Origin of the sequence: Variovorax sp. PBL-E5, assembly GCF_901827185.1 — a bacterium.
In the GTDB taxonomy this organism is placed as follows: Bacteria; Pseudomonadota; Gammaproteobacteria; order Burkholderiales; family Burkholderiaceae_C; genus Variovorax.
In genome coordinates this window covers 1,733,084-1,844,580 of record NZ_LR594671.1, presented here as the reverse complement: position 1 = coordinate 1,844,580, position 111,497 = coordinate 1,733,084, and the positions used below count along the sequence as shown (strand labels likewise).

At 65.9% G+C, this 111,497-nt stretch carries 115 protein-coding genes and 2 tRNA genes (2 of these 117 running past the window's edge); 57 read left to right on the top strand and 60 right to left on the bottom strand.

The window, feature by feature from the left end; translation table 11 throughout:
* From dnaB to ppsA, 7 genes are all read right to left on the bottom strand, one after another.
* Positions 1-842 carry the 5' portion of a replicative DNA helicase gene (gene dnaB, locus WDLP6_RS09050; RefSeq protein WP_162566703.1) on the bottom strand. It extends 562 nt beyond the left edge of the window, so 842 of the gene's 1,404 nt are visible here — the first part of the coding sequence; it begins with the start codon at positions 840-842; its stop codon lies beyond the left edge, outside the window.
* 169 nt (positions 843-1,011) lie between these two features.
* Positions 1,012-1,464: a 50S ribosomal protein L9 gene (gene rplI / locus WDLP6_RS09045; protein ID WP_162592056.1), complete on the bottom strand. Its 453-nt coding sequence runs from the start codon at positions 1,462-1,464 to the stop codon at positions 1,012-1,014.
* Between the two features lie 13 nt (positions 1,465-1,477).
* A complete protein-coding gene (rpsR, locus tag WDLP6_RS09040) occupies positions 1,478-1,759 on the bottom strand; it encodes a 30S ribosomal protein S18 (protein ID WP_007830781.1) in 282 nt (93 codons plus the stop codon).
* A 21-nt stretch (positions 1,760-1,780) separates the two neighbouring features.
* Positions 1,781-2,083 carry a primosomal replication protein N gene (gene priB, locus WDLP6_RS09035; RefSeq protein ID WP_232077002.1) on the bottom strand — a complete coding sequence of 101 codons (303 nt, stop codon included), beginning with the start codon at positions 2,081-2,083 and terminating at the stop codon, positions 1,781-1,783.
* Positions 2,084-2,087: 4 nt separating this feature from the next.
* Positions 2,088-2,462 carry a 30S ribosomal protein S6 gene (gene rpsF, locus WDLP6_RS09030; RefSeq protein ID WP_028253450.1) on the bottom strand — a complete coding sequence of 125 codons (375 nt, stop codon included), beginning with the start codon at positions 2,460-2,462 and terminating at the stop codon, positions 2,088-2,090.
* Between the two features lie 120 nt (positions 2,463-2,582).
* A complete protein-coding gene (locus WDLP6_RS09025; RefSeq protein ID WP_162592055.1) occupies positions 2,583-3,077 on the bottom strand; it encodes a hypothetical protein in 495 nt (164 codons plus the stop codon).
* A gap of 200 nt (positions 3,078-3,277) precedes the next feature.
* Positions 3,278-5,671, bottom strand: a complete 2,394-nt coding sequence (ppsA, locus tag WDLP6_RS09020) for a phosphoenolpyruvate synthase (protein WP_162592054.1) — start codon at positions 5,669-5,671, stop codon at positions 3,278-3,280.
* 188 nt (positions 5,672-5,859) lie between these two features.
* Between ppsA and ppsR the strand changes: the two genes are divergently transcribed.
* From ppsR to WDLP6_RS09005, 3 genes are all read left to right on the top strand, one after another.
* The gene (gene ppsR / locus WDLP6_RS09015; RefSeq protein WP_162566699.1) at positions 5,860-6,681 is read left to right on the top strand and encodes a posphoenolpyruvate synthetase regulatory kinase/phosphorylase PpsR; all 822 of its coding nucleotides are present in this window, start codon (positions 5,860-5,862) and stop codon (positions 6,679-6,681) included.
* Between the two features lie 68 nt (positions 6,682-6,749).
* A complete protein-coding gene (locus tag WDLP6_RS09010) occupies positions 6,750-7,268 on the top strand; it encodes a MarR family winged helix-turn-helix transcriptional regulator (protein ID WP_162592053.1) in 519 nt (172 codons plus the stop codon).
* A 68-nt stretch (positions 7,269-7,336) separates the two neighbouring features.
* Positions 7,337-8,326, top strand: a complete 990-nt coding sequence (locus WDLP6_RS09005; RefSeq protein WP_162592052.1) for an FUSC family protein — start codon at positions 7,337-7,339, stop codon at positions 8,324-8,326.
* 10 nt (positions 8,327-8,336) lie between these two features.
* Here the strand turns inward: WDLP6_RS09005 and ahpF are convergent, their stop codons facing one another.
* Positions 8,337-9,926, bottom strand: a complete 1,590-nt coding sequence (ahpF, locus tag WDLP6_RS09000; protein ID WP_162595025.1) for an alkyl hydroperoxide reductase subunit F — start codon at positions 9,924-9,926, stop codon at positions 8,337-8,339.
* Positions 9,927-10,008: 82 nt separating this feature from the next.
* A complete protein-coding gene (gene ahpC / locus WDLP6_RS08995) occupies positions 10,009-10,581 on the bottom strand; it encodes an alkyl hydroperoxide reductase subunit C (protein WP_162592051.1) in 573 nt (190 codons plus the stop codon).
* 245 nt (positions 10,582-10,826) lie between these two features.
* Between ahpC and bfr the strand changes: the two genes are divergently transcribed.
* From bfr to hemP, 13 genes are all read left to right on the top strand, one after another.
* Positions 10,827-11,303, top strand: coding sequence for a bacterioferritin (gene bfr / locus WDLP6_RS08990; RefSeq protein WP_162566694.1), 477 nt, complete (start codon positions 10,827-10,829; stop codon positions 11,301-11,303).
* A 135-nt stretch (positions 11,304-11,438) separates the two neighbouring features.
* Positions 11,439-12,086 (top strand): PepSY-associated TM helix domain-containing protein, encoded by a 648-nt coding sequence (locus tag WDLP6_RS08985; RefSeq protein ID WP_162592050.1) that lies wholly within the window; start codon positions 11,439-11,441, stop codon positions 12,084-12,086.
* 58 nt (positions 12,087-12,144) lie between these two features.
* Positions 12,145-12,645: a DUF2271 domain-containing protein gene (locus WDLP6_RS08980; RefSeq protein ID WP_174259928.1), complete on the top strand. Its 501-nt coding sequence runs from the start codon at positions 12,145-12,147 to the stop codon at positions 12,643-12,645.
* Positions 12,646-12,682: 37 nt separating this feature from the next.
* Positions 12,683-13,492: a DUF4198 domain-containing protein gene (locus WDLP6_RS08975; protein WP_162592048.1), complete on the top strand. Its 810-nt coding sequence runs from the start codon at positions 12,683-12,685 to the stop codon at positions 13,490-13,492.
* Between the two features lie 16 nt (positions 13,493-13,508).
* Positions 13,509-14,522 (top strand): FAD:protein FMN transferase, encoded by a 1,014-nt coding sequence (locus tag WDLP6_RS08970; protein ID WP_162592047.1) that lies wholly within the window; start codon positions 13,509-13,511, stop codon positions 14,520-14,522.
* Positions 14,519-15,886: a sulfite reductase subunit alpha gene (locus WDLP6_RS08965; protein ID WP_162592046.1), complete on the top strand. Its 1,368-nt coding sequence runs from the start codon at positions 14,519-14,521 to the stop codon at positions 15,884-15,886. Before WDLP6_RS08970 ends, WDLP6_RS08965 begins: the two co-directional genes overlap by 4 nt.
* Before the next feature lie 273 nt (positions 15,887-16,159).
* Positions 16,160-18,481 (top strand): catecholate siderophore receptor Fiu, encoded by a 2,322-nt coding sequence (locus WDLP6_RS08960; protein WP_162592045.1) that lies wholly within the window; start codon positions 16,160-16,162, stop codon positions 18,479-18,481.
* A 92-nt stretch (positions 18,482-18,573) separates the two neighbouring features.
* Positions 18,574-19,254 carry a Fe2+-dependent dioxygenase gene (locus WDLP6_RS08955; RefSeq protein WP_162592044.1) on the top strand — a complete coding sequence of 227 codons (681 nt, stop codon included), beginning with the start codon at positions 18,574-18,576 and terminating at the stop codon, positions 19,252-19,254.
* Positions 19,255-19,365: 111 nt separating this feature from the next.
* Positions 19,366-19,638 (top strand): (2Fe-2S)-binding protein, encoded by a 273-nt coding sequence (locus WDLP6_RS08950; protein ID WP_162566687.1) that lies wholly within the window; start codon positions 19,366-19,368, stop codon positions 19,636-19,638.
* A gap of 109 nt (positions 19,639-19,747) precedes the next feature.
* Positions 19,748-20,452: an energy transducer TonB gene (locus WDLP6_RS08945; protein ID WP_443083450.1), complete on the top strand. Its 705-nt coding sequence runs from the start codon at positions 19,748-19,750 to the stop codon at positions 20,450-20,452.
* A gap of 14 nt (positions 20,453-20,466) precedes the next feature.
* Positions 20,467-21,183, top strand: a complete 717-nt coding sequence (locus WDLP6_RS08940) for a MotA/TolQ/ExbB proton channel family protein (RefSeq protein WP_162566686.1) — start codon at positions 20,467-20,469, stop codon at positions 21,181-21,183.
* A 5-nt stretch (positions 21,184-21,188) separates the two neighbouring features.
* Positions 21,189-21,602 carry an ExbD/TolR family protein gene (locus tag WDLP6_RS08935; RefSeq protein ID WP_162592042.1) on the top strand — a complete coding sequence of 138 codons (414 nt, stop codon included), beginning with the start codon at positions 21,189-21,191 and terminating at the stop codon, positions 21,600-21,602.
* 88 nt (positions 21,603-21,690) lie between these two features.
* Positions 21,691-21,903, top strand: a complete 213-nt coding sequence (gene hemP, locus WDLP6_RS08930; RefSeq protein ID WP_162592041.1) for a hemin uptake protein HemP — start codon at positions 21,691-21,693, stop codon at positions 21,901-21,903.
* Between the two features lie 177 nt (positions 21,904-22,080).
* Here hemP and WDLP6_RS08925 read toward each other — a convergent pair whose 3' ends face one another.
* The gene (locus WDLP6_RS08925) at positions 22,081-22,488 is read right to left on the bottom strand and encodes a GlcG/HbpS family heme-binding protein (protein ID WP_162570397.1); all 408 of its coding nucleotides are present in this window, start codon (positions 22,486-22,488) and stop codon (positions 22,081-22,083) included.
* Between the two features lie 175 nt (positions 22,489-22,663).
* Here WDLP6_RS08925 and WDLP6_RS08920 point away from each other — a divergent pair, with 175 nt between their 5' ends.
* Positions 22,664-23,365, top strand: coding sequence for a Bax inhibitor-1/YccA family protein (locus WDLP6_RS08920; protein WP_162592040.1), 702 nt, complete (start codon positions 22,664-22,666; stop codon positions 23,363-23,365).
* A gap of 42 nt (positions 23,366-23,407) precedes the next feature.
* Here the strand turns inward: WDLP6_RS08920 and rlmD are convergent, their stop codons facing one another.
* Genes rlmD through surE form a run of 5 tightly spaced genes read right to left on the bottom strand, consistent with a single transcriptional unit; the run spans position 23,408 to position 28,377 of the window.
* Positions 23,408-24,841 carry a 23S rRNA (uracil(1939)-C(5))-methyltransferase RlmD gene (gene rlmD / locus WDLP6_RS08915; RefSeq protein ID WP_162592039.1) on the bottom strand — a complete coding sequence of 478 codons (1,434 nt, stop codon included), beginning with the start codon at positions 24,839-24,841 and terminating at the stop codon, positions 23,408-23,410.
* A 43-nt stretch (positions 24,842-24,884) separates the two neighbouring features.
* Positions 24,885-25,916 (bottom strand): sigma-70 family RNA polymerase sigma factor, encoded by a 1,032-nt coding sequence (locus tag WDLP6_RS08910; protein ID WP_162592038.1) that lies wholly within the window; start codon positions 25,914-25,916, stop codon positions 24,885-24,887.
* A 4-nt stretch (positions 25,917-25,920) separates the two neighbouring features.
* Positions 25,921-26,826: a peptidoglycan DD-metalloendopeptidase family protein gene (locus WDLP6_RS08905; protein ID WP_162595024.1), complete on the bottom strand. Its 906-nt coding sequence runs from the start codon at positions 26,824-26,826 to the stop codon at positions 25,921-25,923.
* Positions 26,827-26,837: 11 nt separating this feature from the next.
* Positions 26,838-27,611, bottom strand: coding sequence for a protein-L-isoaspartate(D-aspartate) O-methyltransferase (locus WDLP6_RS08900; protein WP_162592037.1), 774 nt, complete (start codon positions 27,609-27,611; stop codon positions 26,838-26,840).
* A gap of 1 nt (position 27,612) precedes the next feature.
* Positions 27,613-28,377, bottom strand: a complete 765-nt coding sequence (surE, locus tag WDLP6_RS08895) for a 5'/3'-nucleotidase SurE (RefSeq protein ID WP_162592036.1) — start codon at positions 28,375-28,377, stop codon at positions 27,613-27,615.
* Between the two features lie 129 nt (positions 28,378-28,506).
* Between surE and WDLP6_RS08890 the strand changes: the two genes are divergently transcribed.
* A complete protein-coding gene (locus WDLP6_RS08890) occupies positions 28,507-29,493 on the top strand; it encodes an NADPH:quinone oxidoreductase family protein (RefSeq protein WP_162592035.1) in 987 nt (328 codons plus the stop codon).
* A 69-nt stretch (positions 29,494-29,562) separates the two neighbouring features.
* On the opposite strand, the gene WDLP6_RS08885 is transcribed toward WDLP6_RS08890, so the two are convergent.
* The 9 genes from WDLP6_RS08885 to uvrC all read right to left on the bottom strand — a co-directional run bounded on the left by WDLP6_RS08885 (position 29,563) and on the right by uvrC (position 37,446).
* Entirely contained in the window at positions 29,563-29,901 is a 339-nt protein-coding gene (locus WDLP6_RS08885) for an H-NS histone family protein (protein ID WP_162566676.1), read from the bottom strand.
* A gap of 114 nt (positions 29,902-30,015) precedes the next feature.
* Positions 30,016-30,091: transfer RNA gene (locus WDLP6_RS08880), tRNA-His, on the bottom strand.
* Positions 30,092-30,121: 30 nt separating this feature from the next.
* Complete coding sequence (locus WDLP6_RS08875; protein ID WP_162592034.1) at positions 30,122-32,038, bottom strand: SurA N-terminal domain-containing protein; 1,917 nt, start codon at positions 32,036-32,038, stop codon at positions 30,122-30,124.
* A gap of 74 nt (positions 32,039-32,112) precedes the next feature.
* A tRNA-Val gene (locus WDLP6_RS08870) sits at positions 32,113-32,188 on the bottom strand.
* 18 nt (positions 32,189-32,206) lie between these two features.
* Positions 32,207-32,479 carry an HU family DNA-binding protein gene (locus WDLP6_RS08865; RefSeq protein WP_007830705.1) on the bottom strand — a complete coding sequence of 91 codons (273 nt, stop codon included), beginning with the start codon at positions 32,477-32,479 and terminating at the stop codon, positions 32,207-32,209.
* A 223-nt stretch (positions 32,480-32,702) separates the two neighbouring features.
* A complete protein-coding gene (locus tag WDLP6_RS08860) occupies positions 32,703-33,788 on the bottom strand; it encodes a tartrate dehydrogenase (RefSeq protein WP_162592033.1) in 1,086 nt (361 codons plus the stop codon).
* A 120-nt stretch (positions 33,789-33,908) separates the two neighbouring features.
* Positions 33,909-34,790 carry a DMT family transporter gene (locus tag WDLP6_RS08855; RefSeq protein WP_162592032.1) on the bottom strand — a complete coding sequence of 294 codons (882 nt, stop codon included), beginning with the start codon at positions 34,788-34,790 and terminating at the stop codon, positions 33,909-33,911.
* Positions 34,787-35,353 (bottom strand): CDP-diacylglycerol--glycerol-3-phosphate 3-phosphatidyltransferase, encoded by a 567-nt coding sequence (gene pgsA / locus WDLP6_RS08850; protein WP_162566672.1) that lies wholly within the window; start codon positions 35,351-35,353, stop codon positions 34,787-34,789. Before pgsA ends, WDLP6_RS08855 begins: the two co-directional genes overlap by 4 nt.
* Before the next feature lie 137 nt (positions 35,354-35,490).
* Entirely contained in the window at positions 35,491-37,446 is a 1,956-nt protein-coding gene (gene uvrC / locus WDLP6_RS08845) for an excinuclease ABC subunit UvrC (RefSeq protein WP_162592031.1), read from the bottom strand.
* Positions 37,447-37,486: 40 nt separating this feature from the next.
* Between uvrC and earP the strand changes: the two genes are divergently transcribed.
* The 3 genes from earP to WDLP6_RS08830 all read left to right on the top strand — a co-directional run bounded on the left by earP (position 37,487) and on the right by WDLP6_RS08830 (position 40,220).
* Positions 37,487-38,557, top strand: a complete 1,071-nt coding sequence (gene earP / locus WDLP6_RS08840) for an elongation factor P maturation arginine rhamnosyltransferase EarP (RefSeq protein WP_162592030.1) — start codon at positions 37,487-37,489, stop codon at positions 38,555-38,557.
* Between the two features lie 149 nt (positions 38,558-38,706).
* A complete protein-coding gene (efp, locus tag WDLP6_RS08835; protein ID WP_162566669.1) occupies positions 38,707-39,261 on the top strand; it encodes an elongation factor P in 555 nt (184 codons plus the stop codon).
* Positions 39,262-39,353: 92 nt separating this feature from the next.
* A complete protein-coding gene (locus WDLP6_RS08830; RefSeq protein WP_162566668.1) occupies positions 39,354-40,220 on the top strand; it encodes a TIGR00730 family Rossman fold protein in 867 nt (288 codons plus the stop codon).
* Here the strand turns inward: WDLP6_RS08830 and WDLP6_RS08825 are convergent.
* The 5 genes from WDLP6_RS08825 to pncB all read right to left on the bottom strand — a co-directional run bounded on the left by WDLP6_RS08825 (position 40,208) and on the right by pncB (position 46,425).
* Entirely contained in the window at positions 40,208-41,392 is a 1,185-nt protein-coding gene (locus WDLP6_RS08825) for an MFS transporter (protein ID WP_162566667.1), read from the bottom strand. The genes WDLP6_RS08830 and WDLP6_RS08825 overlap by 13 nt on opposite strands.
* 49 nt (positions 41,393-41,441) lie before the next feature.
* Complete coding sequence (locus WDLP6_RS08820) at positions 41,442-42,785, bottom strand: DNA recombination protein RmuC (protein WP_162566666.1); 1,344 nt, start codon at positions 42,783-42,785, stop codon at positions 41,442-41,444.
* A gap of 15 nt (positions 42,786-42,800) precedes the next feature.
* The gene (locus WDLP6_RS08815; RefSeq protein ID WP_162592029.1) at positions 42,801-43,787 is read right to left on the bottom strand and encodes a 2-hydroxyacid dehydrogenase; all 987 of its coding nucleotides are present in this window, start codon (positions 43,785-43,787) and stop codon (positions 42,801-42,803) included.
* On the bottom strand, positions 43,784-45,142 hold the full coding sequence (locus WDLP6_RS08810; RefSeq protein ID WP_162595023.1) for a sodium:proton antiporter: 1,359 nt from the start codon (positions 45,140-45,142) through the stop codon (positions 43,784-43,786). The genes WDLP6_RS08815 and WDLP6_RS08810 overlap by 4 nt, the downstream gene beginning before the upstream one ends.
* Positions 45,143-45,213: 71 nt before the next feature.
* A complete protein-coding gene (gene pncB / locus WDLP6_RS08805) occupies positions 45,214-46,425 on the bottom strand; it encodes a nicotinate phosphoribosyltransferase (RefSeq protein WP_162592028.1) in 1,212 nt (403 codons plus the stop codon).
* A gap of 184 nt (positions 46,426-46,609) precedes the next feature.
* Between pncB and WDLP6_RS08800 the strand changes: the two genes are divergently transcribed.
* Both WDLP6_RS08800 and WDLP6_RS08795 read left to right on the top strand, forming a co-directional pair.
* A complete protein-coding gene (locus WDLP6_RS08800; RefSeq protein ID WP_162566663.1) occupies positions 46,610-46,843 on the top strand; it encodes a CsbD family protein in 234 nt (77 codons plus the stop codon).
* A 56-nt stretch (positions 46,844-46,899) separates the two neighbouring features.
* The gene (locus WDLP6_RS08795) at positions 46,900-47,304 is read left to right on the top strand and encodes a hypothetical protein (RefSeq protein WP_162566662.1); all 405 of its coding nucleotides are present in this window, start codon (positions 46,900-46,902) and stop codon (positions 47,302-47,304) included.
* A gap of 50 nt (positions 47,305-47,354) precedes the next feature.
* Here WDLP6_RS08795 and WDLP6_RS08790 read toward each other — a convergent pair whose 3' ends face one another.
* Positions 47,355-47,798, bottom strand: a complete 444-nt coding sequence (locus WDLP6_RS08790) for an acyl-CoA thioesterase (RefSeq protein WP_162592027.1) — start codon at positions 47,796-47,798, stop codon at positions 47,355-47,357.
* A 209-nt stretch (positions 47,799-48,007) separates the two neighbouring features.
* On the opposite strand from WDLP6_RS08790, the gene WDLP6_RS08785 reads away from it, so the two are divergent.
* A complete protein-coding gene (locus tag WDLP6_RS08785; RefSeq protein ID WP_162570395.1) occupies positions 48,008-48,565 on the top strand; it encodes a phasin family protein in 558 nt (185 codons plus the stop codon).
* A gap of 254 nt (positions 48,566-48,819) precedes the next feature.
* Positions 48,820-49,578, top strand: coding sequence for a 3-hydroxyacyl-CoA dehydrogenase (locus tag WDLP6_RS08780; protein ID WP_162595022.1), 759 nt, complete (start codon positions 48,820-48,822; stop codon positions 49,576-49,578).
* Here WDLP6_RS08780 and WDLP6_RS08775 read toward each other — a convergent pair.
* Positions 49,575-50,456 (bottom strand): YihY/virulence factor BrkB family protein, encoded by an 882-nt coding sequence (locus WDLP6_RS08775; protein WP_162566660.1) that lies wholly within the window; start codon positions 50,454-50,456, stop codon positions 49,575-49,577. The genes WDLP6_RS08780 and WDLP6_RS08775 overlap by 4 nt on opposite strands.
* Positions 50,457-50,538: 82 nt before the next feature.
* Here WDLP6_RS08775 and dnaG point away from each other — a divergent pair, with 82 nt between their 5' ends.
* The 5 genes from dnaG to WDLP6_RS08750 all read left to right on the top strand — a co-directional run bounded on the left by dnaG (position 50,539) and on the right by WDLP6_RS08750 (position 58,259).
* On the top strand, positions 50,539-52,440 hold the full coding sequence (dnaG, locus tag WDLP6_RS08770) for a DNA primase (protein WP_162592026.1): 1,902 nt from the start codon (positions 50,539-50,541) through the stop codon (positions 52,438-52,440).
* A 277-nt stretch (positions 52,441-52,717) separates the two neighbouring features.
* Positions 52,718-55,030 (top strand): RNA polymerase sigma factor RpoD, encoded by a 2,313-nt coding sequence (rpoD, locus tag WDLP6_RS08765; protein WP_162592025.1) that lies wholly within the window; start codon positions 52,718-52,720, stop codon positions 55,028-55,030.
* A gap of 120 nt (positions 55,031-55,150) precedes the next feature.
* Positions 55,151-56,389 carry a multidrug effflux MFS transporter gene (locus tag WDLP6_RS08760; protein WP_162592024.1) on the top strand — a complete coding sequence of 413 codons (1,239 nt, stop codon included), beginning with the start codon at positions 55,151-55,153 and terminating at the stop codon, positions 56,387-56,389.
* Between the two features lie 4 nt (positions 56,390-56,393).
* A complete protein-coding gene (locus WDLP6_RS08755) occupies positions 56,394-57,527 on the top strand; it encodes an HPP family protein (RefSeq protein ID WP_162566656.1) in 1,134 nt (377 codons plus the stop codon).
* Positions 57,528-57,641: 114 nt separating this feature from the next.
* On the top strand, positions 57,642-58,259 hold the full coding sequence (locus WDLP6_RS08750) for an NAD(P)-dependent oxidoreductase (RefSeq protein WP_162592023.1): 618 nt from the start codon (positions 57,642-57,644) through the stop codon (positions 58,257-58,259).
* A 34-nt stretch (positions 58,260-58,293) separates the two neighbouring features.
* On the opposite strand, the gene WDLP6_RS08745 is transcribed toward WDLP6_RS08750, so the two are convergent.
* Positions 58,294-59,235 carry a hypothetical protein gene (locus WDLP6_RS08745; protein WP_162592022.1) on the bottom strand — a complete coding sequence of 314 codons (942 nt, stop codon included), beginning with the start codon at positions 59,233-59,235 and terminating at the stop codon, positions 58,294-58,296.
* On the opposite strand from WDLP6_RS08745, the gene WDLP6_RS08740 reads away from it, so the two are divergent.
* The 5 genes from WDLP6_RS08740 to WDLP6_RS08720 all read left to right on the top strand — a co-directional run bounded on the left by WDLP6_RS08740 (position 59,215) and on the right by WDLP6_RS08720 (position 62,987).
* Positions 59,215-59,709, top strand: a complete 495-nt coding sequence (locus WDLP6_RS08740) for a GAF domain-containing protein (protein ID WP_162592021.1) — start codon at positions 59,215-59,217, stop codon at positions 59,707-59,709. The two genes, WDLP6_RS08745 and WDLP6_RS08740, sit on opposite strands and share 21 nt — an antisense overlap.
* Before the next feature lie 24 nt (positions 59,710-59,733).
* A complete protein-coding gene (locus tag WDLP6_RS08735) occupies positions 59,734-61,449 on the top strand; it encodes an ArnT family glycosyltransferase (protein WP_162592020.1) in 1,716 nt (571 codons plus the stop codon).
* 201 nt (positions 61,450-61,650) lie between these two features.
* Positions 61,651-61,995, top strand: coding sequence for a hypothetical protein (locus WDLP6_RS08730; protein ID WP_162592019.1), 345 nt, complete (start codon positions 61,651-61,653; stop codon positions 61,993-61,995).
* A gap of 50 nt (positions 61,996-62,045) precedes the next feature.
* Positions 62,046-62,228, top strand: a complete 183-nt coding sequence (locus WDLP6_RS08725; protein WP_162566650.1) for a hypothetical protein — start codon at positions 62,046-62,048, stop codon at positions 62,226-62,228.
* A 30-nt stretch (positions 62,229-62,258) separates the two neighbouring features.
* Entirely contained in the window at positions 62,259-62,987 is a 729-nt protein-coding gene (locus WDLP6_RS08720) for a maleate cis-trans isomerase family protein (protein WP_162592018.1), read from the top strand.
* A gap of 44 nt (positions 62,988-63,031) precedes the next feature.
* On the opposite strand, the gene WDLP6_RS08715 is transcribed toward WDLP6_RS08720, so the two are convergent.
* From WDLP6_RS08715 to WDLP6_RS08685, 7 genes are all read right to left on the bottom strand, one after another.
* The gene (locus tag WDLP6_RS08715) at positions 63,032-63,424 is read right to left on the bottom strand and encodes an SRPBCC family protein (protein ID WP_162592017.1); all 393 of its coding nucleotides are present in this window, start codon (positions 63,422-63,424) and stop codon (positions 63,032-63,034) included.
* A 31-nt stretch (positions 63,425-63,455) separates the two neighbouring features.
* On the bottom strand, positions 63,456-64,160 hold the full coding sequence (locus WDLP6_RS08710) for an ABC transporter ATP-binding protein (protein ID WP_162592016.1): 705 nt from the start codon (positions 64,158-64,160) through the stop codon (positions 63,456-63,458).
* Entirely contained in the window at positions 64,153-64,914 is a 762-nt protein-coding gene (locus WDLP6_RS08705; protein WP_162592015.1) for an ABC transporter ATP-binding protein, read from the bottom strand. The genes WDLP6_RS08710 and WDLP6_RS08705 overlap by 8 nt, the downstream gene beginning before the upstream one ends.
* Positions 64,911-65,885 carry a branched-chain amino acid ABC transporter permease gene (locus WDLP6_RS08700; RefSeq protein ID WP_162592014.1) on the bottom strand — a complete coding sequence of 325 codons (975 nt, stop codon included), beginning with the start codon at positions 65,883-65,885 and terminating at the stop codon, positions 64,911-64,913. The genes WDLP6_RS08705 and WDLP6_RS08700 overlap by 4 nt, the downstream gene beginning before the upstream one ends.
* Entirely contained in the window at positions 65,885-66,757 is an 873-nt protein-coding gene (locus WDLP6_RS08695; RefSeq protein WP_162592013.1) for a branched-chain amino acid ABC transporter permease, read from the bottom strand. Before WDLP6_RS08695 ends, WDLP6_RS08700 begins: the two co-directional genes overlap by 1 nt.
* Before the next feature lie 112 nt (positions 66,758-66,869).
* Positions 66,870-68,042: an ABC transporter substrate-binding protein gene (locus WDLP6_RS08690; protein WP_162592012.1), complete on the bottom strand. Its 1,173-nt coding sequence runs from the start codon at positions 68,040-68,042 to the stop codon at positions 66,870-66,872.
* 181 nt (positions 68,043-68,223) lie between these two features.
* The gene (locus WDLP6_RS08685) at positions 68,224-68,997 is read right to left on the bottom strand and encodes a GntR family transcriptional regulator (RefSeq protein WP_162592011.1); all 774 of its coding nucleotides are present in this window, start codon (positions 68,995-68,997) and stop codon (positions 68,224-68,226) included.
* Positions 68,998-69,143: 146 nt separating this feature from the next.
* Here WDLP6_RS08685 and WDLP6_RS08680 point away from each other — a divergent pair, with 146 nt between their 5' ends.
* From WDLP6_RS08680 to WDLP6_RS08670, 3 genes are all read left to right on the top strand, one after another.
* Positions 69,144-70,262 carry a 5-methyltetrahydropteroyltriglutamate--homocysteine S-methyltransferase gene (locus WDLP6_RS08680; RefSeq protein ID WP_162592010.1) on the top strand — a complete coding sequence of 373 codons (1,119 nt, stop codon included), beginning with the start codon at positions 69,144-69,146 and terminating at the stop codon, positions 70,260-70,262.
* 127 nt (positions 70,263-70,389) lie between these two features.
* On the top strand, positions 70,390-71,058 hold the full coding sequence (locus WDLP6_RS08675; protein WP_162592009.1) for a glutathione S-transferase family protein: 669 nt from the start codon (positions 70,390-70,392) through the stop codon (positions 71,056-71,058).
* A complete protein-coding gene (locus WDLP6_RS08670; RefSeq protein WP_232077001.1) occupies positions 71,055-72,434 on the top strand; it encodes a phospholipase D-like domain-containing protein in 1,380 nt (459 codons plus the stop codon). The genes WDLP6_RS08675 and WDLP6_RS08670 overlap by 4 nt, the downstream gene beginning before the upstream one ends.
* Here the strand turns inward: WDLP6_RS08670 and WDLP6_RS08665 are convergent.
* From WDLP6_RS08665 to WDLP6_RS08615, 11 genes are all read right to left on the bottom strand, one after another.
* Positions 72,425-73,450, bottom strand: a complete 1,026-nt coding sequence (locus WDLP6_RS08665; RefSeq protein WP_162592008.1) for an alpha/beta hydrolase — start codon at positions 73,448-73,450, stop codon at positions 72,425-72,427. The genes WDLP6_RS08670 and WDLP6_RS08665 overlap by 10 nt on opposite strands.
* A 9-nt stretch (positions 73,451-73,459) precedes the next feature.
* Positions 73,460-73,849, bottom strand: a complete 390-nt coding sequence (locus tag WDLP6_RS08660; RefSeq protein ID WP_162592007.1) for a RidA family protein — start codon at positions 73,847-73,849, stop codon at positions 73,460-73,462.
* 14 nt (positions 73,850-73,863) lie between these two features.
* The gene (locus WDLP6_RS08655) at positions 73,864-74,769 is read right to left on the bottom strand and encodes an alpha/beta hydrolase (RefSeq protein WP_162592006.1); all 906 of its coding nucleotides are present in this window, start codon (positions 74,767-74,769) and stop codon (positions 73,864-73,866) included.
* Positions 74,759-75,472 carry an ABC transporter ATP-binding protein gene (locus tag WDLP6_RS08650; RefSeq protein WP_162592005.1) on the bottom strand — a complete coding sequence of 238 codons (714 nt, stop codon included), beginning with the start codon at positions 75,470-75,472 and terminating at the stop codon, positions 74,759-74,761. The genes WDLP6_RS08655 and WDLP6_RS08650 overlap by 11 nt, the downstream gene beginning before the upstream one ends.
* Complete coding sequence (locus WDLP6_RS08645) at positions 75,465-76,235, bottom strand: ABC transporter ATP-binding protein (RefSeq protein WP_162592004.1); 771 nt, start codon at positions 76,233-76,235, stop codon at positions 75,465-75,467. Before WDLP6_RS08645 ends, WDLP6_RS08650 begins: the two co-directional genes overlap by 8 nt.
* Positions 76,216-77,268, bottom strand: a complete 1,053-nt coding sequence (locus tag WDLP6_RS08640; protein ID WP_162592003.1) for a branched-chain amino acid ABC transporter permease — start codon at positions 77,266-77,268, stop codon at positions 76,216-76,218. Before WDLP6_RS08640 ends, WDLP6_RS08645 begins: the two co-directional genes overlap by 20 nt.
* Entirely contained in the window at positions 77,265-78,137 is an 873-nt protein-coding gene (locus WDLP6_RS08635; RefSeq protein ID WP_162592002.1) for a branched-chain amino acid ABC transporter permease, read from the bottom strand. The genes WDLP6_RS08640 and WDLP6_RS08635 overlap by 4 nt, the downstream gene beginning before the upstream one ends.
* Before the next feature lie 71 nt (positions 78,138-78,208).
* Positions 78,209-79,126 (bottom strand): hypothetical protein, encoded by a 918-nt coding sequence (locus WDLP6_RS08630; protein WP_162592001.1) that lies wholly within the window; start codon positions 79,124-79,126, stop codon positions 78,209-78,211.
* 2 nt (positions 79,127-79,128) lie between these two features.
* Positions 79,129-80,067: a ferritin-like domain-containing protein gene (locus WDLP6_RS08625; RefSeq protein WP_162592000.1), complete on the bottom strand. Its 939-nt coding sequence runs from the start codon at positions 80,065-80,067 to the stop codon at positions 79,129-79,131.
* A gap of 8 nt (positions 80,068-80,075) precedes the next feature.
* Positions 80,076-81,242, bottom strand: a complete 1,167-nt coding sequence (locus WDLP6_RS08620; RefSeq protein ID WP_162591999.1) for an ABC transporter substrate-binding protein — start codon at positions 81,240-81,242, stop codon at positions 80,076-80,078.
* 57 nt (positions 81,243-81,299) lie between these two features.
* Positions 81,300-82,136: a GntR family transcriptional regulator gene (locus WDLP6_RS08615; RefSeq protein WP_162591998.1), complete on the bottom strand. Its 837-nt coding sequence runs from the start codon at positions 82,134-82,136 to the stop codon at positions 81,300-81,302.
* An 88-nt stretch (positions 82,137-82,224) separates the two neighbouring features.
* On the opposite strand from WDLP6_RS08615, the gene WDLP6_RS08610 reads away from it, so the two are divergent.
* On the top strand, positions 82,225-83,472 hold the full coding sequence (locus WDLP6_RS08610; protein WP_162591997.1) for a hypothetical protein: 1,248 nt from the start codon (positions 82,225-82,227) through the stop codon (positions 83,470-83,472).
* A gap of 1 nt (position 83,473) precedes the next feature.
* Here WDLP6_RS08610 and WDLP6_RS08605 read toward each other — a convergent pair whose 3' ends face one another.
* A complete protein-coding gene (locus WDLP6_RS08605) occupies positions 83,474-84,532 on the bottom strand; it encodes an ROK family protein (protein ID WP_162591996.1) in 1,059 nt (352 codons plus the stop codon).
* A 29-nt stretch (positions 84,533-84,561) separates the two neighbouring features.
* Positions 84,562-85,350, bottom strand: coding sequence for an alpha/beta fold hydrolase (locus WDLP6_RS08600; RefSeq protein WP_162591995.1), 789 nt, complete (start codon positions 85,348-85,350; stop codon positions 84,562-84,564).
* 108 nt (positions 85,351-85,458) lie between these two features.
* Between WDLP6_RS08600 and WDLP6_RS08595 the strand changes: the two genes are divergently transcribed.
* A complete protein-coding gene (locus WDLP6_RS08595; RefSeq protein ID WP_162591994.1) occupies positions 85,459-86,991 on the top strand; it encodes an ABC transporter permease/substrate-binding protein in 1,533 nt (510 codons plus the stop codon).
* Here WDLP6_RS08595 and WDLP6_RS08590 read toward each other — a convergent pair.
* The 4 genes from WDLP6_RS08590 to WDLP6_RS08575 form a co-directional block, all read right to left on the bottom strand.
* Complete coding sequence (locus WDLP6_RS08590; RefSeq protein ID WP_162591993.1) at positions 86,988-88,424, bottom strand: aldehyde dehydrogenase family protein; 1,437 nt, start codon at positions 88,422-88,424, stop codon at positions 86,988-86,990. The two genes, WDLP6_RS08595 and WDLP6_RS08590, sit on opposite strands and share 4 nt — an antisense overlap.
* 71 nt (positions 88,425-88,495) lie before the next feature.
* The gene (gene kdgD, locus WDLP6_RS08585) at positions 88,496-89,407 is read right to left on the bottom strand and encodes a 5-dehydro-4-deoxyglucarate dehydratase (RefSeq protein ID WP_162591992.1); all 912 of its coding nucleotides are present in this window, start codon (positions 89,405-89,407) and stop codon (positions 88,496-88,498) included.
* A gap of 122 nt (positions 89,408-89,529) precedes the next feature.
* Positions 89,530-90,504 (bottom strand): Bug family tripartite tricarboxylate transporter substrate binding protein, encoded by a 975-nt coding sequence (locus WDLP6_RS08580; protein WP_162591991.1) that lies wholly within the window; start codon positions 90,502-90,504, stop codon positions 89,530-89,532.
* A gap of 104 nt (positions 90,505-90,608) precedes the next feature.
* Positions 90,609-91,454, bottom strand: a complete 846-nt coding sequence (locus WDLP6_RS08575; protein ID WP_162591990.1) for a FadR/GntR family transcriptional regulator — start codon at positions 91,452-91,454, stop codon at positions 90,609-90,611.
* 59 nt (positions 91,455-91,513) lie between these two features.
* Between WDLP6_RS08575 and WDLP6_RS08570 the strand changes: the two genes are divergently transcribed.
* The 13 genes from WDLP6_RS08570 to dnaJ all read left to right on the top strand — a co-directional run bounded on the left by WDLP6_RS08570 (position 91,514) and on the right by dnaJ (position 104,977).
* Positions 91,514-92,350: an NAD-dependent epimerase/dehydratase family protein gene (locus WDLP6_RS08570; RefSeq protein ID WP_162591989.1), complete on the top strand. Its 837-nt coding sequence runs from the start codon at positions 91,514-91,516 to the stop codon at positions 92,348-92,350.
* A gap of 59 nt (positions 92,351-92,409) precedes the next feature.
* On the top strand, positions 92,410-93,396 hold the full coding sequence (locus WDLP6_RS08565; RefSeq protein WP_162591988.1) for a TRAP transporter substrate-binding protein: 987 nt from the start codon (positions 92,410-92,412) through the stop codon (positions 93,394-93,396).
* Positions 93,397-93,406: 10 nt separating this feature from the next.
* Positions 93,407-93,901 (top strand): TRAP transporter small permease, encoded by a 495-nt coding sequence (locus tag WDLP6_RS08560; RefSeq protein ID WP_162591987.1) that lies wholly within the window; start codon positions 93,407-93,409, stop codon positions 93,899-93,901.
* On the top strand, positions 93,892-95,244 hold the full coding sequence (locus tag WDLP6_RS08555) for a TRAP transporter large permease (protein ID WP_162566617.1): 1,353 nt from the start codon (positions 93,892-93,894) through the stop codon (positions 95,242-95,244). The genes WDLP6_RS08560 and WDLP6_RS08555 overlap by 10 nt, the downstream gene beginning before the upstream one ends.
* Positions 95,245-95,247: 3 nt before the next feature.
* A complete protein-coding gene (locus WDLP6_RS08550) occupies positions 95,248-96,258 on the top strand; it encodes a lactonase family protein (protein WP_162591986.1) in 1,011 nt (336 codons plus the stop codon).
* A 12-nt stretch (positions 96,259-96,270) separates the two neighbouring features.
* On the top strand, positions 96,271-97,863 hold the full coding sequence (garD, locus tag WDLP6_RS08545; protein ID WP_162591985.1) for a galactarate dehydratase: 1,593 nt from the start codon (positions 96,271-96,273) through the stop codon (positions 97,861-97,863).
* A gap of 121 nt (positions 97,864-97,984) precedes the next feature.
* Positions 97,985-98,980, top strand: coding sequence for a Bug family tripartite tricarboxylate transporter substrate binding protein (locus WDLP6_RS08540; RefSeq protein ID WP_162591984.1), 996 nt, complete (start codon positions 97,985-97,987; stop codon positions 98,978-98,980).
* A gap of 130 nt (positions 98,981-99,110) precedes the next feature.
* Entirely contained in the window at positions 99,111-99,962 is an 852-nt protein-coding gene (gene asd / locus WDLP6_RS08535) for an archaetidylserine decarboxylase (RefSeq protein ID WP_162591983.1), read from the top strand.
* A gap of 177 nt (positions 99,963-100,139) precedes the next feature.
* Positions 100,140-100,475: a winged helix-turn-helix transcriptional regulator gene (locus WDLP6_RS08530; protein WP_162595021.1), complete on the top strand. Its 336-nt coding sequence runs from the start codon at positions 100,140-100,142 to the stop codon at positions 100,473-100,475.
* Positions 100,476-100,524: 49 nt separating this feature from the next.
* Complete coding sequence (locus WDLP6_RS08525) at positions 100,525-100,875, top strand: FKBP-type peptidyl-prolyl cis-trans isomerase (RefSeq protein ID WP_162566610.1); 351 nt, start codon at positions 100,525-100,527, stop codon at positions 100,873-100,875.
* Between the two features lie 260 nt (positions 100,876-101,135).
* Positions 101,136-101,705: a nucleotide exchange factor GrpE gene (grpE, locus tag WDLP6_RS08520; protein WP_162566609.1), complete on the top strand. Its 570-nt coding sequence runs from the start codon at positions 101,136-101,138 to the stop codon at positions 101,703-101,705.
* 104 nt (positions 101,706-101,809) lie between these two features.
* A complete protein-coding gene (gene dnaK, locus WDLP6_RS08515; RefSeq protein ID WP_162591982.1) occupies positions 101,810-103,747 on the top strand; it encodes a molecular chaperone DnaK in 1,938 nt (645 codons plus the stop codon).
* 90 nt (positions 103,748-103,837) lie between these two features.
* Positions 103,838-104,977, top strand: coding sequence for a molecular chaperone DnaJ (gene dnaJ, locus WDLP6_RS08510; protein ID WP_162591981.1), 1,140 nt, complete (start codon positions 103,838-103,840; stop codon positions 104,975-104,977).
* A 22-nt stretch (positions 104,978-104,999) separates the two neighbouring features.
* Here dnaJ and WDLP6_RS08505 read toward each other — a convergent pair whose 3' ends face one another.
* Complete coding sequence (locus WDLP6_RS08505) at positions 105,000-105,941, bottom strand: LysR family transcriptional regulator (RefSeq protein WP_162591980.1); 942 nt, start codon at positions 105,939-105,941, stop codon at positions 105,000-105,002.
* A gap of 185 nt (positions 105,942-106,126) precedes the next feature.
* On the opposite strand from WDLP6_RS08505, the gene WDLP6_RS08500 reads away from it, so the two are divergent.
* The 4 genes from WDLP6_RS08500 to WDLP6_RS08485 are packed head-to-tail and all read left to right on the top strand — an operon-like array spanning position 106,127 to position 108,524.
* Complete coding sequence (locus WDLP6_RS08500) at positions 106,127-107,233, top strand: Ldh family oxidoreductase (RefSeq protein ID WP_162591979.1); 1,107 nt, start codon at positions 106,127-106,129, stop codon at positions 107,231-107,233.
* Between the two features lie 14 nt (positions 107,234-107,247).
* The gene (locus WDLP6_RS08495) at positions 107,248-107,757 is read left to right on the top strand and encodes a VOC family protein (RefSeq protein ID WP_162591978.1); all 510 of its coding nucleotides are present in this window, start codon (positions 107,248-107,250) and stop codon (positions 107,755-107,757) included.
* 36 nt (positions 107,758-107,793) lie between these two features.
* Positions 107,794-108,096, top strand: coding sequence for a DUF1330 domain-containing protein (locus WDLP6_RS08490; protein ID WP_162591977.1), 303 nt, complete (start codon positions 107,794-107,796; stop codon positions 108,094-108,096).
* An 11-nt stretch (positions 108,097-108,107) separates the two neighbouring features.
* On the top strand, positions 108,108-108,524 hold the full coding sequence (locus tag WDLP6_RS08485; protein WP_162591976.1) for a cupin domain-containing protein: 417 nt from the start codon (positions 108,108-108,110) through the stop codon (positions 108,522-108,524).
* A 10-nt stretch (positions 108,525-108,534) separates the two neighbouring features.
* Here the strand turns inward: WDLP6_RS08485 and WDLP6_RS08480 are convergent, their stop codons facing one another.
* The 3 genes in view from WDLP6_RS08480 to WDLP6_RS08470 are tightly spaced (each overlapping or abutting the next) and all read right to left on the bottom strand, a layout consistent with a single transcriptional unit that may run on beyond the window.
* Entirely contained in the window at positions 108,535-109,695 is a 1,161-nt protein-coding gene (locus WDLP6_RS08480) for an alpha-hydroxy acid oxidase (RefSeq protein WP_162591975.1), read from the bottom strand.
* Positions 109,695-111,458, bottom strand: coding sequence for a GMC family oxidoreductase (locus WDLP6_RS08475; RefSeq protein ID WP_162591974.1), 1,764 nt, complete (start codon positions 111,456-111,458; stop codon positions 109,695-109,697). Before WDLP6_RS08475 ends, WDLP6_RS08480 begins: the two co-directional genes overlap by 1 nt.
* Positions 111,455-111,497, bottom strand: partial view of a gluconate 2-dehydrogenase subunit 3 family protein gene (locus WDLP6_RS08470; RefSeq protein WP_162566599.1) — the end only. It continues 608 nt past the right edge of the window; the window shows 43 of its 651 coding nt (coding positions 609-651); the start codon falls outside the window, past its right edge; it ends in the stop codon at positions 111,455-111,457. The genes WDLP6_RS08475 and WDLP6_RS08470 overlap by 4 nt, the downstream gene beginning before the upstream one ends.

Here is a 111,497-nt window from a genome sequence, read left to right as displayed (position 1 = left end):
CGCAGGTGGGTCTGGTCGATGCGGCCGATCGAACCGACGATGCGCACCGCCAGCTGCGAGGCGCCCATTTCCATCGAGAACACCGCCACCGGCAGGCCTTCGTTGAGCGCCACGTGCTCGGCGATGTTGATCGCTAGCGCCGTCTTGCCCATCGACGGCCGCGCGGCCAGCACGATCATGTCGCCGGCCTGGAAACCCGAGGTCATGCGGTCGAGATCGATGAAGCCGGTCGGCACACCCGTGATGTCGTTCGGGTTGTCGGCCATCTCGGTCACGCGGTCCAGCAGTTCAACCACCAGGGAATCCATGCCCTGGAAGCCCTGCTTCATGCGCGAGCCTTCCTCGCCGATGTTGAAGATCTTCTGCTCGGCCTCGTCCAGGATCTTGTCGACCGCCTTGCCCTGCGTGTTGAAGGCATTGGTCGCGATCTCGTCGCTCGCGCTCACCAGCTTGCGCAGGATGGAGCGCTCGCGCACGATCTCGGCATAGCGGCGGATGTTGCTCGCGCTCGGCACGTACTGCGCGAGCGAGTTCAGGTAGACCAGGCCGCCGATCTCCTCGGCCTTGCCCAGGTTCTGCAGTTGCTCGTAGACCGTGATGACATCGGCGGGCTTGCTGGCGTTGATCAGCGTTCCGATCGCCGCGTAGATCAGCTTGTGTTCATGGCGGTAGAAATCGCTGTCCACCACCACGTCGCCCATGCGGTCCCAGGCGCCGTTGTCGAGCAAGAGGCCGCCGAGCACGCTCGACTCGGCCTCGATCGAGTGCGGCGGGATGCGCAGTTGGGCGATCTGGCGATCGGCCGACGGGTCGTTGTCGGCATAGGAAAAGACAGCAGACATGAACTTCCTTGCAACCGCACATGCTAAGGCGCTGGGCGCGCCGCGTCACCTTGATAACGCTGTGGATAAACGGTGATTTTTCGGTGCAGCGCAGGGGACAACTCTGGCCGCCCAAAACAAAAGCCGCCCGCGGGCGGCTCTTGGCGTGAGCGCAATGCGCTTCGGACGATCAGGTGCTTTCGCCGTAGACCGTGACAGTGATCTCGACCAGCACGTCCGTGTGCAGCGCCACGGTGACAGTGCTGTCGCCGACGATCTTGATCGGACCGTTGGGCATGCGCACCTGCGACTTCGCGACCTTGTAGCCTTGCTTGCCGAGCTCTTCGGCGATGTCGTGGTTGGTGACCGAGCCGAACAGGCGGCCGTCGACGCCAGCCTTCTGCGTGAGCTTGACGACGGTGCCGCCGAGCTTTTCGCCCTGGGCTTGCGATTCGGCCAGCTTGGCAGCGGCTGCCTTTTCGAGTTCGACGCGCTTGGCTTCGAATTCGGCCTTGTTGGCCGCTGTGGCGCGGCGGGCGCGTCCGAACGGAATCAGGAAATTGCGGGCGTAGCCGTCCTTGACCTTGACGACCTCGCCGAGCACGCCGAGGTTGACGACCTTTTCCAGAAGAATGACTTGCATGGTGTCGGGCTCCTTAGACGCGGTGTTGGTCGCTGTACGGCACCATCGCGAGGAAGCGTGCGCGCTTGATCGCGGTGTTGAGCTGACGCTGGTAGATCGCGCGCGTGCCCGTCAGGCGTGCGGGAATGATCTTGCCGTTTTCGCTGATGAAGTCGCGCAGCGTGTCGATGTCCTTGTAGTCGATCTCTTCGACGCCAGCGACGGTGAAGCGGCAGAAGCGCTTGCGCTTGAACAGCAGCGACTGGGTGTTGCGCTTCGGGCGCTTGTCTTTGTTGAATTTCTTGAACGTGGCCATGGTGGGACCTCTTGTCGAAAATTAATCTTGCTGAAAATCCTGGATATGCAGCACTGGATGCTTGGCCGTACCCGGTGTCGCGAGAAAGCCCTGAAAACACCAGAGACTTCCCAGCGCCTGCCTTGCGAGCCGCTCGGCGACTGCGCCGAACGCAACGGCCTTGAGGGCCGTCTTGACCTGCCTGGCCTGGGCCGCTTCGATCACTGTCGACTCGTGTTCGAGTCGCAGGTCGATGGCGGGAAGGCCGGCCGGCGTGAAACGCAAGGAACCGAGCTCGACGACGCAGGCAGTCAGCACCAGCTGATTGACCGCGGCAGTGCTCACATGTTCAGTTGTTGTTGGCGGCGTACTCGGCCTGCTGGGCCTTGCGGGCTTCTTCGCGCTCGACGGTCTTCATCATCGAGGACGGACCCGTGTCGGCTTTTTTCTTGACCACGGTGAGGTGGCGCAGAACGGCGTCGTTGAACTTGAAGGCATGCTCGAGTTCGGCCATCACGGCCTGCTCGGCCTCGATGTTCACGCACAGGTAGTGCGCCTTGTTGAGCTTGTTGATCTGGTAGGCCAGTTGACGGCGACCCCAGTCTTCGACGCGATGGACCTTGCCACCGCCGGCCGTGATCAGGCCCTTGTAGCGCTCCAGCATGGCCGGAACCTGCTCGCTTTGATCCGGATGGATCAGCAAAATGATTTCATAGTGACGCATGGCACTCCTTATGGATCTTCCGTGGAAGGGATAAGCCACCCGCAGCGTCGGTCGCGGTGTGGCAAGGCAAAGCCGTAGATTATAGCAGGCAACGCCCGCGACGGCAGTACCAGGAGGCCGTCAGTCGCCCAGCGCGTGCTCGAGCGGCGCCGCTTTCTCCGGGCCGATGGCGGCGCGGATCTTGGGCATGAGCGCCAGCAACTCCTCGTAGCTCGAGGTGCCTTCGACCGACAGGTTGAGCCGGAATCCGCGCAAGCCGAGGCTCCCGGTCAGCCGGGTGGCAATCGGATAGGCGTCCTTGTAACGCTGCTGGTTCGAGCGCGCGGGGACGGGATCGGATGAAGAAAGAACTACCGCTGGCGCCGCTGCCACGGCACTCGGCTTGGACAGCTGGCCGGCGTTCGCGGCATCGGCCGAGCTGCCCACCTGCCCCAGCAGTCCGAGTTCGATCAGCTGGTCGATGTCTTCGCGCGCGACCCCGACGCCGGCATCGAGCACTTCGTTCACCGATCGGTAGCCGTCGAAGAGGATGAATGCAGAACGCTGGCGCGGCGTGAGCCGTACGGAGCGCTCCTTGAACGCCTGCTGTCCGACCGGGGTCTTGACGAGAATCATGCTTTCCTCACGCGAAGAACCGGAGGCGCGAGGTTTCTGTGTGACCTGCTTGAAAAATGCTCCGAGGTTCCGCCCTGCGAATGCCAGTCTGACACCAAAGAAGCACTCTGTTTCAACAACGCACGGCTGACATGAAAATTACAGCCGAAGGCGTGATGAAAGTGGCGGTGAGCGCATGGCGCGCTCGCCGCTCCGGGTCCTCAGCGCTGTGCGAGCTGCTGCCAGGTATCGATCACGCTGTCGGGATTCAGCGAGATCGACTCGATGCCCTGCTCGGCCAGCCATAACGCGAAATCGGGGTGGTCGCTCGGGCCTTGCCCGCAGATGCCGACGTACTTGCCTTGCGCCTTGCAGGCCTTGATGACCCGGCTGAGCAGGGCTTTGACCGCCGGATCGCGCTCGTCGAAATCCGCCGCCAGCAGTTCCAGGCCCGAATCGCGATCGAGGCCGAGCGTGAGCTGCGTCAGGTCGTTCGAGCCGATCGAAAAGCCGTCGAAATACTGCAGGAACTCCTCGGGCAGGATGGCGTTGCTCGGCACCTCGCACATCATGATCAGCTTGAGTTCGTTCTCGCCCCGCTTGAGGCCGTGGTCGCCAAGCAGGCCGGTCACGCGCTCGGCCTGGCCGAGCGTGCGAACGAAGGGCACCATGATCTGCACGTTGACGAGCCCCATGTCGTTGCGCACGCGCTTGAGCGCCTCGCACTCCATTTCGAAGGCTTCGCGAAAGTCTTCGCTCAGGTAGCGCGCGGCACCGCGGAAGCCGAGCATCGGGTTTTCTTCCTCGGGCTCGTAGCGGCTGCCGCCGATCAACTTGCGGTACTCATTGGACTTGAAGTCCGACAGGCGCACGATCACCGGCTTGGGCCAGAAGGCCGCGCCGATGGTCGCGATGCCTTCGGCCACCTTGTCGACATAGAAAGCGCGCGGCGAGGCATGGCCGCGGGCCACCGATTCGACGGCCTTCTTGAGGTCGGCATCGACATTCGGATAGTCAAGGATCGCCTTGGGGTGCACGCCGATGTTGTTGTTGATGATGAACTCGAGCCGTGCCAGACCGACGCCGTGGTTCGGCAACTGGGCGAAGTCGAAGGCGAGCTGCGGATTGCCGACGTTCATCATGATCTTGAGATCGATCTCGGGCATCTCGCCGCGCCGGACCTCGGTCACCTCGGTCTCGAGCAGGCCGTCGTAAATGAAGCCGGTATCGCCTTCCGCGCAGCTCACCGTGACCAGCGTGCCTTCCTTCAACAGGTCGGTCGCGTCGCCGCATCCGACCACCGCCGGGATGCCGAGTTCGCGCGCGATGATCGCGGCATGGCAGGTGCGTCCGCCCCGGTTGGTGACGATGGCCGCGGCGCGTTTCATCACCGGCTCCCAGTTCGGGTCGGTCATGTCGGTCACGAGCACGTCGCCAGCCTGCACCTTGTCCATCTCGCTGATGTTGTGGACCAGACGCACGGGACCGGTGCCGATCTTCTGGCCGATCGCGCGGCCTTCGGCCAGCACGGCGCCCTTTCCGAGCAGCTTGTAGCGCTGTTCGGCCTTACCCTGCTGCTGGCTCTTCACCGTTTCGGGCCGCGCCTGCAGGATGTAGAGCTGGCCATCGGTGCCGTCCTTGCCCCATTCGATGTCCATCGGGCGGCCGTAGTGTTCTTCGATCACCAGCGCGTACTTGGCGAGCTGCTCGACATCGGCATCGGTCAGCGAATAGCGGTTGCGCTGCTCGGTCGGCACATCGGTCGTCTTCACCAGCTTGCCGCTCGCGGCCTTCTCCTCGGCGCTCGCGAACTCCATCTGGATCAGCTTGGAGCCCAGGTTGCGGCGGATGACCGCGCGCTTGCCGGCCCTGAGCGTGGGCTTGTGCACGTAGAACTCGTCGGGGTTCACGGCGCCCTGCACCACGGTCTCGCCGAGGCCGTAGCTCGAGGTGATGAAGACGACGTCCTGGAAGCCGGATTCGGTGTCGATCGTGAACATCACGCCCGCCGCCCCCAGGTCGCTGCGCACCATGCGCTGCACGCCGGCGGAAAGCGCCACGACATCGTGGGCGAAGCCCTTGTGAACCCGGTAGCTGATCGCCCGGTCGTTGTAGAGGGAAGCGAAGACCTCCTTCATCTTGTGAAGCACGTCGTCGATGCCGACCACGTTCAGGAAGGTCTCCTGCTGGCCGGCGAAGGAGGCATCCGGCAGATCCTCCGCGGTGGCAGAGGAACGAACGGCGAAGCTGGCTTGCGGATTGCCGGCCGACAGCTTGGCGAAGGCGTCCTCGATGGCTTTTTTCAGGTCGGCCGGGAATGGCTGCGCTTCGACCATGGCGCGGATTTCCGCGCCGGCCACGGCCAACGCCCGCACATCTTCTGTATCGAGCTTGGCCAGCTTCGCGCTGATCTTGTCGGCCAGGCCGTCGTGCGCGAGGAACTGGCGGAACGCGTGAGCGGTGGTCGCGAACCCGGTGGGGACCCGCACACCCTGCGGCAGTTGGGAAATCATCTCGCCGAGGCTGGCGTTCTTGCCGCCGACCGACTCAACGTCGGTCATCCTCAGGTTTTCAAACGCAACGACCAGGGCGGTCGCTTCGAAGAGTGCAGACATGGGAAAGCTCCAGAAGTTAAAACCGAGGCAACATGCAGTCGGCCCGAGGCGATCGTTCTTCTTGCTCTGGACGCAGGCGAGGAATGCATGGAAGGATTTCGGAGGGAACGGCGGATCGCATTCCCGATAATGGGGCGAATTGTAGGCGCGAGCCGGTTCGGCGCGCCGCAGGACAAGGCCGCCAAACCATGCATACCCGCACCGTATTCTTCGTTTCCGACGGAACCGGCATCACCGCTGAAACCTTCGGCAACGCCGTCCTGGCCCAGTTCGAGATGAAGCCGCGCCACGTGCGGCTGCCGTTCACCGACACGGTCGACAAGGCGCACCAGGCGGTGCGGCAGATCAACCACACGGGCGAACTCGAAGGCTTGCGCCCCATCGTGTTCACCACGCTGGCCAACATGGACGTGCTCGAGGTGATCGAGACCGGCTGCAAGGGCATGCTGCTCGACATGTTCGGCACCTTCGTACGGCCGCTCGAGATCGAGCTGGCGATGAAGTCGAACCACCGCATCGGCCGCTTCAGCGACGTGAGCAAGAGCAAGGAGTACAACGCGCGCATCCAGGCCATTGATTTCAGCCTGGCGCACGACGACGGCCAGAGCAACCGCGACCTGGAGAGCGCCGATGTGATCCTGGTCGGCGTCAGCCGCAGCGGCAAGACGCCCACCTCGCTGTACCTGGCCATGCAGCATGGCCTGAAGGCGGCTAACTATCCGCTGATCCCCGAGGACTTCGATCGCCGGCAGTTGCCGCCTGCCCTGCTGCCGCACCGAAAGAAGATCTTCGGGCTCACGATCCAGCCCGAGCGCCTGAGCGAGATCCGCAACGAACGACGCCCGAACTCGCGCTACGCGAGCCTGGCGAACTGCCGCCATGAAGTCAGCGAGGCCGAAGCCATGATGCGGCGCGCGGGCATCCGCTGGCTCTCGACGACGACCAAGTCGATCGAGGAAATCGCCACCACGATCCTGCAGGAACTGCGGCCGGAACGCCTGACTTACTGACGAGCGAAACGATTCGGCCTGCATGTCCGCGTCTTGGCATTTACTAAGATTAGTCTTATGATCTGCCGATGCCAAAGACGCCTGCCGATACCCTGCACGTCGCCATCCGGCTTCGCGCGGCCGTCTCGGAGCTGACGCGCCACCTGCGCGTGCAGGCGACCGGTGATCTTCCAGGCTCGGCCAAGCTCAGCGTGCTGGGCCAGCTCTATCGCCGAGGTCCGCTGACGCCTACGCAGCTCGCCTTGCATGAGCGCGTCAAGTTGCAGACCCTGACGAGATTGCTGGCAGAGCTGGAAGCCGAAGGCAGCGTGGCACGGCGACGGCATGACAGCGATGCGCGGCAGACCGTGCTTTCCCTCGCTGCCGCCGGCGCCCGGCTGCTCACGGCGGAAGTGCATCGCCGGGAGGCATCCCTCGCATCCGCTCTCGATGTCCGCCTGAGCAGCGCGGAGCGCGCGCAGTTGCTGGCTGCCTGCGATCTGATCGATCGCGTCGCCGACGGCCTGGATACGTATCGGCAACCATCTGAGTCGCCGTCGCCCTCGGGGCGCAGCGCGGCGGCCTCGACAAAGGGCGATCGGCAGTGACGGCAACCGCTACAGTGGGCTCTCCCCGCGTGCAAACGGACGCGCGGCCCACGAACTGGCACCATGGTGTGCAACTCGCGATCGCGGTGCTCGTCTCCTACCTCGCGTCCGCCGCACTCGGTCTGCCCGAAAGCCTGTGGGCCGTCATGAGCGCACTGATCGTGATGCGCCCGACCGCCGGGTCCACGCTCGGCGCCGGCTGGGAACGCATGCGCGGAACCCTGGCAGGCACCCTGTTCGGACTGGGCGGGGTCTGGTTGCACCATATCGGCGTGGCCACGCCGCTCGCGACACTCGGCATCGTGGCCCTGCTCGCGCTTTCGAGCGCCCGGTTTCCTGCGATGCGCAGCGCGCCGATCACGGCATTGATCGTGTTGTCGAGCGGAGGCATGGCGGGCCAGCCAGCGCTGCGGGTGGCCTTGCTTCGCGTGATGGAAATCGCGATCGGTGTTGCGACAGGCCTTGCCATCTCGCTGATCGGGCTGGCTTCGCGTGCGCACGCGCGCTTCGACACGGCCTGTGCAGCGGTGCTGCGGCACATTGCGGGGGAGATGCAGCGCGACCTCGGAGCCGAGCCTCCGGCGCCGCAGCAGAAAGAAGCCGCGGCGGCGGCCTTGCGGCTGGCATTGCGCGAACTCGCCCTGCTGGCCGTGAGCGCCGATCGCGAAGCACGGCTGCTACGGCGCCCAGGCAGCCCGCGCAGCAACGACGGCGAATGCGCGCGCGCCGCGCGGTTGATGGCCCGCATCGCACAGGACGCGGGCCTGTTCACACGGCTGGTCGATAGCGCGCCACTGGCGCGTGATGACGCGGCATGGCGCGCCCTCGCCTTGGCCGCGGGCCGAGCATTGGAAACTACCGCGGACAGCATGGAGTCCGAGGTCTCGCCCGATCTGAACGCGCTGCGCCGTTTCTGTGCGCAAGGTGCCCCTGGCGACACCGCGCAATCGGCCGTAGCCCGTTCGCCGATCCCGTGGGTAGCACCCGCTGCACGCCTGCTGATGGAGGACCTCGCAGGTCTTGCGCGCCTGCGCGCCGCAGCCGATGCAGCGGCTTAGCCGAATCCGGTCAGGCGGCTGCCGCCGCGAGCGCAGCTTCTTCCGCCGGCGCCGAGGTGCGGATCAAATGATCGAAAGCGCTCAGCGCCGCTTTCGCGCCATCTCCGGCCGCGATGATGATCTGCTTGAACGGCACCGTCGTTGCATCGCCGGCCGCGAACACGCCAGGCACCGAGGTCTGGCCCCGTGCGTCGACCACGATCTCGCCATGCCTGGAAAGCTCGACCGTGCCCTTGAGCCAGTCCGTGTTGGGAACGAGGCCGATCTGCACGAACACGCCCTCGAGTGCGACCTTTCGATTTGCACCGGTTGCACGATCCTTGTAGACCAGACCATCGACCTTCTGGCCGTCGCCGGTGATTTCCGTCGTCTGTGCATTGACGATGACCTCGACATTGGCCAGGCTCTGCAACTTGCGCTGCAGCACCGCGTCGGCGCGCAACTGGCTGTCGTACTCGATGAGCGTGACGTAGGCGACAAGGCCCGCAAGATCGATCGCCGCCTCGACGCCCGAGTTGCCGCCGCCGATCACGGCGACGCGCTTGCCCTTGAACAACGGGCCATCGCAGTGCGGACAGTAGGCCACGCCCTTGTTCTTGTATTCGTGCTCGCCCGGCACGTTGATGTTGCGCCAGCGCGCGCCCGTCGAGATCACGACCGAGCGACTCTTGAGCGAGGCACCGCTTTCGAGCTGGACCTCGATGAATTCCTTGCCCGGTATCAGCGCGGCAGCGCGCTGCAGATTCATGACGTCGACCTCGTAGTTGCGCACGTGCTCTTCGAGCGCGAGCGCGAATCGGGGCCCCTCGGTTTCCTTGATCGAGATGAAGTTCTCGATGCCCATGGTGTCGAGTACCTGCCCGCCGAAGCGCTCGGACGCCACGCCCGTGCGGATGCCCTTGCGCGCCGCGTACACGGCCGCCGCCGCACCGGCGGGACCACCGCCGACGATGAGCACGTCGAACGGATCCTTGGCGGCGATCTTCTTCGCTTCGCGTTCGACCCCGCTAGTGTCGATCTTGGCGAGGATTTCCTCCAGGCTCATGCGGCCCTGGCCGAACTCGCTGCCGTTCAGGAACACGGTCGGCACCGCCATGATCCGGCGCTCCTTCACTTCGTCCTGGAACAGCGCACCGTCGATCATCGTGGTCTTGATGCGTGGGTTCTGTACCGCCATCAGATTGAGCGCCTGAACGACATCGGGGCAGTTGTGGCAGGTGAGCGAGATGTAGATCTCGAACTGGAAATCACCGTCGAGTGCACGGATCTGCTGCAGCACGGCATCGTCGACCTTCGGCGGATAGCCACCGACCTGCAACAACGCCAGCACGAGAGAGGTGAATTCGTGACCCATCGGCAGACCCGCGAAGCGCGGCCCATGGTTTTCGCCGGGACGATTGATCGAGAACGAAGGCTTGCGGTGACTGTCGTCACGGCTTTCGATGACTTTCACCAGTGCGGACGAATCGGCAACATCCTTCAGCAAGGACTGCAATTCGCCCGACGCCTTTCCATCGTCGAGCGACGCAACGATGTCGATCGGCTGCGTGATGCGATCAAGGTAGCTTTTCAGTTGGGATTGGGTTCCGGCGTCGAGCATGGTGAACTCACTTTGCGAAGGCTGAAGAAATGAAAAAGGCCCGGGAGCGAGTGCGCCCCGGGCCCTGGCGCGAAAGGTCGGCTTAGATCTTGCCGACGAGGTCGAGCGAAGGCTTGAGCGTTTCGGCGCCTTCGGTCCACTTGGCCGGGCAGACTTCGCCCGGATGCGCTGCCACATACTGGGCCGCCTTCACGCGGCGCAGCAGCTCGGCTGCATCGCGACCGATGCCGTTGTCGTGCACTTCGATGGTCTTGATCTTGCCTTCGGGATCGATTACGAAAGTGCCACGGTAGGCCAGGCCGGCGTCTTCGCCCTCTTCGATCAGAACCTGGAACGCACGTGCGAGCTGCTGGCTCGGGTCGCCGATCAGCGGGTACTTCACCTTGGCAATGGTGTCGGACGTGTCATGCCAGGCCTTGTGCGTGAAGTGGGTGTCGGTCGACACGCCATACACCTCCACGCCGAGCTTCTGGAATTCGGCGTAATGGTCCGCGAGATCGCCAAGCTCGGTCGGGCACACGAAGGTGAAATCGGCCGGATAGAACACGACGACGGACCACTTGCCCTTGAAGTTCTCGTTGCTCACAGGCACGAACTTGCCGTTTTGGTAGGCGGTGGCCTTGAAGGGGACGATTTCGGTGTTGATCAGAGACATGCTTCGATTTCCTTGATAGCTGCTATAAAAACGAGTGTTTATTATAACTAATAATTTTCTATTTTTGATAGTTAAGAACTATTATCAGCATCAGGCACCCCTATGAACGAGCCGAAACCTCGCCTGCCCAATACGAAACGCTATCAACCTCAAACTCATGCAGACCGGCAAAGCGTGGGTTTGCTTGCGCACAGCGGCCAGGCACTTCCACAATCGGTACTTTGAAGAACAAGGAAGAAGCAATCATGAAGGGCGACCCCCAAGTCATCGGCCACCTCCAGGCGCAACTCAAGAATGAACTGACGGCGATTAACCAATACTTCCTGCACTACCGCATGCTCAAGCACTGGGGCTTGGACAAGCTAGCCAAGAAGGAATATGAGGAATCGATCGGCGAAATGAAGCACGCCGACAAATTGATGGACCGCATCTTCATGCTGGACGGCCTGCCGAATCTGCAGGACCTGGCCAAGCTCAACGTCGGCGAGGACGTGCCGGAAATCCTCCAATGCGACCTCAAGGCCGAAACCGGCGCACAGGCGACCATCAAGGACGGCATCGCCCACTGCGAAACGGTGCGCGACTATGTGTCGCGCGATCTGCTTCAGGAGATCCTCGACGACACCGAGGAGCACATCGATTTTCTCGAAACCCAGATCGACCTGGTCGACAAGGTTGGTATCCAGAACTACCTGCAATCGCAGATGGGCGAGGCCGAATAGATCCGGCCCTTCGGGCACTGGAACATGGACGGGACTTCGGTCCCGTTTTTCATGGCGGGCATGTTTGCTTTACTCAACTTGGCGACGTGTAAATAGCATTCATTCTCATTTGTAAGGATACAATCCGCGCCTTCAATGACTGCCACCGCCCGCCCCGATCACCGCCGCCGTGCTTACTGGCTCAAGACCTTGCACGAATGGCACTGGGTCAGTTCGGCGGTCTGTCTGATCGGCATGATCCTGTTCAGCGTCACGGGCTTCACACTGAACCACGCAGGCCTGATCGAGGCCAGGCCGGTGGTCACGCATCTCGTCGGCACGGTCGACGAAGCTTTGCGGGCCAGCCTCGAAAAAGACCTGCCCGCCGTCAAGGCGCAAAAGGGCAAGGCGCCGCTGCCCGCCGAACTCCGAGCCTGGCTGGAAAAGACCTGGGACATCTCCACCACCGGGCGCACCGCCGAGTGGGCCGACGACGAAATCTATCTGTCGCTGCCGCGTCCCGGCGGCGACGCCTGGCTGCGCCTGAGCCTAAGCGACGGCGAGGTGGAGTACGAGCGCACCGACCGCGGCTGGCTCGCCTACCTCAACGACCTGCACAAGGGGCGCAACACCGGCGACGCTTGGAGCTGGTTCATCGACCTCTTCGCGGGCGCCGCGCTCGTCTTTTCGATCACCGGCCTGTTCATTCTGAAGATGCATGCGGGCAACCGCCCTTTCACATGGCCGATGGTGGGCATGGGCCTGGCCGTGCCGGTGCTGCTCGCATTGCTGTTCATCCATTAGCTCAAGAGAAGTCAAAAGGACCCCTGTGCACCTTCGCTACCCGCTCGCACCGATCGCCATGTCGGCCCTGTTCGCCTCGCCCGCCTTCGCGGCCGGCCTCGGCGCCAGCATCGAGATCCCCCGCCTCAACGTTGCTGAATACCACCGCCCCTACGTGGCCGCGTGGATCGAGCGCGCCGACAACTCCATGGCCGGCACGCTCGCCGTCTGGTACGACGTGCGCACCCGGACGAACAACCCCGAAGGCGAAGGCACCAAGTGGCTCAAGGACCTGCGTCAATGGTGGCGTCGCGGCGGTCGCGAACTGTCGATGCCGGTCGACGGTGTGACGGGCGCGACCAAACCGGCCGGCAAGCAGCAGTTGAACTTCACCGAAGGCATGGGTGCGATGCCGCAGCTGGCGCCTGGCGCCTACAAATTCGTGGTCGAGGCTGCGCGCGAAGTCGGTGGCCGCGAAGTCGTCAGCATCCCCTTCCAGTGGCCGCCCACCACGGCATCGCAGTCCAGTGCGAGCGGAAAGGAAGAGCTCGGCGAAATCAAGCTCGAACTCAAACCCTGATTCGAGCCACTGCCCCTCCATTCTTCAAGGAACTGTCATGACCCGCACCATCCGTCGCGCCGCCGGCTTCGCCTTTGCACTGGCCGCTCTTGCTGGCGCTGCCCAGGCCCACAACCTCTGGTTGCTGCCCTCGTCCACCGTGTTCTCGAAAGCCGACACGGTCAGCGTGGACGCCGCCGTGTCGAACGACCTGTTCGTCGCCAACCACGCCCCGATGCGCCTCGACGGCCTGCAGATCACCGCGCCCGACGGCAGCGCCCTGAAGGCAGACAACGAAGCCAGGCTCAAGCAGCGCACGGTATTCGACGTGAACATGACGCAGCTCGGCACCTACCGCATCGCCGTGGTCAACACCGGCGCGTTCGCGAGCTGGAAGGACAAGGCCACCGGCCAGACCCAGCGCGCGCGCGGCTCGGCCGAGACCATCGCCAAGGAAATCCCGGCCGATGCGCTGGAAGTGGCCGTGTCGCAGACGGCAGGTCGCGTCGAGACCTTCGTGACGGTCGGCAAGCCCTCGCCGCTCAAGCCGATCGGCCAGGGGATGGAATTGATCAGCACCGGCAGCCCGACGGACCTGGTCAAGGGCGAGAAAGCCACCTTCACACTGAACCTCGATGGCCAGCCCGCTCGGGGCCTCGACGTGACCGTGACCGCCGGCAACACGCAATACCGGGACAAGCTCGAAGAGATCAAGCTCAAGACCGACGACAAGGGGCAGTTCAGCGTGACCTGGCCGGCCGCCGGCATGTACTGGCTCGACGCCAGCACCAGGGACAGCAAGACCACGGTGCCGAAAGCCAAGGAGCGCCGTGTGAGCTACGCGGCCACGCTGGAAGTGATGCCCTGATTTTTCACTGACGTCCTTGGGTCTTTCGTTCAGCACTTGGCGCGCGAGTGGATACGCCAACGCGGCCACGGCCGTGCCGCGCCGCGCCGATCCCGCCAGCCTGCAACAGCTGCACGGGCAGACCATGGGCACGACCTGGTCGCTGCGCTTCATCAACCCGCGCATGCTGCGGCTGATCGATGTGCGTGCGGCGGTCGAAGGCGCGCTGGCGCGTGTCATTGCGCAAATGAGCCACTGGGAGCACGACTCCGACATCGTTCGCTTCAACCGCGCGCCGACCGGATCGCGGCACCTGCTGCGGCCAGAATTCGCGTCGGTTCTGGCGTGTGCCATTCGATGGGCCGAGGCCAGCGGCGACGCGATCGATCCGACCATCGGCCCTCTCGTCGCCTGCTGGGGCTTCGGGCCCGACGCGCACGCGCAGCCGCCTTCGTTAGAAGAACTCGCCCGGGCGCGCGCACGAACGGGCTGGCGCCGTCTCGGCTTCGACGCGCACGATGGATCGCTTCGGCAGCCCGGCGGCATGACGCTCGACCTCTCGGGCATCGCCAAGGGCTTCGCGGTCGACCACGGCGTCGATGCGCTGCGCGCGCTCGGGCTGACCGATCTGCTTTTCGAAATCGGCGGCGAATTGCGCGGCCTGGGCCGTCGGCCCGGCGGCACACCGTGGCAGCTGCAGATCGAGGCCGATGCCGCGCAGCGCGTGCCGCTGGCCGACATGGCCATCGCCACGTCAGGCGACCGCTGGCACCGCCGCGAGCACGCGGGGCGGCACTGGTCGCACACCATCGACCCGCGCACCGGCGAGCCGGTGGTGCATGCATTGGCCAGCGTCACTGTGCTGCATGCGCAGTGCATGCAAGCCGATGCGCTGGCCACGGTGTTGACGGTGCTCGGTCCCGATGAAGGGCTGGCGTTTGCCGTGCAGCACGATCTGGCCGCGCTGTTCGTCAGTCGCGACGGCGCGGCAATCGATGCGTCACGCGCACGCGCGACGCACGCCTGGCAAATGCTCACGACTCGTGCATGAACGAAGCCGGGTTGCGCGCGTTCGGCGCAGTCGTCACCGTGGCGGCGTACGGGGCGCTGTGCGTTGCGACCTACGCACGCCATCGTCGCTTGCGGCTGGCAGCAGAGGAGCGCGATGCCGCAGCGCTGTCAGGCAGCCCCGATGCCTCTGCACCCGTCACGCTCGTCCTGTTCGCAAGTCAGACCGGCCAGGCCGAAATGATCGCCCGGCAGACCGCGCGCCAGCTGCACGCTTCGGGCACACCGGTGCGCGTGCTCGAGCTCAATGCACTGGACGTTGCCACGCTGGCGGCGGCGCGGCGCGCTCTTTTCGTGGCCAGCACCTATGGCGAAGGTGACGCTGCCGACGGCGCCAGCGTGTTCGTCGAGCACGTGATGAACGCAGCGCCGGATCTTTCATTACTGCGCTATGCCGTGCTGGCGCTTGGCGATCGCCAATACACCAACTTCTGCGCCTTCGGCCGCGCGCTCGACGAGTGGCTGTTTGCCGCGGGCGCACAGCGAGACGCCGACCGCATCGATGTCGACAACAGCGACCCGGCAGCGCTCGCCACCTGGCACGCGCAATGGGGCAGCCTCGGTGGCGCCATGGCGGAAACCGACGATGGCTTTGCGCCCTGGCGCCTGGTCACGCGCGAGCGCCTGAACCCCGGCAGCGCCGGTGGCCCAGTGTTCCATCTGGCGCTGCACCCCGAAACCGGCGCGCTGCCCGAATGGCAATCGGGCGATCTGGTCCAGATCGCCGTCGCGAGCGATCCGCGGCGCGCGCGCGATTATTCGATTTCGTCGATCCATGGCGATGGCGAGCTGCAACTGCTGATCCGCCAGGAACGCCATCCCGACGGCACGCTCGGCGCTGCCTCGGGCCTCCTCACCTCGACGCTGTCGATTGGCGACAGCATCGCCCTGCGGCTGCGGCCGCACCGTGCGTTCCGCCTCGACGGCAATGAAGAAAGGCCGCTGATCCTGATCGGCAACGGCACGGGCCTTGCCGGATTGCGCGCTCATCTGCGCCAGCGCGCGGCCGTCGGGCGCCACGACAACTGGCTGGTGTTCGGCGAACGCCAAGCCGCATTCGACTTCCTCTATCGCGAAGAACTCGAAGACTGGCTCGGCACGGGGATGCTGCAGCGGCTCGACATGGTTTTCTCGCGCGACCGAACCGAGCGCCGTTACGTTCAACACCGGCTGCTGCAAGCGGTGGTATCACTGCGCGCATGGCTCGCGAACGGTGCTGCCGTCTACGTCTGCGGCAGCCTGCAAGGCATGGCGACGGGCGTCGATGCCGCCCTGCGAGAGATTGCCGGGGAGGCGCTGTGGCATGACATCACGGCTTCGGGCAGATACAGACGCGATATTTACTGAACATTACCTGCAATCGGCATATCGATCAGTTCATGCTCAGTAATTTTGTTGTTGTAGATCGACAACAAAACAGGCGCTCTGCTTCCGTGCATCGTGCTTTCATTGTTGAGAACAATTATCATTCGCGGCGCTTTACAAAGATCTTGTAAACCGACTCACCAGCCAGTCCCGATTGCTTCTCCGAGCGAGAACGCGAGCCCGCATGGACATCGCCAGCCGAGTTGATGTCCCTCCCGGGTCTCCCGGTTTCTTCCCGCTTTTCGGAGAACACTCATGGCCTACATCAAGAGCCGCAAACATGCCGCGCGCAGCGTTCCTCAGTTTTCCGGCGCAGCCGCCGCCACGCTGCTCGCCATCGCCGCACCCGCCGCATTCGCACAGTCGTCGGCCGCTCTGCCCGAAGTCCGCGTCCAGGACTCGGCCGCAGCGGCCGATTACAAGGCCGACACTTCGGCCAATCCGAAGTTCACCGCACCGTTGCTGAACACGCCGCAAACCATCCAAGTCATCAAGGAACAGATCATTCGAGACCAGGGCGCGACGACGCTGACCGAAGCACTGCACAACACGCCCGGCGTGGGCACCTTCTTCCTGGGTGAGAACGGCAGTACCAGCACCGGCGACTCGGTCTACATGCGCGGCTTCGACAGCTCGAGCTCCATCTTCGTCGACGGCATCCGTGACCTGGGTTCGGTCTCGCGCGACATCTTCAACATCGATCAGGTCGAGATCGTGAAAGGCCCCTCGGGCACCGACGTAGGCCGCACTTCGCCCACCGGCTACATCAACCTCGTGGCCAAAAAGCCGAAGCTCGAGGACAGCTTCTCGGGCTCACTGGGCTTCGGCAGTGCTGACTTCAAGCGTGGCAGCATCGACTGGAACAAGTCGCTCGGCGGCGAAAACGGTACCGGCGCGGCCTTCCGGCTGAACGCGGTGGACGAAGATACCGGCGTGCCTGGCCGAGACCTCGTGAGAAACAAGCGCACGGCGATCGCACCGTCGCTCGCGCTGGGCCTGAACAGCCCCACGCGCATCTTCCTGGACTACCTCCACGTCAAGCAGGACAACGTGCCCGATGGCGGCGTGCCCACGATCGGCCTGCCCGGCTATTCCACGCCCGACGCCGCCACACTTGTCGGCCGACGCAACTTCCTCACCTACGCCTCGCCCGTCGACTCGCGCAACTTCTACGGCACCAGTTCTGATTTCGACAACGTGACGGCCGACATGTTCACCGCGCGGGTCGAGCATGACCTCACGCCCGGCATCACGATCCGCAACACGACGCGCTATGGCAAGACCAAGGAAGACTACATGCTGAACTCATTCATGGGCAGCACGGCCAATCTGTTGACGCCGAATGCGGCACTGCCGTCGAGCTGGACCGTGGCGCGCAGCCTGCCGACCAACAAGAACCAGATCAACACGATCTTCACGAACCAGACGAACCTCAGTGCCAAGTTCGACACCGGCAGCGTGGGCCACTCGCTGAATGCAGGCCTGGAAATCATCCGTGAAGAGCAGGAAACGCTGGGCTACTACGCCCAGAACGCCACCGTCTTCGGCGTGCCGGGCATTCGAAACAGCGGCGCCTTCCCTGCGGCCAGCGTCTATTCGCCGAATCCCTACGTGTACGGCTACAACCGCATTCCGAACGGCACCACCACCGATGGCAAGACCACCACCGTGGGTGCGTACGTCTTCGACACGGTCAAGTTCAACGAAAAATGGCAGCTGACCGGCGGCTTGCGCTTCGATCACTACGCGACCGACTACTACGCGTCGACCCTGAACGCAACCACCGGCGCACTGACGCCGAGCACTCTGAGCCTGTCGGACAACCTGATATCGGGCAAGCTCGGCCTAGTCTACAAGCCGACCGAGAACAGCAGCGTCTACGCAGCCTACGGCACCGCTGCGCAACCTCCGGGTGGCTCGAACTTCGCGCTGGCAGCGGGCGGCACCGGCAACAGCGCCGCGCGGACCGACTTCCTGCCGCAGAAAGCCGAGACCTATGAGGTAGGCGCCAAATGGGACGTGCTGAACAAGCGCGTGGCGCTGACCGCGGCCCTGTACCGCACCGACGTGAGCAACGAAGTCGTGCAGGACAACGTCTCGCAGCTGTACTACCAAACCGGCAAGAAGCGCGTCCAGGGCATCGAACTCGGCGTCTCCGGCGCGCTGACAGAAAACTGGGGCATCACCTCGGGCTTCACCACCATGAACACCAGCGTTCTGAGCGGCCCGTCGGTGCTGGCCGACGGCTCGACCGCGCTGGCCTACACCCCGAAGAAGGCCTTCACGCTCTGGACCACCTACCAGTTGCCGTTCGGCCTGACCCTGGGCGGCGGCGCACGCTACAACGGCAAGCTCCTGCGCGGCAGCGACGGCGCCGTGGGCACGCCGGCGTATGTGGATGCGTACTGGGTCTTCGACGCCATGGCGTCTTATCGCATCAGCAAGAATGTGGACATCCAATTCAACGTCTACAACATCTTCGACAAGGACTACGTGGCAGCGATCAACAAGAGCGGCTATCGCTACACGCCGGGCATTCCGCGTTCCTACAAGATCACTGCGAACTTCGCGTTCTGAGCGCTTGCGTGCGCCGCTGCCGTCGCAGGCACCGGTGCGACACTCGAACCCTGGCACCACGGCGGGGTTTTTCCTTTTGGAGTTGCTGAAAAATGATGCTGCATGTACCCGACGTGCTGACAACAGAGCAGGTGCGCGAGATCCACGCGACGCTCGACGCCACCCAGTGGATCGACGGCCGCGAAACCGTGGGCGACCAAGGTGCCCAGGTCAAGCGCAACCGCCAATTGCCCGAGCATTCACCAGTCGGGCGCGAGCTCGGCAAGGCTGTGTTGGGCGCGTTGGCACACAACGCCCTGTTTTTCTCGGCTGCGCTTCCCTCGCGCTTCGTCCCGCCGCTATTCAACCGCTACGAAGGCGGCGAACACTACGGGTTGCATGTCGACGGCTCGGTGCGCACCGTGCCCGGCACCGGTCAACACCTTCGCACCGACCTGTCGTGCACGCTGTTCCTATGCGATCCCGAGAGCTACGAGGGCGGAGAACTCGAGGTCGTCGATACCTATGGCGCCCATGAAGTCAAACTTCCCGCGGGCGATCTGATCGTTTATCCGTCCAGCAGCCTCCATCGCGTCCGCCCCGTGACCCGCGGCGTTCGCATCTGCTCCTTTTTCTGGGTGCAGAGCATGGTCAGGGACGACAGCCGGCGAGGAATGCTCTTCGAGCTGGATCAGATCATTCTGAAACTGCGCGCTTCGATCGGCGAGCGCGACGAAACGGTTGCGCTGACGGGGCACTATCACAACCTGCTGCGGATGTGGTCCGAGGTCTAGCCAGAACCCGACGCGGAGCATGACCTTGGCGCAACGGTAGTTATTGCAAATGCGAAGAATTCGTATTTATAATCGAAGCTCTTTCATCAACCAGCCAGCCAGTCGCGCATCATGATCGTCTGCGTATGTCGCCGAGTATCAGACCGTGAGATCGCACGTCACGTGCGAGCGGGCATGACATTCGACGAAGTGCAGTTCGAACTCGGCGTGGGAACCCAATGCGGCCAATGCGAGGGCTGCGCGCGCGATGTCGTCGCGCAATGCAGCGCTTCGCACCCAGTCGCCGCGCTCAGCCGCGAAGAGGCCCCGAGGTCGATCCAGCTTGCCAGTTCCATCACGGAAGGCAAGGCATGGAATTCTTCTCGGCACTCGGCGGTAGCCTGATCTTCGTCGCCGGCTCGGCCTGGTGGATCTTTCATAAGTAGCCCCATCAGTAATTCGCGGTTCTGCTGCATCCGGGCACCTTTTCCAAGGGCTCGCACTCGAATGGTTGATCGTGTCTGACCGCTTTTCCTCGCCTTCCACCTCGGCCTTCGGCCTTTCGCGCAATGCCGTCATCGCGGGCAGCGTGGTGTTGTTCCATATTGCTGCACTGTGGGCGCTCCAGACCGGATTGATTCGCCGCGCTGCGGAAGTGATCGTCCCCGTCGAAATCCTGAGCCAGTTGATCGAGCCGCCCAAGCCCGCGGAACCGCCGCCTCCTCCGCCTCCGCCACCCAGGCGAGAGATCACCAGGACCCCGCCACCGCCTCGGCCGCAAGCCATACGGGAGCCCAAACCGGCGCCCGCGCCCAATGCGCCCACAGGCGTTATCGAGCCGCCTCCCCCGGCACCGATAGCGCCCCCTGCCCCGCCTGCCCCCCCCGCACCGCCGGCGCCACCACCGGCGCCGCCGGCACCCAAGCTGGTGGAGGTCACGCAGGGCCAAACCCAATACATCCGCGAGCCCCGCGTCACCTACCCAGCGATGAGCAAGCGGCTGGGCGAAGCGGGCGTCGTCATCGTGGCGGTCTATTTCAACAACGCCGGCATTCCCAAGCGCGCAGAGATTTTCAAATCCAGCGGTTACGACCGGCTCGATCAAGCAGCACGCGACGCCGCACTGTCATCGCAAGTAACGCCTTTCAGGCAGCCTGGCGCCAACGAGGCGACCGTCTACCTGCTGAAGGCGCCTTTCAATTTCACACTCACCCAGTAGTTTTTGGAGCATTTATGGATTCCCAATTTGGCCTGATGAACCTGTGGCATCAGGGCGACCTTGTCACCAAGGCGGTCGCCGTGCTGCTGGTCGGCATGTCGCTTGCGTCGTGGATCGTGATCATGATCAAGGCGCTCGATGTCATCAAATACAAGCGACTCGCCAAGCATTCCGCCGACTTCTGGCACAGCGAAGACTTCGCGACTGCGCTGAACAAGCTGGGCAAGGACGACAGCAACCCCTTTCGCGCGCTCGCGCTCGAAGGCCGCGAAGCAGCCGCGCACCATCGCAACACCAAGGCGCATCTGCACGACGCGCTCGACGTGAGCGACTGGATCACGCGCGCGCTGCGCAATGGCATCGACGAATTCACGGCGCGTCTGCAAACGGGCCTCGCCGTCCTGGCCTCCGTCGGTTCGACCGCGCCCTTCATTGGCCTCTTCGGCACGGTGTGGGGTATCTATCACGCGTTGATGAGCATCAGCACGGCGGGCCAGGCAACGATCGACAAGGTGGCCGGCCCCATCGGCGAGGCCCTGATCATGACGGCGATGGGTCTTGCGGTCGCGATCCCCGCAGTGCTCGGCTACAACGCGCTGGTGCGCGGCAACAAATTCGTGCTGACCAAGCTCAACAGCTTCGCCCATGATCTGCACGCCTACTTCGTGACCGGCGCACGCGTGCAGAGCGGCAGCGTCGAAGCGACGGTCGTGCCGCTCAAGAAAGTCTGAACACCATGGCCTTCGGAACCCAGGACGAACCCGATGAGGTGATGAACGAGATCAACATGACGCCGCTGGTGGACGTCATGCTCGTTCTCCTGATCATCTTCATCATCACCGTGCCGGTCATGAAGCACGCGGTCAACATCGATCTGCCTCGCGCCACGAGCGAGCCCGAGCAGACCAAGCCGCAGAACATCCTGTTCTCGGTGACCGCCGACGGCAGCTACTACTGGAACGACCAGAAGATCGCGGATGCCGACCTGGAGCCGCGATTGGCCACGGAAGCCGCCAAGGATCCGCAGCCCGAACTGCATATTCGCGGCGACAAGGCAGTGCGCTACGAGCGCGTCGCGCAAGCCATGTCGGCAGCGCGCGAAGCGGGCCTGCGCAAGATCGGCTTCATCACGGAGCCCGATCCGAAGTAGCTGCACGCAACGCGAATGATCGGCTCGCACGATTGACTTTTTGTTGATAACAATTATCATTCAACAATCGTTTTGAAAAGGCCTTCCGATGCAAGCCACGCCCAATGCCTTCTCCGTTCTGAGCCATCCCGCCCCGGGCGCATCGTCCGGCGGTCGCGCTGCGAACGAAGCGGTGCGCCCTGCCCCGCTGCTCGAAAGCGCCGAACTCCTCAAGGGCAGCAAGACCGTCGGGATCATGCACAACGGCTCGCTCTATCGTCTTCAGGCCACCAAACTCGGCAAGCTGATCCTGACCAAATAGCCATCAGCCGCCTTCCGCGCAAGTTTCATCGTGGGGCGACTCGAGGAGATTCATCTCCAAAGGGTCGTTTTTTGCTAGCCAACGGTTCGCCGACTAGCCAAGCTTTTTTCCACCTTGAACCCCGTCAAGCAAAACGCCGACCCTCGGGTCGGCGTTTGCGTTGGAAACGTCGCGCGATCAGAGACCGAGCGCGGCGATTCCTGCCTTGGCGATCTGCGCGTCTTCGTTCGACTTGACGCCACTGACGCCGACAGCGCCGATCACATGGCCGTCCTTGACGATCGGCACGCCGCCTTCCAGCAGCCCCTCGATGCCGGGCACCGTCAGGAATGCAGTGCGGCCGCCATTGATGATGTCTTCATAGCCCTTGCTGTCACGCCGACCCATCGCCGCGGTATGGGCCTTGGCAGGGGCGATATGAGACGAAAGCGCCGCGGCCCCGTCCAGCCGCTGCAACCACAGCAGGTTGCCCGCGTCGTCGGCGATCGCGATCGTCACTGCCCAATTGTTCTTCTGGGCTTCGGCCTCCGCCGCTGCGGCGATCGTCTTGACATCAGCGAGTTCGAGGAATGATTTGGTCTTCATGGTCTTGGTCAGAAAGTTGCGCAACCTGCAAGCATAGCGCCCACATCCCGCATGAAGCCCTACGGTCTTTAGCTTTAGGAACATGCGAATGCGGGTCTTTCGTCGCGGCAAGCCCTTGCAGCATCCTAGAATGCCCGCAACTGCAGCATTGCAGCAACCACCAGGAGTTTCGGCAATGAACGACCGCGTCAACACCCTCGACACCTCCGTCGGCTATGGCCAGACGCTGCCGCAGGCAGAGCGCCAGCGCGTTCTGCGCAATACCTACTGGCTGCTGGCGCTGAGCCTGCTGCCCACCGTGCTGGGCGCCTGGTTCGGGGTGGCCACCGGCGTCACCCGCTCGCTGACCGGGGGACTCGGGCTCATGGTGTTCATGGTTGGCGCCTTCGGCTTCATGTTCGCGATCGAGAAGACGAAGAATTCGGCCGCCGGCGTACCGATCCTGCTTGCCTTCACCTTCTTCATGGGCGTCATGCTGTCGCGCCTGATCGCGATGGTGCTCGGCTTCAAGAACGGCCCCGAGTTGATCATGACCGCATTCGGCGGCACCGCGGGGGTGTTCTTCGTGATGGCCTCCGTCGCAACGGTGATCAAGCGTGATCTGTCCGGCATGGGCAAGTGGCTCTTCGTCGGCGCAATGGTGTTGATGTTCGGCGCGATCATCAACATCTTCGTCGGCTCGAGCGCAGGCATGCTGGCCATCTCGGTCGCGGCGATCGGCATCTTCTCCGCGTTCATGCTCTACGACCTGAAGCAGATCATGGACGGCGGCGAGACCAACTACATCAGCGCCACACTGGCTTTGTATCTGGACCTCTTCAATGTGTTCCAGAGTCTTCTGGCATTGCTCGGCATCTTTGGCGGCGAACGAGACTGAGCGCTTTTGCGCGTCGATGGGAAAGGGCCTTCGGGCCCTTTTTCATGCGCGCTCGAATACCGCGATCGATTCCACGTGCGCCGTGTGCGGGAACATGTTGACCACCCCTGCAAAGGTACATCGATAGCCGGCCTGGTGCACCAGCAGCCCGGCATCGCGTGCCAGCGTCGAGGGGTTGCAGCTCACATAGACGATCCGCTTCGGTGGCACCCAATTGCCCGGATGAGCTTCGGTCTGCTGGTGCAGATCGGCGAGCGCCTTGGCCAAGGCAAACGCGCCTTCACGCGGCGGATCGACCAGCCACTTGTCGGCAGCCCCATCGGCCACGAGCATCGCGGGCGTCATCTCGAACAGGTTGCGCGCGACGAAGCTAGTCGCAGCCAGTGCAGGCCGACCTGCTGCGGCGGCGCGATTGCGCTCGAAGTTGTCCGCTGCCCGCATCACCAGCGTGTCGCTGCCTTCGATGCCCAGCACTTCGCGCGCGCGGCTCGCGAGCGGCAGCGTGAAATTGCCGAGACCGCAGAACCAGTCGATGACCCGCTCGTCGGGTTGCACATCGAGCAGGCGCAACGCGCGGCTCACCAGCGCACGATTGATGTGCGGATTGACCTGCGTGAAATCGGTCGGCTTGAAGGGCATCGTAATGCCGAACTCCGGCAGTTCGTAGGAAAGCGTCGGCTTGCCGTGTTCGAGCAGCTTGACCGTCTCGGGCCCCTTCGCCTGCAGCCACCACTGGACTCCCACGTGCTGCACCGCGAAGGCCTTGAGCCGATCCACGTCCGCGACTGACAGCGGCGCCAGATGCCGCAACACCAACGCGATCACCCCGAGCGCCGCGCCGCCCGGCGCATCGCCGCAGGCCAGCTCGATCTGCGGGCAGGTATCGCGCGCGTCCATTGATCCGATGAGCTCGCGCAGCGGCATGAGCATGTCGCTGACCTGCGCCGGCAAGACCGGACACACCTTCATGTCTGCAAGATAGCGGCTCTTCCTCTCGTGAAACCCGATCAGCACCGTGCCTTTCTTCACCACGTGGCGCACCGACAGGCGCGCGCGATAGCGATAGTGCCAGGTCGGCCCCTCGAGAGGCCGCATCATGTTCTCCGGCCGCACCTTGCCGAGGTGCCACAGGTTGTCCTCCAGCGCGCGCTGCTTCACCGCGACTTGCGCTGCCGGATCGAGATGCTGCATCTTGCAACCGCCGCAGGCGCCGGTGTGCAAGCCGAAATGCGGACAACCCGGCCGCACGCGCTGTGACGACTCGCGAGCAATCGCAGTTACCGTCCCCTGCTCCCAATTGTTCTTCTTGCGATGCACGTTGAACTGCACGTCCTCGAACGGCAGAGCGCCCTCGATGAAGACGACCATGCCGTCGGCCTTGTGCGCCACGCCCTGCGCGTCGAGATCGAGCGACTCGACGTGCAGCCATTCATTGCGCAGGCTCTGCGCTTCCTTCTTCTCAGTCGAATCCGTCATGCACGGATTGTCTCAGGGCGGCAAGCCCTGACCGACCCCAGCGCTAAAGGAGTGCGTCGCGCCGTACGCCCGCGCGCACGAGTTGGCGCCGCATCTTGGCAAGCGCTTCGTTCTGGATCTGCCGCACGCGCTCCCGCGTGAGGCCGAGACGTGTGCTCAAGACCTCGAGCGTCTCCGGATCGCGATCGTGCAAGCCATAGCGGCCTTCGAGCACTTCGCGCTCACGCTCGGTCAAGGCATGGATCCATTGGTTCAGAAGTTTTTCGACTTCGTGCGTCTGGGTCACACCGGTCGGGTCGCCCGCCTCGTCCTCCGAGGCCACGGTGTCGGCGAGCGTGAAGCTGTCGTCGCCTCGCTCGCTGGCCGTGTCGAGCGAGCGCGGAGCCTCTGCGAGCGCCATGAGCTCGGCGACCTCCCGCACCTCGCGACCCAACAGCGCCGCAACGTCCTCGACCCTCACGCCGTCAGGCCGTCGGGCGATGAATTCCGCATCCCCCTCGAGCGATCGACGCGCCCGTATCACCTGCTGCAGTTCGCGCACCACGTGAACGGGCAAACGGATCGCCCGCGCCTGCATCATCGCGGCACGCTCGATCGACTGCCGAATCCACCACGTCGCGTAGGTCGAGAAGCGGAATCCGCGCTCGGGCTCGAACTTGTTGATCGCATGCATCAGGCCCAGATTGCCTTCCTCGATCAGATCCTGCAGCGGCACGCCCCGGCCAAGATATGCCTTCGCGATGTTGACGACGAGCCGCAGGTTGTGCTCGATCATCGATTGACGCGCTGCGAAATCGCCGTTGCGCGCCGCGCAGGCGGTTTGATATTCCTGGTCGGGCGTGAACAGCTGCGTGCGCCGGATCTCGCGCAGATAGACCGTCAACGAATCGCCGCCCTCGCTGCCCAGGTCCTGCAGTGCAGCGTCGCGAGGATCTTCGCGAGCGACCTCGTCGTCCGGCCGATCTGCAACGTGGTCGGAAGGAAAGGCCGGAGTGGCAGGCCCGAAGTCCGCCACGCTGCCGTTGCCCGCCTTTCGCCGCACGACCGGGGTGCGATGAGGGCGAGCGTTGGTCATGGCGCTAACGCGCGGGCAGGTAGCGCGCCGGATCGACCGGCTTGCCCTGACGGCGTATCTCGAAATGCAGCTTCACGCGGTCGGCGTCGCTGCTGCCCATCTCTGCGATCTTCTGGCCCTTTTGCACCGACTGGTCTTCCTTCACCAGCAGCGTGCGGTTGTGCGCATAGGCCGTGAGGTAGGTGTTGTTGTGCTTGAGGATGATCAGGTTGCCATAGCCGCGCAGGCCGGCGCCCGCATAGACGACCCGTCCGTCGGCTGCGGCAAGCACGGGGTCGCCGGCCTTGCCGCCGATGTCCAGGCCCTTGTTCTTCGCTTCATCGAAGCCGGCGATCAACGCGCCTTGTGCAGGCCAGATCCAACCCACGTCCTCGTCGCCGGAAGCAGCCGCGGGCGGCGCAGTGCTGACGGGCGGCGTGGCCGGCTTCACTGCGGAGGCCGAGGCCACCACTGCCGGCGCGGAAGCCGCACTTGCGATGGGCGCGGCGCTGGCCGGCGTACCGGGCCGGGTTGCGACGGCGGCGGCCTCGGCGGCGCCGACCGGCGGAATCACGCGCAGAACCTGGCCGACTTCGATCAGGTCGGGGTTGTCGAGATTGTTCCACTTGGCGATGTCGCGCCAATTCTGATTGGTTTCCGTGCCGATGCGGCGAATGGTGTCGCCCGGACGCACGGCGTAGTAGCCCGGCTTGCCGTAGTTCTCGATGCCCGGAAGCGGCTTGCCGGATGCGTCCGTGGTGATGGGCGGAACGCCCGGCCCATTGGCGCCGAGGTTGACAGCGGGTGCGCGTGTCATGGTCCCGCGGTCTTCGACCGGTGCGGGGCCGCGGTCCGCGGCGCACCCCGCAATCACGAGCGAAATAACCAGCGTGACGCCGGCAAGCCAGCTCCGATTGCCAATACCCTGCATGTGTTCGTCCTTCAAGCAATTCCCGATTTTAGGGGGACAAAGTGAACCGCCTCAAGAATGCGGCGCTCCAGTCCGCGTGCGGTTTTGTCTATCACGACCAAGGCCTGTCCGCCCGTCGCCGATTGCGTCGGCGCCACGATCCGACCCCCTACCGCCAGCTGCGCGATCCACGCTTCCGGCACGGACTCGCCGCCTGCCGCGGCAATGATTGCCGCATAGGGCGCGCCCTTCGGATAGCCCACCATGCCATCGCCCAGCAGCAAGTGAACGGTCGCCAGCCGGAACGCACGAAGATTGGCCCGTGCCTTCTCGTGCAGTCCGCGCAGCCGCTCGATGCTGTAGACCTCGGTCGCCACATGGCTCAGTACCGCCGCCTGATAACCGCAACCGGTGCCGATCTCGAGCACCCGGCCCAGGCGATCGCCAGATTTGTTCGCCAATGCCGGCGCTCCAAGCAGCAGTTCGATCATGCGCGCCACCACGTTCGGCTTGGAAATGGTCTGGCCCAGTCCGATCGGCAGGCTGGTGTCTTCATAGGCCTGATTCACGAGCGCGCTGTCGACGAAACGGTGGCGTTCGACAGTGCCCATCGCACGCAGCACACGCCCATCGGTGATCCCTTGCGCCGCGAGTCGCTGAACCATGCGAGCCCGCACGGCGTTCGAGGCCATCGAAGGCGCATCGTGGACCATCGGCTTGGCAGGCACCGCAGGTCTGCGACCCTGCGTTGCCGCAGCCGCGGTCGGCGTCAGTCGGACGGGGAATCCAGGGCGCTGACTTGCCATGTCAGGACGGCTCGGAAAAACGTGCGATCGTCTCGCGCCATTGTCCGAGGCTCGCATGGTCGGTCAGGTCGATCTGCAAGGGCGTCAACGCGACATGGCCTGCCGCGGTGGCATGGAAATCCGTGCCCTCGCCGCTGTCCTTCGCGCCGCCCGCACCGGCGATCCAGTACATCGTCTCGCCGCGCGGGCTGTCCTGCGTGATGACCTTCTCGGCCGCATGACGGCGCCCGAGTCTGCAGACCTTGACGGGCTTGAGTTCGTCGAACGGCCGGTTCGGCACGTTGACGTTGAGCAGGAACGGCGAGCCTTCGAGCATGCGTTCGCGTTCGATCTGCTCGACCAGCCTGCGCGCGACCTGCGCTGCCGCATCGACGTGCGCCCAACCTTTCTCGATCTGCGAGAAAGCGATGGCCGGAATGCCGAAGAGATAGGCCTCCATGGCGGCGCCGACGGTGCCCGAGTAGATCGTGTCGTCGCCCATGTTCGCGCCGTTGTTGATGCCCGAGACCACGAGGTCGGGCCTGTAGTCGAGCAGGCCCTTGAGCGCGATGTGAACGCAATCGGCCGGCGTGCCGGTCACATAGCGGAACCCGTTGTGCGCGGTATGGACATAGAGCGGTGCGGACAAGGTGAGCGCGTTCGACTTCGCGCTGTTGTTGTGCTCGGGAGCGACCACCTCGACTTCCGCGATCTCCTTCAACGCATCGTGCAGCGCGACGACGCCCGGAGCCTGGAAACCATCGTCATTCGAAATAAGTATCTTCATGTCGTCTTTGAGTGCGCGCGATTGTAGGCGCCGGGTGCGTCACGACAGGGACAACAGCCACCTTGCGCCGCCGCCTATCATGACCCTTGTTTATTGTCCTCAAGACCCACCTCAAAAGGAGAGACGAGCATGCACGCATGGCTCTGCGAGAACCCGACCGGCGTCGAAGCGCTGACCTGGAAAGAACTGCCGACCCCGGTGCCCGGCCCTGGCCAGGTGTTGATCGACATCAAGGCTGCGAGCCTGAATTTTCCTGACCTGCTGATCGTCCAGAACAAATACCAGATCAAGCCGCCGCTGCCCTTCGTGCCCGGATCGGAATACGCGGGCGTGGTCGCCGCCGTCGGCGAAGGGGTCACCCACCTGCACCTCGGACAGAACATCGCCTGTCTTTCGGGCACCGGAGGCTTCGCCACCCACACGCTGGCGCCTGCTGCGCTGTGCATGCCGCTGCCCGAGGGCTTCGGGTATGTCGACGCGGCGGCGTTCATCATGATTTACGGGACCTCTTGGCATGCATTGATGGACAGGGCGCAACTCAAGTCCGGCGAAACCGTCTTGATACTCGGCGCGGCAGGTGGCGTCGGCACCGCGGCAATTCAGATCGCAAAGGCCGCAGGCGCCAAAGTCATTGCCGCAGCGTCGACCGATGAGAAATGCGAGCTCTGCAAATCCATTGGCGCCGACCTCGCCATCAACTACACCACGAACGCGTTGCCCAACGGATTTCGCGAAGCCATCAAGTCGGCAACGAACGGCAAAGGCCCCGACGTCATCTACGATCCGGTGGGCGGCGAATTCGCCGAGCCCGCGTTCCGCTCGATCGGCTGGCGGGGCCGCTATCTCGTCGTCGGCTTCGCTGCCGGCCCGATTCCATCGCTGCCATTGAATTTGATGCTGCTCAAAGGCGCATCGGTAGTGGGCGTGTTCTGGGGTGATTTCGCCAAGCGCGAGCCCAAAGCCAATGCGCAGATGATGGCCGAATTGGCAAGATGGTACGGCCAGGGAAAGATCAAGCCCGTGATCGACCGGACGATGCCCATGGCAGCCTTGAAGGCCGCCTACGAGCGCCTCGGCTCGCGTGGCGTCAAGGGCAAGCTGGTCATGGTGAACTGAAGACCCTGCGAGCAGCCGCAACGAAAAAGCCCGCTCGCGCGGGCTTTTTCATGTTCGGCGGTGCGGGAACTACTTGATCTCGAAGTCCGCCAGCGATTTTCCAGCGGCGAGTGCCTCGGTGATCCAGCGCGGTTTGCGCCCACGCCCGCCCGACCAGGTTTCGCCATTGGGCGAGCGGTATTTTGCGGCGGACTTGGGGGCCGCAGCGCCTGAACCGCGTTTGCCTGCACGCGGGGTGAGCTTCAGATCGGCGGCGGTCAATCCATATTCGGCAACTTTTTTGCGCAGCTCCTCGATGATGCCCGCGCGTTCTTGGTTGCGCAGTTCTTCGGCTTGCTTGCGCAATTGTGCAATCTGCTCGTCGTGCTTCTTGATCTGGGAATTGATATCTGCAAGGGTCGAGGCCATCGATGCAAATCCTCCGAATTGGAAAGTCAAAATTCTAATTCAAATCCCAATTGCCGCAAGCGCCGCAAACAAAAAAGCGCCGACCAGACGGTCGGCGCTTTTATCAAGAAGATTTGGGGTGGCTGATGGGACTCGAACCCACGACGACCAGAATCACAATCTGGGACTCTACCAGCTGAGCTACAGCCACCGCAGAGTTCGCAATTGTAGCGTCAAAAAACTAGCGTTCCGCGGTGGCAGGTGTATCTGCGGGCCTCGGCACCAGAATCTGAGCCTTGAACCTGTCCTTCAACACGTCGTAGTAGGCCGCGTTCTCTGCCGAGGCCACCGCCTGCGCAAACTGCTCGTTCTCGTGGTGCGCTTCCTCGGTCGCGGGCGGCGTGCGGGGCACGGACTTGTTGACGCGCACGACAGCATATCCCTGAGCGCCCAGATCGACGCCGATGAAGGCAGGCAGCTTGGCGATGTCGGCACGCAAGGCGGCTTCGATCACGGGCGCGGGCTGGGATTGCGTCTCCAGACGCGACACGGTGATCGGCGCCGCGAAGGTGGCGCCGGCGGCATCGGAACGCCAGGCTGCAAGCCTGGCCTCGCCTTCGGTCCTGGCAAGCGCCGCGGCACGTTCAGCGACCACCAGGGTCCGGACCTTGTCCTTGACCTCGTCGAACGGCAACGAGCGCGCGGGCGCGTATTTCGTGATGCGTCCCGAGACGAGCTGGTTCGGCCCGATTTCGATGGCTTCGGTGTTGTGCTTGCGTTCGAGCGAATCGGCAGCATAGAGCGCGCTCAGGAAGTTGCGGCTCCCCAGCACGCCCGTCGCGCCAGGCGCCGGTGTACGTCCGACCTGGCTCGCGGTCTGGATGGTCAGCTTGAGCTTGTCCGCCGCCGGCTTCAGGCTGTCGGGCTGCTGATAGACGATGTCGGTGAAGCTCTCGGCTGCCTTGGCGAATTCCTGTGTTGCCTGCTGACTGCGCAGCTCGTTCTCGATGGTGGCGCGCACCTTGTCGAACGGCGGAACCACGGCCGGCTTGATGTCGTTGAGCTGGATGATGTGATAGCCGAACTCGGTCTCGACGACATCGCTGATCTCGCCCTTCTTGAGCGCGAACAGGACGTCCTCGAACGGCTTGACCATGGCGCCGCGCGTCACGAAATCGAGATCGCCGCCCTTCTCCGCCGACCCGGGATCCTGCGAGTTCTTGCGTGCGACCTCGGCGAAAGTATTGGGCGCCTTGCGAACTTCGGCCAGCAGTTGTTGCGCCTTCGCGCGCGCCTTCTCGCGCTCGGCGGCCGGCGCCCCGGCGGGTGCGCTGATGAGGATGTGGCTGGCGCGCCGTTCCTCCTTGGTGCCGAAGCGGGCCATATTCTGGTCGTAGTAGGTCTTGAGATCGGCCTCGTTGACGGCGATGTTCTTCTTGGCTGCATCGAGGTCCAGCAGCAGGTACTCGATGTTGGCTTGCTCGGGCACCTGGAACTGGGCGGCGTGGGCCTTGTAGTAGCTCTCGAGGTCGGCGTCGCTGACGCTGACCTTGGCCGTGAAGTCGGCCGGATTGAAACGCGCCACCTGCACCTCGCGCCGGTCGTAGAACGCGTTCAGCGCGGCGGCCGCCTGCGCGGACGTGGCAAAGGCGGTGCCGGAGATGCCGAGCAGCACCTGCTGCGTGGCCAGTTCGGCGCGCACGGACGCTTCGTACTGCTCGGGCGTGCGGCCGGTAACCTGCATGAAGCGTTCGCGATCGAACTTGCCGTCGGGCGTGCGGAAGGAGGCCAGCCCCGCGTCTTCGGCGAACAAGCGCGAGAGCCGCTCCTCGGAGACGGTCATGTTCGATTTCGAGGCCGCGGCCGAGAGAACGCGGTCGCGCACCATGCGCTCCAGCGTCGCGTAGCGCGCCGCATCCGAATCGAGCAGGGCCGGGTCGACATTGGGTGCCTGCTGCCGAATCCGGTCCACCTCGTTGCGGTGCTGCGCGTCCCATTCCGGCCGCGTGATGTCGTCGCCAGCCACGCGGGCGACCTTCTCGCCGCTGCCGCCACCCTGTTGATACCGATCGACGCCGAACAGCACGAACGACGGAATGATCAGCAAGAACAAGAACACCATGACGATCTTGTTGTACTTGCGGAAGGAATCAAACATGCTTGAACACTCTCTGTGACGGATGCCTGGACAGCAACAAAAAAGGCGAACACTTCGTTCGCCTTTGCATCGGATGGTGGGTGCTGAGGGGTTCGAACCCCCGACCTACGCCTTGTAAGGGCGCCGCTCTACCAGCTGAGCTAAGCACCCCACCGGGAAAACGATGTCTCAGTTCAACGCGTCTTTCAACGCCTTGCCGGGACGGAACTTGGGAATCTTGGCTGCCTTGATTTTAATCGCGTCGCCGGTGCGCGGATTGCGCCCCGTGCGAGCGGCCCGTTTGCCCACTGCGAAAGTGCCGAAGCCGACGAGCGACACGGAGCCGCCCTTTTTGAGCGTGGTACGAATGGCGCCGATGGTCGATTCGAGTGCGCGCGTGGCAGCGGCTTTGGAGATGTCGGCGTTTTTTGCGATGTGCTCAATCAGTTCGGTTTTGTTCACAAGGACCCCTTGCAGGAAAAATTGTTGATCGGTTTCGTCAGAAGCAATGCCAGCCCATGACGACGCCACGGGCGTGATGAAGGAAGAAAGGGTGGCAGTTCTGACGCGCCGGCAGCGCACTGCCGACAAGGATTACAACCACTGGCCTACGGGGTGTCAATACGACACTCAGCGCGCGACGCAGCGGGGACCGCGATTTTAAGGGCGATTTTCAGCAGGTGTTTCAGAGCGCCTGTGCGATGGCCTGGCCCAGATCGGCCGTGCTTGCGCTTCCACCGATGTCCGGCGTGCGCGGCGCGCCGCTTCCCGGCGCCAGGACCTTCTCGATCGCCGCCAGGATTGCATCGTGCGCAGCCTTGTGGCCGAGGAACTCCAGCATCATCGCGCCGCACCAGATCTGGCCGATCGGATTGGCGATGCCCTTGCCCGCGATGTCCGGCGCCGACCCGTGCACCGGCTCGAACAGCGAAGGCGTCGTGCGCTCGGGATTGAGATTCGCGCTCGGTGCGATGCCGATGGTGCCGGTGCAGGCAGGCCCCAGGTCGGACAGGATGTCGCCGAACAGGTTGCTCGCCACCACCACGTCGAAGAAATCGGGCCGCTGCACGAAGTGCGCGGTGAGGATGTCGATATGGAACTTGTCCAGCCTGACGCCCGGATAGCTCTTGGCCATCTGCGCCACGCGCTCGTCCCAGTACGGCATGGTGATCGAGATGCCGTTGGACTTGGTCGCGCTGGTCAGATGCTTCTTGGGCCGCGATTGGGCGAGCTCGAAGGCGAACTTGAGCACCCGATCGACGCCCACGCGGGACATCACGGTTTCCTGCACCACGATCTCGCGCGCGGTGCCTTCGTACATGCGCCCGCCGATGCTCGAATATTCGCCTTCGGTGTTCTCGCGCACGATGTACATGTCGATCTCGCCGGGCTGCCGCGGCGTGCCGTCGCGCCGCACTACCGGCGCCACGATGCCGGGCATCAGGCGCGCGGGCCGCAGGTTGATGTACTGGTCGAACTCGCGGCGAAACAGCAGCAGCGAGCCCCAGAGCGACACGTGGTCCGCGATCTTCTCGGGCCAGCCGACGGCGCCGAAGTAGATGGCGTCGTGGCCGCCGATCTGGTCTTTCCAGTCGTCGGGCAGCATCTTGCCGTGCTTCTCGCAGTAGTCCCAGCTCGAAAAACCGAAGTGGTCGAACTTCAGGTCGATGCCGAATTTGCGGGCCGCGGCATCGAGGACCCGCAGGCCTTCGGGCATGGTTTCCTTGCCGATGCCGTCGCCGGCGATGACTGCGATGCGCTGGGTGCTCATGGCTCGATCCTTTGGTGTCTCATGGAAGAAAGGGGCGCGTGCGCCGAAGTCCCGCGCTGCGCCTTTCACTCGAATATAGCGGCGGCTTGTGACCCGCGCACCGATGACGGCTCGCCGGCCTCAGCGCTCGCCGCGCACCACCAGGCTCACGCCGACAGCCGTCGTCGCGATGCCGGCCACCGTCATGGCGGTGATCGGCTCCCCGAACAGCACCCAGGCCATGACCGCGGTGCACGGCGGCACCAGGTAGAGCAGGCTCGTGACCGCGGTGGCGGTCCCGCGCTGGATGAGGATGTAGAGCAGCGAGCTGCCGCCCAGCGACAACCCCAGCACCGACCACGCCATCGCGCCGCCTGAGGACAGGTTCCATTGAATGGCGTCGGTTTCCAGCGCGGCGAAGGGCAGCGTGACGAGCAGCGCCGCGCTGAGCTGAACCGCGCTGGCGCTGCGAACATCGCAAGGCGCGACGAAGCGCTTCTGGTACAGCGTGCCGATCGTGATGGAGAAAAGGGCCATCAGCGCAAGCCCCATGGTCAGCGCGCTGACCTCCGTGCCCTGGCCCAGCTTGCGAAAGACCACCAGCACCAGGCCGGCGAAGCCGAGTATCAGGCCGGCCCACTGCCGGCGCGTGATCGAGCCGCCGCGCATCGACAACCAGATGGCCGTGAGCACCGGCTGGATTCCGACCAGCAGCGCCGTGAGACCCGAGCCCATGCCTGCCCGCACGGCCGCCCAGACACCCCCAAGATAACCCGCCTGCATCAGGACGCCGGTAACCGCCAGATGCGCCCACTGCGCGCGCCGGACCGGCCATGCGACACGCGCAACGCGCACCCAGACGAGGAAGCAGATCACTGACAGCGCGTAGCGCACCGCCAGGAACTTGAGCGGCGGCGCATAGGGCATGCCGAAACGCGCCACCACGAAGCCCGTGCTCCAGATGAACACGAACACCACCGGCATCGCACGCAACCAGCCCGACCGGCCGGCCGCTCCCGTCATTTCGCGCGGGCCCGGATTTCGGGAATGGCCTTTTGCAGGTAATAGACCATCGACCAGACCGTGAGCACGGCGGAGATCCAGATCAGCCACCGCCCCCAGGCGCCGGTGTCGATCACACCGAACAGCAGGCCGTTGAAGAGCAGGAACGGGATCGCGACCATCTGCACCACCGTCTTGACCTTGCCGAGCATGTGCACCGCCACGCTCTTGCCGGCGCCGATCTGGGCCATCCATTCGCGCAGCGCCGAGATCGCGATCTCGCGGCCGATGATGATCAGCGCCACGAACACGTCGGCGCGGTTCAGGTGCACCAGGACCAGCAGCGACGCGCACACCAGGAACTTGTCGGCGACGGGGTCCAGAAAGGCACCGAAGGCCGAGGTCTGGTTGAGCTTGCGCGCGAGAAAGCCGTCGAGCCAATCGGTCATCGCGAACACGATGAACATCACCGTCGCGATGAGGTTGCGCGTCGGCTCGGACAGCGGCAGGTAAAAAACGCCCACGATCAGCGGAATCGCGACGATGCGCGTCCAGGTCATGATCGTCGGCAGAGTCCAGAACATCGCGACGAGTGTATATGGCTCGCCCCCAGGCTTGCTCGCTTCGCGTAGCCGCCCGCCCCCTGCCGGGGGCAACACCGGCGGACCGGCGAAGCCGGTTCCGCGGTGTTTCACGAAGGGGCCTGGCTTCGCCGGCCGGGTCAGTGCAGGGCTTTGTAGATTTCTTCGGCGAGGTCTGCGGCGATGCCTTCGACCGATGCGATGTCTTCCACGCTGGCGGCCGCGACGCCGCGGATGCCGCCGAAGCGCTGCAGCAAACGAGCCCGACGCTTGGGGCCGATGCCCGGGATGTCTTCGAGCTGGCTGCCGCCCACCCGCACCTTCGCCCGTTTCGCGCGCATGCCGGTGATCGCGAAGCGATGCGCCTCGTCGCGGATCTGGGCGACCAGCATCAGCGCGGCCGAGTCGCGGCCCAGATAGACTTTTTCGCGGCCATCGGCGAACACGAGTTCTTCCAGGCCGACCTTGCGCCCCTCGCCCTTTTCCACGCCGACGATCAGCGACAGCGGCAGGCCCAGCTCGCTGAACACCTCGCGCGCCATCGACACCTGTCCCTTGCCGCCATCGACCAGCACCAGGTCGGGCATCTGCGCCGCCCGCGTGCCCGGGCGCGCGTCGGCACCGCCGCCATCGCCGGCCGTCGGGGCGTCGCTCTCCGCTGCCATCGCTTCGGCCAGCTTGCCATAGCGGCGATGCAGCACCTGCCGCATCGCGGCGTAGTCGTCGCCCGGCGTGATGCCGTCGATGTTGTAGCGCCGGTATTCGCGGTTCTGCATGACATGGTGTTCGAACACCACGCACGAGGCCTGCGTCGCCTCGCCCGCGGTGTGCGAGATGTCGAAACATTCGACGCGGAAGTTGTCCAGGTCGTCCGGCGCGAGTTCGAGCGCATCGACCAGCGCGCGGGTGCGTGCTTGCTGCGAACCCTCCTCGGCGAGCAGGCGCGCGAGCTGCAGGCCGGCGTTCGTGAGCGCCATCTCGAGCCAATGCCGGCGCTGCTCGTGCGGCTGGAACACGGCCGTGATGCGCGTGCCGGACTGCTGCGACACGGCCGCGATCAGGTCGCGGCTCACCAGTTCGCTCAGCACCAGCGTGGCGGGAACGGGCACGTCGATGTAGTGCTGCGCGATGAAAGCCTCGAGCACCTGCACCTCGACCGCATCGGAAAGCGGCAGCGGATCGTCGCCCTCCGACTCGTACTCGCCCTGCTGGATCTGCGTGGCGTCCTCGACATGCACCGGGAAGTAGGCGCGGTCGCCCAGGTGCCGCCCGCCGCGGACCATCGCCAGGTTGACGCAGGCCTTGCCGCCCTGCACCTTGACCGCGAGGATGTCGACGTCCTTGTCCGATGCGATCTCGATCGACTGCTGATGGAGCACGCGCGACAGCGCCGACATCTGGTTGCGCAGCTCGGCCGCCTGCTCGAACTCCAGCTTTTCTGCATGGGCCGTCATGCGCGCCTCGAGCTGGGTCAGCACGGCCTGCGTGTCGCCCATCAGGAAGGCCTCCGCGTTGGCCACGTCCTGCGCATAGGCCTCGCGCGTGATGTAGTCCACGCAGGGCGCAGTGCAGCGCTTGATCTGGTAGAGCAGGCAGGGCCGCGTGCGGTTGCTGTACACCGTGTCCTCGCACGTGCGCAGCTTGAAGACCTTCTGCAGCAGCTGGATCGATTCCTTCACCGCCCAGGCGCTCGGGTAAGGACCGAAGTAGCGGTGTTTGCGGTCGACCGCGCCGCGGTAGTAGGCGAGCCGCGGAAACGTGTGCGAGGCGATCTTCAGATACGGATAGCTCTTGTCGTCGCGAAACAGGATGTTGTAGCGCGGCTTGAGCGACTTGATCAGGTTGTTCTCGAGCAGCAGCGCCTCGGCTTCGGAGCGCACCACCGTGGTCTCCATGCGGGCGATCTTCGAGATCATGTGGCCGATGCGCGTGCCGGCATGGCTCTTCTGGAAATAGTTCGCGACGCGCTTTCGCAGGTTGCGCGCCTTGCCCACGTAGAGCACCGCGCCGGCCGCATCGAAATAGCGGTAGACGCCGGGCAATTGCGGCAGTGCCGCGACTTCGCTGAGCAGTTGATCGGAATGTGTTTCGGACATCGTCCTGTCTGTGGCCATGGGGGCTGTAGAGTATCCCGCGATGCGCTGGGACATTTTCTGCAAGGTGATTGACAACCATGGCGATGTCGGCGTCTGCTGGCGGCTGGCCTGCGGGCTGGCAGCCCAGGGGGAGACGGTCAGGCTGTGGATCGACGATCCTTCGGCACTGGCATGGATGGCGCCCCGGGGTTTCGAAGGCGTCACCGTGATCGCATGGACGCAAGAAGCTGCCGACCGGCATGCCGACACGCAGCCAGCGCCGGATGTGCTGATCGAGGCCTTCGGCTGCGAGCCGGCCCCGCCGGTCATTGCCCGCTACGCCGCCGGCGCGCGCCAGGGCGCAACGAAGCGCGGATGGATCAATCTGGAGTACCTGTCGGCCGAGCCCTATGTGGAACGACTTCACGGCCTGCCTTCGCCGGTCTTCCGGGGGCCGGGCGACGGCCTGACCAAGCACTTCTTCTATCCGGGCTTCACGGCCGCGACGGGCGGCCTGCTGCGCGAACCCGACCTGCTCGCATGCCGCGGACGCTTCGACCGCGGTGCGTGGCTCGCGCAACAAGGCATTGCGTGGCAAGGCGAGCGCCTGGTCTCCCTGTTCTGCTACGAACCGGCCGCGCTGTCGGACCTGATCGCCCAGTTCGAGCAAGCGGCGTCGCCGACGCGCCTGCTGGTGACCGCCGGACGTGCCGCCGCCGCCTTGCCGCCGGGGCCGGCGCGGCGCGGCGCGCTGTCGATCTCATGGCTGCCTCATCTGCCGCAGACGGATTACGACCGCCTGCTCTGGGCCTGCGACCTGAATTTCGTGCGCGGAGAAGACTCGCTGGTCCGTGCGCTCTGGGCCGGCGCACCCTTCGTCTGGCAGATCTATCCCCAGGACGACGACGCCCATCACATGAAGCTCGACGCCTTTCTGGCTTGGGCGCAGGCACCCCGCTCGCTGCATGATTTCCACCATCTCTGGAACGGCACGGGCGCGGGCACCCTTCCCTTTCTCGACGATGCAACCCTGGCCTCGTGGCGCGCCGCAGCCCTCGCAGCGCGTGCGCGGCTGCTTGCCCAGGACGATCTCTTGACCCGGTTGCGGCGCTTCGTCGCCCAAAAAAGCTAAAATTGCGGGCTTTGCGGATTTCCGGCGGTGGTCAGTGTCGACCCCGGCCGCACCTTCCGCTGAACCCGCCGCGGTGAATGCGCCGAAGGGCCCTGAACTCCAACAGGCCCGAAGACGCACCGAGCGGCCAACATCCAGAGACCCTGATCATGAAAATCGCTCAAGAAATCCGCGCCGGCAACGTCATCATGCACGGCAAGGACCCGATGGTCGTCCTCAAGACCGAATACAGCCGCGGCGGCCGCAATTCCGCCACCGTGCGCATGAAGCTCAAGAGCCTGATCGCCAACTTCAACACCGAAGTGGTTTTCAAGGCCGACGACAAGATCGACCAGATCGTGCTCGAGAAGAAGGAATGCACCTATTCCTACTTCGCCGACCCTATGTACGTCTGCATGGACTCGGAATACAACCAGTACGAGGTCGAGGCCGAGAACATGGGCGACGCGCTCAACTACCTCGACGACGGCATGCCGGTCGAAGTGGTGTTCTACGACGGCAAGGCCATTTCGGTCGAACTGCCGACCAGCGTCGAGCGCGAAATCACCTGGACCGAGCCGGCCGTCAAGGGCGACACCTCGGGCAAGGTCATGAAGCCGGCCAAGATCTCGACCGGCTTCGAGGTCGGTGTGCCGCTCTTCGTGGCACAGGGCGACCGCATCGAGATCGACACCCGCACTGGCGAGTACCGCAAGCGCGTCTGAACGTCGTCGCCGGCGGATCCACGAGGCTCCTGCGGGAGCCTTTTTTGCGCACGCTGCGGCGCGCACAATCCAGCACCGTTCATCGCCTCATCATGCCCAACAACTCACACGATCTCCACGACAAGCGCCTTGCCGACGCCTGGGCCACGCTCCGGGCTCATTCCGAAAAGGGGCTGCCGCTCGACCCGGATCCCTCGCGTCTGGCCTTTGCCGATCCCGAGTTCCTGCTGCGCCGCGAAACGCGCGGGCTGCGCATGCAGCTCGAGCTGATGAAGCCGGACATCGAGATGCGCGAGCACGGCATCGAGAACACGGTGGTGGTGTTCGGCAGCGCGCGCTTTCGCAGCGAGGAGGAATCCGGTGCGCTGATCGCCCAGGCCGAAGCGGCCGGCGACACCGTCGCGGCGGAGCGCTGGCGCAAGCTGGCGCGCAACTCTCACTACTACGAGAAAGCGCGCGCCTTCGGCCGGATGGTTGCGCAATACAGCAACGACAAGGAGCCGCAGGACAAGCTCTTCGTCTGCACCGGCGGCGGCCCCGGCATCATGCAGGCCGCCAACCGCGGTGCCTATGAAGGCGGCGGCCTGTCGGTCGGCCTCGCGATCGCGCTGCCGATGGAAGAAGAAGCCAACCCGTACGTCACGCCGGCGCTCAGCTTCAAGTTCCACTACTTCGCGATCCGCAAGATGCACTTCATGATGCGGGCGAAGGCGCTGGTCGCGTTTCCGGGCGGCTTCGGAACGCTCGACGAGCTGTTCGAGGTGATCACCCTGGTTCAGACCCGCAAGGCCAAGCCGGTGCCGATCGTGCTCTTCGGCTCGGACTACTGGAAGCAGTCGATCAATTTCGAGTTCCTGGCGGAGGAAGGCGTGATCTCGCCCGGCGACGTGAAGTTGATCGAGTACGTGGACGCGCCGCAGGACGCCTGGGACGCGATCAGACGCTTCTACAAGCTTTGATGCCCTGCGGCGGGGACCTGGAGACCCCATACCGAGCGCGTGCCGAGCGCCACCACGCCGCTGACGATCCAGAACATGCCGGCCACGCCGATCAATGCGCCCCCCGCGCCGAACAGCATCGGCGTCGCGACGCTGGAGGCATTGAGCGTCATCAGGCGCAGGCCCAGCGCCTCGCCGTGCCGCGCGTGCGGCGTGATCTGATGCAGCATGCTCATCACCATCGGCTGCACGGCACCGAGCGCCACGCCCAGCATCACCGAGCAGACGCCCATCCCGAGCGCCGAAGTCATCAGCGGATAGGCAGCGAACACCAGCGCCGTGATGACGTTCGACGCGGTGATCACGGCGCGTTCGCTGAAGCGTGAAGCCACCACCGGCAACACGACACGGATCGCCGCAGCGGCCGCCGCGAATGCACCGAGGATGCCGCCGATCATCGAGGCGCTCAATCCGCGCTCGTGCCCGAGGAGCGGCAGCACGAAGGTATGCACGTCCCATGACGCCGACTGCAGCCAGTTCACGAACAGCAGGCGCCTGAACATCGGTTGCGCCAGCAGGTCCCAGGCACGGGGCCGCGCGGCACTGGCTGTTGACGGCACCGGCGGCAGCTCCGACGTGCCGCGCGCGAGCCACCAGCACGCGAGCGGCAACAGCGCGCACATCCCGAAGGCGACGCGATAGCCCATCAGGTCGCCCTCGCTGCGTCCCGCATGATCGATCAAGAGGCCGGTGGCGAACGGCCCGACGAAATTGGCCGCGGCCGGCGCGATCGCCAGCCAGCTGAACACCTGCTTGAGCTGGGTCGGATCGGTCGCCGCGCGGCCGACGTGGCGTTGCAGCGCGATCACGGCAATGCCCGTGGCGCCGCCCGTCAGCAGCGCCGCCACGCAGAGCACGATGAAGACCGGCAGCAAGGCCGCCATCGCTGCGCCGGTCGTGGCCGCGACGACGGCGATCAGCAAAGGCCGCCGCAGCCCGTGCCGATCGGTGTAGCGACCCGCCGGCAGGGCGAGGAACACCTGCGTCAATGCGAACAGCGAGAGCAGGACGCCGACCGCGGCAGCGCTATGGCCATCGCGAAGCGCCAGCAGCGGCGCGGCCAGCCGCGTCCCCGTCATCGCCGCATGCAGACAGATCTGCGCGGCGATCAATCGAAGCAGGCCTGCATTCATCGAAGCGCGTGCTCCGCCCGGGTCGTCTCGTCGCCGGCGCAGGAATTGGTCACGGCGTGCTGTCGTCCTCGCTGTCGGCGGGCGGCAGCAGGGCTTGCGTCTGCGCTTCGGGCAATGCCTCGACCTTGCGCAAGGCAAGGCGCATCTGCTTGGCGCGGGTGTCGGCCTTGTCGAGTGTGTCGGAGGCCTTGGCCACCTGCTCCTTGATCCGCGCCACCCATTCGCCATAGCGCTCGAACTCGGTCTTGACCGCGCCGAGCACCTTCCACACCTCGGAGGCCTGCTGTTCGAGCGCCAGCGTGCGAAAGCCCATGTGCAGGCTGTTGAGCATGGCGAGCAGCGTGGTCGGCCCCGCGAGCGTCACGCGGTGCTGGCGCTGGATCGCATCCATCAGGCCGGGACGGCGCAGCACCTCGGCATAGAGGCTTTCGACCGGCAGGAACAGGATCGCGAAATCGGTGGTGTGCGGCGCGGCGAGGTAGTTCTCCGCGATGGACCTGGCCTCGCTGCGGATGCGCGCCTCGAGCGCCTTGGCCGCGAGCTCGGCAGCCGGCGCATCGGCCCGCTCGTGCGCATCGAGCAGGCGCTCGTAATCGTCGCGCGGAAACTTGGCATCGATCGGCAGCCAGACGGGCGCTCCATCGCCGCCGCGCCCGGGAAAGCGGATCGCGAAGTCGACGCGTTGGCCGCTGCGCGGCTTGGTCTCGACTTGTTGCGCGTACTGGTCGATGGTCAGCACCTGTTCGAGCAAGGCCTCCAACTGTACTTCGCCGAACACGCCGCGCGTCTTGACGTTGGTCAGCACGCGCTGCAGGCTCCCGACGCCGACGGCCAGCGTCTGCATTTCGCCCAGGCCCTTGTGCACCTGCTCGAGCCGGTCGGCCACCTGTTTGAAGCTCTCGCCCAGCCGTGCCTCGAGCGTGCTCTGGAGCTTCTCGTCGACCGTCTTGCGCATCTCGTCGAGCTTCGCGGTGTTGCTCTGCTGGAGCTGCGCGAGCTGGGTCTCCATCGTCGCGCGCACCTCGGCGAGCCGGCGCGCATTGGATTCGCTCAGGCTCTGGAGCTGCGTGCTGAGCGTGTCCGCGAGCGTCTTCTGCAACAACGTGAGCTGCTGCGCGAAGGCATCGATCTGCGCGTTCTGCGTGCGCGTGGATTCGGCACCCTGCTGCACCAGCGCTTGCTGGAAGGTCGAGAAGGCCTGTGCCGTCTCCTGCCGCGCGCCGCGCGAGGATTCGCTGATCTCGTGGCGCAGTTCGCGCTCGATGCGCTCGTTGGCCGCGCCCAGCGTGGCGATCAGCGCGGCATGATCGGGCGGCGGCGACTTGCGCAGCAGCAGCCAGACCACGAGGATGAAATTCAGGGCCGCGAGGGCCAGCAGGATCCAGAGTTCCAACACGTGCTTCGCTGTCTACTTGGCCGCGAGAACCGCGGGATTGAGGGGCGTGACAGGCTTGCCGTTCACGAGGAAGCCGATCAAGTTGTCGGCAGCCAGATCGGCCATGGCGCGCCGCGTCGGCACCGTGGCGCTGGCGATGTGCGGCGTGAGCACGACGTTGGGCACCGTGAGCAGGTCGGGATGCACCTTCGGTTCGCCCTCGAACACGTCGAGTCCAGCGGCGGCGATGCGCTTGTCGCGCAACGCTGCGGCCAGCGCCGCATCGTCGACGATGCCGCCGCGCGCGATGTTCACGAGCGTGGCGCTCGGCTTCATCAGCGCGAGCTCGGCGGCGCCGATGGTGTGGTGCGACGCCGGCGAGTAAGGCACGACGAGCACGACATGGTCGGCGGTCTTCAGCAGCTCTTCCTTGCTCACGTAGCGGGCCTTGCAGTCGGCTTCCAGCGCCGCGTCGAGCCGCGAGCGGTTGTGATAGATGACCTTCATGCCGAAACCGTGCGCGCCGCGTTTCGCGATGCCCTGGCCGATGCGCCCCATGCCGATGATGCCGAGCGTGGCGCCATGGATGTCGGAGCCGGCGAACATGTCGTAGGACCATTGGGTCCATTTGCCTGCGCGCAGGAAATGCTCGCTCTCGGCGATGCGCCGCGCAGTAGCCATCAACAACGCGAAGCCGAAGTCGGCGGTGGTTTCGGTGAGGACGTCCGGCGCGTTGGTGGCGAGCACGCCGTGGGCGGTCATGGCATCGACATCGAAGTTGTTGTAGCCGACCGCCATGTTGGCGCAGATCTTCAGACCCGGGCAGGCATCGAGCACCTCGGCATCGATGCGCTCGCTGCCGGTGGTGAAGGCACCCTGCTTGTCCTTGAGTTTTTCGATCAGCTGGGCCTTGGTCCAGTTGTTGTCGCCGGGATTGGTCTCGACCTCGAAGTGTTTTTCGAGGCGGGCAATCGTTTCGGGAAACACGGAGCGGGCAACGAGGATCTTGGGTTTGCTCATGGTCGGAAAAAGAGGAAGGTGGAGAGGATGAACAGCGGCATCAGGATGGCACCGGACCACATCATGAAGCCGAAGAAGCTCGGCATGCGCACGCCGCGGCTTTGAGCGATGGCCTTGACCATCAGGTTGGGCGCGTTGCCGATGTAGGTGTTGGCGCCCATGAACACCGCGCCTGCCGAGATGGCTGCGAGCGTGGCGGCATGCGTGGTCATCAACGCCTGCGCATCGCCGCCGGCGGTGTTGAAGAAGACGAGATAGGTCGGCGCGTTGTCCAGAAACGAGCTCAGAAGCCCAGTGGCCCAGAAGTACATCGCGGGTTCCGGCTGTCCGTCGGCGCGGGTGACGGCGGAGACGACCGCGCCGAAGGGTCCGTCGATACCCGCCTTGAGCATCGCGATCACCGGAATGATGGTCAGGAAGATGCCGGCGAAGAGCTTGGCCACCTCGCGCATCGGCTCCCAGTCGAACTGGTTGTCGGCATGCACGCTGGGCGCGGTGATCTTCAGCGAGATCAACGCGATCGCGATCAGGCCGACATCGCGCACGATGCCGGGCAGGCCGAGCGGCGTGCCATGCACGTCGAACACGACGGGCGACTTCCACAAGCCGCTCAGCAGCACGAGCCCGACGATGGCCGCCAGCAGCACGAAGTTGGCGGCGCCGTCGAAGCCGAGCGCCTGCGTGTCGGGCGTCGGATCGATGGGGAGGACGCCCTCCTTGCGGTAGTAGTGCCTGTCGATCACCCAGAACACGGCCAGCAGCAGGCCGAGCAGGAACAGCGTCTCGGCAAGGATGTGCTTCGCGGTCCAGAAGAAGTCGACGCCTTTCAGGAAGCCGAGGAACAGCGGCGGATCACCCAGCGGCGTGAGCGCGCCGCCCACGTTCGACACGATGAAGATGAAGAACACGATCACGTGCACCTTGTGCACGCGGTTGTCGTTGGCGCGGATCAATGGCCGGATCAGCAGCATCGAAGCGCCGGTCGTGCCCATCCAGCTTGCCAGCACGGCGCCCGCCGCGAGGATGGCTGTGTTGAGCCCCGGCGCGCCGTGGAGGTTGCCGCGGACATGAATACCGCCGGCGACCGTGAAAAGCGCAGCCAGCAGGATCACGAACGGCAGGTATTCGGCGAGCAGCGCATGGAGCAGCTGCGCACCGGCGCTCGACGCACCGTACGCGGCCGCGAACGGAAGCAGGAAGGCCAGTGCCCAGCCGGCCGACACCTTGCCGTAGTGGCGGTGCCAGAACGACGGCGCGAGAAGCGGCAGCAACGCGATCGACAGCAGGATGCCGGCGAACGGCACGCCCCACAGCGGCGACAGCTTGCTGCCGTCGACATCGGCGGCCATCGCCATCGCGGGGACCGTCGTCGCCACCACGGCGAGCGCGAAAAGGCGCAGGAGCTTCGGGGTCAAGTCGACGCGCCTCAGCCCGCCGGCTGGGCGATCTCGAAAACCTGCCGCAGATAGGCCAGATACCTTTCGTCTTCGCACATGTTCTTGGAGGGCGTGTCGGACAGCTTGGCCACGGGCTGGTCGTTGCAGCGGATCATCTTGATCACGATCTGCAGCGGTTCGTAGCCCAGGTCGTTCGTCAGGTTGGTGCCGATGCCGAAGGCCAGCTGGCAGCGGCCGCGAAACTGCTGATAGAGCTCGATGATCCGTGTCACCGTGAGGCCGTCGCTGAAGATCAGCGTCTTGGTGCGCGGGTCGACCCGGTTCGCCGTGTAGTGCGCCAGCATGCGCTCGCCCCAGTGGAAGGGATCGCCGCTGTCGTGGCGCGCACCGTCGAACAGCTTGCAGAAGAACAGGTCGAAGTCGCGCAGGAAAGCGGTCATCCCGTACACGTCGGACAACGCGATGCCGAGATCGCCGCGGTATTCGCGACCCCACATCTCGAAGCCGTAGATCTGGCTGTCGCGCAGCCGCGGACCGAGCGCCTGGCAGGCCTGCAGGTACTCGTGCGCCATGGTGCCCAGGGGAATCAGGCCGAGCTTCATCGCATAGAGCACGTTGCTGGTTCCGGCCAGTTGCGGCAGGCGCTCGCCGGTGTGCGGTGCGGCGCTCACCGCGCCGAGCTTCGCGGTCGACGTGCGCAGCACCTCTTCGTGCCATTCCTTGGAGAAGCGGCGGCGCGTGCCGTAGTCGGCGATCTTCAGGTCCGACAGGCCTGCATCGTGCAACTGGGCGAGCTTCGCATCGAGCCGGCGCCGGCCTTCCGCGTAGTCGGGCTGCTTGTGCATGTTGCGGAAGTAGACCTCGTTGACGATGGCAAGCACCGGGATTTCGAACAGGATGGTGTAGAGCCATGGCCCCTCGATGCGGATCTCGAGTTCACCCGAGGCCTGCGGGATGATGTTGATGTACTTCTCGTTGAGCCGGAACAGGCCGAGAAAATCGACGAAGTCGCTCTTGATGAAGCGCATCGATCGCAGGTACGCGAGTTCGGCATCCTTGAAGCCGAGCGAGCACAGGTGCCGGACTTCCTCCCGGATCTGGCCCGCGAACTGCGCCAGGTCGACGCCCGGGTTGCGGCACTTGAAACGGTACTCGACGTGCGCGCCCGGAAAGTGGTGAAGCACCACTTGCATCATCGTGAACTTGTAGAGATCGGTGTCGAGCAGGCTTTGAATGATCATGATGCGGCGCGCGGATCCCGGGTGTGTCGTGCAGGTCGATTATCACGGGCCGAGTCGGCATGTGCCTACGGCGCCTTCGCGGAGCGTCCTACCGGTCGATCGAAATGCCGACGCGACAGTGTGTTCACGCCGGCCACCAGAGCTTTCGAGGCCGGCGAAGCAACCCATCTGAAGGAGATACGTGATGAACAAAGACACCGTCGAGGGCAACTGGAAGCAGCTCAAGGGCAAGATCAAGGAACAGTGGGGCAAGCTCACCGACGACGATTTCGATGTCATCGCCGGCAAGCGGGACCAGCTGCTGGGCCGCATCCAGGAGCGGCACGGCATCAGCAGGGACGAAGCCGAAAAGCAGGTCAGTGACTGGGAATCCCGCGACGGCCGCACGCCGTCGGCGCTCTGGATGGAAAAGTATTGACCTGCACTCCGGCCCCGCTCACACACCGATTTACCAACTCCACGAGGGAACATCCCATGAAAAAGCACCTGCTCATGCTCGCCATCGCGTCGACCTGCTTCGTCTCCATGCACGCCAGCGCGATGACGAAGGACGAATACAAGATGGCCAAGGACAAGATCGAGGCCGACTACAAGTCGGCCAAGGCCCAGTGCGACACGATGAAGGACAACGCCAAGGATGTCTGCCAGAAGGAAGCCAAGGGCAAGGAGAACGTCGCCAAGGCCGAACTCGAACAGCAATACCAGCCCAGCGACAGCCACGCCCGCAAGGTCGAGGAAGAGAAGGTAGATGCTGCCTATGACGTCGCCAAGGAAAAGTGCGACGACCAGAAGGGCGCCGAGAAGAGCGCGTGCGAAAAACAGGCCAAGGCCGATCAGGCCAAGGGCAAGGCCGACATCAAGGCCATGAAGAAGATGTGACCGGCCAACGCCGTCTCACACCATGGATGGCGCCTTCGGGCGCCATTTTTTCATGGCGCTGCGCGCAACTCGTCGACGACGGCTCTCAAGGCAGGCGGTAGCTCGACCGGCCGCTGCGTCACCCGATCGACATAGACATGGACGAAATGCCCCTGGGCTGCAGCCGTCTCGATGCCCTCGGCGAAGAGTGCGATCTCGTAGCGCACGCTGGAACTGCCGGCCTGCGCGACCCGGATGCCGGCCTCGACAGTCTGCGGAAACGCAAGCGGGGCAAAGTAGTTGCAACGGGTCTCGACCACGAAGCCGACAGTCTTTCCATGGTGGATGTCGAGCGCACCGCGCTCGATCAGGAGCGCATTGACCGCCGTGTCGAACCAACCGTAGTAAACGACGTTGTTGACGTGCCCGTAGATGTCGTTGTCGGCCCAGCGCGTCTGGATGCTGCGGAAGACGCGATAGCTGCTGCGGGAATCGGGCGTGGGTCTGTCGCTCATGGCCGGGGATTCTGCCAGCGCCTTCCAGCCATCGAGCGCGCAACCTCATGACCGGCGTTTTAGAAAGCCTGCTCTAAATTGCTGCAAAGCAGCAAAAAACGCTTGATCGTTGCACGCGGCTACCTATACTCGAGGCCATGCTGCACCGCAACATAAACAAGAGGAGCAGCGACGTGAATCCACTTTTTTCAATCAACTGGAGCTCCCTCATGGCACTCACCGCCGACCAAATCATCGCCTCCCAAAAAGCCAGCCTCGAAACCCTCTTCGGTCTCACGACCAAGGCTTTCGAAGGCGTCGAAAAGCTCGTCGAGCTGAACGTGACGGCCTCGAAGGCCGCACTGACGGAAGCCGCCGGTACCGCCCAGGCCCTGCTGAGCGTCAAGGACGCGCAAGAACTGCTCGCACTGCAAGCCAGCCTGTTCCAGCCCCTGGCCGAAAAGACCGCCGCCTACAGCCGTCATCTGTATGACATCGCCCAAGGCACGGGTGCCGAGTTCACCAAGGCTTTCGAAGTCAAGGCGGCCGAAGCCCAGCAAGCCTTCGTCGGCCTGGTCGACAGCGCTGCCAAAAATGCTCCCGCCGGTTCGGAAACGGCCGTGGCCGTGATGAAGAGCGCAGTGGCCGCCGCCAACAACGCGTTCGAATCCGTGCAAAAGGCTGTCAAGCAAGCGTCCGACGTTGCCGAAGCCAACTTCCAGGCCGTGTCGACCACCGCTGTGAACGCGGCCAAGAGCACCGCTCAAACCGCAGCCCGCAAGCGCTGATTTTCCAAGCCCGCTCGAAGCGGGCGCCGATTGTCTCCTTGGGTCCTTCGGGATCCAATTCAGCCCCGTCCTCGGACGGGGCTTTTTTTGCTCGCCCCAGGCTGCGCGCACTTCGTGTCGCTTCTCCTTCCCCCTGCCGGGGGCAACACCAGCGGCCCGGCAAAGCCGGTTCCGCGGTGTTTCTCGAATTTGCCCCTTTGCGGGGGGCGGGTGCCGGGTCTTTGATAATGGCGACACATCATTTGGAGATCGAGATGCAAATTGACGGCAAGGTTTTTATCGTGACGGGCGGCGCTTCTGGGTTGGGCGAGGGCACGGCGCGGATGCTGGCTGCGAATGGCGGCAAGGTCGTCATTGCCGACATGCAGGTGGACAAGGGTGAGGCGGTTGCCAGGGAAATCGGCGGCGTTTTCGTCAAGTGCGATGTCAGCCAGGAGGCCGACGGCCAGGTTGCCGTGGCCGCAGCGCAGAAGCTCGGCAAGCTGATGGGTCTGGTCAACTGCGCCGGCATCGCGCCGGCCGAGAAGACCGTCGGCAAGACCGGGCCGCATGCTCTCGCCGTGTTCAGCAAGACCGTCACCGTCAACCTGATCGGCACTTTCAACATGATCCGCCTGGCTGCCGATGCCATGAGCAAGAACGAACCCGAAAGCACCGGCGAGCGCGGTGTCCTGATCTCGACCGCTTCGGTCGCCGCCTACGACGGCCAGATCGGCCAGGCCGCCTACAGCGCCTCGAAAGGCGGCGTGGTGGGAATGACGCTGCCGATCGCACGCGACCTGGCGCGCAGCGGCATCCGCAACATGACGATCGCCCCCGGCATCTTCGGCACGCCGATGCTTTTCGGAATGCCCAAGGAAGTGCAGGACGCGCTGGCCGCGAGCGTGCCCTTCCCTTCGCGCCTTGGCACACCGGAGGATTATGCGAAGCTCGCCAGGCACATCATCGAGAACGACATGCTCAACGGCGAAGTGATCCGGCTGGACGGCGCGATCCGCCTCGCGCCGCGCTAAGCCTGGGTTCCAGCGTCGCGTTCCAGGCGCTCGAACTGGGCGATCACCTGCGCACCGAAAAGCACCAGGGTAGCGGCGATCTCGAGGCTGAGCAGCACGACGATCGCCGTCGTCAACGAACCGTAGACGACATTCACCTGGGACAGCGTCGAGAAATACCAGACCAGCACCCGGCGCGTGACCTCCCACAGCAAGGCGGCCGTCGCGCCGCCGAGCAGCGCATGGCGCAGCGAAAGACGTCCGACCGGCATCACGAGGTAGAGCGAGGTCAGCATGAAGATCTCGCCGCCGAGGCCGACCAGATAGAGCAGCAGGCCCGACACGCCCGACAAGGACCAGCTGTAGCCGAAGAGATCCACGCTCTCCTTGCCGATGAGCTGCAGCGCGCCCGAGACGAGCGTGACCAGCAGCAACCCGACGCACAGACACAGAATGTAGATGTAGGGCATGACGGCCGACACCATGAAATGGCGGGACCGCTCCGCCTTGCGATGATGAAAGATCACCGCCATCGCGCTCTCGAGCACCGTGAAGGCAAGCGAGCTGAAGAAGATCATCGTGACCAGCAGCACCGGCCCCAGCACGTCGCTGTGCGCCAGGAAGTTCGACAGTTCCGCGACGATCGCACGCGACTGTCCCGGCAACAGCCACTCCAGATAGCGCCCGACCGTGCTGAGCAGTTCCGCCTGCTCGATGAAATGCGACAGCGCGATCACGCTCACGATCAGCAGCGGCACGATGGACAACAGCGCGTAGTAGGCGACGGCCCCCGCGAGCAACAGGCCCTGGTTGCCCTTGAAGGCCTTCAGCGCCTCCCAGACGAACCTCAGCGGATGGCGCAGCAGCGGCGCTGCGTGGGTGAAGGTGCTGCGAATCATGCGTCGGATTTCGGAGCAGCCAGTATGCCGCCGGCAGGCAGCCAGACGAGGGCTTGCGTATGATTTGCCGCTCTTCGCCTACATGACCATCCCCGCCTCATTCATCCAGGAACTGATCGCACGCGCCGACGTGGTGGAAATCGTCGGGCGTTACGTTCAGCTGAAGAAGGCCGGCGCCAATTTCATGGGCTTGTGCCCGTTCCACGGCGAAAAATCGCCCTCGTTCTCGGTCAGCCCGACCAAGCAGTTCTATCACTGCTTCGGCTGCGGCGTGCACGGGAATGCGATCGGCTTCCTGATGGAGCACGCCGGCATGGGCTTCGTGGAGGCCGTGCACGATCTCGCCGGCCAGTACGGCCTGCAAGTGCCGGAAGACGATGCCTCGCCCGAGGAACGCGCCCGCGCCGCCGGCCAGCGCCAGAAGCAGGCCACGCTGACCGAGGTGCTCGAGAAGGCCGGCGACGCCTACCGAAAGCACCTGCGGCAATCGCCCTCGGCGATCGACTACCTCAAGGGGCGCGGTGTCTCGGGCGAAGTCGCACGGCAATTCGGCATCGGCTATGCGCCCGCCGGATGGCGCACGCTGGCAAGCGTTTTTCCCGAATACGACGATCCGCTGCTGGCCGAAAGCGGCCTGGTGATCGTCGGCGAAGAGACCGACAACGGGGAAGGCAAGCGCTACGACCGCTTTCGCGATCGGGTCATGTTCCCGATCCGCAACGTCAAGGGCGAGTGCATCGGTTTCGGCGGCCGCGTGATGGGCGACGAGAAACCCAAGTACCTCAACTCGCCCGAAACCCCCGTGTTCAGCAAGGGCCGCGAACTCTATGGCCTCTATGAAGCGCGCGCCGCATTTCGGGAGCACGGCTATGCCCTGGTGACCGAGGGCTACATGGATGTGGTGGCGCTCGCGCAGCTCGGATTCCCGAACGCCGTCGCGACGCTGGGCACGGCCTGCACGCCGGAGCACGTCCAGAAGCTGTTCCGCTTCACGGAGTCGGTGGTGTTCAGCTTCGACGGCGACGCGGCCGGCCGCCGCGCCGCGCGCAAGGCGCTCGACGGCGCGCTGCCCTACGCGAGCGACGTGCGCAGCATCAAGTTCCTGTTCCTGCCGGCCGAACACGATCCCGACAGCTTCATCCGCGAATTCGGGGCCGATGCCTTCGCGCGCTTCGTCAATGAGGCGACCCCGCTCAGCCGCTTCATGATCGAAGCCGCACGCGAAGGCTGCGATCTCGGCAGCGCCGAGGGCCGGGCCCACTTGGCCAGCAACGCACGACCACTCTGGAGCGCACTGCCTGATGGCGCCCTCAAGCGCCAGCTGCTGGGCGAATTCGCCGAGCTGGTGCAGCTCAGCCCCCAGGAGCTCGGCGAACTGTGGGCGCCGACCCCGGCTGCCCGGCCCGTGCCCTCGTTCCGTCAGCAAGGGGACGATCGCCGGATGGGAGACACACGGTCATTCGAGCGGCGCCACGGCGGCGCTCCGACACCCCGGCGCCTCGCCGCCGGCCGCGTGCTGCCGCCCGGCCGGCCCGATGTCGCAGCGCGGCTCCTGCTGTCGAACATGGCGCAATGGGAGGCGCTCTCCCACGAGCTGCATGCGATGTTGTGCGACCTGCCCGGGGAACACGGCCGGCTGTTCGCCTGGCTCGACAGCCAGTTGCACGAACACGGCATGCAACCCTGGGCGGCATTGCGCGAGGGCCTGCGCGGCATGGAATTCGAAGCCCTGGCCGAACGCGTCATGACCGGCCCGGACGGCGGCCCCGTGCCCGATCTCGAGGGCGAACAGGCGGCCGATGCCGTCAGGGAGCTGCGCAACGTCCTCGACTACATGCTGGACGACCGGCTCAAGGCCCAGCAAAGCGAGGCGATCGCAGCGGTCGGCAGCGACCCGCGCGCGCTGGAACGCTACAAGGCCCTGGAGGCGCGCCGTCTGGAATTGCGCCGCCGCCTCAAGCCGGACAATCCCGACAACACTTGAAAAGCGCGCGACGCGCTATAATGTAAGGCTTCGCTACTCGCGAAATAGACAAGAGCGACAGCAGCACCTCCGGGCCGGCCCCATGCGCAATGCACTTCCCAACGGGAAACGGGTCAATACACCGCAAGGACTGCACACCAAATGTTCGCCCGACATCTTGTCTTTTGAAGAGTGCCTGAGGATTCGCTTCCTCTTCGCTCCCTTGTCCGTGTTCCTGCCTGCGTCGGGTTCTTGGCGCCTGTGATTCCGCTTGGTCCATCTTGTTGTACGAGGTCGTATGCCCAGTTCAAAGAAGCCTGCCGTATCCGCCGCCAAGAAAGCCGTTGCAGAAAAGCCGTTGAAAGCTGCCGCTTTGCCGGCAACTAAAACAGGCGCCGCCGCCTCCAAGGCGACAGCCGCAACGAAAGTGAAAACCGTGCCTACGAAATCGACTCCTACTGCCGCCGAAACCGTCAAAACCCCCGCCAAGAAGGTCGGCCGTCCGCCCAAGGCGGCCGGCGCGCCTGCTGCCGCCGGCGGTGCCAAGCGCGGCCGCAAGCCCAAGGCCGGCAACGAGGCGCCGACCAGCGATGTCGACCTGTCGGACATCGAAGACGAACTGGTCGGCGAAGAGGTCGCGACGGCGACCGAGGAAAAGGTCAAGCCGCTGCGCATGAAGATCAGCAAGGCGAAGGAACGCGCCTTGATGAAGGAATTCGGCCTCGACGAGACCGTGCTCTCCGAGGAAGACCTGGCCAAGCGCCGTTCGCGCCTCAAGACGCTGATCACGCTCGGCAAGACGCGCGGCTACCTCACGCACGGCGAAATCTCCGATCACCTGCCCGACAAGCTGGTCGACGCCGAGACCATGGAAGTCGTGGTCACGATGCTCAACGACATGGGCGTCGCCGTGTACGAGCAGACGCCCGATGCGGAAACCCTGCTGCTCAACAACACGGCACCTACCGCCACCACCGTCGAGGAAGCCGAGGAAGAAGCCGAGGCTGCCCTCTCGACCGTCGACAGCGAATTCGGCCGCACCACCGACCCCGTGCGCATGTACATGCGCGAGATGGGCACGGTCGAACTGCTCACGCGCGAAGGCGAAATCGAGATCGCCAAGCGCATCGAAGGCGGCCTGATGGCGATGATGGAAGCCATCTCGGCTTCGCCCGCGACCATCGCGGAAATCCTGCGCCTGGGCAACGACATCCGTGAAGGCAAGGTCGTCATCTCGACCATCGTCGACGGCTTCTCGAACCCGAACGAGGCCGACGACTACGTGGCCGAGGAAGACTTCGACGAATTCGACGAGGAAGACGACGACGACGGCAAAGGCGGCTCGAAGGCGCTGACCAAGAAGCTCGAGGAACTCAAGCGCGAGGCGCTCGAGCGCTTCGACCGCATCGCGCTGCTGTTTGAGAAGGTCCACAAGATCTACGACAAGGAAGGCTATGGCACGCCGGCCTATCAGAAAGCGCAGCACTCGCTGTCCGAAGAGCTGATGACCATCCGCTTCACCGCGCGCACGATCGAAAAGCTGTGCGACCTGGTGCGCACGCAGGTCGACGACGTGCGCAAGAAAGAGCGCGAGCTGCGCCGCATCATCGTGGACAAGTGCGGCTTCCCGCAGGACGAGTTCATCCGCGACTTCAGCGGCTACGACAAGAACGGCAACCGCGTGTCGTCCAACCTGCTCAACCTCAAGTGGGTCGAAAAGCAGGCGGCTTCGGGCAAGCCCTGGTCCACGGTGCTCGCACGCAACATCCCGCCGGTGCAGGAACTCCAGCAGAAGCTCGCCGACATCCAGTCGCGCGTGGTGGTGCCGCTCACGCAGCTCAAGGACATCAACAAGCGCATGAACGAAGGCGAATCGTCTTCGCGCGATGCCAAGAAGGAAATGATCGAGGCCAACCTGCGTCTCGTGATCTCCATCGCCAAGAAGTACACCAACCGCGGTCTGCAGTTCCTCGACCTGATCCAGGAAGGCAACATCGGCCTGATGAAGGCGGTCGACAAGTTCGAATACCGTCGCGGCTACAAGTTCTCGACCTATGCGACATGGTGGATCCGCCAGGCGATCACCCGCTCGATCGCCGACCAGGCACGCACCATCCGCATCCCGGTGCACATGATCGAGACCATCAACAAGATGAACCGCATCAGCCGGCAGCATCTGCAGGAGTTCGGCTTCGAACCCGATGCGGGCATCCTGGCCGCGAAGATGGAGATCCCGGAAGACAAGATCCGCAAGATCATGAAGATCGCGAAAGAACCGATCTCGATGGAAACCCCCATCGGCGACGACGACGATTCGCACCTGGGCGATTTCATCGAGGACAGCAGCAACACGGCGCCGATCGAGGCCGCGATGCAGGCCGGCCTGCGCGACGTGGTCAAGGACATCCTCGACAGCCTGACGCCGCGCGAGGCCAAGGTGCTACGCATGCGCTTCGGCATCGAGATGTCGACCGACCACACGCTCGAGGAAGTCGGCAAGCAGTTCGACGTCACGCGCGAACGCATCCGCCAGATCGAAGCCAAGGCGCTGCGCAAGCTCAAGCACCCGTCGCGATCGGACAAGCTGCGCAGCTTCATCGATACGTTGTAGAGCTCGCCCCCAGGCTGCGCGCACTTCGCGTCGCTACGCCACCCCCTGCCAGGGGCAATACCAGCGGACCGGCCGAGCCGGATCCGCGGTATTTCACGAACAAGGCATCGCCACCTCCCCATGAATCCCGACGCTCACAAGATCTGGCAGGCGCCGCGCTGGGCGCTGGCCGTTTTACTTGCCGTGCTGGGCATGCTCGGCCCGTTCTCGATCGACACTTACATCCCGGCCTTCTCGGGTATCGCGCAGTCGATCGGCGCCACGCCGGTCGAGATGCAGCAGACGCTCTCGGCCTACCTGTTCGGCTTCGCATTCATGAACCTGTTCCACGGCGCGCTGTCGGACAGCTTCGGGCGCCGGCCGGTCGTGTTGTGGGGCCTGGCGGTGTTCACCGCGGCTTCGCTGGGCTGTGCGCTGTCGCAGAACATCGGGCAGTTGGTGTTCTTCCGTGCGCTGCAAGGCCTGTCGACCGGTGCAGGCATCGTGGTGTCGCGCGCGGTGGTGCGCGACATGTTCGCACCGGCCGATGCGCAGAAGGTGATGAGCCAGATCACCATCTACTTCGGTGTCGCACCCGCGATCGCGCCGATCGTGGGTGGCTTCCTGTTCGTGCACCTCGGCTGGCACAGCGTCTTCTGGTTCCTGGTCGCGGTCGGCGTGGTGCTGTTCGGCGCCAACTACAAGCTGTTGCCCGAGACGCTGCACAAAAGCCATCGCCAGCCTTTCGAGGTCCGGCACCTGATGCGCGGCTATTGGGACCTGTGCTCGGATCCGCGCTTCCTGTTGCTGGCGCTCGCCAGCGGCGTGCCGTTCAACGGCATGTTCCTCTACGTGCTGGCTGCGCCCGCGTTCCTGGGTGACCATCTCGCGCTCGCGCCGACCCAGTTTTTCTGGTTCTTCCTGCTCACCATCGGCGGCATCATGGCCGGCGCCTGGGCCAGCGGCCGCATGGCCGGCAAGGTCGCGCCCAAACGGCAGATCCGCCACGGCTTCGTGATCATGCTGGCGACCTCGGTCGTCAACGTCGCGGCCAATGCCCTCTTCACCGCGAACGCCGCCTGGGCGCTGTTCCCGCTGGCCGTGTTCGCATTCGGCTGGGCGCTGATGGTGCCGGTGATCACACTGCTGGTGCTCGACCTGCATCCCGCGCGCCGCGGCATGGCCTCGTCGCTGCAGGCGGTGATCGGCTCCACCGCCAACGGCATCGTGGCGGGCGTGGTCGCGCCGCTGGTCATGCACTCCACATTGGCGATGGCCCTGACCTCGATCGGGATGATGGGCGTGGGTCTGGTCGCGTGGGTCTGGCTTCACGGACGCTGGCCCGAGATCGGCCGGCGCGTGGCTGGCGAGGCGATCTGAGCGCATGCGGCTCGAGAGACTGCCCGCGGCAGCGCGCGCCTGGCTGCCGGGCCGAACGGCGATCAACACGCGCGAGCGCCTGCGTGCCATCGCCGGCGCGGGGTTGGGGCTTCTGCTCACCGCGCTGGTTTGCCGCGCGCTGGCGCAGCCTTCGATCGACAGTGCCTGGCTGATCGCACCGCTGGGCGCCAGCGCCGTGCTGGTGTTCGCACTGCCGGCCAGCCCACTCGCGCAGCCCTGGTCGGTGATCGGCGGCAACGCGGTCGCGGCCTTGATCGGCATTGCCTGCGTCCGATGGATTCCGGATCCGGCCTGGGCCGGTGCGCTCGCGACGGCACTCGCCATCGCGGCCATGCTGGCCTTGCGCTGCCTGCATCCGCCGGGCGGCGCCGTGGCCTTGCTCGCGGTGCTCGCGCATGCGACACAGTTCCGCTTTGCGCTGTTTCCGGTGCTGGCCAACTCGCTGCTGCTGGTGCTGGTCGGCGTCGTCTACAACAGCCTGACGGGTCGGCGCTATCCGCACGTGCAGCTCTCGCCGCGCCCGGCAGCCGGCAATGCGCCCTTCAGTTCGGCCGACATCGACGCCGTGCTGGCGCGCTACAACCAGGTGCTCGACATCAGCCGCGACGACCTCGAACTGCTGATCCGCGAGACCGAACTCGAGGCCTGGCGGCGCCGGCTCGGCACGGTGCGGTGTGCCGACATCATGTCGCACGACCCGGTCTCCGTGGCCATTGCCACGCCGCTCCAGGAAGCATGGGCCCTGATGCACGCGCGGCACATCAAGGCGCTGCCCGTGATCGACCGCTCGCGTCAGGTCGTCGGCATCGTCACGCAGGCCGACTTCTTCCGCCAGATCGACCTGACCCACCACGAAGGATTCGGCGGACGGCTGCGCGACTTCATCCGCGCGACCCGCAGCGCGCTGTCGAACAAGCCCCAGGTGGTCGGCGAGATCATGACCCGGCAGGTGCGCGTGGCCAGCGAAGACCGGCCGATGGCCGAGCTGGTGCCGATCTTCTCCGAGAGCGGCCATCACCACATTCCCATCATCGACGAGGCGCGGCGGCTGCGCGGCATGGTCACCGAATCGGATTTCGTGCGCGCCCTCTACCGCGTCGTCGGCCCGCAGGGCTAACCTGACCCTGTCGCAGCGACGGCCTGCCGGGCAACACACAGTTTCGCCGTTGGTCCTTTGTCGTTCGAGTGGTGCAACCTAGGATAGCGACTTCAGGAAAACAGGAGTCCGGCCATGAGCCACATTGCCATCCTCGGAGCCACCGGCCGTGCCGGCTCCCGCATCGCCACCGAACTGCTGGGCCGCGGCCACACGGTCACCGGCATCGCGCGCAACATCGCGCAGGCCGAAGCCCGGCCGGGCCTCGCATTCAAGCAGGCCGATGCGACGCAGGTCGATTCGCTGGCGCCGGCGCTGCGTGGCCACGACGCGGTGATCAGCGCCACCCGCTTCGCAGGTGGCAGCGATGCCGCGACGGTCATCGCCGCGGCCAGGCAGGCCGGCGTGCCGCGCCTGCTGGTGGTCGGCGGCGCCGGCAGCCTCGAAGTCGCACCGGGCCAGGCGCTGGTCGACACACCCCAATTTCCCGAGGCCTACAAGCCCGAAGCACTGGCGGGCCGCGTGTTCCTCGAGGCCCTGCAGGCCGAGCAAGACCTGGACTGGACCTTTCTGTCGCCCTCGGCGCTGTTCGCGCCGGGCGAGCGCACCGGCAAGTTCCGCCTCGGTGGCGATCGCCTGCTGACCGCCGCCGATGGCAAGAGCTGGATCTCGATGGAGGACTACGCGATCGCGCTGGCCGACGAGTTCGAAAAGCCGGCGCATTCGCACCAGCGCTTCACGGTCGGGTACTAGCGCGTGAATGCCGCTTTCAGCTGAGCATGCGCGCTCAGCGGTGGTCATCGGCAGCCTTCAATTCCAGATAGGTCTGGCGGTCGATTTCATGCAGCTGCCGCGGATATTGTTCTGTGGCGGCGTACCAGGCATTCCGCCGGGAAATGGCGTCCCTGGGGGCGTCGAGGTAGGCATCCACCGCCAGGAAGTAGCGCATGGCGTTGCGCTCGACCAGCCCGTGCATGCCTCTGATGTACTCGGGTTGCCCATCGGCCGTTCGCCCAAGCACGCTAAAGCCGACCTTGGAACGGCCGAAGGTGGCCAGGTAGGCCTGCATGGCGACACTGGTCAGGGCGTTCTCGTCGTAGGAATACGAAAAGTGCAGGAAGCTGTGCGCCGCATCGGCAGGAATGGCCTCGAACGCGATCCGGTAGTTGCTGGTGCCCAGAGGACCGGCTGACGCGCCAAGTTGCACCTGCAGGTGCTGCGGTGTTGCATCGATCAGGCGAAAGTCGAAGACGAGGCGAAAGGCGCTGTCGACAGGCTGGTCGTACTTGCGCACCACGCTCAACGCGAGCGTCGAGCCTGCGGCTTCCGTCGACACCGTGCAGCGGCGATTGCTGACATGCAGCAGCATGGCTTGGCACCATGCATCAGGCGTGCTCAGCGTCGAGCTGAGCGCTGCAAGGGGATGATCGACGATGGCGTACACATCGCCCTGGAGTCCGTTCGCCGTGTCGCTCGCATTCAGCATCAGGGGGCGGTTGAAAGCCGACCTGTCCAATGGGCCCCGCAGCAAGGTCAGCTTGCCGCTCAGTTCGTCAGCGCTCGACGCCTGTGCGGCAGATGCGGTCAATGCCATGACGACGGCAAGCGCGGCGACGGCAGCGCCGCGCTGATCGAGGCCCTTGGCCATGACGCAGGAAATGGAGCGCAGCGCTCTCACAGGCATTGCAGCGCTGAGGAGTTCGAACAGGTGGGTGTTGCTGAGGACCATGTCGAGGCCCAATCCTCGGCGATCCCTGCTTACGAGCGACTTAAGTCACGCGGCGATGCGACGAGACCCGGGCCGGCCGCGCTGCGCGCCGAAGGACTTCGAGAAGCGCTCGCGTCTTTGCTGCAGCGGACGGACTATCGTTTCATCGGAATATGGCGTTTCGAAGACGGCAAGGCCAACGCTGCCGTCCACTATGACCGCGAGAATCCGGACGTCCTTACGGCCCAGGAGGTCCCCGATACGGCCACTTATTGCTGCTTCGTGCGAGAGAGCCATGCGCCGTTCATGACCCCGAACGCGCTCGTGGACGAGCGCCTCGCGCAGCATCCCGCCAGGGCGCAGGTCCTGACCTATTGCAGAGTGCCGCTCATGGACAGTGCCGGAACGATCCTCGGCACGCTGTGCCATTACGACCTGGTGCCACGCGATCCCCAGCAGATCCGGTCGGATCGCACGCAGATAAGGCGGCGGTAAGGAAGGGCTTGCGATCATGCTGAAATGCATGGAGCCGCACCGCCGGAGCGCACGACAGCCCCGGCGCCGACCTCGCACCGCAACACGCCGTCCTTGCGCTGGCTCGCGTGGATGGCAGGCCTCGCCACCTTGCTCTGGTTCGCGAGCCTGGGGACGCGGTCGCTCATCAGTCCCGATGAAGGCCGCTACGCCACGCTGGCGCTCGAGATGGCACGCAGCGGCGACTGGATCACGCCGCGGCTGAACGGCCTGCTCTACTTCGAGAAGCCTGCGCTGCAATACTGGATCGGCGCACTGAGCTTCAAGTGTCTAGGGATCACCGAGTTCGCTGCGCGCCTGGGGCCGGGCCTGGCGGGCTTCCTGACGGTGATCGTCGTCGGATGGACATCATGGCGCCTGTGGGGGCGCGAAGTGGGTCTGCAGGCGCTGGCGATCACGGCATCGACCACCTGGATCGTCGGCAACAGCCATTTCCTCACGCTCGATGCGGGCCTGACGCTGTTCCTCACGCTGGCGCTTTGCAGCGTGCTGCTGGCGATGCGGCACGACGCGAGCCCGGGGCGCGTGGCGCACGACGCGCGCCGCCGCTGGATCTGGATCGCCTGGGCCGCGATGGCCGGCGCCGTGCTGAGCAAGGGATTGATCGGCATTGCGATTCCAGGCGGCGTGCTGCTGACCATCAGCCTGTGGCGACGAGACATGGCGCTGCTGCGTGGCATGCGCTGGGGCTCGGGCGCGGTGATCTTCCTGGCGCTCGCGGCGCCGTGGTTCGTCCTGATGTCGTTGCGGCATCCCGAGTTCGCGAACTTCTTCTTCATTCATGAGCACTTCACGCGCTACCTGACGACCGAGCATCGCCGCGAGGGAGCGTGGTGGTACTACCTTCCGATCCTGCTCGCCGGTGCGCTGCCATGGACCGGTGGTCTGGCGTGGTCGCTCAAGCCGGACCGCCGCCATGGCGAAACCGATGGGCCCCCGATCGATTCGCGCAATGTGCTGATCGTCTGGTCGCTGTTCATCCTGTTGTTCTTCAGCGCTTCCGGCTCCAAGCTGCCCTCCTACATTCTGCCGATGTTCCCCGCGCTCGCCATGCTGGCGGCGCTGCGGATCCGCGATGCACGCCCGTCGACATTGCGCTGGCACCTGGGGGTGCCGACGCTGGTGTGGCTCGCGGCGCTGATCGCCTCGACGCAGTACGGCCGGCTGGTCTCGCCGAGCGCACCGCCGGAGGCGCTGTCGGCTATCGCGATGGCCGTGCGACTCGCGTGCGTCGTGTTCCTGCTCGGTGCCGCTGCTGCCTGGTGGCACCTCGGGCGCCGGCAGACGACCGCGGCCGTGCTGTGCATGGCGCTGGGTCACTTCGTTGCGACGACCCTTGTGCTGCAAGGCCACGACCGCTTCGGACAGCTCAAGAGTTCCGCGGCTTTGTCGACGGTGCTGCTCCCGCTCCTGCAACCGGACACGCCCGTGTTTGCCGTCCGCAGCTACGACCAGACACTGCCCTTCTATCTTCGGCGCGACGTGGTGCTGGTGGACTATGCCGACGAGTTCGCCCTGGGCCAGCGCCTGGAACCCTGGAAATCGATCCCGACCCTGGATGCATTCGCCCAGCGCTGGCGCTCGCTTCCCCAGGCCGCGGCCTACATGAACCGGACGACGTGGGCGGCGCTTCGCCAGCGCGAGCTGCCGATGCGCATCGTGTTCGAGGACGCGAGGTGTCTGGTCGTGGTCAAGCAGTGATCCTTGGCCATCCATCGTCGCGAAGGGAACGCATGTCCTACGGCGCTTCAAATGGGTCATCCCCAGTCTGGAGACAGGGGCGCGCTGCGGCCGTCACGTTTGGGAACCATCTTCACAGAATGGACGTCGACCCGCCCCAGGGGGCGCGCGTTGTCGACTCATGGGGCGGATTTCGCCTTTGCTCTTAGAAGGACTATGACCATGAATCTCAAGCGCTCTGCACTCTTCAAATTGGCTGGCGCTGGCGCCATCGCAGTCGGCGCACTTTTCGCCGCTGTGTCTGCCGACGCCGGCCCGAGCTGGTCCGTGGGCATCGACGTGCCGGGTATCGCGATCGGCGTTGCCGAACCTGGCCCTGTGTACTACGACCCGCCGCCTGTCTACTACCGGCCGGCACCGCCGGTTTACTACCAGCCGCCGCCGGTGTACTACCGTCCGGCACCCGCATACTATGGGCCGCCGCCGGCCTACTACGAACGGGGCGACCGTTGGCGCGAGCACCGCCACCACCGCCGTGATGACGACGATCGAGGAGATCGGGACTGAATTCGACTCATCAGCCGCTCAGCGCCCGTCCCCTGGCATATGCAGGCAATATGGCCGACGCCGATCTCGTCGTTCTGATGGCTCGATTGGCGAGTGACGGCTGCTCGCTCACGACGGGCGAAGCGATCTCCGCGCTGGCCGAGATGCTGGAGAGTTTGCGGCCTACGCTCGGTCAGGCGGACTATGAGGTTCTGCTGCGCATCGGAGCGACACTCTGGAGGCTGAAGAGTTGATGCGCCCATGAAAAACCTGTTCCGAGCACCGTGACGCAACGAAAACTCATCGGCGTGCTGACGCCGTCTTCCAACACCGCGCTCGAGCCGCTGACCAGCGCGATGGTCAGTGCGGTACCCGGCGTTTCCGCGCACTTCTCGCGCTTCACCGTCACCGAGATCTCGATGCGCGATGCCTCGATGAATCAGTTCGACGACAGCAAGATCCTCGAAGCTGCGCGGCTGTTGGCCGATGCACGCGTGGACGTGATCTGCTGGAGCGGCACCTCGGCGAGCTGGCTCGGTTTCGAGAAGGACGAGATCCTGTGCGCACGCATCACCGAGGCGACCGGCATTCCGGCCACGACCTCGGTCCTGGCGCTCAACGAATTGCTGGCCGCGCAAGGCGCTCGCACCATGGGCCTGATCTCGCCGTATGTCGACGACGTGCAACGACGCATCATTGCCAACTACGCGCGCATCGGCATCGACTGCGTGGCTGAACGGCACCTCGATCTGACGGTGAATTTCTCGTTCAGCAAGGTCGCACCCGACACACTGCGCCGCATGCTGCGCGAGGTGGCGCGGCAGCAGCCGGACGCGATGACTGTGATGTGCACCAACCTGCACGGCGCGCAGTTGGTCGAGGAGATGGAACGCGAGCTCGGCATCCCGATCTACGACTCGGTGGCCACCGTGGTATGGAAAGCTCTGAAGGTGATCGGCGTCGACATGCGCGGCGTCAAGGGCTGGGGCAGCCTGTTCGGGCCGCAGGCCTGAAACCATCTTCGACCGGTCCGGGCTCGGTCGCCCTCGGCATGCCCCTAGCTCTCCAGCGCTCTCTTCATTGCCTTCATGCCCTCGTCGATCATGGTGCCGATCGGCCCGGCCATCTCGTCGGGCAGCAGATCGGCGATCCAGACGATGCGGCTGTGCGTGGCGTCTTCCGCGAACACCTGCAGCGATGCGTTGTGATGCGACAAGCGCCCACCGCTTGCCGACCACACCAGCCGGCGCACGGCATCGTCGAGATCGACGATCACTTCGCGCGCGACGATGCCGTTGCCGAAGGTGACGGTCCTCGCATTGCCTTCGAGCCTGCAGTCGGTCACGAAGCCGGGCACGAGGCGCCTGTGGATTTCGCCGACGTCGCGCACCGCGTCCCAGATCTTCTCTGCGCTCGCTGCGACTTGCATTTCGCGGTGGATGGATGCCATGAACGAACCCTCCGGAATGGATGACCTGCGCTCAGCGCGCGACGCCAAGCAATCTTTCCAGCACTTCGGGCTGGGTGCGCAGCGTCGCCGCGCGGTCCGCATGCACGATGGTGCCGTGATCGAGCACCACCGCCTCGTCGGAGATCGCGAGGATCGCCTGCGGATGCTGTTCGACGATGATCGCCGCCAAGCCTTCTTCCTGCGTGATGCGGCGGATGGCGCGCAGCAGCTCTTCCACGATGATCGGTGCCAGGCCTTCGAGCGGCTCGTCGAGCAGCAGCAGCGTGGGATTGACGACCAGCGCGCGGCCCACGGCCAGCATCTGCTGCTCGCCGCCCGACAGCTGCGTGCCGAGATTGCGCTTGCGCTCGGCCAGGCGCGGGAACATCTCGTAGACGCGCTGCGGATTCCACTGGCCCGGCCGCTCCACCGCGCTGAGGTTCTCGTCCACCGTGAGCGACTTGAAGATGTTGCGCTCCTGCGGCACCCAGCCGATGCCGGCGGCCGCGCGCTGGTGCGGTGACAGCTTGTGCAGCGCCGCGCCGCCGAGCGTGATGCTGCCGCCATGCTGGCGCGTCGCGCCGGCGAGCGTGTTGATGAGCGTGGTCTTGCCGGTGCCGTTGCGTCCCAGCAGCGCCAGCGTGCGGCCTTCGCCGAGTGCGAGGCCGATGCCGTGCAGCACCACGGCCTCGCCGTAGCCCGCGCTCAGGTTCTCGATGCGCAGAAGTTCAGACATGCGCCGCTCCCTGGCCGAGGTAGACCTCTTTCACCTTCGGGTCGTTCGCGATCGTGTCGGGGTCGCCTTCGGTCAGCAGCGTGCCGTTGACCAGCACCGTCATGCGGTCGGCGAAGCTGAAGACCAGGTCCATGTCGTGCTCGATCAGCAGCACCGACACATCGGCCGGCAATGCGGCCACCGTCTCCAGCAGCTCCTCGCGCTCGCCGGCCGGCACGCCCGCCACCGGCTCGTCGAGCAGGAGGACGCGCGGCTCGCAGGCCAGCGCGATCGCGATCTCGAGCAGGCGCCGCTTGCCATAGGCCAGATGCCGGGTCTGCTGCTGCGCCACATCGCCGAGCCTGAATTGCTCGAGCAGCTGCCCTGCGCGCCCGGCGACCTCGCTCGACGAACCCAGCGGCTTCCACCACTTGGCGCCGAGGCCGATGTGCTGCGAGACGACCAGCGCCAGCGTCTCCAGCGGCGTCATCGAATCGAAGAGCTGGTTGATCTGGAAGGTGCGCACCATGCCGCGCGCCACGCGGCAGTGCGGCGCGAGGCGCGTGATGTCCTCGCCTTCGAGCACGATGCGGCCCTCGTTCGGCGCGAGCACGCCGGTCAGCAGGTTGATCAGCGTGGTCTTGCCGGCGCCGTTGGGGCCGATCAGTGCGTGACGCGCGCCGCGCTTCAGGTTCAGCGTGACGTTGTGGGTGGCCGTGATGCCGCCGAAGCGCTTCACCAGGCCGGTGGCCGCGAGGACGATGTCGTTGTTCACGGCTTCGCGCTCCTGCGGGCGCCGAACCAGGTCCAGGGCTTGAACAGCCGGTCGCGCCCGACCAGCACCAGCAGCACCAGGATCAGGCCGATCCAGAACATCCAGTACTGCGGCGTGACGGACGACAGCGTGTCCTGCAGCAGCTTGAAGACGATCGCGCCCGTGATGCCGCCGTAGAGCCAGCCGACGCCGCCGATGACCAGCATCAGCAGCACGTCGGCCGAGCGGTCGAAGGCCAGCACGTCGAGCGAGGCGAAGCCGGTGGTCTGCGCCAGCAACGCACCGGCCGCGCCCGCGATCGCGGCGGCCACGGTGTAGATCACCGCCAGCCTCGAGACGACCGGGATGCCGATCGCCATCGCGCGCAGCCGGTTGTCGCGCACTGCCTTGAGCGTGGCGCCGAAGGGCGAATGCACCAGACGCCGCATCAGCAGGAACAGCAGCAGCATCACTGCAAGCGAATACCACGCGGCTGTGCGGCCGTAGAGATCGAAATCGAACAGGCCGAGCACCGGCCCCATCACCACGCCCTGCAGGCCATCGGCGCCGCCGGTCAGCCAGTCGAGCTTGTTCGCGAGTTCGAGCAGGAGCAGCGCCGTGCCCAGCGTGACCATCAGCCGCGTGAGATCGGTGCCGCGCAGGATGGTGATGCTCGCCACCGCGCCGAGCGCGGCGCACAGCACGATCGCGACCACGAGGCCGACGGTCGGATCGGGCATCACCAGCTTGGCGAACAGCGCTGCCGTGTACGCGCCAAAGCCGAAGAAAGCCGCGTGCCCGAGCGAGACGATGCCGGTGTAGCCGAGGATCAGGTCGAGCGACATCGCGAACAGCGCGACGATCGCGATCTCGTTGATCATCAGCGCATGCGCGGGAACGATGGCCGGCAGCGCGAAGGCCACGATCCAGATCGCGAACTCCCACGGCCGCCAGCGCGCCCGGCGCAACAGCGCCGCCTGGAAATCCTGCATCACTTGCCTCCCTTGCGGGCAAACAGGCCTTGCGGGCGCCACATCAGGATCAGGATCATCAGCAGGTAGACGGTGAAGGCACCCATCTTCGGAATGAAATACTTGCCGCCCACGTCGGCGATGCCCAGCAGCAGCGCGGCCAGCAGCGGCCCGGTGATCGACGAGGTGCCGCCGACCGAGACCACGATCAGGAAATAGATCATGTACTTGAGCGGGAAGGTCGGATCGAGCCCGAGGATCTCCGCGCCCAGCGCACCGCCCAGCCCCGCCAGGCCGGAGCCGACCGCGAAGGTCAGCAGGAACACCACGTTGACGTTGATGCCCAGCCCCGCCGCCACGCGCGGATCGTCGACCGCCGCGCGCAAGCGGCTGCCGAAGCGCGTCTTCGAGAGGATCAGTTGCAGCACCACCGTCAGCAACGCGCACAGCGCGATGATGAAGAGCCGGTAATGGCCCATGCCCAGCAGCAGCGCACCATCGCCGATCTCGGTGCGGCCGCGCAGCCATTCGGGCAGCTGGATGTTCTGCTGCGAGGAGCCGACGAAATAGTCCACCGCGGCGACCGCCATGAAGGCGAGCCCGATCGAGAACAGCACCTGGTCCAGATGCGACTTGCCGTACATCGGGCGGTAAAGCGTGCGTTCGAGCAGCGCGCCGAGCGTGCCCACCGCGATGAACGCGAGCGGCAGGCAGACGAGAAAAGGCACGCCCAGCTTCTGCATCGCGAACACGGTGAGGTAGCCGCCTGCCATGGCAAAGGCACCGTGCGCGAGGTTGATGAAGTTCATCAGCCCCAGCGTCACGGCCAGGCCGACCGCGAGAACGAACAGCAGCATGCCGTAGGCGATGCCGTCAAAGAGAATCGTCAACATACGTCGATCCGCAGCCTCAGATCAGAAACACCGCGGAACCGGCTCCGCCGGGCCGCAGGTGTTGCCCCCTGAAAGGGGGTGGGCGGCCACACGAAGTGGGCAAGCCTGGGGGTCATTTAGCTTTTCCGGGATCCTTGACGCTCTTGATGACGTCGAACTCGACGTTGTAGAGCTGCCCGTCCTTCTTCTCGACCTTGCGCAGATACACGTCCTGCACGATGTCGCGCGTCTGCGCGTCGATCAGGATCTGGCCGCGCGGGCTTTCGAAGATCTGGCCTTTCATCGCGGCCAGCAGCGCATCGCCGCCGCCCTGCCCCTTGGTCTTGCGCAGCGCGTCATAGATGATGTGCATGCCGTCGTAGCCGCCGACCGCCATGAAGTTCGGCCGCATGTTCTTGTTGGCCTTCTCGAAGGCTTCGACGAATTTCTTGTTCATCGCCGACGGATGCGCGGCCGAGTAGTGGTGCGAGGTGACCACGCCGAGCGCGCCGTCGCCCATGTCGTTGAGCTGGTCGTCGTCCGTCACGTCGCCGGTGGCGATCAGCCGGATGCCGGCCTTGTCCATGCCGCGCTCCAGGAACTGCTTCATCACCGCCGCGCCCGCGCCCGAGGGCACGAAGACGAACAGCGCATCGGGCTTGGCATCGCGCACCTTCTGCAGGAAGGGCGCGAAGTCGGGGTTGCGCAGCGGCACGCGCAGCGAATCGAGCACCTTGCCGCCGTTGAGCTGGAAGCGTTCCTTGAAGAACTTCTCGGCATCGTTGCCCGGGCCGTAGTCGCTGACCAGCGTGACGACCGTCTTGATGCCGTTCTTCGGCGCCCAGTCGCCCATCGCCACCGAGACCTGCGGCAGCGTGAAACTCGAGCGCACGATGTAGGGCGAGGCCTCGGTGATGCTGGAGGTGGCCGCGGCCATCACGAGCTCGGGCGTCTTCGATTGCGTGGCGATCGGCGCGGCCGCCAGCGCCGCGGGCGTGACGCCGAAGCCGGCCAGCACGTTCACCTTGTCGTTGACCACGAGTTCCTGCGCGAGGCGCTTGGTGACATCGGGCGTGGCGGTGTCGTCCTTGACGATGACCTCGATCTTCTTGCCCGCGACCGTGTCGCCGTTCTGCGCCATGTAGAGCCGCACACCGGCTTCGACCTGGCGGCCGGTGGAGGCCTGCTGCCCGGTCATCGGCAGGATCAGGCCGATCTTGAAGGTGTTGCTCTGGGCGTTGGCCAGCGGCAAGGCCAGCGCGAGGGCGGTCAGGCTCGCGGCCTGGACGAGGTGGCGACGTTGCATGAAGTCTCCTTGGGGTGAGTGCCGAAACAGGCGATATTGTGAACAAATGAAAGCGTGCCGCCTTCGCGGCAAACACCTAGCGGGCCGGGCCGCGCTCGAACTTCTGCGCGATGAGTCGATCGATTGCGCGATCATCGCGCGAGCTCGGACAGGGCAGGACAGTCATTCGGAAGTCTGGTTCTCAGTGGCGGCGGCGGATCAGTTGCACGCCCGGCAACGGATGGCTCTGCGCGCCGTGCAGCGCTTCGCGAAGATTGCGCTGCGCGATGCGGCTGTGCTCGCGCATCAGCGCCTCGGCGCGCGAGCCCTCGCGGTTCTCGATCGCGTCCAGCACCTGGCCGTGCTGGTCCTGTGCGATCAGCAGCATGTCGCGCGCCGCGGCCGAGTTGGCCTGCATCACGACGAAGCCGGAGGGTGACGCGAAAGGCAGGTTGACGACGCGCTCCAGCTGTTGGGTGATCAGCGGGCTGCCCGAGAGCTCCGACAACAGGCGATGGAACTGCGCATTGAAGGCGACGTATTGCGAAAACGCTGCATCGTCGAGCGCGGGCTGGCGCAGCAGTTCGTCGATGCGCCTGAGGCAGGCGCGCGCCTCGCGCATCACCACCGGCGGTGCGCCGCGCTCGGCCGCGAGCCGCGCCGACAGGCCTTCGAGCGTGCCGCGCAGTTCGATCGCATCGGACACATCGCGCTCGGAAAAGGTCCGCACCGCATAGCCGCCATTGGGCAGGGCCTCGAGCAGGCCCTCCTGCTCGAGCCGCATGAGCGCGCTGCGCACCGGCGTGCGCGAGACGCCGAGCAATTCCGAGACCGCCACCTCGGCGATGCGCGCGCCGCCGGCCAATTCACCTGCGAGCACCATCTCGCGCAGCCGCAATTGGGCCTTGACGGCCTGCGAACTGCTGGCTTCGATCGGCTCGCTGGGAGTCAGGACGGGAGAGTTTGGCGCTGTCACGGGATACGAAATGTATACAGAGAATCGCGCAGACCCAAGACATCAGGGCAAAACCTCGGGTAAACACTCAATCCCCTGTATGCAACCAAGGCCCTCGCGGTGCGTTTACGATCGACCGCTCTATTTCAGCATCTGACGGAGCACCCATGTCCCAGCACGCCTCCCTGCCTGCCCGCTACGACCACGTCGGCAGCTTCTTGCGCCCCAAGTATTTGCTCGAAGCGCGCGAGCAGAAAGCCAAGGGCGAGATCACGCCCGAGCAGCTTCGCAAGGTCGAAGACAAGGCCATCACCGAGATCGTCAAGTTCCAGGAGGACGTCGGGCTCAAGAGCATCACCGACGGCGAGTTCCGCCGCACCTATTTCCACATCGACTTCCTCGAACAGCTCGGCGGCGTGAAGACCGACATCCCGGTCACCATCCGCCGGCCCGACGGCACCGAGGAGCTCGCGCCGCCGGTGATGCGCGTGATCGACAAGGTGCGCCATGCGAAGAACATCCAGTTGGCCGACTTCGAGTACCTCAAGAGCCAGGTCTCGGCCGGCTGCACGCCGAAAGTCACGATCCCCTCGCCCACCATGCTGCACTTCCGGGGCGGGCGCGCCGGCATCAGCAAGGAGGCATACCCCGAACTCGATCCGGTGTTCTACGACGACGTCGCCCGGGCCTACGGTGACGAACTGCGCTCGCTGGCCGCCGCGGGCGCTACCTACGTGCAGATGGACGACACCAATCTCGCCTACCTGTGCGACGAGAAGATGCGCGAAGCCGCCCGCCAGCGCGGCGACGACCCGAACGAACTCCCGCACCGCTACGCCGCCTTCATCAACAAGGTGGTGGCGCAGAAGCCCGCCGGCATGACGCTCGCGATGCACCTGTGCCGCGGCAACTTCAAGAGCACGCACGCGGCGGCCGGCAACTACGAGCCGGTGGCCGAGGCGCTGCTGAAGGAGATGGACCTCGATGCCTATTTCCTCGAGTACGACGATGCGCGCTCGGGCGACTTCCGTCCGCTGCGCTTCCTGCCCAAGGGCAAGACCGTGGTGCTGGGCCTGGTGACCACCAAGTTCGGCGAGATGGAGGACAAGGACGAACTCAAGAGCCGCATCGAGGCCGCCGCCAAGTACGCGCCGCTGGAGCAGCTCGCGCTGTCGCCGCAGTGCGGCTTCTCGAGCACGGTGCATGGCAACAACATTGCGGTCGAGGCGCAGCGGGCCAAGCTGCGGCTGGTCATCGAGACCGCTCAGGAAGTCTGGAAGGACTAGGCACACACCCACTTCGCGCACTTCGTGTCGCTCCGCCTACCCCCTTGCAGGGGGCAACACCGGCGGCCCGGCGGAGCCGGTTCCGCGGTGTTTCACGAATCGGGCTGGTGAAGTAGGCTCCGGGCTTATGAAGCTCTACACCGCCCCCCTCAGCATGTTCGGCGCCAAGGTGCAGATCGCCGCGCTCGAAAAGGGCCTCGCCTTCGACTACGAGATGGTTCCTTTCGATCGCGACGACCGCTACGAGCCCAAGCACCCCGAGGTCCTGCGCATCAATCCGAAGCGGCAGGTGCCGGTGCTGATCGACGGCGATGTCGAGTTGTTCGACTCGACGCAGATCTTCGAGTACCTGGAAGACATCGCCCCCGAGCCGCCGCTCTGGCCGGGCGATGCGGCGCAGCGCGCGCTGGCGCGGCAGCTCGAGCACATGTCGGACGAGGTGTTCTTTCCGCACGTGATCCGCCTCATGGGCCTGCAGCACGACATGGGCAGCGAGGCCGCGATCGCCGCCTGCGCGGGCTGCGCGCGTTTCTATGAACGGATGGAAGAGCGGCTCGCGCACGGCGACTACCTCGCCAGCGCCTACTCCTTCGCCGACATCGCCTTCTACATGGCGCACGTGTTCGCCGACCGCAAGGGCGCCGGCATGACCGCTGCCACACCGCGCCTGCTGGCCTGGCGCGAGCGCATCGGCGCGCGGCCGCCGGTGCGCGAGGTGGTCGGGCGGATGATGGCCTTCCTGGCGTCGCAGAACCGTCCGGTGCCCGTGTACCTCCAGTCCTTGCTTGGCGCGTGAACCACATCGACAAACAGCTCGACTGGCTGCCTTCGCCGTCGCAGCATCTGCTGGTTGTCACCTTCGCGCTGCTGGTCTACGTGCTGACCACGCGCGCCCGGCGCGAGCAGCGCGCGCCGACCACCGCGATCGCGTGGGTGATGGGCCTGGTGCTGGTGCCTTACCTGATCCTGCCCATGTATCTGCTGTTCGGCCAGCGCAAGCTGCGGCCGGCCGGTTCGCCGCGGCCGCCGCGCTCGCTGCCGATGGTGCACTGGGCCGCCGACCTGATCGAAAGCTTCGGGCTGGCGCCGCCCGGACACTGCGCGGTGCGCCTGCATTCGGATGGCGCCGCCGCGCGCGATGCGCTTTGGGAGGTGATCGAAGGCGCACAGGTGCGCATCGACGTCTGCACCTTCATCATCGGCGACGACGCGCTCGGCCACGAGGTGATCGCGCGCCTGTCGCGACGCGCGCGCGAAGGCATCAAGGTGCGGGTGCTGCTCGATGGCTTCGGCGCGCTCTCGCTGCCGCGCCACCATGTCGACACGCTGCGCGATGCCGGCGTCGAGGTCGCGGTGTTCCGGCCCTTCTTCAGCCTGCGCCGACTGGGCCCGCGCAACCTGCGCAACCACCGCAAGCTCACGATCGCCGATGACGGCTGGCTGTGGTCCGGCGGCCGCAACCTGGCCGGCGAATATTTTCTGGGCAACGACGAGCACCCCACGCCGTGGCGCGACCTGTCCTTCGATCTCCACGGCAGCGTGGCCGCCGCGGCGGCGCGGCAGTTCGATCACGACTGGGCCTCGGTGCGCGGGCGCAAGCCGCGCGCCATCGGGACCGACGAAGAGCCTTCGAGCGGCAGCCTGGCGCAGTTCCTGCCGAGCGGCCCCGACCAGACGGAAGACACGGCGCACGCGCTGCTGATCGACGCCTGCTTTCGCGCCGAGCACCGCGTGCTCGCGATCACGCCCTACTTCGTGCCCGGCGACGGCCTGCGCGACGCGCTGCGGCTGGCGGCGCGGCGCGGGGTGCAGGTCACGATCGCGATTCCGGCGCAGTCGAACCACCGGCTGGCCGATTTCGTGCGGGCGCGAGCGATGCGCGACCTGGCACGCGCGGGCGTCATCTTCCGCATGCTGCCGTTCATGGCACATGCCAAGGCCGTGGTGGTGGACGAAGAGCTCGCGCTGTGCGGCTCGATCAACCTCGATCTGCGCAGCCTGTTGCTGAATCACGAGGCCGCGGTGGTGTTCTACGACCGCGGCGAGATCGACTGGTTCGCGCAATGGATCGAGACCACGGCTTCGGCCGGCGAGGCCTACCGTGCGCGTCGGCCCGGGCTGTTGCGCGACGTGGCCGAAGGGTTGCTGCTGACGATCGCGTTTCAGCTCTGAGCCGGCCGGCGCTCGATCAGTGAGCGCGCGAACGAAGCCGCTTCCGCCAAGGCCTGTGCCGCACGCGGCAGCGCATTCGCATGATTGAGGAAGCCGTGCGGCACGCCGTGCGCGACACTGAGCGTCGAACGGCCGCCGGCTGCACCGATGGCATGGTGCATCCGCACCGAGTCGTCGAGCAGCAGGTCCAGCCCCGCCGCGAGGATCAGCGCGGGCGGCAGGCCGCCGAGTTCACCGCGCAGGGGAAATGCGCGCGGGTCGTCCGTGTTCGACGCGCCCGGCAGATAGGCGTCCAGATAGCGCTGCTGTGCCGCGCAGCTGAGGCCGAACTCGCCGCTTCCATAGGCGCCGACGGAGCCGCCGCTGCGCATCGGCCCGAACACGCCGTAGAACAGGATCAATCCCGCGATGCCATCCGCATCTGCATCGCCCGCCGCAGGCCGCGCGTCGCGGCGGCGCATGGCTTCGACGAGCGCCAGGTTGGCACCGGCCGAATCGCCCGCGAGCACGACGCGCCCATGCTGCGCCAGCACGGCATCCACCGCGCCGGCCACATCCTCCAGCGCCGCCGGGAAAGGATGCTCGGGCGCGAGCGAATAGTCGACCCCGCACACCGGCAGGCCCGAGCCCGCGGCGAGGTGTCGCAGCACGGTGTCGTGCGTCTCGTTCGAGCCGACGCACCAGCCGCCGCCGTGCAGGTACACGATGGGTGCTGCATCAACGGATGCCTGCGGGCGATACCAGCGCAGGCCGACGCGGCGACCATTGACCTGCAGTTCGGCATCCTCGATCGCGTGCATGCGCGGCAAGCCGGTCTGGCTTTTGCGCCGCTCCTGCAGCAGCAGCGCGCGCGCTTGATCGAAAGGCAAAGCGTAGCGATCGACCGGTGCCGCGGCGGCGCGCTGTTGCGCGAGGATCTCGACCATGCGCGGATCGAGCGTGCGCGGATACGCATAGCGCTCGAACGCTTCCGGCGAGAAGCCGGGCGGGCTGTCGAACGAAACGGCGTCGGACACGTCGCCCGCTCAGCTCGCGCTGAAAGCCACCGCCTCGACCTCGACCAGCCATTCCTTCTTTGCCAGCTCCTTGACGATGACCAGCGTGGAAGCCGGACGCGCGCTGCCGAGAAAGCGCGTGCGAACCGGGCCGACGGCGGAGAGATGCGACGCATCGACCAGAAAGGTGGTGACCTTCACCAGATGGTCGACCGTCATGCCGGCCGCCGCCAGCACCGCGACGAGGTTCTGCCAGGCCAGCGTCGTCTGCTGCACGATGCCTTCGGCCGTCGCCCCGTCGGCACCGACGCCGATCTGGCCCGAGATGTGCAGCCACTTGCCGGGGCCGGTCACGACGATCGCCTGCGAATAGGGGCCGGCAGGCGCAGGCACGGTGGAAGGATTCAGGGATTCGGACATGGGTTCTTTCATCATCAAATGCTGTGGGAATCGGAAAGCTGCGGCACGCCCTTCACCGCGCCGAGCACGCGCTGGAACAGGGCGAGTTCGGGGCTGGCCAGATCCTCGAGCACATCGAAGTGCGTGCGCCGGGGAACGATCTCCAGCGTCGCGCGCGATCCCGCGGCCTTCGCCGCCGCGGCGAAGTCGCGGCTCTGGCCGATGAAGCCCTCGGTCTCGGCCTCGCCCACCGCGACGATGAATTCGCCGGTGTAGAAGCGCTGCATCTCGCTCGGGCTCAGGCGCATGGCTTCGTGCGGCGTCATCCGCACGTCGTGGTTGATGCTGGTGAGCAGCAGCGGCGCCAGCGAGAACAAGCCGCTGACCGGAATCGTCGCGACCAGCGGATGGCCTTCGAGGATGGTCGGCGGCGTCGCGCTGATCATCGCGGCCAGATGCCCGCCGGCGGAGTGGCCCGAGACGCTGACCCGTCGCGGATCGAAGCCGAGTTCGCCCGCACGGCGGTTCAGCCAGACGAAGGCATCGGCCACCTGCTCGACGATGCGCCCGAGGCGCACTGCGGGCGCGAGTTCGTAGCCGATCATCGCCACCGCGACGCCGGCCTTCACGTAGTGCTCGGCCATGAAGCTGAAGATCTCGCGGTCCAGCGCGCGCCAGAAGCCGCCGTGGATGAAGACGAACAGCGGCACGCCCTCCGCGGGCGCGGCCTGCGCCGCGCTCGCCGGAAACCAGTCGATGGCGCAGCGCGCCGGCACGGCATAGGCGTAGACCTTGCGATCGGGCATCAAGGCGCGCAGGCGCTCGCTGCGCGCACGGTAGTCCGCATAGATGCCTTCCCTCTCGGGATGCCGGGGGCGCAGGCTGTAGTTCTGCTCCATGCGCTCGAGCAGTTCCATGATGCGCGGGGTATCAAACTCCAAGATAGGCTTCCTTCACGCGCGAATCGGTCAAGAGCGACGACGACGGGCCGGAGAGAACGATGCGCCCGCTTTCCAGCACGTGCCCGTTGCCGGCATGGCGCAAGGTCACCTCGCTGTTCTGCTCGCAGACGAAGATCGTCAGGCCCTGGCGGCAGAGTTCGGACAGGGCCTGGAAGATCTGCTTGACCACCAGTGGCGCGAGCCCCATCGAAGGTTCGTCGAGCAGCAGCAGCCGCGGCTCGGACATCAGTGCGCGCCCGATCGCGACCATCTGCTGCTCACCGCCCGACAGCGTGCCCGCGGCCTGCGCCAGCCGCTCGCCCAGCTTCGGAAAAAGCGCGAGCACGAAGTCGAGCCGGCGGCGGTACCTGGCCGCGTCGCCGCGCACGAGAAAATGGAAGGCGCCCATCTCGAGATTCTCGGCCACCGACAGCGGCGCGAACACCTTGCGCCCTTCGGGCACCAGCGAGATGCCCAGGCGCACGATGCGTTCGGCGCCGAGCCCGGCGATGTCCTTGCCCTCGAAGCGCACCGCGCCGCGCACCGGCTTCATGAGGCCGCTGACGGTTCGCATCAGCGTCGACTTGCCGGCACCGTTGGCGCCGATCAGCGCGGTGAATCCGCCCTGCGCGATGTCGAGCGACACGCCATGCAGCACATCGCCCTGCCCGTACGACACATGCAGTTCGTCGAGCTCAAGCATCGGCCGTCTCCTCGCCGAGGTAGGCGCCGATCACCTCGCGATGGCTCGCAATCTCGGCCGGCGTGCCTTCCGCCAGGAAGCGGCCGCTCTGCAACACCAGGATCTCGTCGCACAGGCCCATCACCATGCGCATGTTGTGCTCGACCAGGATCACGGTCACGCCTTGCGCGTTGACCTGGCGGATCATCTTCGCGATCGGCGCCTGCTCGGACGCGGGAACGCCGGCGATCGGCTCGTCGAGCATGAGGATCTTCGGCTCAGCCGCCAGCGCGCGCGCGATCTCGAGCAGCTTCGATTCGCCGAAGCTCAGGTTGCCGGCCGGCAGCATCGCGCGATCGGCCATGCCGAGCATCGCGAGCTTGTCGTAGGCCGTGGCCTCGATGCGGCGCTCCTCGCGGCGCGCGCCCGTGGTGCCCAGCATCGCGGTCCAGAAGCCGGTGCGCGCGCCGGGGTGGCAGCCGATCATCACGTTCTCGACCAGGCTCAGCTCGGGAAAGATCTGCAGGTTCTGGAAGGTGCGCGCCAGGCCGAGCCGCGCACGCTGGAACGGCCGCAGCGACTCGATGCGCACGCCCTCCAGTTCGATGGCACCCGCGCTCAGCTTCTGGATGCCGGCGATGGCATTGAACAAGGTCGTCTTGCCCGCGCCGTTCGGCCCGATGATCCCCTTGATCTGTCCTTCGCGCACCGACGTGCTCAATCCATCGACGGCATGCAGACCGCCGAAGGTGACGCGCAGATCCCTAACTTCCAGCAGAGCCATCGGCGGCCTCCACGGATGAAGGGCGCAGGCTCTGCTCGGGCGGCCTCGCCACGCCCGCCGGCGCTTTCGGCTTGCGCTTGAGACTCCCGGCCAGGCCCGCAAGCCCGCTCGGGAAATAGAGCAGCACGACCACCATGCAGATGCCGAACACGAGCAGCTCGACGTCCTGGAACTGCCTCAGCAGTTCGGGAACCACGGTGAAGATCGCGGCGCCGTAGAACGGCCCCCAGTACAAGCCGGTGCCGCCCAGCGCCACCATCACGACCAGCAGCACCGAGGCGAAGAAGCCGAAGGTCTCCGGCGATGCGAACAGATTGAAGTGGGCATACATCGCACCGGCCAGTCCGGCCAGTCCCGCCGACAGGCTGAAGGCGATGACCTTGTAGAGGAAGGTGTCGACGCCGAGCGTGTTGGCACCGATCTCGCTGCCGGCGATCGCGCGCAAGGCGCGGCCCGGCACGCTGCCGAAGAGATTGAGCAGCATCCACATCACCACCGCGGCGACCGCCCACACGAGCCAGTAGAAACGCATCGGGCTGTCCAGCTCGAAGCCGAACAGCGCGTAGGGCGAGATCCCCGCGAGGCCGTTCGGGCCGCCCGTCAGCGAGACCAGCTCGACGAACAGCACCGAGAGGATGCCGCTGAAACCCAGCGTGCCCATCGAGAGATAGGGGCCGCGCAGCCGCAACGTGGCCAGCCCGATCAGCGCCGCGACGCAGCCCACGATGACGATCGCGGCGGCCGTCCCGAGCCATGGCGAGATGCCGTATTTGGTATTGAGCACGCCGCTCGCATACGCACCCAACCCGTAGAAGGCCGCGTGCGCGAGCGAGACCTGGCCGGTCCATCCCATGATGAGGTTGAGGCTCGCGATCAGGATCAGGTTGATGAAGAAATAGATGCCCAGGCTCAGCATGTAGTCGTTGGGTGCGACGAAGGGCCAGACGATCGCGATCGCCCAGATCACCATCAGGCCGCGCCGGCTTCTCGCCAGTTTGCGGGCGAGCACGCTGTCGCTGGATGCCACCGTCATACCTTCTCGATCTGGCTCTGGCCGAGCAGGCCGTTGGGCCATCGCACCAGCACCAGCAGCAGCACGACGAAGGACACCGCGTCCTTGAAATGGGACGACAGCATCCCGCCCGCGAAGCTCTCGGCCAGCCCGAGCGCCAGGCCGCCGACCACCGCACCCGGCAGGCTGCCGAGACCGCCCAGCATCGCCGCGCAGAAGGCCTTGAAGCCGAGGATCGTGCCGTGGTCGAAGGAAGTCAGCGTCAACGGCGTGACGATCACGCCCGCCAACGCGCCGATGCCAGCGGCCAGCGTGAAGGACAACGCCATCGTCATGCGCGGGCTGATGCCGACCAGCGCCGCGGCTTCGGGCTGCGCCGCCGCCGCGCGCATCGCCTTGCCGAGCAGCGTGCGGTTGAAGAAGTAGCCGGCGCCGCCCATCACGACGGCGGCGATGCCGACGATCCAGAGCGTCTGCGATTCGAACACCGCGCCGGCCAGATGCACCGCCTCGCTGCCCGAGAACGAAGGCAGCCCCGCCGGGTTCTTGCCGAGCACCAGCATGACCAGGCTCTTGGTGCAGATCGCCAGCGCGATGGTGACGATGGTGATCGACATCGCCGACGGCCGCTTCAGGCGCCGCACCACGAGGCGCTCGGACAGCGCGCCGAAGGCCATCGCGACCAGCACCGCGGCCACCAGCGACAGCAGCAGCGGCACCTTGGCCGCATACAGCGTCGCGGCCACCATGCCGCCCAGCATGACCCATTCGCCCTGTGCGAAGTTGAGCGCACCGGTGCTTTTGAAGATGATGTTGAAGCCGAGCGCGACCAGCGCATAGATGCTCCCGGTGCTCAGGCCCGCGAACAGCAGTTGCACTGACTCATTCATCAGGCGACCTCCGCCCTGCGGGCTGCGGTGCGAGCTTGCTTGGGGCGGCCCGGCGCGGCGCTCATGAACGCTCAGACCTCGCCGAGCCGCGGATGCTGCAGCGCCGGCAATGCGAAGCCGAGCGCCGCGAGGCGCCCGCGCGCATCGCCGAGGTAAGCCTTGAAGGCCTGCTCTTCCTGCTGCGGTGTGGCCGCGCCCAGGCCGGCCTCGGCGGCCTGCGTCGCAGCCGCGGCATCGGGGCCCGAGTCGATCTCGGTCGCCAGGCTCGGGATGTGATAGCCCGCAAAGGCGACGTGGCGCAGCCAGGCCTCGATCTGCGCGGCGATGCCCTGCTTCGCGGCCGCATCCAGCTGCGCCGCGCGCTCCCCGAGATACAGCCAGCCGAAGGATGCATGGCGTTCCTTGGCGGCGACGACCTTTTCCAGCAGCTGTGCCGCCACGGGTTCGCGGGCATTGGCCGCATAGAGGCGGTACAGCGCGAGTTCGAGGCCGTCCTCGACCGCGCAATGCACGGCGACATAGGCATCGAGCGATTGCGTGGCGTCCAGCGCATCGCGGTAGAGCGTCCGATTCAGCACGGCCTCCCAACGCGCGTCGCGTGGTCGCGCAAGGTAGCCGCCCAGGAGTTGGGCATAGCGATGGAAGCTCTCGACGTGCCAGGCCTCGTCGGTGTTGCGCACCGTGAGGAAATACTTCGGATCCGACTCGCGGTCGAGCTCCAGGCAGAAGCGGATCAGCAGCGCTGGCGTCTCGGCGAGGCCGGTGTATTCGACCCAGGCGCGCCGGCTCCAGACCGAGCGCGCGGCTTCGAGCGCAGCCGCAGACGACGTGGCAGCGTCGAAGCGCTCCCACGCGATGTCCTTGGCCGGCACCCAGCGGCTTTGCTTGCTGGTCTCGTAGAGCTCGCGGATCGAGCCGATCGAACGCTTGAGTGCGAGCGGGAACCGCCGCTCCACCAGCAAGGCAGTCGAAGAAGAAGTGGGTGTCATCGTCAGAACTCGCCGTCGATCTTGTGGTGGCGGAACATCGGCAGGCGGATGCCCCAGGACTCCTGCATCTGCCGGCGAACGCGCTGCACGGAGGCGATGAAGACAGGCTTCTCCAACTCCTCCACCGTGGCGCCCAGTCCGGCTTCCCAGGTCAGCCGGTCGACTTCGATTTCGGCCCGGGCCGCTGGCCCTTCCGGCGACAGCCAGGCGCTGTGATAACCGTTGAGCTCCACCTTCTCGATCATGGTGATGACGGCATCTTCCACCGCGCCGAGCTGCGTCTTCGACAGATGGGGAATGCGGCTGTTCATGAAGGCCCAGCCGAAGGCGCAATGCCGGACCTCGTCGCGCATGATGCTTTTCAAGACCTGCGCGGCGACCGGGTTGGGCGTGATGTCGATCAGGTGGCGGAACACGTCGAAGGCGATCTCTTCGGCCGCGCAGACCAGCGCCGCGATCACGCCTTCGAGCGGTACGTCCGGATCGAGCGCCATCTTGCGCACGCCGTGCGTGGCGACCGCGCCCTGGAACTCGGAGAGATCGGGCTGCTCGATGTAGCCGCCCAGCATCTCGGCCATGCGAAAGCACACCTCGGCATGGCGCGACTCTTCCTGCGTGCGGATGGCGAAGAACAGGCGCATGTCGGGCGCGCAGTTCTCCTTGCAGAAGCGGATCTGGAGCGCGGGCGATTCGGAGATCGCGCCGTACTCGCCCCAGGCGCGGCGGCTCCAGTACATGCGCGCGGCATAGAGCTGCTTCTCGCTGTAGGGGCTGATGTCCAGCGCGGGCCAGTCGATGTCCAGGCTTGGGTTCCACTGGTTGCTGGTGGCCGCATGGAAGAGATTGCGGATGCGCGGAATCTCGATGTCGAGGTTCAGCGGAAAGCGGTTCTCGGGCGCATCCAGGATCGTGCGCGACGTCATCGTTGCAGCGGGTGCCATGGCATCTCCTACTGGTAATCGGCCAGGCGGAAGCGTCCGCCTTCGTATTTCAGCAGCACGAGGTCGGCCTTCGACAGGCCCGAGTGCTGCGTGGGCGAAAAGTTGAAGGTGCCGCCGACGCCGTTGTAGTTGCGGATGGCGCCGAGCGCATCGCGCACCTTCTCCTTGTCGGTGCCGCCCTTTTCGAGCGCCGTCTTCGCCAGGTAGATGGCGTCGTAGGTCTGTGCCGCGAACTGGTTGGGCCGGCGCTTGAAGCGCGCCTCGAAATTCTTGTTGAGCGCCAGGATGCGCGGCTTGGCCGGATCGCTGTCGGGCAGGTCCTCGCCGACCGGGAACTTCACGCTCACCAGCAGCACGCCCTTGGCCGCGTCGCCGGCCAGGTCCATGTAGCGCTTGTCGACGAAGCCGTAGCTGTGAACGAAGGGAATGTCGCCGAGGCCGAGCGTCTTGGCCTGCTTCATGGCGACGACGCCGGCGGGCGTGACGGTCCAGCACAGGATCGCCTGCACGCCGGCCGCCTTGAGCGCGCTCAGTTGCGGCGTCATGTCAGTGTCGGTCGGGTTGAAGGATTCATAGGCGACGTCGAGCCCGCGCGCCGCGGCCGTCTTCTTGAGCTGCTCCACCGCACTCTGGCCGAAGCCGGACGAATCGGCCAGCATGCCGATCTTCTTGATCGACTTCTTGGCGAAGTAGTCGGCCAGCCGCTCCATCACCTGGTCGTCGTCGACGGTGGACTTGAAGGTCCACGCGCGCTCCGCCACGGGCGTGACGATCTGCATGCTGCCTTCGGTCGAGATGAAGGGGACGGCTGCTTTCTCGGTCTGCTGCAGCATCGCGATCGCCATGCCGCTCATGTTGCCGCCGCCGACGATCATCTCGACCTTGTCCTGCGTGAGCAGGCGCCGCGTCGCGGTCAGGCCTTTCTGGGTCTGGCTCTCGGCGTCGTAGAAGAACCATTCGAGCTTCTTGCCGTTGACGCCGCCCTTGGCGTTGATCTCGTCCAGCGCCAGTTCCATGCCGGCCTTCATGTCCTCGCCGAGGAAGGCCGCGGGCCCGGTCATGGAAAGCACGGAGCCGATCTTGTAGGTGTCCTGTGCCATCGCGGGGACCAGCGGTCCGGCGACGGCGCATGCGAGAACCAGCTTGAGCGAATGGCGAAGAAGCGAGTGGATCATGGCAATGGGATAGGAAGGGTTGATGAACAGGGACCAGGATTCGCGTGCGCGCAGCGCTCAGTCGTTGACCTCGAAGGCCATCGTGTCGCCGGTGGCGCCTGCTGCCGACTCGGGCGAGGACAGGGCCACCGTGAAGGTGTGCCGAACGAGGCTTCCGGGCGAATAGGAGCGCCCCGCCATCACCGGCAGGCCATCCTTGCCGAAGTAGACGAGTTCGCGAACCATCACCGGCGAATCGGGCGCCACGTCGAGCAGTTGCGCGACCTCGGCGTCCGCCAGCGAGGCCTCCATGCGGTTCTGCGCATGGGACAGGCTCACGCAGCGCGACAGCAGATCGAGCAGCGAGTGCTGCAGCGCATCCGCCTGCGTGATGGAGGCGGCGAAGTCGGGATGGATGTAGCGGAAATCGTAGGAGGCGATCGTGTCGCCGCTCTGGCGCACGCGCTCGATGTGCAGCACCGTCTGCTCGATGCCCACGCCCAGGTGGAAGGCCATGTCTTCGGGACAGGGCAGCGCGGCGAACCTGTGGAGCCTGAAGGTCAACGGCCGGCCGATGCGCTCCCACTGGTCCTTGAAGTCCATCTGGGGACCGAAGATCTCGTCGAACTTTTCGGTGTTGACGAAGGTACCGTGCCCCTGCACCCGCCGCAACAGGCCCTGCGCCACCAGTTCCTGGATGGCCTGGCGCACCGTGAAGCGGCTGACGCCGAACATGGCACACACCTCCTGGTCGGAATAGAAGCGGCCATCGCCCAGCACGCCGCTGCGGATGATGGCCTGCAAGCGGCGCTTGACCTGCGCATACAGCGGCAGCGGCGACGCGCGATCGAGGTCCAGCGCCAGGGCACTGCCTTCGTTGCGATCGCCGCGGGCCGTCGAGGAGAGTTCGGGCATGGATCCGTTCTTTGCTTCGTGTTGTCAGCAAGTACGGACATGATGATATGAAGGGCTATACTGGCTGTCAACGACGTTTTGAAGCCGCATGCAGCTCGCACTTCTCGACCTCCCGGCCTCGCTGGACCACGCCCTCCACTTGAGCTTCCCGCAGCCGGGTCCGCTGGATTCGGTCGACGTGCTGGTATGGCAGCCGGCCGCGATCACCGGTGTGTATGGGGTGGAGGGCACGCACCTGGGGCGCCCCGTGCTGGGCGTCGCCGACTCGCAGCGGCTCGTCAAGGATTCGCGTTTCTGGCGCGACGAGTTCCGGGCCTTCATCGGCCGCGGCGGCACACTCGTGATGCTGGCGCCCGGTCACGGCACGCTGGGCATCCACACGGTGCAGGACGTGGTGGGCTACGACTTCATCGAGGCGCTGCCGGACCATGCCGGCCTGCGCCGAACGGAACGCGCGCCGGCCGCGGTCGCATGCACGGTCGGCGAGCCCTTTCGCAGCTTCTTCGATGCCATCGGCGAGCGCTTCGCGGCCACCGCCGAGTTCGACGCCGCGAATGCGCAGCCCATCGCGACCGTCGCGGGAACCGAGCGCGTCTGCGCGCTGTACCAGTACCGCCACCCTGGCCGCGTCATCGTCCTTCCCGCACTCGCGCCGTCCGTTCCGGCCGCCGCCGTCGACGGCATCGTGCGCGCGATCGCCGACATGGCCTCGCGCCTTCGCTTCGAAGGCTCGGCGCCGTCGTCATCGCCTGCGTGGAAGACCTCGTTCGACATGCCTGGCGAGTCGGCGTTGCGCCGGCGCCTGGCCGAGCTTGCCGCACAACGGCGGGCACTCGACGCCGAACATGACACGCTGGCGCGGCAGCTTTCGGACCTGGCCTTCCTGCGGCAATTGCATGATGGCGATGCCGTCGGCGCGCTCGATGCCGCGGCCCTGGTGCTGCATGCGCTGGGCGCCTATGCGCAGAAGGGCGGCGCGGGGACGGACACGGTCCTGTTCGAGCTCGATGGAAGAACGGGCGTGCTGGTGGCGGTCGACGATGCGCTGCGCGCACTCGGCGAAGGCCTCGCAGCCCATGTTCGACGCCGCGCGCAGGCGTGGTCGCGCGAACTCAGGGTGGCGGTCGTTCCGGTCACCCTGTACGTCGCAGGCAACCGCCGCGGCATCGCGCAAACGGGCGAGGAGATCGAGCGCTTGCGCCTCGCGCATCCGTCGCTGACCTTCATTGCCGGCAGCGACCTGCAACAGGCGTACGACGCACGCGATGCCGGCCTCGTCGGCCGATGGCTGGATGCCGCGGAAGCGGCCCATGCGGGCGGCGCGGCGCGCGACTGAATCACCGCCGATTGGTGTAACTCGCGTTGCCGAGTCCGGTGCCGATGGTCAGCACGGCCCAGCGCTTCACGTCCTGCATGAAGGGCAGCTCGCTGAGGCCTTGCACGACGGCGTCGTTGTGCATCAGCGCCACGGTCGCCTCGCCGCCGATCGAGGGCAGCCGCTTGCACAGCTCGGTCGGCAGGTGAAAGTTGTCGCTCTCCCAGTCGCCCGGCAGGTTCTGCGCGCCGCGCGCGATCGAGCCGTCCTTGCGGATCAGTCCCGGGCAGGCGATGCCGATGAAGGGTGCGAGCCGCAGGCCCTTCTTCCGGCTGTAGCGGATCTTGTCCTCGAGCATCTCGGCCAGCCGCTCGACCAGCACCTTGCGGCTCGGGCGCTCGTCCGCATGGCGCCACTTCTCGCGCCGCACCACCTTGGCCTTCGACAGGTCCGATGCCCGCCGGATGCGCGTCTTGACGATGCCGCAACGCACGTTGGTGCCGCCGATGTCGAGCGCGAGGATGGCATCGTGGTGCCGGAGCATCGGCGGCGGCGTGAGATGCACCCAGCCGATCAGGCCGCCATCGTCGGTCTCGTGGCCGATGCGCCCGAGCTGAACATGCACGTTCATCTCCTCGAGCACGGCCGCCGCCTGCAGGATCACCCGTTCGCCGACATCGCTACCCGGAAAGCCGCCGCCGATCACGATCCGCTCGACACCCTTCCACGACGGCTGGCGCAGGAAGCGGTCGATCACCCAGGCCAGTTCCTCGGCGAATTCCTCGATCGCGCCGTGCACCAGGTCGGCCGCCTCGGAAGCCATCCTGCTGGCCACCGCCTGGTCCAGCACTTTCTTGGTCAGCTCTCTCGAATGCTTGCCGCCCAGCGGATCCTCGCCCTTCCTGCGGCGCCGTTGCCGCCAGCGTTCCAGCAACTGCCTGAACGCGGTCTGGCTGGCCTGGTCGCCGACGAAGCCATCCTTGTCGCGCAACTGAAGGCTGTAGCCCTCGACCACCACCGAAGACAGCTCCCTCGCACCGTGGACGTCGGGAAGCGGATGCGCGGGCGTGTCGGTTGGCATGAAGTCTTTCATGAGGAGATGGATGTCGATCAATCGGCCGTCGTCTCGAGGATGAGGCGCGCCGTCTCCTCCGGCGCATCCCAGTGCGGGAAGTGCCCGCTGCGTTCGAACCAGTGCAGGCGCGCATCGGGGAACAGCAGCCGGGCACGCGCCGCCTGCCGCGCCAGACAGACCCGATCGAGACGGCCCCAGCCGATCACCAGCGGCTTGCCCAGGCTCCCGCTGGCCGCACCTTCCTGCGCCGCACCGCGAACCAGATCCCGCAGCATCCGGTCGAAGGACGGCGCCGTTGCATAGCTGCGCATCTCCTCCAGCACCAGCGAAGGCGCCAGCGCCGCCGCCTGCGCCGAGAGTTGCGTGAGCAGCAGCGCGCGCCAGCGAGGACTTTGCGTGATCGCCGGCATCGCGAACTGCAGCCTGCGCGCCAGGCGCACCGACAGCCAGATCGAGGCGTGAAAGGCATGGCGCTCCCACCCGGCCCAGAAGCCGCCGGGGTCGAGCGACACCACCGCGCCGACCACGTTGCCGCGGCGCGCGAGCTCGAGCACCAGGCGCGCGCCCATCGAACTGCCGACGACGTCGGTGCCGAGCAATTCGTGTTCGTGCAGGAAGCGGGTGACCGCATCGGCGAGCGCGCGGATCGACACCTCGCCCTCGAGCGGCGGGCTCTTGCCGAAGCCCGGCAGGTCGATCGCCACCACGCTGCGCTCGGTCGCCAGCGGCGCCATGATCGTCTGCCACGAACGCCAGTTGCTGCCCAATCCGTGGATCAGCAGCAAGGTCTTACCTTCTCCGCGGCGGACATAGTTGATCAGCACGCGTTCACTTTGAGTTCAGCCGGCCCGCAGCCGCATCGGCTGTGCGCACGATCGGCTGTAGGAGACCGGCGTATTCGCCGCGAACCGCGGCGCCGATACACTGCCGCGATGCCTTCCTTGTACCGCGCGTGGCTCCGCGCCGCTTTCTGCCTGGGTCTGCTCTGCGCGGCGGCACCCGCGCTCGCGCAGGGCGAGAGCCTGCGCGTCGGGTCCAAGCGCTTCACCGAGTCGTACATCCTCGCCGAAGTGCTGGCGCAGACGGCGGCGCCGCAACTGCCCTCCCCGCCCGTGGTGAAGCAGGGGCTGGGCAACACGGCCATCGTCTACGAGGCCCTGCGCTCCGGCGGCATCGACCTCTACGCCGAGTACACCGGCACCATCGCGCAGGAGATCCTGAAGGGCCCGCAGTCGATGACGCGCGAGGCCATGAACGCGGCACTGGCGCCGCTCGGACTGGGCGTCGCGATTCCGCTCGGCTTCAACGACGGTTATGCGCTCGCCATGCGCGCGGCCGATGCGGACCGTCTCGGCGTGAAGACGCTGAGCGACCTGGCCGCCCATCCCGAACTCAAGCTCGGCCTGTCGAACGAATTCATCGGCCGCGCCGACGGCTGGCAGGGACTCGCCAGCCGCTACGGCTTCAGGCAGGCGCCCACCGGCCTGGACCACGGCCTCGCCTACGACGCGATCGCCGCCCAGCAGATCGACGTGATCGACATCTACACCACCGACGCGAAGATCGACCATCTCGGCCTGCGCGTGCTCGAGGACGACCGCCACTACTTTCCGCGCTACGACGCGGTCGTGCTGTACCGCCTCGACGTGCCGAAGCGCTTTCCGCAAGCCTGGGCCGCACTGACGAAGCTCGAAGGCCGTATCGACGAGCGCGCGATGATCGCGATGAACGCGCGCGCCGAATTGCAGGGCGCGGCCTTCGACGTGATCGCGCGCGACTTCCTCGTGCAGGCCCAGGGCGGCGCCGCGCCGGCAGCCAGCGCAGAGCGAGGCTTCGTCGCCAAGCTGTTCGGGCCGGACCTCGGCCGGCTGGCGCGCGAGCATCTGCTGCTGGTCGCCGTCTCGGTGGGGCTGGCGATCCTGATTGCAGTGCCGCTCGGGATTCTCGTGTTCCCGAACCTGCGCCTGCGCGCGGTGGTGCTCGGGCTGACCGGGCTCTTGCAGACCATTCCCTCGCTGGCCCTGCTCGCAGTGCTGATCTCGCTGCTGGGCGCGATCGGGACACTGCCTGCGCTCATCGCGCTGACGCTCTATTCGCTGCTGCCGATCATGCGCAACACCGTGACCGGACTGGCCGAGGTGCCGGGCGGCCTGCGCCAGGCCGGCACCGCGCTGGGCATGACGGGCGCGCAGAGCCTGCGCACGGTGATGCTGCCGCTGGCGCTGCCCACGCTGCTGGCCGGCGTGAGAACCGCGACCACGATCGCCATCGGCACCGCGACCATCGCGGCCTTCATCGGCGCCGGCGGGTTCGGCGAGCGGATCGTGACCGGCCTCGCGCTCAACGACCGGCAACTGCTGATGGCAGGTGCCGTGCCGGCCGCGGTGCTGGCGCTGTTGAGCGAGGCGGTGTTCGAGTTGATCGACTACGCGCTGCGGCGCAGCCGCCGTCAGACGGGAAGCTAGGCCAGCGTGTAGGCCGTCTTGACCACCGTGAAGAACTCCTGCGCATAGCGCCCCTGCTCGCGCGGCCCGTAGCTCGAGCCCTTGCGCCCGCCGAAGGGCACGTGGTAGTCCACCCCTGCCGTGGGCAGGTTCACCATCACCATCCCCGCCTGGCTGTGGCGCTTGAAGTGCGTCGCGTACTTCAGGCTCGTCGTCGCGATGCCCGCCGAGAGGCCGAATTCGGTGTCGTTCGCCGTCGCCAGCGCCTCCTCGTAGTTCTTCACCCGGATCACGCTGGCCACCGGGCCGAAGATCTCCTCCTTGTTGATGCGCATGCCGGCCACCGATTCGCTGAAGAGTGCGGGCGACATGTAGAAGCCCTCGGTGTCGAGCTTCAGGCGCTCGCCGCCCGCGGCCAGCGTGGCGCCTTCCTTTCTGCCGATCTCGATGTATTCAAGATCCTGCTGGAGCTGGCTGCCGCTGGAGACCGGGCCGATGTCGGTGCCCTGCGCCAAGGCATCGCCGACCTGGATCTTCGCCATGCGGGCCTTCATGGCGTCGATGAACTTCGGGTAGATGCCTTCGGTCACGATCAGCCGGCTGGCTGCGGTGCAGCGCTGGCCGGTGGAGTAGAAGGCGCTCTGCACGCTGAGCTCGACGGCCTGGTTCAGGTCGGCGTCGTCGAGCACGACCTGCGGGTTCTTGCCGCCCATCTCCAGCTGGACTTTCTTGTGCTTCGTGGCGCACTGGATGGCGATGTGGCGGCCGACGCCCACGGAGCCGGTGAAGCTGATGGCGTGGATGCCGGGGTGGTTGACCAGTGCATCGCCGATGAGGCTGCCGCGGCCCATGACGAGGTTGAAGACGCCGGGGGCGATGCCCGAGCGGCTGATGATCTCGGCCAGCGCCCAGGCGCAGCCGGGCACGAGGTCGGCGGGCTTCATCACGACGCAGTTGCCGAAGGCCAGGGCCGGGGCGATCTTCCAGGCGGGGATGGCGATGGGGAAGTTCCACGGGGTGATCAGACCCACGACGCCGAGGGGCTCGCGGGTGATCTCGATGCCGATGCCGGGGCGCACGGAGGGGAGGACTTCACCCGAGAGGCGCAGGCATTCGCCGGCGAAGAACTTGAAGATCTGGCCGGCGCGGGCGGCTTCGCCGATGCCTTCGGCCTTTGTCTTGCCTTCTTCGCGCGCGAGCAGGGTGCCGAGTTCTTCCTTACGGGCGAGGATTTCGTTGCCGATCTTGTCGAGGGCGTCCGAGCGCGCCTGGATGCCGCCGGTGGACCAGGCGGGGAAGGCGGCCGTCGCAGCCGCCACAGCGGCTTCGACGTGCGTGGCGTCGCCCTGGGTGTAGTGGCCCAGCACGTCGCCCAGGTTGCTCGGGTTGGTGTTGGCGCTGTAGCTGGCGCCGGCGCGCCATTCGCCGTTGATGAGGTTGTCGAAGTTCTGCATGGCAGGGTCCTTGAAGTCTGTCTGAAAAAAGCGCGGGCGAGGCGTCGATTGTCCGCCTCGTGTGGCCGCCCCTACTGCGGACCGAGCTTGTCGATCAGGGCGGCCAGTGCGTCGTACTCGCTGCGCTTGAGATCGGTCAGCGGCGTGCGCACCGGACCCGCGTCGTGCCCCACGATCTTCGCGCCGGCCTTGACGATGCTCACCGCATAGCCCTGTCCCTGGTTGCGGATCTCGAGGTAGGGCATGAAGAAATCCTTGAGCAGCCGATGCTGCGTCGCCATGTCGTCCGTTGCCACGGCCTTGTAGAAGTCCATCGCGGTCTTCGGAATGAAGTTGAACACGGCCGACGAGTACACCGGCGTGCCGAGCGCCTTGTAGGCTGCGGCATAGACCTCGGCCGTTGGCAGCCCGCCCAGATAGGCGAAGCGGTCGCCCATGCGCAGGTGGATGGCGCTCATGAGCTCGATGTCGCCGATACCGTCCTTGAAGCCTACCAGGTTCGGACAGCGCGCGGCCAGCTTCTCGAGCGCGTCCGGATAGAGCCGGCTCTGACCGCGGTTGTAGACGATGACGCCGAACTTCACGCTCTTGCACACCGCTTCCACGTGCGCGGCCAGGCCTTCCTGCCCCGCCTCGGTCAGATAGTGCGGCAACAGCAGGACGCCATGCGCGCCCGCCTTCTCTGCGGCCTGCGCGCACTGGATCGCGAAGCGCGTCGGCCCGCCCGCGCCGGCAATGATCGGCACCTTGCCGCGGCAGGTGTCGACGGCCGTCTGAATGATCTCGGGGTACTCGTCGCCGGTCAGCGAGAAGAACTCGCCCGTGCCGCCCGCCGCGAACAGCGCGCTGGCACCGTACGGCGCCAGCCATTCGAGGCGTTCGATGTAGCCCTTCTTGTGGAAGTTGCCGTCCGCATCGAAGTCGGTGAGCGGAAAGGACAGCAGGCCGGAGCCCATGATGGATTTGAGTTCTTGGGGGTTCATGCGAAAAAACTTCCAATTGAAAAAAGGTCAACGGCAGCCGCCGCCGAGCCGCCCCAACGCGGGCCGCGCCTCCCCCTCGGGGGGTGGCGAAGTACATGAAGCGGCAAGCCGGGGGCCGACATCTAATCGAGCTTGATCTGCGCGGCCGCGACGACCTTGGCCCAGCGCGCGCGTTCCTTCTCGAAGAACTGCTCCTGCTCGGCCGGCGCCATGGTCACCACTTCGGCGCCCTGCCCGGCCAGGCGCGAGCGAATGTCGGCCGAGCGGATGATCGTGACCAGTTCCTTGCTGAGCCGCTGCACCACCGCGTCGGGCGTGCCGCGCGGCATCAGCACGCCTTGCCAGGTGCCGGACTCGAAGCCGGGCACGCCCTGCTCGGCGATGGTCGGCACATTGCCGATCAGCGGCATGCGCGTCGCCTTGGACACGCCGAGCACCTTGAGCTTGCCGCTCTGCACCATCGGCAGCGTGGCCAGCATGCCGTTCATGAGGATCTGGGTCTGGCCACCCACGGTGTCCTGCACCGCCTGGATGCCGCCCTTGTAGGGCACGTACTGCCAGTGCGCACCGCTCGCGCGTTCGAGTGCGACGCCCGCGAGGTGGGGCGCGCTGCCGGTGGCGGTGACGGCGAAGTTCAGGTCCGACTTCTTCGACAGTGCGACCAGTTCCCTGAGGTTGCTGGCCGGCACCGACGGATGCACCACCAGCAGGTGCGGCGAATAGGCCAGCATGGTCACGCCGCGCAGATCCTTGGACGGGTCGAAGGACAGCTTGGTGTAGACCGAGGGACTGATCGCGAGCGCGCCCACATCGCACAGCAGCAGGGTGTAGCCATCGCCCGGCGCCTTGGCCACCAGGTCGGCGCCGAGATTGCCGTTGGCGCCGGCGCGGTTCTCGACGATCACGTTCTGCTTGAGCGCCTCTGCCAGCGGCTGACTGACCGAGCGCGCGATGATGTCGGACGAACCGCCGGGCGGGTACGGCACGACGATGCGGATCGGCTTCGAAGGCCAGGCATCGGCCGCCCGTGCCACGCTGGCGGCCAGCAGGCTGCCGCCCACGGCGCCGAGCACGAGCTCACGTCGATTCAAGGGCATGTCTTGTGTCTCCTGATGCGTGTGAAATGAATGAACGCTGCGGCGTCATGTCATCAGTCATCGTACAACTGAGTTTGCGTTTTGTCCAATGAATGACGCGTTTTTCAGGTCGATGGCGAGCCAGGCGCAGCCCCGGCCACGCTCTTCGCGGCCTCCTGCGCGATCCGCAAACGCTCGCGGCTGTTGGTGAGATGGATGCGCATCGCCGCGCGCGCCGACTCGGCATCGCCACGCGCGATGGCAGCGTAGATCTCCTCGTGCTCGCGGTTCACGCGGCTCAGGTATTCGCCGCGCCGGTCGTGGTTGCGAATCGCGTTGATGCGCGTGCGCGGGATGATCGTCGTGCCCAGGTGGCTCATGATGTCCGCGAAATACGGATTGCCCGTGGCCTGCGCGATCTGCAGATGAAAGCGGAAATCGGGCGCCACGGTGTTGCCCGCCACCGCCACGTTGCGCTCGAAATCGTCGAGCGCCTCGCGCATCGCCAGCAATTGCTCTTCGGTGCGCCGTGTCGCGGCCAGGCCGGCGGATTCGGTCTCGAGGCTGATGCGCAGCTCGAGCACCGCGAGCACGTCGACCGAGGTGGCGATGTCGCCCGGATCGAGCCGGAACACACCGCCCGCGCGCGGCTGGAGCACGAAGGTGCCGACGCCATGATGGGTCTCGACCAGCCCCGAAGCCTGCAGCTTGGACAGCGCCTCGCGCACCACGGTGCGGCTGACGCCGAAGGCCCGCATGATTTCGGACTCGGTCGGCAGCTTGTCGCCGGCACGCAGCGCGCCGTCGCGGATCTTGACACTCAGATCCTCGACCAGCCCATGCGCCAGCCCGCGCGACCGCTGACGCGGTCGCCCGACGAAGGCGGACCCGGGCACGGCTGCGCCGGCCTCGCCGGCAACTGTCGCCGGCGGCTCTCGAACCTGGGGATTACCCGCAGCCGTCAGCGCCATGCCCCGATCATAATTCGCAACCCGTTGTACGACAACATATAACTGACCTCTTTCCCATCATGCCGACCTCCGTCGATCCCTCGAAGTCTTCCGGCGACCGCAGATTCCCGCGTCTTTTGCTGACCGGCGCGGCCGGCGGCCTGGGCAAGGTGCTGCGCGACAGCCTGCGCCCCTTTGCGCACGTGCTGCGATTGTCCGACCTCGCGGCGCTCTCGCCCGCGCAAGGCGCGCACGAGGAAGTGGTGCCCTGCGACCTGGCCGACAAGGCCGCCGTCGATGCGCTGGTCGCGGGCTGTGATGCGATCGTGCACCTCGGCGGTGTCTCAATCGAGCGGCCGTTCGAGGAAGTGCTCGAAGCCAACATCAAGGGCGTGTTCCACATCTATGAAGCCGCGCGCCGGCACGGCGTCAAGCGCGTGATCTTCGCGAGTTCGAACCACGTGATCGGCTTCTACAAGCAAAGCGAGCACATCGACGCGCACGCGCAGAAACGCCCCGACGGCTACTACGGCCTGTCGAAATCCTTCGGCGAGGACGTGGCGCAGTTCTACTTCGATCGCTGGGGCATCGAGACGGTGAGCATCCGCATCGGCTCGTCCTTCCCCGAGCCGCTCAACCGCCGCATGATGAGCACCTGGCTCAGCTTTCGCGACCTCACGACGCTGATCGAGAAGTCGCTCTTCACGCCCGGCGTGAAGCACACGGTGGTCTACGGCATGTCGGCCAACCGCGATGTGTGGTGGGACAACAGTGCCGCCGCGCATCTGGGCTTCGTCGCCCGGGACAGCTCGGAGCCGTTCCGCGCCAAGGTCGAGGCGCAGCCGCCGGTCGCGACTAGCGATCCCAACGCCATCTACCAGGGCGGCGCCTTCACCGCGCAAGGCCCGTTCGAGTAAGCCCCGGTTCCCGTCATCCCGCTTTTTTCCAGACCATCGATTCAAACAGAGGAAGAGACATGAAGACATCCAACCGAAACCTGCTCAGTCTGATCGCCACCGCCGTCCTGTCGCTTGCCGCCGTGCATGCGCAGGCGCGCGACTTCCGTTCCGCGGAAGTCCACGCCAAGGACTTCCCGACCAACATGGCGGTCAAGTACATGAGCGATCAGCTGTCGGCCGCGACCGGCGGCAAGGACAAGATCAAGATCTTCGCCGACAGCTCGCTGGGCTCCGAGAAGGACACGGTCGAGCAGGTCAAGATCGGCGCGCTCGACATGGTGCGTGTGAGCTCTGCATCCTTCCACGGCATCGTGCCCGACTCGGTGATCCCGTCGCTGCCCTTCCTGTTCCGCGACATCGATCATTTCCGCAAGACCATGTACGGCCCGACCGGCGACAAGATCCTGGCCTCGTTCGAGAAGGCCGGCTTCATCGGCCTGTGCATGTACGAAAGCGGCGCGCGCTCGGTGTACGCCAAGAAGCCGATCAAGACGGTGGCCGACATGAAGGGCCTGAAGCTGCGCGTGCAGCCCTCCGACCTGATGGTGAGCCTGGTGAGCGCAATGGGCGCGTCGCCGGCGCCAATGCCGTTCGCCGAGGTTTACACCGGCCTGAAGACTGGCTTGCTGGACGCCGCCGAGAACAACTATCCCTCCTACGAAGAGACCAAGCACTACGAGGCAGCGCCGGTGTACTCCGAGACGATGCACGTGATGACGCCCGAGGTGCTGGTGTTCTCGAAGAAGATCTGGGACACGCTGCCGAAGGAAGAACAGGCCGCGATCCGCAAGGCCGCCAAGGAATCGGTGCCCTACTACGTGAAGCTGTGGGAGCAGCGCGAGACCGACGCCAAGGCGGCCGTCGTCAAGGGCGGCGCGAAGATCGTCGCCGCCGCCGACATCGACCGCAAGGGCTTCGTCGAAGTCGAAAAGCCGGTGTGGGACAAGTTCGCCACCACGCCCGAACTGAAGGCGCTGGTGCAGGACATCGTCAACGCCAAGTGACGGCTTCGCGATGAGCTTGTTTTCCCGACTGAACGCGCTTCTCTCGCGCTGGACGATGTACCTGGCCTGCGTGTGCCTGGCCGGCCTGCTCGGGGTCGTCGTCTACGGCGTGGTGCTGCGCTACGTCTTCAACGACGCGCCGCCCTACGTCGAGCAGGTGGCCCTGCTGCTGGTGATCTCGGTCGCCATGTTCGGCGCTTCCGCCGGCGTGCGCGACGCCGGCCACATCGGTCTGGATTCGCTGGTCAAGGTGCTGCCGGCGAAGGTGCAGTTCTGGTGCAAGTTCATCGTCTACGCGCTGAGCATTGCGTTCGCGGTCGCTCTCTTCGCCGGCGGCGCGGAGATGGCGACGTCGACGCGCAGCGACACGATCCCCACGCTCGGCATTTCCGAAGCGGTCCGCTATGTGCCGGTGCTGATCGCCGGCGTGCTCATCACCCTGTTCTCGCTCGAGCACCTGGTGGCGCAATTCACCGGCCATGAGGTCGTCCCATCATGGCATTGACGCTGCTTTCGGTCAGCTTCCTGGTCTTCCTCCTGCTCGGGATGCCCGTCGCGTTCGCGATCGGGCTGAGCTGCCTCCTGACCTTCGCGGCCGAGGGCCTGCCCTTCGAGACGGCGATCCAGATGATGGTGTCGGGCATGAACGTGTTCTCGTTCCTCGCCATCCCCTTCTTCATCTTCTCGGGCGAGCTGATGCTGCACGGCGGCATTGCCGACAAGATCGTCGTGTTCGCGCGCAGCCTGGTCGGCCATTGGAGGGGCGGCCTGGGTCTGGCGAACGTGATGGCCTCGACGCTGTTCGGCGGCGTCTCGGGCTCGCCGGTGGCCGACACCTCGGCCATGGGCGGCGTGATGATCCCGATCATGAAGCGCGAGGGCTACAGCGCGGCCTATGCGGTCAACGTCACGACGCACGCCTCGCTGTCGGGCGCGCTGATGCCGACCTCGCACAACATGATCATCTACGCCTTCGCGGCGCAGGCGGCGGTCGGCGAGATCGCGGGCCACGTGATCAAGGGTGTGTCGATCGGCGACCTGATGTTCGCGGGGCTGATCCCGGTGTTCTGGATCATGGTCTGCATGCTGGTCGCGGCCTACTGGCAGGCCGCGAAGTACGGCTATCCGAAGCGCGCCGACGGCAGCACGATGCTCGAACGCTTTCCGGGATGGCCCACCGTGCTGCGCACCTTCATCGCGGCAATCCCCGGGCTGATGGTGATCGTGATCATCCTGGTGAGCGTGATGAAGGGCATCGCGACCGCGACCGAGGCCGCGGCGATCGCGGTCACCTACTCGCTGCTCCTGACCACCGTCGCCTACCGCACGATGACGCGCAAGAACCTGCTGAAGTCGCTGGCCAAGGCCTCGAAGACCACCGGCGTGATCCTGCTCCTGATCGGCGTGTCCAACATGCTTCGCTACCAGATGGCGTACCTCGAGATCCCAGACACCATCGAGGCCGCGCTGCTGGCCGCGACCACGACGCCATGGCTGATGCTGCTGTACATCAACATCATCCAGATCTTCCTGGGAATCTTCCTGGACATGGCGGCGCACATCCTGATCACCACGCCGCTGTTCCTGCCGCTCGCGATCCAGATGGGCGTCGGCCCGGTGCAGTTCGGGATGATGCTGCTCTTGAACTGCGCGCTGGGCCTGGTGCATCCGCCGGTGGGTACGGTGCAGTTCATCGGCTGCGCGATCGGCAAGATCTCGATCGGCGAGGCGACCAAGACCGCGTGGCCCTACTACCTGGCGATCTTCATCGCCATCACGCTGGTGACCTACGTGCCCTCGTTCTCGACCTGGCTGCCGTCCATCATCACCGGCCATCCGGTGTTCTGACCCATGATCGCGGTCTACGTTTCCAACGCCGAGAGCGGCGACATCTCGGTGCTCCATCTGGACCCGCAGCGCGGCGCGCTGACGGCGGTGCAGCGCGCCGAGGTCGGCGGCGAAGCGATGCCGCTCGCGCTCGGTCCTGACCACCGGCACCTGTATGCGGTGCGCCGTTCCGAGCCGCGCGAAGTGCTGAGCTTCGAGATCGATCCGAAGAGCGGCGAGCTCGACGCCCTCGGCGCCGCGGCGCTGCCGCACAGCATGGCCTCGATCGCGACCGACCGCAGCGGCCGCTTCCTCTTCAGCGCGTCCTATGGCGGCCACCTGGTCGCCGTCAGCCCGATCGATGCCGATGGCGTCGTGCAGGTCGCGCAGCAGGTGCTGTCGACTGGGCCGAACGCGCACGCGATCCACGCCGATCCGTCGAACCGTTTCGTCTTCGCCACCAGCCTGGGCGGCGGTGTGATGACGCAGTTCCGCTTCGATGCGGCGACCGGGCAGCTGGTGCCGAACACGCCGCCGACGATGCAGCCGCATGCGGCGGCCAGCCCGCGGCACTTCGTCTTCAGTCGCGACGCGCGCTTCGTCTATCTGCTGAACGAACTCGACGCGGCGATCGACGTGCTGGCGCTCGATGCCGACCACGGCACGCTGCACACGGTGCAGACGCTCGATTCATTGCCGCCCGGATTCCATGGCGAGCCGTGGGCCGCGGACCTGCATCTCACGCCCGACGGGCGTTTTCTCTACAGCAGCGAGCGGCGCTCCGGCACGCTCGCGGCGTTCCGTGTCGATGCCGCCGGCGGCACGCTCGCGCTGATCGGCCATGTGCCGACCGAGGCACAGCCGCGCGGCTTCAACGTGACGCCGGATGGCCGCTTCCTGGTCGCTGCCGGCCAGCGCTCGCATCGCGTGCGCCTGTACGCGATCGACGCCGATACGGGTTCGCTGAATGAACTGGGCGATTGCGCGGCAGGCCACGGACCGAACTGGATCGAGAGCATCATGCTCGACAGCTGAGGACGATCCGCCATGCCCACTGCCATCCAGAGCCGCGCACCGCTCTACATCACGATGCACGAGCGCGACAACGTCGCGATCGTTGCCAACGACGGCGGCCTGACCGCAGGCACCGTGTTCCCATCCGGCCTCACGCTGATCGACAAGGTGCCGCAAGGCCACAAGGTCGCGCTGGTCGACCTGCCGGCCGGCACGCCGGTGCTGCGCTACAACGTGGTGATCGGCCGCACGACGCGCGACGTTCCCGCCGGCAGCTGGGTGCACGAGCGCCTGCTGGAAATGCCCGCCGCGCGTTCGCTCGAAGGGCTGCCGATCGCCACCGTCCAGCCGCCGGCGCTGCCGCCGCTCGAGGGCTACAGCTTCGAGGGCTACCGCAATGCCGACGGCTCGGTCGGCACACGCAACATCCTCGCCATCACCCAGACCGTGCAGTGCGTGGCCGGGGTGACCGCGTTCGCGGTGCAGCGCATCAAGGCCGAGCTGCTGCCGAAGTTTCCCAACGTCGACGATGTGGTTGCGCTCGAACACAGCTATGGCTGCGGCGTGGCGATCGATGCGCCCGACGCCATCATCCCGATCCGCACGCTGCGCAACATCAGCCTCAATCCGAACTTCGGCGGCGAAGTGATGCTGGTCAGCCTCGGCTGCGAGAAGCTGCAGCCCGAGCGCCTGATGCCGCCCGGCACCATCCCGCTGGTCGACGAGCGCAACGTGGCCGACGTCGGCGACAGCGCGGACGCGAAGCTCGACGTGGTCTGCCTGCAGGACGATGCGCACGTGGGCTTCATGTCGATGGTCGATTCGATCATGCGGCAGGCCGAAGAGCACCTGGAACGCCTGAACGCGCGCCGCCGCGAAACCGTGCCGGCCGGCGAGCTGGTGGTCGGCGTGCAATGCGGCGGCAGCGACGCGTTCTCGGGCGTCACGGCCAATCCGGCCGTCGGTTTCTGCACCGACCTGCTGGTGCGCGCCGGCGCGACCGTGATGTTCTCGGAAGTGACCGAGGTGCGCGACGGGATCGACCAGCTGACCTCGCGCGCGACCACGCCCGAGGTGGCCGAGGCAATGATCCGCGAGATGGCCTGGTACGACGCCTACCTCGACAAGGGGCGCGTCGACCGCAGCGCCAACACCACGCCGGGCAACAAGAAGGGCGGGCTTTCGAACATCGTCGAGAAGGCGATGGGATCGATCGTCAAGTCGGGCAGCGCACCGATCTCCGGCGTTCTTTCGCCCGGCGAGAAGGTGCGGCAGAAGGGCCTGATCTACGCAGCCACGCCCGCCAGCGATTTCATCTGCGGCACGCTGCAGCTGGCCGCCGGGATCAACCTGCACGTCTTCACCACCGGCCGCGGCACGCCCTACGGCCTGGCCGAGGTGCCGGTGATCAAGGTCGCGACGCGCAGCGATCTCGCGCGGCGCTGGCACGACCTGATGGACGTCAACGCGGGCCGCATCGCCGACGGCGAAGCCACCATCGAGGACGTGGGCTGGGAGCTGTTCCGCCTGATGCTCGACATCGCCAGTGGCCGCAGGAAAACCTGGGCCGAACACTGGAAACTGCACAACGCACTCGTGCTCTTCAACCCGGCGCCGGTCACTTGACTCGCCCCCAGACTGCGCGCACTTCGTGTCGCTTCGCCAACCCCCTGCCGGGGGCGACACCAGCGGCCCGGCAAAGCCGGTTCCGCGGTATCCCACCATCACACACAAGGAGTCTCACACCATGCAGCGTCGTCACTTCATCCATACCGCCGCGGCCGGACTGGCCGCTGGCAGCCTCGGCGCTTTGCCGGCCTTCGCGCAAGGCAGCTGGCCGACCGGCAAGACGATCACCTACCTCGTGCCCTTCCCCGCCGGCGGCACGACCGACGTGCTGGGCCGCCTGATCGCGCAGAAGCTCGGCCCGGCGCTGGGCACCAACGTGATCGTGGACAACAAGGGCGGCGCCGGCGGCAGCGTCGGTTCCGAGGTCGCGTCGCGCGCCGCACCCGACGGCTACCTGCTGCTGGGCGGCACCATCAGCTCGCACGCGATCAACGTGAGCCTCTATCCGCGCATCGGCTACGACCCGATCAAGTCCTTCGCGCCGGTGACGCTGATCGGCACCAACCCGGTCGTGCTGGTGGTGAGCAAGGACAGCCCCTACAAGACACTGAAGGACATCCTCGCCGCCAGCAAGGCCAAGCCGGGCGGGCTCTCGTCGGCGTCGGCAGGCACCGGCACCTCGCAGCATCTGGCGCTGGAGCTGATGGCCTACAAGTCGGGCGTCAAGTTCACGCACATCCCCTACAAGGGCAGCGGCCCGGCGATCCAGGACGCGATCGGCGGCCAGGTCGACATGATGTTCGACACCACCGTGGTCGCGGGTCCGCACATCCAGAGCGGCAAGCTGCGTGCCATCGCCGTCACCTCGGCCAAGCGGCTGGCCTCGATGCCCGACGTGCCGACGATCGCCGAATCTGGCGTGCCCGGGCTGGCCGATTTCGAGGTCGTCTCGTGGCAGGCGATCTTCGTGCCGGCCGGCACGCCGGCGCCGATCATCGACCGGTTGCACACCGAGATCCGCAAGATCCTCGCGCAGCCCGAGGTGCAGGAAAAGCTCAAGGGCTTCGGCATGGAGCCGGCCGACATGACGACGGCGCAGATCTCGGCCTTCCAGAAGGCCGAGGTCGAGAAGTGGGCGCAGGTGATCAAGGCCGCGAACATCAAGCCTGAATGATGTGGCCCCCACGCGCCGTCACTTCGTGTACTCGCTGCCCCCCGAGGGGGCCGCAGGCCGCCTTGGGGCGGCCCGGCGCCGGCCTGGGCATGGCCTCGATAGAATCGCCTTCCATTTTTGAGAAGCCTCTTTGTCCGACCGCCTCCCCGTCCTGCCCCAGTACCTGTTCCCCAAGCAGGCGCTGACCGCCTTCGCCGGCTGGGTCGCGGGCAAGGAGCGCGGCGCGGTCACGACCTGGATCATCCGCCGCTTCGTCGCCAAGTACGGCGTCGACATGGGCGAGGCGCTGGCCAGCGACGTCGCGAGCTACCAGACCTTCAACGAATTCTTCACCCGCGCCCTCAAGCCCGGCGCCCGGCCGATTGCGCAGGCCGACTTCGTGTCGCCGGTCGACGGCGCGATCAGCCAGTTCGGGCCGATCGAGGGCGACCAGATCTTCCAGGCCAAGGGCCACCGCTACACCACGACCGCCCTGGTCGGCGGCGATGCGGCGCTGGCCGCGCAGTTCGCGCACGGCAGCTTCGCCACGCTCTATCTCAGCCCCAGGGACTACCACCGCATCCACATGCCTTGCGATGGGCGGCTGGTGCGCATGGTCTACGTGCCGGGCGAGCTGTTCTCGGTCAACCCGATCACCGCGCGCGGCGTGCCCGGCCTGTTCGCGCGCAACGAGCGCGTGGTCTGCGTGTTCGAGACGGCACGCGGGCCTTTCGTGCTGGTGCTGGTGGGCGCGACCATCGTCGGCAGCATGGCGACGGTGTGGCACGGCGTGGTGAATCCGCCGCGCGGCGGCGAGGTGCGCGAATGGCGCTATGACGGCCAGCAGATCGTGCTGCGCCAGGGCGAGGAGATGGGCCGCTTCCTGCTCGGCTCGACGGTGGTGATGCTGTTTCCCGCGCCGCCCCTGCGCTTCGATCCGGACTGGTCGCCGGCACGTCCGGTGCGGCTCGGCGAGCCGATGGCCAGCTACCCGATCGCTTGAGGCCTTGATGCCACGGGCCGCAGCCGGCCTGCGTCCATAGCTATAAAACTTGTAGCACACCAGCTTCTGCGCTATAGTCGCCGGCCGGTCCGAACGGTCCGTCACCTTTCACAAAAGAAATGCGAAATGCGCGGCCACGACAGCGGCACCGCGCCGCCAGCCGAGGAGACGATGTCGATGAGCAGCAAGGAAACCGCAGCCGTCAGCCAGTTGCTCGCGCTGCTGGAAGCCCGCTACGCATTGCGTGTGCTCTGGGCGCTGCGCGACGGCCATGCGCAAACCTTCCGCCTGCTGCAGGACAGCGTCGGCGGCATCACGCCCAACACGCTCAACACCCGCATCAAGGAACTGCGCGAGGCCGGGCTGGTGAGCCATGCCAGCGACGGCTACTGCCTGACGCCGAGCGGGCAGGATCTGCTCAAGCGCCTGTCCGACCTGCAGGCCTTCGCCGGCAAGTGGCAGCAGAGCCAGATCAAGAAGACCGCGCCGCCGGTGGTCGGCCCGGGCCGTTAGTTAAACTGCCCGGCTCTTTCTTCTCCCATTCCGACACAAGGAGCGCTCCATGCCCACCACTCCCTCCGGCCTGCAATACGAAGACACGACCGTCGGCGACGGCGCCGAGGCCAAGGCCGGCCACCACGTGCATGTGCACTACACCGGCTGGCTCTACAACGACGGCGTGCAGGGCGCCAAGTTCGATTCGAGCCGCGATCGCAACGACCCCTTCGCCTTCTCGCTCGGCGCCGGCCAGGTCATCAAGGGCTGGGACGAGGGCGTGGCCGGCATGAAGATCGGCGGCAAGCGCACGCTGATCATTCCGGCAGAGCTGGGTTATGGCGCGCGCGGCGCGGGCGGCGTGATTCCGCCGAATGCGACCCTCAAGTTCGACGTCGAGCTCCTCGATAGCCACTGACGCTCGCCGCCAGGCTTGCCCACTTCGTGTGGCCGCCACCCCCCCGCCGGGGGCAACACCAGCGGCCCGGCAGAGCCGGTTCCGCGGTGTTTCCCGAAGGGAGACCCTGCCACGGCGGCGGTGCCCACGAAGGGGAAATCATGCTGCGCTGCGGTCGGAAAGGCCGCATTTTTTTGTCTTGAAAAGTGCGAGGGCGGCCCCACGTGGCACGCATCCTTCGTTTTTCATTGTTTTCCGGCGTGGCCGCCGGCTTTTGAAGCATGTCTGACCCGCAAAACCCACATCAGAATCCCGAATCCTTCCTGCAGGGCGAACCGAGCCCCGAAGAGCTGGAGGCCGCGCAGGCCGCCAACGAGGCCGACGCGCTGGCAGTGGCGACCGCCGAGCTGGCGGAGCTGAAGGCGAAGAATGCCGAGCTGGCGGACCAGTACCTGCGCGCGCAGGCCGATGTGCAGAACGCCCGCCGCCGCGCCGACGAGGAGGTGACCAAGGGCCGCAAGTTCGCGATCGAATCCTTCGCCGAAGGCCTGCTGCCGGTGCTGGACAGCCTGGAGGCCGGCCTGGCCGTCACCGACGCCACGCCCGAGCAGATCCGCGAGGGCGCCGAAGCGACCCTGCGCCAGCTCAAGAGCGCGCTGGAACGCAACAAGGTGATCGAGATCGCGCCGGCCGCCGGCAGCAAGTTCGATCCGCACCAGCACCAGGCGATCTCGGTGGTGCCCGCGCCGGGCCAGGAACCCAACACCGTCGCCAACGTGCTGCAGAAGGGCTACACCATCGCCGAGCGCGTGCTGCGCCCCGCGCTCGTGACCGTCAGCGCGCCGAACTGAATCACAAGCAACCCACAGGAAATCCCCGCTCTGTCCCTTGAATCGAGCCCGGTTATCCACAAGTTCACAACAACCTATTTTTCGCGTTCAGGAGCAACAACATCATGGCCAAAATCATCGGCATCGACCTCGGCACCACCAACTCGTGCGTGTCGATCATGGAAGGCAACACCACCCGCGTGATCGAGAACTCGGAAGGCGCGCGCACCACGCCCTCGATCGTCGCCTACCAGGAAGACGGCGAAGTGCTGGTCGGTGCCTCGGCCAAGCGCCAGGCGGTCACGAACCCCAAGAACACGATCTACGCGGTCAAGCGCCTGATCGGCCGCAAGTTCGAGGAAAAGGAAGTCCAGAAGGACATCGACCTGATGCCCTACAGCATCACCAAGGCCGACAACGGCGACGCCTGGGTCGAGGTGCGCGGCAAGAAGCTCGCGCCGCAGCAGATCAGCGCCGAGATCCTGCGCAAGATGAAGAAGACCGCCGAGGACTATCTCGGCGAGCCGGTCACCGAAGCGGTGATCACCGTGCCCGCGTACTTCAACGACAGCCAGCGCCAGGCCACCAAGGACGCCGGCCGCATCGCGGGCCTGGACGTCAAGCGCATCATCAACGAACCGACCGCAGCGGCGCTGGCCTTCGGCCTCGACAAGCAGGACAAGCGCGACCGCAAGATCGCCGTGTATGACCTCGGCGGCGGCACCTTCGACATCTCGATCATCGAGATCGCGGACGTCGACGGCGAGAAGCAGTTCGAAGTGCTGTCGACCAACGGCGACACCTTCCTGGGCGGCGAGGACTTCGACCAGCGCATCATCGACTACATCATTTCCGAGTTCAAGAAAGAGCAAGGCGTCGACCTCGGCAAGGACGTGCTCGCGCTGCAGCGCCTGAAGGAAGCCGCCGAGAAGGCCAAGATCGAGCTCTCCAACAGCGCCCAGACCGACATCAACCTGCCCTACGTGACGGCCGATGCCTCGGGTCCGAAGCACCTGAACATCAAGCTCACGCGCGCCAAGCTCGAGTCGCTGGTCGATGAACTCATCGAGCGCACCATCGCGCCCTGCCGCACCGCCATCAAGGATGCCGGCGTCAGCGTCAACGACATCAGCGACGTGATCCTGGTCGGCGGCATGACGCGCATGCCCAAGGTGCAGGACAAGGTCAAGGAATTCTTCGGCAAGGAACCGCGCAAGGACGTGAACCCCGACGAGGCCGTGGCCGTCGGCGCCGCCATCCAGGGCCAGGTGCTCTCGGGCGACCGCAAGGACGTGCTGCTGCTCGACGTGACGCCGCTGTCGCTCGGCATCGAGACGATGGGCGGCGTGATGACGAAGATGATCACCAAGAACACGACCATCCCGACCAAGTTCGCGCAGACCTTCTCGACCGCCGAGGACAACCAGCCGGCCGTGACCATCAAGGTGTTCCAGGGCGAGCGCGAGATCGCCTCGGGCAACAAGCTGCTCGGCGAGTTCAACCTCGAAGGCATTCCGCCTTCGGCACGCGGCACGCCGCAGATCGAGGTCAGCTTCGACATCGACGCCAACGGCATCCTGCACGTCGGCGCCAAGGACAAGGGCACCGGCAAGGAAAACAAGATCACCATCAAGGCGAACTCGGGCCTGTCGGAGGACGAGATCCAGAAGATGGTGAAGGACGCCGAGCTCAACGCGGCCGAGGACAAGAAGAAGGTCGAGCTCGTCCAGGCCCGCAACCAGGGCGAGGCGATGGTCCACAGCGTCAAGAAGTCGCTGGGCGAACACGGCGCGAGCCTGGATGCCGGCGAAAAGGAAAAGATCGAAGCTGCCATCAAGGATGTCGAGGAAGCGCTGAAGGGCGAGGACAAGGCAGCGATCGAGGAAAAGACCAACACGCTGATGAGCGCGAGCCAGAAGCTGGGCGAGAAGATGTATGCGGACGCGCAAGCCGCGGCCGGCGCGGCGGGTGGTGCGGCAGGCGCCGCAGGCCCGGAAGCTGCAGGCGCTCCGGCGGACGACAACGTGGTCGACGCCGAAGTGAAGGAAGTCAAGAAGGGTTGATCGCTCGACCCTGACACGAGGCTGGACCCCCTTGGCAAGGTGGTCCGGCCTTTTTCCGTTTTCTGACGACCCTGCCACCGACCCCTGACCATGGCCACCAAACGCGACTACTACGAAACCCTCGGCGTCCCCAAGAATGCGAACGAGGACGAGATCAAGAAGGCTTATCGCAAGCTCGCGATGAAGCACCACCCCGACCGCAACCACGGGGACACCGGCAAGGACGCCGAAGCCAGGTTCAAGGAGTGCAAGGAGGCGTACGAGATGCTGTCGGACCCGCAGAAGCGGGCCGCCTACGACCAGTACGGCCATGCGGGCGTCGACCCCAACATGCGCGGCGGTCCGGGCGCGGAAGGCTTCGGCGGCTTTGCCGAGGCGTTCGGCGACATCTTCGGCGACGTGTTCGGCGGTGCGCGCGGCGGCCGCCAGGGCGGCGGGCGCCAGGTCTTCCGCGGCAGCGACCTGAGCTACGCGATGGAGGTCACGCTCGAGGAAGCCGCCGAGGGCAAGGAAGCGCAGATCCGCATCCCGAGCTGGGACGAGTGCGGCACCTGCAAGGGCAGCGGCGCCAAGCCCGGCACCAAGCCGATCACCTGCACCACCTGCCACGGCCAGGGCGCGGTGCAGATGCGCCAGGGCTTCTTCAGCGTGCAGCAGACCTGCCCGACCTGCCACGGCACCGGCAAGATCATTCCCGAGCCCTGCACCACCTGCCACGGCCAGGGCAAGATCAAGAACAACAAGACGCTGGAAGTGAAGATCCCCGCCGGCATCGACGACGGCATGCGCATCCGCAGCACCGGCAACGGCGAGCCCGGCACCAACGGCGGGCCGCCCGGCGACCTCTACATCGAGATCCGGCTCAAGAAGCACGAATTGTTCGAGCGCGACGGCGACGATCTTCACTGCGTGGTGCCGGTCAGCATCAGCACGGCCGCGCTCGGCGGCGAGATCAGCGTGCCGACGCTCAAGGGCGCGGCGGCGATCGACATCCCCGACGGCACGCAGAGCGGCAAGCAGTTCCGCCTGCGCGGCAAGGGCATCAAGGGCGTGCGATCAAGCTACCCCGGCGACCTGTACTGCCACGTGCGCGTGGAGACGCCCGTCAAGCTCACCGAGCACCAGCGCAAGCTGCTGAAGGAACTCGACGAGTCGCTCAAGAAGGGCGGCGACAAGCACAGCCCGACCGACAAGGGGTGGTTCGACAAGGCGAAGGAATTCTTCAGCTGAGGCGGCGGCCGCGTCGCGCCGGCTAGCGTGACGGCGCAGGCTCGGCGCCCGCGAAGTTCCCAAGGCTGAACATCCCGCGCCGCGTCAGCCGCACGAGCTCGGCCTGCACCAGATCCTTGAGCACGGAGATCGCTGCAGTCTCGTTGCGCTCGATGCGCGTGGCCATCATCAGCTGCCGGTTCAGCTGCACGCCGGAAACCTCCGACAGCACGATACGGCCCTGTGGATCGGCCGGCTTGAACACCGACACCGGCATCAGCGTCGACCAGTGGCCCTGCATCACCAGCTCGCGGATCGTGTCCACCGAGTCGATCTCGGAGTGCACGTTCAGGTGGATGCCCAGCGGCATCAGGTCGTGCTCGATGATGCTGCGGTGCAGGGTCGTCATCAGAAGCGGAATGCGCGGCAGCCGCGTCACCGGAACGATGGCGCTCATCTGCCTGGACTTCTGCGTGACCAGCACGAAGGGCTCGCCCAGCAGGGGCTGCGTCGCGATGCCGCGGCCCGAACCGATGCCGCTGCTGGTGATGATGGCCATGTCGATCAGCCCCTTCTCGAGCCATTCGAGCAGCATCGGCGTGAAGGCTTCACGCACTGTGAGCTTCACGCCGGCCAGCGAACGCTGGCAGCGTTCGAACACCCCCGGCACCAGCACGCGCGACAAGGTCGGCGAGGCGCCGAGCACGACGCTGCTTTCGACCGCCGGCTGCGGTCCTTCCAGGTGCTTTCTCACTTTCTGCGCCTCGGCCAGCATGCGCTGCGCCGATTCGTAGAGCGCCGCGCCGGCCTTCGTCATGCGCACGCCGCGCGGCGTGCGAAGCAGCAGCTGCGCACCGAGGTCGCGCTCGAGGTCGTGCATCTGGCGGCTCAATGCCGGCTGCGCGATGGCGATGGCTTCGGCCGCCGCCGTCAGGCTGCCGGCATCGACGATCGCGACGAAGTACTTCAGTGTTCGGAGGTTCATGAGAAGACCCGGATCGCCGGCTGTCACCGGCGCTGCGGATGATAGGCCGGATCGCGCGCGAAGGATGCCACTCGCATAGCGAACTGATATGGGCAGCAGGAAATTCGGTATTGGACGCTGCCAGCATCCCGCTCCTAGACTCCGGCCCATCAAAGACCCGTGCGCACGTGCGAGACAAACAACCCATGGCCAAGGACTCGATCCGTGTGGACCTCGAAACGCTGAACCGATTCATCGACACGGTGCTGCAGCGCGCAGGCCTGCCCGCGCCCGATGCGGCCAGGGTCGCCGCCCTGATGGCGCAGGCCGACCTGCAGGGCTCCGACGGCCACGGCGTGATACGGCTGCCGCAATACGTCAAGCGCATCCTCGCCGGCGGCATCAACGTGCAGCCCGACATCCGCGTGGTGACGGAACGGCCAAGCACCGCCCTGGTGGATGGCGACAACGGCATGGGCCATCTCGTGATGTCCTTCGCGGCCGAGTTGGCGATCGCGAAGGCGCGCGAGACCGGCATCGCCTGGGTCGGCTCGCGGGCCAGCAACCATGCCGGGCCGGCATCGCTCTACGCGCGCATGCCGGTGGCGCACGGCATGATCGGCCTCTACTTCGCGGTCGGCAACGCCAACCACCTGCCGCCCTGGGGCGGCATGGAGATGCTGCTGTCGACCAACCCGATCGCCGTCGCGATCCCGGCCGGCGACGAGGCGCCGGTGGTCCTCGACATGGCGACCACCGTCACGGCCTACGGCAAGGTCAAGGCCAAGGCCGCACGCGGCGAGATGATGCCCGAGGGCTGGATGATCGACCGCGCAGGCCGGCCGCTGCGCGATCCCGTACGCGCCCACGAAGGCTTTCTGCTGCCCATCGGCGGCCACAAGGGCTATGGCCTGGCGCTGGTCATCGGCCTGCTCGCCGGCACGCTGAACGGTGCCGCGATGGGCAAGGCGGTGGTCGACTTCAACCAGGACCATGTCACCCGCACCAACACCGGCCAGGCGATCCTGGTCATCGACATCGCGGCCTTTGCCGACACGCAGGTGTTCCGCGGTGCGATCGATGCGCTGGTGCGCGACATCCGCGACGGCGAGCGGCTGCCGGGCGTCGAGCGCATCTGGCTGCCGGGCGAGCAGAGCCAGCTGCGGCGGCGGGACTATGCCCGCGATGGCATTCCGATCGCGCCCAACCTGATGGCCGACCTGGACGCGCTGGCGACCAGCCTCGGCGCCGAGCGCCTGGCCGCGATGCGCGCCGAGCCCGACACGCGTACGATCCTCGCGCCCAACCCCTGAACACGGAGCACGCCATGGGACTGAAGTTCATGGAGCACATCCTCATCCTCACGCACGACCCCGACGCCACGCGCGACTGGTTCTGCACCAACCTCGGCTTTCGCAGCGGCTACCACCCGGAGTTCGGCTTCCCGGTGCACTGGCTCTACATCGGCGAGCAGGACGTGGTGCACATCGGCAAGGCGCGGCACTCGGCGCACCAGGACACCTACCTGCGCACGCCCTCCGACAAGGACGGCGAGGACTACTCGGCCGCCGGCGCGCCCGGCTCGGGCCGCATCGACCATGTGTGCTTCAACTGCGAGGGCATCGACGAGTTCGTCGAGCGCCTGACGCGCAACGGCGTGGTCTTCAACGAACGCAAGGCACACAACTCCGACCTCTACCAGCTCTTCATGCGCGAGCCGATCAACGGCATCAAGGTCGAGCTCAACTTCAGCGCCGAGGAGGCCGTGCGCGCCGGCCGCGTCGCAAGCTGGACATCGACCGGCGACAACAGCGCCGCGACGACCGAAACCCGATGACCTGCGCGGCGTCGCGTCGTGCTTGAAAGGACTTCCATGAGTGCCTACTGGCTCGCCCGTTCGAAGATCAACGACCCCGTGCGCTACAAGCGCTACACCGACCTCGTGCCCGACATCATCGCTGCGCACCAGGGCCGCATCCTCGCGCGCGGCGGCGAGTTCGCCGTGCTGGAAGGGCCGAAGAAATTCGAGCGCTTCGTGGTCATCCAGTTCCCCTCGCTGGCCCATGCCCGCGCCTGCTACGAATCGCCCGCCTACCAGGCGGCAGCCCGGCATCGGCAGGAAGAAGGCGCAGGCGAAGTGGAGCTGGTGATCGTCGAAGCGATGCCCGGCATCTGAAGGAATCATCGATGAACGCCGCGACCACACCCTCCCCCGCCGTGCTGCGTCCCGGCCAGCTGAAATCCTACGACCGCGGCGGCGGCGCCAGCACCACGCCGCTGGTGACGGCCGGCATCGGCGCGCGCGGCTTCATCAACGGCATCACCGAGTTCGGGCCGGGCGCGAAGATCGCATTCCACAGCCACAACTGCGAAGAGAGCGTGATGCTGCTCGAAGGCGATGCCATGCTCGACATCGATGGCCGCGAACATCGCCTGCATCCGCTCGACACGACCTGGATCCCGCCCGGGCTGCCGCATCGCTTTCGCAACCTCAACGCCGACAAGCCGATGAAGATTCTCTGGATCTATGCCTCGCTCGACGCCACGCGCACGCTGACCGAGACCGGCGAGACGCGACGCGTCACCGCCGAACACAGCGGCTGAGCACCAGCGCTCAGGCGCCGCGCAACATATCAGGCGCGATGTCGGCGATCGAGCGGCAGCCCAGCTGTGCCAGCGTGCGATCGATCTCGCTTCGCAACAGCGCGATCGCATGGCGCACCCCGGGCTCGCCGCCGGCCGCGAGGCCATAGAGCGTCGCGCGGCCGACGAACACCATGTCGGCGCCGAGCGCCAACGCCTTCACCACGTCGGTGCCGCGACGGAATCCGCTGTCGATCATCACCTTCATCGCCGGCCCGACCGCAGCGCGGATTTCGGCCAGCACTTCCAGCGAAGACACCGCGCCATCGAGCGCGCGGCCGCCGTGGTTCGACACGAACACGCCGTCGGCCCCGTGCCGCTGAGCGGCCAGCGCATCGTCTGCGCGCAACACGCCCTTGACGAAGAGCTTGCGCGGCCAGCGATCGCGCAGCCATTGCACGTCGGCCCAATCGATCTCGTCGCGCCGCGCCTGGAAGGAAGCCACCGACTCCTTGGTCACGGCCTGGCTGCCGGGCGGGCTCTCGTCGTTGTGATAGCGCGGCACGCCCGAGTGCATCAGCGTCTTCAGGAACACGCCGAACAGCCAGCGCGGATGCAGCAGGCCGTCGACGACGGTCGGCATGTTCATCCTGAAGGGCACGCTGAAGCGGTTGCGCTTGTTGTATTCGCGGTTGCCGATCACGGCCACGTCGCCGGTGACGACGAGCGCCTCGAAGCCGGCGTCGAAGGCGCGCTGCACCAGCTTGGCCGCGGTCTCGCGGTTCTTCGACATGTAGAGCTGGAACCACAGCGTGCCGCCCTCGGCCGCCTTCGCGACTTCTTCCAGCGGATCGAAGGATGCGGTGCTGAGAACGAACGGAATGCCGGCGTCGCGTGCCGCGCGCGCGAGCGCGACATCGGCGCGATGACCATAAAGCCCGGCCGCGCCGACCGGCGCCAGGCCGAACGGCGCCTCGAAGGTCTTGCCGAAGAGCTCGACCTGCTGCGAGCGCCCGCCGACATCCACCATCACGTGCGGCCGGAAACGGTATTGCTCGAAGACCTCGCGGTTGCGCAGCCAGGTCACGTGATCCTCGGCGCCGCCCTCGAGCCAGTCGAAGCACATCTTCGGCAGGCGCTGCCGCGCGGCGCGCTGCAGGTCCTCGATGTTGTAGGTATGGCGGTAGTGCATCAGATCAGCGCGCCGGGCTTGCGCAGGTACGCGTCCTTGATCGCATCGGCGGTCCAGCAGGCCAGTGCGCCGACGGTCAGCGTCGGCGGGTTGGCGCTGTTCTGCGGAAAGGCGCTCGCGCCGACCACGAAGACGTTGGGCACGTCCCACGACTGCAGGTACTTGTTGACCACGCTCGTCGCCGGGTCGGCGCCCATCACCGCGCCGCCGACGTTGTGCGTGCTCTGGTAGGGCACGATGCTGTAGATGTCGGACAGCCCATGCACGCCGTAGCGCGCAGGCCCGATCGAGCGCGCGATCTCCACCGCGCGCTCGACGGCATGGGCCGACAGTCGGCGCTCGTTGTCGTGCCAGTCGAAGGTCATGCGCAACAACGGCTGCCCGAGTGCATCGCGATAGGTGGGATCGAGGTCCAGGTAGTTGGTGCGGTAGCTCTGGCAGCCGCCATGCGCGTGGATCGAGAAAGTGCTGTTGTAGTAGCGTGCCGCAGCGCGCTTCCACTCGCCGCCCCAGCGCGGCGTGCCGGGCGGCACCGTGATGGAGCGAATCGGCGTCGCGCCGTTGCTCTGCGCGGCGAGGTAGGCGCCGCCGATGAAGTCGAGGCCCGCATGGTCGAAGTTGTCGCCGTTGAAATCGTCGACCGAAGTGCTCAGCGCGCCGCCGCCCATGAAGGGATTGAAGACCTTGTCGTCGAAGAAGAGCGCGACCTTGCTGCCGGTCTGGTAGGCGTAGTTGCGGCCCACCACGCCCTCGCCCGTCGCCGGATCGTAGGGCCGGCCGATGCCCGAAAGCAGCAGCAGCCGCGTGTTGTTGAAGGTGTAGGAAGCCAGGATCACGAGATCGGCCGGCTGGAATATCTCGCGCCCATTCGCATCGACGTAGTGGACACCGACCGCGCGCTTGCGCTCCGAGTCGAGCTCGATGCGCGTGACGTTGGCATGCGCGCGCAATTCGAAGTTGGCGTGCCTGGCGAGCGCCGGGATCACGGCCGTCAGCGGGCTGGCCTTGGCGCCCATCGCGCAGCCGTGGCTGTTGCAGAAGCCGCCGCGCACGCACTGGCCCAGCATCAACCGATAGGGATTGGTGTAGGGGCTGGTCATCGCCGCCGTCGGGTTCTGGAACGGCGCGAGGCCCAGGCCCTGCGCAGCCTCGGCGAACAGGCTGCCGGCATAGGTGCGCTCGCTCGGCGGGTTGGGAAATTCGCGCGAACGCGCACCCTCGAAGGGGTTGCCGCCGGGCTGCAGTTCGCCTTCGAGATTGCCGGCCTTGCCGCCGACGCCGTAGAGATGCTCGAACTGGTCGTAGTAGGGCTCGAGCTCGTCGTAGGCGATGCCCCAGTCCTGTCCGGTCCAGCCGGCCGGCAGAGCGGCATGGCCATAGCGTTCGACGGTGCGGCTGTGCATCTCGAAATCCCACGGCAGGAAGCGCCGCGCGTGCGCGCCCCAGTGCATGCCCGCGCCGCCCACGCATTCGCCGGGCTTGAAGGAGCCCATCTCGCGCATCGGCAGCGCGCGCTGCGCCACCGTGTTGCGGAAGGTCACGGTCTCGCGCGACAGGTTCTGCAGGATGTCGCTGTGGCGGTCGTACTTGAGTTCGTCGTGCGCATAGGGCATGGCGAAGTCGTGCTGCGGATCGATCATGCGGCCGCGTTCGAGTCCGACCACCTTGAGGCCGGTCGAGGCCATTTCCTTGCAGAGGATCGAGCCGGCGACGCCGACGCCGACCACCACCACGTCGACGGGGGCAAGCTTGACCGCGCTCATTGCGCCGGATCCACGCGCCGCAGCACATGGCGCGCATAG

Coding starts and splice junctions, on each gene's coding strand:
- WDLP6_RS08695 (WP_162592013.1), bottom strand. CDS start 66,757: ATGTTGACGATTCTCTTTGACGGCATCGCCTACGGCATGCTGCTGTTC.
- ahpF (WP_162595025.1), bottom strand. CDS start 9,926: ATGCTCGACGCCGGAACCCAATCCCAACTGAAAAGCTACCTTGATCGC.
- rplI (WP_162592056.1), bottom strand. CDS start 1,464: ATGCAAGTCATTCTTCTGGAAAAGGTCGTCAACCTCGGCGTGCTCGGC.
- ahpC (WP_162592051.1), bottom strand. CDS start 10,581: ATGTCTCTGATCAACACCGAAATCGTCCCCTTCAAGGCCACCGCCTAC.
- bfr (WP_162566694.1), top strand. CDS start 10,827: ATGAAGGGCGACCCCCAAGTCATCGGCCACCTCCAGGCGCAACTCAAG.
- WDLP6_RS08495 (WP_162591978.1), top strand. CDS start 107,248: ATGGGACTGAAGTTCATGGAGCACATCCTCATCCTCACGCACGACCCC.
- WDLP6_RS08605 (WP_162591996.1), bottom strand. CDS start 84,532: ATGCCAACCGACACGCCCGCGCATCCGCTTCCCGACGTCCACGGTGCG.
- WDLP6_RS08550 (WP_162591986.1), top strand. CDS start 95,248: ATGATCGCGGTCTACGTTTCCAACGCCGAGAGCGGCGACATCTCGGTG.
- WDLP6_RS08755 (WP_162566656.1), top strand. CDS start 56,394: ATGCGGCTCGAGAGACTGCCCGCGGCAGCGCGCGCCTGGCTGCCGGGC.
- WDLP6_RS08980 (WP_174259928.1), top strand. CDS start 12,145: ATGTCGGCCCTGTTCGCCTCGCCCGCCTTCGCGGCCGGCCTCGGCGCC.
- rlmD (WP_162592039.1), bottom strand. CDS start 24,841: ATGACGGATTCGACTGAGAAGAAGGAAGCGCAGAGCCTGCGCAATGAA.
- WDLP6_RS08590 (WP_162591993.1), bottom strand. CDS start 88,424: ATGCAGAACTTCGACAACCTCATCAACGGCGAATGGCGCGCCGGCGCC.
- WDLP6_RS08620 (WP_162591999.1), bottom strand. CDS start 81,242: ATGATCCACTCGCTTCTTCGCCATTCGCTCAAGCTGGTTCTCGCATGC.
- earP (WP_162592030.1), top strand. CDS start 37,487: ATGCGCTGGGACATTTTCTGCAAGGTGATTGACAACCATGGCGATGTC.
- WDLP6_RS08965 (WP_162592046.1), top strand. CDS start 14,519: ATGAACGAAGCCGGGTTGCGCGCGTTCGGCGCAGTCGTCACCGTGGCG.
- WDLP6_RS08540 (WP_162591984.1), top strand. CDS start 97,985: ATGCAGCGTCGTCACTTCATCCATACCGCCGCGGCCGGACTGGCCGCT.
- WDLP6_RS08935 (WP_162592042.1), top strand. CDS start 21,189: ATGGCCTTCGGAACCCAGGACGAACCCGATGAGGTGATGAACGAGATC.
- WDLP6_RS08710 (WP_162592016.1), bottom strand. CDS start 64,160: ATGTCTGAACTTCTGCGCATCGAGAACCTGAGCGCGGGCTACGGCGAG.
- WDLP6_RS08475 (WP_162591974.1), bottom strand. CDS start 111,458: ATGAGCGCGGTCAAGCTTGCCCCCGTCGACGTGGTGGTGGTCGGCGTC.
- WDLP6_RS08940 (WP_162566686.1), top strand. CDS start 20,467: ATGGATTCCCAATTTGGCCTGATGAACCTGTGGCATCAGGGCGACCTT.
- WDLP6_RS08640 (WP_162592003.1), bottom strand. CDS start 77,268: ATGACGGTGGCATCCAGCGACAGCGTGCTCGCCCGCAAACTGGCGAGA.
- WDLP6_RS08715 (WP_162592017.1), bottom strand. CDS start 63,424: ATGGCATCCATCCACCGCGAAATGCAAGTCGCAGCGAGCGCAGAGAAG.
- grpE (WP_162566609.1), top strand. CDS start 101,136: ATGTCTGACCCGCAAAACCCACATCAGAATCCCGAATCCTTCCTGCAG.
- WDLP6_RS08855 (WP_162592032.1), bottom strand. CDS start 34,790: ATGACGGGAGCGGCCGGCCGGTCGGGCTGGTTGCGTGCGATGCCGGTG.
- WDLP6_RS08815 (WP_162592029.1), bottom strand. CDS start 43,787: ATGAGCAAACCCAAGATCCTCGTTGCCCGCTCCGTGTTTCCCGAAACG.
- dnaG (WP_162592026.1), top strand. CDS start 50,539: ATGACCATCCCCGCCTCATTCATCCAGGAACTGATCGCACGCGCCGAC.
- WDLP6_RS08580 (WP_162591991.1), bottom strand. CDS start 90,504: ATGCCCTTGAATCGACGTGAGCTCGTGCTCGGCGCCGTGGGCGGCAGC.
- WDLP6_RS08570 (WP_162591989.1), top strand. CDS start 91,514: ATGCCGACCTCCGTCGATCCCTCGAAGTCTTCCGGCGACCGCAGATTC.
- WDLP6_RS08500 (WP_162591979.1), top strand. CDS start 106,127: ATGGCCAAGGACTCGATCCGTGTGGACCTCGAAACGCTGAACCGATTC.
- WDLP6_RS08760 (WP_162592024.1), top strand. CDS start 55,151: ATGAATCCCGACGCTCACAAGATCTGGCAGGCGCCGCGCTGGGCGCTG.
- WDLP6_RS08920 (WP_162592040.1), top strand. CDS start 22,664: ATGAACGACCGCGTCAACACCCTCGACACCTCCGTCGGCTATGGCCAG.
- WDLP6_RS08790 (WP_162592027.1), bottom strand. CDS start 47,798: ATGAGCGACAGACCCACGCCCGATTCCCGCAGCAGCTATCGCGTCTTC.
- ppsA (WP_162592054.1), bottom strand. CDS start 5,671: ATGTCTGCACTCTTCGAAGCGACCGCCCTGGTCGTTGCGTTTGAAAAC.
- WDLP6_RS09025 (WP_162592055.1), bottom strand. CDS start 3,077: ATGATTCTCGTCAAGACCCCGGTCGGACAGCAGGCGTTCAAGGAGCGC.
- WDLP6_RS08735 (WP_162592020.1), top strand. CDS start 59,734: ATGCATGGAGCCGCACCGCCGGAGCGCACGACAGCCCCGGCGCCGACC.
- WDLP6_RS08560 (WP_162591987.1), top strand. CDS start 93,407: ATGAGCTTGTTTTCCCGACTGAACGCGCTTCTCTCGCGCTGGACGATG.
- rpsF (WP_028253450.1), bottom strand. CDS start 2,462: ATGCGTCACTATGAAATCATTTTGCTGATCCATCCGGATCAAAGCGAG.
- kdgD (WP_162591992.1), bottom strand. CDS start 89,407: ATGAACCCCCAAGAACTCAAATCCATCATGGGCTCCGGCCTGCTGTCC.
- ppsR (WP_162566699.1), top strand. CDS start 5,860: ATGCATACCCGCACCGTATTCTTCGTTTCCGACGGAACCGGCATCACC.
- WDLP6_RS08885 (WP_162566676.1), bottom strand. CDS start 29,901: ATGGCCTCGACCCTTGCAGATATCAATTCCCAGATCAAGAAGCACGAC.
- uvrC (WP_162592031.1), bottom strand. CDS start 37,446: ATGTCCGAAACACATTCCGATCAACTGCTCAGCGAAGTCGCGGCACTG.
- WDLP6_RS08730 (WP_162592019.1), top strand. CDS start 61,651: ATGAATCTCAAGCGCTCTGCACTCTTCAAATTGGCTGGCGCTGGCGCC.
- WDLP6_RS08650 (WP_162592005.1), bottom strand. CDS start 75,472: ATGCTTGAGCTCGACGAACTGCATGTGTCGTACGGGCAGGGCGATGTG.
- WDLP6_RS08985 (WP_162592050.1), top strand. CDS start 11,439: ATGACTGCCACCGCCCGCCCCGATCACCGCCGCCGTGCTTACTGGCTC.
- rpoD (WP_162592025.1), top strand. CDS start 52,718: ATGCCCAGTTCAAAGAAGCCTGCCGTATCCGCCGCCAAGAAAGCCGTT.
- WDLP6_RS08490 (WP_162591977.1), top strand. CDS start 107,794: ATGAGTGCCTACTGGCTCGCCCGTTCGAAGATCAACGACCCCGTGCGC.
- WDLP6_RS08890 (WP_162592035.1), top strand. CDS start 28,507: ATGCACGCATGGCTCTGCGAGAACCCGACCGGCGTCGAAGCGCTGACC.
- WDLP6_RS08800 (WP_162566663.1), top strand. CDS start 46,610: ATGAACAAAGACACCGTCGAGGGCAACTGGAAGCAGCTCAAGGGCAAG.
- WDLP6_RS08700 (WP_162592014.1), bottom strand. CDS start 65,885: ATGCAGGATTTCCAGGCGGCGCTGTTGCGCCGGGCGCGCTGGCGGCCG.
- efp (WP_162566669.1), top strand. CDS start 38,707: ATGAAAATCGCTCAAGAAATCCGCGCCGGCAACGTCATCATGCACGGC.
- WDLP6_RS08955 (WP_162592044.1), top strand. CDS start 18,574: ATGATGCTGCATGTACCCGACGTGCTGACAACAGAGCAGGTGCGCGAG.
- WDLP6_RS08565 (WP_162591988.1), top strand. CDS start 92,410: ATGAAGACATCCAACCGAAACCTGCTCAGTCTGATCGCCACCGCCGTC.
- WDLP6_RS08680 (WP_162592010.1), top strand. CDS start 69,144: ATGTCCCAGCACGCCTCCCTGCCTGCCCGCTACGACCACGTCGGCAGC.
- WDLP6_RS08630 (WP_162592001.1), bottom strand. CDS start 79,126: ATGACACCCACTTCTTCTTCGACTGCCTTGCTGGTGGAGCGGCGGTTC.
- WDLP6_RS08775 (WP_162566660.1), bottom strand. CDS start 50,456: ATGATTCGCAGCACCTTCACCCACGCAGCGCCGCTGCTGCGCCATCCG.
- WDLP6_RS08975 (WP_162592048.1), top strand. CDS start 12,683: ATGACCCGCACCATCCGTCGCGCCGCCGGCTTCGCCTTTGCACTGGCC.
- WDLP6_RS08875 (WP_162592034.1), bottom strand. CDS start 32,038: ATGTTTGATTCCTTCCGCAAGTACAACAAGATCGTCATGGTGTTCTTG.
- WDLP6_RS08555 (WP_162566617.1), top strand. CDS start 93,892: ATGGCATTGACGCTGCTTTCGGTCAGCTTCCTGGTCTTCCTCCTGCTC.
- dnaJ (WP_162591981.1), top strand. CDS start 103,838: ATGGCCACCAAACGCGACTACTACGAAACCCTCGGCGTCCCCAAGAAT.
- WDLP6_RS08530 (WP_162595021.1), top strand. CDS start 100,140: ATGAGCAGCAAGGAAACCGCAGCCGTCAGCCAGTTGCTCGCGCTGCTG.
- rpsR (WP_007830781.1), bottom strand. CDS start 1,759: ATGGCCACGTTCAAGAAATTCAACAAAGACAAGCGCCCGAAGCGCAAC.
- WDLP6_RS08925 (WP_162570397.1), bottom strand. CDS start 22,488: ATGAAGACCAAATCATTCCTCGAACTCGCTGATGTCAAGACGATCGCC.
- WDLP6_RS08645 (WP_162592004.1), bottom strand. CDS start 76,235: ATGGCTCTGCTGGAAGTTAGGGATCTGCGCGTCACCTTCGGCGGTCTG.
- WDLP6_RS08905 (WP_162595024.1), bottom strand. CDS start 26,826: ATGCAGGGTATTGGCAATCGGAGCTGGCTTGCCGGCGTCACGCTGGTT.
- WDLP6_RS08750 (WP_162592023.1), top strand. CDS start 57,642: ATGAGCCACATTGCCATCCTCGGAGCCACCGGCCGTGCCGGCTCCCGC.
- WDLP6_RS08595 (WP_162591994.1), top strand. CDS start 85,459: ATGCCTTCCTTGTACCGCGCGTGGCTCCGCGCCGCTTTCTGCCTGGGT.
- WDLP6_RS08950 (WP_162566687.1), top strand. CDS start 19,366: ATGATCGTCTGCGTATGTCGCCGAGTATCAGACCGTGAGATCGCACGT.
- WDLP6_RS08830 (WP_162566668.1), top strand. CDS start 39,354: ATGCCCAACAACTCACACGATCTCCACGACAAGCGCCTTGCCGACGCC.
- WDLP6_RS08575 (WP_162591990.1), bottom strand. CDS start 91,454: ATGGCGCTGACGGCTGCGGGTAATCCCCAGGTTCGAGAGCCGCCGGCG.
- WDLP6_RS08860 (WP_162592033.1), bottom strand. CDS start 33,788: ATGAGCACCCAGCGCATCGCAGTCATCGCCGGCGACGGCATCGGCAAG.
- garD (WP_162591985.1), top strand. CDS start 96,271: ATGCCCACTGCCATCCAGAGCCGCGCACCGCTCTACATCACGATGCAC.
- WDLP6_RS08485 (WP_162591976.1), top strand. CDS start 108,108: ATGAACGCCGCGACCACACCCTCCCCCGCCGTGCTGCGTCCCGGCCAG.
- WDLP6_RS08610 (WP_162591997.1), top strand. CDS start 82,225: ATGCAGCTCGCACTTCTCGACCTCCCGGCCTCGCTGGACCACGCCCTC.
- WDLP6_RS08745 (WP_162592022.1), bottom strand. CDS start 59,235: ATGGTCCTCAGCAACACCCACCTGTTCGAACTCCTCAGCGCTGCAATG.
- WDLP6_RS08625 (WP_162592000.1), bottom strand. CDS start 80,067: ATGGCACCCGCTGCAACGATGACGTCGCGCACGATCCTGGATGCGCCC.
- WDLP6_RS08615 (WP_162591998.1), bottom strand. CDS start 82,136: ATGCCCGAACTCTCCTCGACGGCCCGCGGCGATCGCAACGAAGGCAGT.
- WDLP6_RS08810 (WP_162595023.1), bottom strand. CDS start 45,142: ATGGCGATGGCCGCCGATGTCGACGGCAGCAAGCTGTCGCCGCTGTGG.
- WDLP6_RS08910 (WP_162592038.1), bottom strand. CDS start 25,916: ATGACCAACGCTCGCCCTCATCGCACCCCGGTCGTGCGGCGAAAGGCG.
- WDLP6_RS08960 (WP_162592045.1), top strand. CDS start 16,160: ATGGCCTACATCAAGAGCCGCAAACATGCCGCGCGCAGCGTTCCTCAG.
- WDLP6_RS08505 (WP_162591980.1), bottom strand. CDS start 105,941: ATGAACCTCCGAACACTGAAGTACTTCGTCGCGATCGTCGATGCCGGC.
- pgsA (WP_162566672.1), bottom strand. CDS start 35,353: ATGTTCTGGACTCTGCCGACGATCATGACCTGGACGCGCATCGTCGCG.
- WDLP6_RS08785 (WP_162570395.1), top strand. CDS start 48,008: ATGGCACTCACCGCCGACCAAATCATCGCCTCCCAAAAAGCCAGCCTC.
- WDLP6_RS08725 (WP_162566650.1), top strand. CDS start 62,046: ATGGCCGACGCCGATCTCGTCGTTCTGATGGCTCGATTGGCGAGTGAC.
- WDLP6_RS08795 (WP_162566662.1), top strand. CDS start 46,900: ATGAAAAAGCACCTGCTCATGCTCGCCATCGCGTCGACCTGCTTCGTC.
- WDLP6_RS09010 (WP_162592053.1), top strand. CDS start 6,750: ATGCCAAAGACGCCTGCCGATACCCTGCACGTCGCCATCCGGCTTCGC.
- WDLP6_RS08525 (WP_162566610.1), top strand. CDS start 100,525: ATGCCCACCACTCCCTCCGGCCTGCAATACGAAGACACGACCGTCGGC.
- WDLP6_RS08780 (WP_162595022.1), top strand. CDS start 48,820: ATGCAAATTGACGGCAAGGTTTTTATCGTGACGGGCGGCGCTTCTGGG.
- WDLP6_RS08675 (WP_162592009.1), top strand. CDS start 70,390: ATGAAGCTCTACACCGCCCCCCTCAGCATGTTCGGCGCCAAGGTGCAG.
- WDLP6_RS08480 (WP_162591975.1), bottom strand. CDS start 109,695: ATGCACTACCGCCATACCTACAACATCGAGGACCTGCAGCGCGCCGCG.
- dnaK (WP_162591982.1), top strand. CDS start 101,810: ATGGCCAAAATCATCGGCATCGACCTCGGCACCACCAACTCGTGCGTG.
- WDLP6_RS08635 (WP_162592002.1), bottom strand. CDS start 78,137: ATGAATGAGTCAGTGCAACTGCTGTTCGCGGGCCTGAGCACCGGGAGC.
- surE (WP_162592036.1), bottom strand. CDS start 28,377: ATGAAGATACTTATTTCGAATGACGATGGTTTCCAGGCTCCGGGCGTC.
- WDLP6_RS08900 (WP_162592037.1), bottom strand. CDS start 27,611: ATGGCAAGTCAGCGCCCTGGATTCCCCGTCCGACTGACGCCGACCGCG.
- hemP (WP_162592041.1), top strand. CDS start 21,691: ATGCAAGCCACGCCCAATGCCTTCTCCGTTCTGAGCCATCCCGCCCCG.
- WDLP6_RS08825 (WP_162566667.1), bottom strand. CDS start 41,392: ATGAATGCAGGCCTGCTTCGATTGATCGCCGCGCAGATCTGTCTGCAT.
- pncB (WP_162592028.1), bottom strand. CDS start 46,425: ATGATCATTCAAAGCCTGCTCGACACCGATCTCTACAAGTTCACGATG.
- WDLP6_RS08660 (WP_162592007.1), bottom strand. CDS start 73,849: ATGTCCGAATCCCTGAATCCTTCCACCGTGCCTGCGCCTGCCGGCCCC.
- WDLP6_RS08690 (WP_162592012.1), bottom strand. CDS start 68,042: ATGCAACGTCGCCACCTCGTCCAGGCCGCGAGCCTGACCGCCCTCGCG.